This window comes from Pseudomonas batumici, assembly GCF_000820515.1.
In the GTDB taxonomy this organism is placed as follows: Bacteria; Pseudomonadota; Gammaproteobacteria; order Pseudomonadales; family Pseudomonadaceae; genus Aquipseudomonas; species Aquipseudomonas batumici.
This window is the reverse complement of the sequence record NZ_JXDG01000033.1, coordinates 1-93,065: the sequence shown is the minus strand read 5'-3', so window position 1 is coordinate 93,065 and position 93,065 is coordinate 1. Positions and strand designations below refer to the sequence as shown.

The following is a 93,065-nucleotide window of genomic DNA, read 5'->3' as shown; positions in this document are numbered from 1 at the left end:
CCGATCTTGTCGCTCTCTTGTTGCAAGACCGTCATCGCTTCGGTCGAACGAGCGACTTCAGTGGCCAGACGTTCGATCTGCGCAATGGCTTCGGCGACCACCTTGTCACCTTCTCGGGCCTCGCCGTCCGCCTCGGCGGCAGCTTGTGAGGCTTGCTCGGCGTTACGCGCGACTTCCTGGACGGTAGCGGTCATTTCATGCATCGCGGTGGCGACCTGATCGGTCTCGGTCTTCTGGTTGTTAACCCCGACGCTGGTTTGTTCGGTGACCGCCGACAATCCTTCGCCGGCGTTGGCGATTTGCGTAACGCCATCGCGGATGCCGCTGATGAGGTGACGCAGGGTCTCACCCATGTTCTGGATGCCTTGCTGCAGCACGCCCAGTTCATCGCGGCGGGTGACCAGCAGATTGCGGGTGAGATCGCCGGCGGCAATGTGCTCGACGACGGCAAGGGTTTCGCGGATCGGACGGGTGATCTGGCGACTGATGATGAAGGCGGCCAAAATACCCAGCAACAACGCTACACTCGCAGCACCGCCGAGCAGGGTCTTCGCTTGCTGGGCGTCCTGGTCGCTTTTCACAACTTGCTCGGCCGACATCTGCTTGCACAATTCAGACAGCTGAGCGACTCGCTCTTCCAGGGTCTTCTGCGCCTGGTCTGCAGCCTGTTGTGCAGCCTGAAACTTGCCGACTACGGAGCGGTAGTCCAGCCATGCCCGACTGATTCTTTGCAGGCTTTCCATCAGCTCGGGAGGCATGCCGTCGGTCAACTGCTTGATATTGCCCTGGGCCTGATCGATGGCGTCAAGCGCAGGTTGCACCAGTTCGACTCTACCGGTGAAGGTGTAGCCGCGCACTTCGAATCGTGCCTTTTGAATGAGCATATTTTGGGTGACGATAGCATTCAGAAGCTGCTCTTGTTGCGGGTGAGCCTCGTCAGGAATCTTTCGTTTGTGAAGCGCCTCATTGACCTTGCCGAGTTCGTCGACAGCGCCATCGGCATACTGGCCAAATAGATCACGGGTGGCTTCACGAGCCCCGATGGCTTGGCTGAACTGGTTAAACGTCTCGCGGTAGGCGTTGACGATTTTGACGATCTCATGGAGCGCTTGAATATCGTGAGGCGCTTGATGCAACTGTTGGGCGAGCAGCAGCTCTTGATCGAAGCCGTCCAGTAGCTTGAGTACGGCCGTTGCGTGGGCGGCATCATAGTTGACGGTGTAAGACTGGCGCGCGATACGCAGATCTTTACTGGCTTTTTCAATGCCGGATATTGACGTCTGTTTTTCTCCGCGCAGGGCCAGCGAGTTCAGCCCCATCCAGCCGGTAAAGGTGATCATCAATGTCAGCAGCAAGATCAGAGCGAAGCCCAGCGCCAGTTTTAGACTAACGCTGATATTGCCAATCCACTTATTCATTTATCTCTCCTGATGCCGGCTGCTGGCGGGGGGCGTCCGGTTGGTGCTCTGTCAGTCAGCTGCATATTATGCAGACCGTGCACCGTATCCGATCATCAGGTGATGCTGGTTTTTGGGTGGGACTGATGGAGGCTTGAGTAGGCATCGGCCTACCCTGAGCAGGGTTATGTGGTCTCTGGAGCTACCTGGAAGGGGATGCTTACCCATACACGAGTCCCCTGTCCAGGAGCGCTGTCTATGGTAACGGCGCCGCCGAGCATGAGCCCGCGTTCGCGCATGCCGAGCATCCCGAGCGTGCCCCTGGGTAACTGCTCTGGATCGAAGCCCTTGCCGTTGTCGCGCACCTCGATCAGGACGTGCTCGGAGCTACACTCCAGGTGGATATCCACCCGACTGGCCTGGGCATGGCGAGCAATATTGGTCAGGGACTCCTGGATCACCCGGAAGGTTGCGGTGGCGCGCTCGTCGTCGAGTTCCAATCGAGCCGATGGCGCTCTCAGTCGGCAGCCAATACCGGTGTTTTTCGAAAACTCGGACACCAGCCATTCGAGCGCCGGGGTCAGGCCCATATCGAGCGCGGAGGGACGTAGGGTGGTGGCGACGTTGCGCACTACCTGAATGGTTTCGTCGACCCGCACCATCAGCGCCTGAACACGCTCAACGAGCAGTGGATGGTCGTTGCCGAACTGCAGGCGCAGCAGTGAAATGTCCATGCGCAGGGCTGTGAGCTGCTGTCCCAGTTCGTCGTGGACTTCCCGGGCAATGCGTTTGCGCTCCTCTTCCCGCGTGGTTTCGCGGTAGCTGGATAGCTGGCGCAATTGTGTATGGGACGCCTTCAGGCATCGCTCGGTTGCCCGCATGGTAGTGATGTCGCGACCGACCGCGAGCACACTGACGAGCAAGCCATGTTGATCGTGTTCGGGCACCAGGCGGACTTGGTAGCAGGCCGCTTCCGCATCTTGTACGACCGGAGCGTCGAGGATGATTTCCTGTTCGGCGGCTTCGCCAGTTTGCAGGATGTGTTCGAGCTTCTCTTGAAAGGAGCGACTCGCATTCGAGTACAGCGAGGCCTCGCTGGACGTCTTGCCGAGCAGATAGGCCAGCGGCCGGTCGAGCAAGCTTTGCGCCACCGGGTTGGCATACAGGAATCGGCACTGCGGGTCGAAGCGGGCGATGACGTCTGGCGTGTTCTCCACCAGGGCGCGGAACTCCTGTTCGCGGGCGTGCAGGACGCGCTCCGCGTGTTTACGCTCGGTGATGTCGCGGGCAATCCCGACGATTCTCTGGACACGTCCAGAAGCGCCCCGTACCGGGATCAGCGTCGAGTGGAAGGTCAGCCGCCCGGAGGGCAGGTCGAGTTCCTCCTCTTCGTCGAGTGGAGCACCGCTAGCCACGCAACGTTGATACTTGGCAATGAAAACGGCAGCGAGATGTGAGGGCAGTACTTCCTCGATGTTCTTGCCGATCAGTTCGGCACGCCCTATGCCCAGGTTACGTTCGATGGCAGGGTTGACTTCAATGGTGTGGAAGTGTCCTTCCTCGGTCACCTCCACTAAAAACAGGGAGTCCAGGGAGTTATCGAAAATTTCCCGGTAGCGCTTTTCGCTCTCGAACAGCAATGTCTCGGCGCGTTTACGCTCAATGGCGATGGCAACCAGATGGCTGGTCTGATGAATCAGTTTGAGGTCGTCGTCCGTCGGCAGCCCCGGTTGGCTCAAGTAACTGCAAACGGTGCCCAGTACCTTCCCGACGGAGTCCTTGATCGGCGCTGACCAGCAGGATCGCAACCCGGCCTTGATGGCCTGTTCGCGGAAAGCGACGCAGTACGGATGCGTGCTCATGTCCCCGGCAATGACCGTGGTGCCGCGCCAGGCAGCCGTGCCGCAAATGCTGATGCCTTCGCCGATCTTGATGCGACCAAGGGCTTCCTGGTAGTCGGGCGGCAAGCGGGATACCGAACCGGGGAGCAGGTAGCGGCCATCATCGTCCACCAGCATGATGCTAACCAGGAAATCCGGGCGGGCCTGCTCGATATATTTCGTCACCAGCACTAAAACTTCCGCCAGCGGAGCACCTCGTGCCAGCCTCTCGAAAATACACAGTCGGGCCTCCTCAAGGCGTTCGTGGCGTTTCAGTGCGGTGATGTTGTGTCCCTTGGCCAGGACGCTGACCACCGCGCCATCTACACCGCGTTCAGCGATCAGCTGTATGGCGTGCGCGACGGTCTCTCCGTTTTCCGGATGGGGCCACTCCAGAACGACTTCCAAAGGCTCTCCGGTGGCAATCACTTGACGCAGGAGTGCCAGGTATTCGGCCACCGGCATCTCCGGGTCCCAGTTGTCTTCAAGCGGCCGATGCAGTGCTTGTGCGGCAGGGATGCCGGTCTCCCGCTCGAAGGCCGGGTTGACGTAAGTGCGCTGACAATTCAGGTCGTAGCGGATGATCAGGTTCAGCGAGTTCTCCGCCAGGGCGCGGAACTGCTGCTCGCTGGTCAGCAGGCGGGACTCCATCTGCTTGCTATCAGTGATGTCACGGCTGACGCCGACGATGCGATAGATGCAACCCTGCTCGTCGCGTACGGGAATGAAGGTCGAGTGGATGGCGATGAGCCCTGCCGGTAGCTCAAGTTCATCTTCCGATTCGATATTTTTTCCGCTCGCCAGACAGTGGTTGAGGCGAGTGAGTATCCTGAGCGCCGTTTCTGCATTGCTCGATTCACCGACGTAACGGCCGATCAACTGTTCGCGGCAAAACCCCGACGATCGTTCGAACGCCGTATTGATCTCAATGTAGCGAAACCGATGATCCGCCGTCACTTCCAGCAGATAAAGGCAGTCCGACGAGTAGTCGAAGATTTCCCGATAGCGTTTTTCATTGTCCCGATGGACCGCCTGTAAACGCCTGCGCTCTGTGATGTCACGCGCCAGCGCCAAGCTGTAGTGCTGACCGCCGAGCTCGATGTAAGTGATGCTGATTTCGACCGGAAAGATACGACCGTCGCGGGTTCGGTGACGGCTCTCGATGGTCTCGGGAGGGCGCTCTGAATGGTTGCGCCAACCTTCGAGTACCTGCTCGTTGGTCCAGTCAGGATCCAGATCGGCCAACGTCATGCGCAGCAGCTCTTCGCGGCTGTAGCCCAGGCTTCGGCAGGCTTCGTCGTTGGCGTAGCGCACGCGAGCCTGGTTGTCGATCAGGTAGGCCGCCTCATGGGCATGACTGAGGGCGAAGTCCATCAGGGAGAGGCGCTCCTCGCTTTTCAGTCGAACCTGTTCCAAGCACTCATCCAGGTTCTGGGGGGCTTGGAGTGGAACGATTTCGCCGAGCAACAGGGTGCCGACGGCAACCAGCTTGCTGCGTCCGTGCAGCACACTGCCATCCTTGCGCCGATAGCGCAGTTCAAGTGGCAGATCAGTGAGGTCGGCCGGTGTGCCTGTGCCTTGCAGCGCTTGCAGGTTTTCTCGATCGGTACACTGAAGCAGATCGAGGAAAGGTTTGCCGAGCAACTCCGGTAGGGCATAGCCAAGTAGTTGGGCAAAAGCGCCATTGACCTTCAGCATTCGCCCTTGGTCATCGAGCAGAACCATGGCGCAGGACACCAGGTCAAAGGTGGCCAGGAACAGTTGGGATTGAGCCGTCTGGGGGTCCAAGGCATCCAGTTCGGTAGATAGCGTTCTCTGTGCTTCGCTCAATCTGAATGGTCCCCAGTTTGCTTTTTTATCGAGTTGGAAATGGGCTCCGCCATTTTGTTTCCACCTGCTGGGCTTATCTGACCCATTTGCGGGTGCCGTCCAAGGACATGTTGAGTTTATCCAGTATCGACTGAACCTCATTTTTCTTGATCATCAGGGGAGGGCAGAGGGTGATGCCACGGGCATCTCGGGTAACCCGTTGCCGATGCGCTTCGTCGCCGGGCACGAGTCGGCGTGGCGAGCGGCTGCCGAGGTCAGGTGCTCCCACTGATCTGGGGCGGGACTGGTTATGCGACGCCTGTTCTCTATACTGGCTCACCCGCCCTACCTGGAGTGCTCGTCATGCCTGCTTCCCCTGATCAAAAGACCGCTGTCGTTTTATGCCGAGCTTCAAACAGCGACCAGGAAACTCTGGTCGCCATACGGATTGAGGCCATGCGGGAAAGCCTGGAGCGGCTTGGGCGATTTGATCCTGATCGTGCGCGCGAACGGTTTCTTAGTGGTTTCGATCCTGACAGCACACGCCGTATAGAGGTATCAGATGATTTGGTCGGTTTTGTTGTCGTCAAAGACCATCAGGGCGAGCTTCTGCTTGACCACTTGTATGTGATACCTGGTGCTCAAGGATTAGGGATAGGCTCTGAGGTGCTCACTCAGGTATTCAGAGAGGCTGATGAGATCGGGCGTCCTATTAAAGTTGGCGCTCTCAAGGAAAGCGCTTCAAATCGGTTTTACATGCGGCATGGCTTCGAATTCGTCGAAAGCGGTGAATTTGATAATTACTATGTCCGAGAGCCGAATAAAGCCTGAGCGCGACTGCTACCCTTTCAAGGATCAACCTGTCCCATCAATTCCACTACCGACTCCGGCCGTTTCGCATAGCGCTGTGCTAGCACCGCACAGACCATCAACTGAATCTGGTGGAACAGCATCAGCGGCAGGATCAGCACGCCGATGGTGCTGCCGGCGAACAGCACCTGGGCCATCGGCACGCCCGTCGCCAAGCTTTTCTTCGAACCACAGAAAAGGATGGTGATGCGGTCTTCCTGGTCGAAGCCAAAGGCCTTGCCCAGCACGGTGGATGCCAGCAGCACCAGCACGAGCAGCACGCAGCAGACCACTACCAGCCCGGCCAGGTCCCAGAGCGGGATCTGATGCCAGATGCCTTCGTTCACCGCTTCGCTGAACGCGCTGTAGACCACCAGCAGGATCGAGCCCTGGTCAACGAATTTCAGCCAGCTCTTGTTGCGGCCCACCCAGGCGCCGATCCAGCGCCGAGCGATCTGCCCGGCAATGAACGGCAGCAACAGCTGCACGCTGATCTTCAGGATCGCATCGAGGGTCGAGCCACCCTCGCCATGCACATTCAGCAGCAAGGTCACCAGCAATGGCGTGAGGAAGATGCCGAACAGGCTGGACGCCGCGGCACTGCAAATCGCCGCTGGAACGTTGCCTCGAGCCAGGGAGGTAAAGGCAATCGCCGATTGCACCGTGGCCGGCAGGGCGCAGAGGTAGAGCATGCCCATATACAGCTTGTCGCCGATCAGCGGCGACAGCAACGGCTTGAGCGCCAGGCCCAGCAGCGGGAACAGAACAAAGGTCAGGCCGAACACCAGCAGATGCAGGCGCCAGTGGCCGGCACCGGCGATGATTGACTCGCGCGACAGCTTGGCACCATGCATGAAGAACAGCAGGGCAATGGCGATATTGGTCAGCCAACTGAAACCGACGGCGACCTGACCGCCGGCGGGCAGGAGACTGGCGAGAAGCACCACGCTGACCAGGGTCAGGGTGAAGTTGTCGGGCAGGAAACGAGGGCGGGTCATCAGGCGCGTCATCCGAAAGCAGAAACAGTAGGTGGACTTTAGCCTGTCTGCCGATTGCCGACTAACGCCAATAAGTCCATGAATATCGCCTAAAGGACAGGGTGCATGCCGATGTGCTCCGTCCATGAGATCTGCTGGCAGGGTCCGTACTTATTTCACGTAGCAGACACCGATCCGCCAGGGCGGCGGACATCGTGATTGGCTTGGCGCGATGACTCTGCCAGTTATTGAGATTTTTACTACGCTTCGACCCATGGAACTCAGCACTGCGTAGAGGCTAAAGCCCCATGCTTGCTGAGTGAAACCAGTGCAATGAAACAGCACAGCGTTACTTTTTTCCTGATGAAGCTGGCGAGTGGTAACCGCCACGAAGAGGACGACAACTGCCATGAACAAGGAAAAGACGGGCTCGACACAAGGCGCGGACGGCACGGCCTCGCAGCTGATCGACGCGAGAATCAAGGAGTTGGGGGATTGGCGCGGCGAGACCCTCGCCCGGGTCCGAGCCCTTATCATGCAGGCCGATCCCGAGGTGGTCGAGGAGTGGAAGTGGCGGGGCGTTCCGGTCTGGTCCCATGGCGGAATCATTTGCACCGGCGAGACCTACAAGCAGGTCGTGAAGATGACTTTCGCCAAGGGCGCCGCGCTGGAGGATCCTTCGGGGCTGTTCAACTCCAGCCTCGAAGGCAATACCCGGCGGGCCATTGACCTCCACGAGGGCGAGCGGATCGATGAGCAGGCGTTGACGGCACTGGTTCGCGCCGCCGTGGCACTCAACACTTCGGCCCGAGCCGCTCGCACCCGTTCGGCCGGATAAGCCGTCAGCGCTGCCGTTTTCTACTGCCGCGTCAGGGAAGCGATAAGTTCATCCGTCGTCACAATCGAGTGGGCAAACGTCGGGCCGTTCAGTTCGTGGGCGGCGTGCATCATCTCCGGCCTGAAGGCGGCGGTCGCATCCCGTACCAGGGTGACGTGGTAGCCGAGTTCCGACGCATAACGGGCCGTTGCCTCGATGCAGGTATTGGCCAGCAAGCCCACGATGATCACGTGGGTGATGCCCTTCTGCTTGAGGCGAAAGTCCAGGTCGGTATTGGCAAAACCGCTTGAGCCCCAATGTTCCTGGGCGACGATATCGCCGTCCCTGGGCGCGAAGTCGGGGTGCCATTCGCCGCCCCACTCGCCACGGGCGAACTGATGGCCGTGCATGATCTTGCACTGGTTGGGATTGGGGTGGTCCCAGTTTTCGTAGTCACCTTGCTCCCAGCGGCGGTGCGGTACGATGACCACCTGGATACCCAGGGCGCGGACGGCCTGGTCGAGTGCGCGCAGATTATCGAGCAGGTCGACCTGCTCGGCGATCGGCTTGATGAAGGGATAGATCTTTCCACCTTCCGACAAGAAATCATTGTAGGGATCGACCAGCAGGTAAGCGGTCCTCTCGCGAGGATAGAGTGCGTTCGACATGGCGTGTTCTCCAGGGACGATGGATAAGCGGTGCCACGGTCTTGCCCTGGCATCAAGAAGATATGATAATCATAGTTACTTTGAGAAAGGCAAGGCCTTATGTCGACAAGCAGCAGCGTCCCGGAAACCCTGTGCCCGATTGCACGGGCCGAAGCCATCGTGGGTGATCGCTGGACCGTGCTGGTCCTGCGCGAGTTGTTCATGGGTAGTCATCGCTTCGACGAGATCCAGGCGCAGACCGGCGGGACACCACAAATGGTCGCCACGCGTCTGAAGAACATGGAGGCCGACGGGCTTGTCGAGCGTCGTCCCTATAGCGAACGACCGCCGCGCTACGAATACCACCTCACCCCGAAAGGGGATGCGTTTTTCCCGGTGGTGCTTGCGCTGCGTGCCTGGGGGGAAACCTGGTGCAAGTCGCCGGAGGAGGGGCTGGCGGTCCGTTTTGTCCATCAGGCGTGTGGCCAGCCTGCCGGGCTCGGACCGCTGTGCGAGCATTGCGGCGAACTTCTGCAGCGTGAAGCGCTGATCAGCGAGCCCAGCGTCGCCTACATCGCGGAGCGCACGGTACGGCGCGAGACCTTGAAGGGCAATCGCAGCCAGCCGTGATAGGCGGCCAAGGGGCGTTGCCTTATCCGCCAGTCACTTGTCCGAAGGCCGGCTCAATTCCGGTAATCGCTGAGCCGAACCTTCGTTACCCACGACGAGAGCGAGTATTGCCAGGCCCTGGATTCCGGCGGCCAGCCCCAAGAGCAATAGTTCGCCATGGGGCCCGCCGGCCAGGGATTTCACCGCGCCAAAGAATGCCGGAGCAAACGCGTAGCAACCCTGGGCGGTTGCTACGATCAGCGTCACCACGCGCTGTGTTTGCTGGCGTGGGAACTCCGCTTGAGCGATAAGTGGCGGCAAGGAGGTTGCGTTGCCGATTCCCGCGCCGAAGAGTATGACGCCTAGCCACAGTAGATCGGGGAAGGTGCTTAATCCGGTCAAGACCAAGCACCCGAGCAATTGGCAGCCATAGCTCAGGCAGGCAACGTTGCGCCGGTTGGCGTCGGGCGGCATCAGCCAACCAACCAGAAACCTTCCGGCGATGGCACTCGCCGTCGCCAGGCCCATCGCCAGGCCAGCTTCTGCTTGCGTGACGTGATCGACCAACAGCAGGAACAAGTGGGTAATCAGCCCGATCTGGGCGAACAATCCCAGCGACATGGCGGTCGCCAGGGTAACGAAGCGACGATTACGCCACAGTGAGGTGGCTGAGCTTCCTGGGGAGACAGTCGGCTGATCAGGTGGCTGATTTGCACCATCGGCATATTGCCCGAGGTCTTCAGGCCGGACCCTGAAGACCTTGATCGACAGTACGGTAATCGTTGCTATCGACACCAGGCCGACTCCCAGCGCCGCCTGGGTGAAGCCGATCCGCTCGATCAGGTACACCCAGGCCGATGAAAAGATCACGCCGCCGATGCTGGCGCCGTTGTAGGCCATCGCCAGGGCGGCCGGGCGCTTGGCTACAAACCATGGGGCGATGAGGGCGTTGACGGCGGCTGCCCCCATGGTCACCCAGCCGAATCCACTGAGTAGGGCGGCGATGAACAATTGGTAGGGTTGATGGGCTACCGACCATCCATACACCCCGACGCCGAGCAGGATTGATCCCAGCACGGTGGTGCAGGGCAGGCCCAGACGCTTGTACAAGGCGGGAAGGTTTACCACCACCAGGGTGCCCGCCAGGAAGTGCAGGGTGACGGCGGCAGAACACAAGGGTAGTGACCAGCCTGTTCGTTGAATCACCGTGTAGAGGAATATCGGCGGGCCATAGAAGCCGATCCCCCAGCCGAATACCGCCATCACAAACGTCGCTGCCACGACCTTCCTGCCAAAAAAATTCGATTGCTTCATGGGTGAGTCCCTTCAGGTGGTTTAACGTCAGTATGATGCTGACGAACAGGGATACTTCGGGGAGGTGCGAACTATGGATGTAGAAGCGGCTGATCTTTCTCTGGCGGCGGTGGCTGGTGCCATTGCCGACCCGGCCCGATCGCGGATGCTCTGCAGTCTGCTGGACGGTCACGCGCGCACGGCCACGGAACTGGCCGCCGTGGCTGACATCGGCGCGTCCACCGCCAGCGGTCATTTCTTGCGTTTGCGTGAACAAGGCCTGGTGGAGATGCTGGTTCAGGGCCGGCATCGCTACTACCGCCTGGCCAACGCCCGGGTCGCGCAGGCGCTGGAGGCGTTGTTATCGATCACTGAGCGCAACGTGGCGCCGTTCCAGCCCAGCACACCTTCGGCCTTGAAGCAGGCCAGAACCTGTTATGACCATATCGCCGGTGAAGTCGCGGTCAAGCTTCATGACGCCTTGCTGCAGGCAAGCTGGATTGAAGAGCAGGGCAAGGACTATGTCCTCACCGAAAAGGGCGCAACCTTGCTGGCGCGGGTGGGTATCGACGTCGACGCCGTATCGCGTCAGCGCAGGCGCCTGGCCTATCCCTGCCTGGACTGGAGCGAGCGCTCACCCCATATCGGCGGTGCGCTGGGCGCAGCCCTTCTGGAGCTGCTGCTCAAGCGCGGTTGGGTGAATCGCCATCTCGACTCCAGGGCCCTGAGCTTGACGGCGAAGGGAGAGAAGAGCCTGGCGAAAGCATTTGGTTTGCAGGGCGGCTGAATCGCTCAGCCTTGAAGCGCCTCCATCAGCACTTGCACCAGTTGCCCACCTTCCGGCGTCGCCCAGCTACCCGCGAGTTCGGCGATCAACTGGTTGGTAGAGGTCAGCGTCACGCCGCCTTTGTCCATTCGACGCAGGGCGATGTCATCGGCCATGACACTCGGTGAGCCACCGCCATCGGCCACCACCTGGACCTCATAGCCATCGCGCACCAGGCTCAGCGCGGGGTAGACGGTGCAGACGTCATTGGTCACCCCGGCAATGATGAGCTTTCTACGGCCGGTAGCCTTGACGGCGGCGGCGAAATGCTCATCGTCCATGGCGTTGACGATGCCCAGGCGCTTGATGCGGGACGCAAACTCGGCGGGCAGGATCTGTTCCAGTTCGCTGAGCAGCGGTCCTTGGGCATACTCTTCCATGCTGGAGGTGAGGACGACTGGAATCTTCAGAATGGCGGCCGTTTTGGCGAGCATCAGCGCGTTGCGCTTCAGCTCTTCGAAGGGCATGGATTTCACCCACCCCATCGTCCCGACCTGGTGATCGATCAGGAGCAGGGCGGCATTGTCGGCACTGAATTTTTCGTAGGTCATGATGTGTCTCCTCGGCGATGTTGGAGTCATCATTGATTAATCCTTATCCGGGATAAACCTGATTGAATGGAAATTATTGATCCATTTATGGAGCAATTTATTGGCATTTCTCAATATGCAATGCGAATCTCACGTTCGCCAAGATCTGTGTCATTGCGGGCATAATCGAGCTTCACGAAAGCGAACTGTCCTGGGGGCGGGTGAGGGCACCGCGAAATCTGCGCAGGCAAAGTCAGTCCACGCCCGCTGGTAAGTGACATGGACACCGACAGGGCTGTGAGCTAGCCTCTGGCCATCACTGGGCGATCATGGATGGCGTCATGCTATATAAGAAGAATGCTCTGCTTGCTCTGCTGATCCCTGTGCTCACCGCATGTGGCTCTTCCTCTTTGAAGTCGCCTACATTCTCCGAAGTTTATAGTTTCTGTATTCATGGCGATGCGGCGCAGAAGGACAGTGCCAAGAACGACGTGAAGAGTTGCAAGCCGCGACCCACGGACGGCAATACGGGCGTTGCTCAAGAGGTCTCATTGGCGGCAGAAGCGGCACGCAAATTTGGGGCCCAGCAGGCCATGCGCGCGGACCAAGCCGCCGAGTTTCGGTTCAGTACGGACACGACCGCTCTTGCAGCTGTCTCCGGAGCGGCTATTGGAGTCGCGACGAATGCTCACTCCGACCTGTACAAAGCAACGGCAGCTATCGCCGGTACGGCGTTGGGGCTCAAGGCTTACGCAAACCCCTCTTTGCAGTCCTCCCTCTACGCCAAATCCAGTTCGGCCAGCCGTTGCATCTACCGAAGTTTGTCTGAACTGGCCGTGTTGCTCCCGGAGAACCTCACGTACCGCACTCTGATATCGAACCTTGATGTCATCGACAAGAATCGGTCCCAGTTGAACACCGTTTTGTACAATCAGGACTACCTCGCCAACCTCAAGACACTCGAACCCGCGGAGAGCTATGCCATATACCGGCAAGCGCTGAACGCCGACACGGATGCCGAAGCGAAGAAGGAAGCCGTCAACTTCCTGCTGTCGATCGATCTGGTCACTGAAGACAAGCTGTTTGAAATCACAGAAAAACAAATCCTGGCGCTGAACGACGGAGCCTTCAAAGTCGAGGAGGCGATCAAGAAAATTCCTGAATTGGGCAAGACACCTGTTGATCTTCTGGCGACGATCTCTACTAAGTCAGCGTTTATTGCTTCCCCCGAGGCAGATATTCCCTACACAAAAGTGCTGGAAACCAAAGCGGCTTTGGACGCCTGTGTTAACAAGGTGCAGCCCTGATCACGTCCACACCATATAGGGGGCGATACCTTGATATTTCATGCGGCGATATCGTGGTCTGCCCCTGACGATTACAACGCAAGAACCCGATCCTGAATAACCCGCTTCATGACCAGAGTCGAGGTGAGACGCTGCACATTGGGCAGCGAAGACAATCGCTCATCGTAGAGTTGCTGGAACGCCGGAAGGTCCCGGGTAATCACATGCAGCATATAGTCCGGGTCGCCGAAGAGCCTTTGCGCCTCGACGATTTGCGCAATGTCCGGCAAGGCCGCCTCGAAATCGCTGACGGCCTGGCGGGTCCCCTCGCGCAGGGTGACGAAAACGATCGCGGAGAAATTCAGGCCCAACTCACTGGGGGCCAGAATGGCCCTGTATCCCACGATCACCCCCGACTCCTCGAGCGCTCGCAGCCGGCGATGACACGGCGAGAGACTGAGCCCGACTCGATCCGCCAGTTCAGTGACCGAGAGTCGACCGTCAGCTTGTAGCTCAGCAAGAATTTTCCTGTCTGTCCTGTCCAAGGGGGAAAACCTTCTCTTGTAGTGCTATTTCATTGGGATATTTGAAAGATAATCCTATCAGACTTTCCTTATTCTTCTTCTGCCAGTTTTCGCTCTTGCGAGCCCCGGTACCGTGTCGACGGCCTATAGAAAATGGGGTGTTGCGCGCCGGCAGCGATTCGCAAGGTCCCCATGAAGTTGAAGGTAAGTTCAGATGACAATCAGTGTCCTGGCCGCATTTTGGGCGGTGTCGTTTCTATTCGTTATTACGCCCGGAGTGGATTGGGCCTACGCGATTTCCGCGGGAATGCGTGGGCGACTGGTGATTCCGGCCGTGGGTGGGTTGCTCTCCGGTCACCTGGCTGCGACGGTCGTTGTGGCAGCCGGCGTGGGCGGTCTGGTCGCCCGGAGTCCGCTGGTGCTCACGGTGCTCACCGTCGCGGGATCCGCCTATCTGCTCTGGTTGGGCATCAACATGCTTCGCCAGCCTGCGGTGCCCGAGGCCGGGCAGGCACAGGACTCCGACTCGTGGTCGCGCTGGGCCTTGAAAGGGGCTTGCGTGAGTGGCTTGAACCCCAAGGTTTTCCTTCTGTTCCTGGCGCTCCTGCCGCAATTCACCGACCCGCTGGCGGCCTGGTCAATCCCGGCGCAAATCATCGCCCTGGGTCTGCTCCATGCGCTCAGCTGCGGTCTGGTCTATCTGCTGGTCGGTTTCAGTGCCCAGGCGGTGCTACAGACCCGGCCAAGCGCGGCGAAAATCGTCAGCCGTTGCTCCGGGGCAATCATGATCGTCATCGCGATGGGATTGCTGGCTGAACAGGTCTTCGCCTGAACTTGTTTGACGGAAAGAAAATGAGTGATCTCCCGTCTCCCTATGCCGACAGGTAAGTGCAGCCGAAATCCGTGTTCAGGCGCGTGTGATCAACGTTGCTTCACCTGCTGTCTGCCAGTCGCGAAATTGGCCAGCAGATCAAGGCTGGAACAGAACACGAAATACACCAGCGCCACGAACAGGAAAATTTCCGTGGGATGAACCATGACCCGGTTGCTCACCTGCGTCGCCACGAAGGACAGCTCGCCGACACCGATCACATAGGCCAGGGAGGTGTCCTTGATCAGCGAGATCCACTGGTTGAGGAACGAGGGCAGCATGATCGGCAAGGCCTGCGGCAGGATGATCAGCCGCATCACCTGCACGGGGCGCATGCCGAGGGCGCGGGCGGCTGCCCATTGGCCGTCCGGCAGGCTCTGGATACCGGCGTGGACCGAGTACGCCAGGTAAGCGCCGCCGATCAGCGACAGGGCGCAGACCACGGTGAACAGCGCCGGTATATCCACGTGGAAGAGGATCGGCAGCAGGAAGTAACTCCAGAAGATCAGCATCAGCACCGGGATCGCCCGCAGGAAACCCAGCACGGCGATCAATATCCCCCGTGGCCAGCCCTTGAGGGTGCTCAGGGCAATGCCCAGCACCAGGCCCAGGACTGCGGCGGCAATTCCGGACAGCACGCTCAGCACCAGGGTCAGGGCCGCGCCGCCCAGGGGGCCGTCGGGATAGGCGCCGATCAGGAAGTAGTCGAGGTTGTCGCGGATAACGGAAAAGTCCATGGCTCACGCGGCTCCCTGCCGATAACGTTTGGTCTGGCGGATCCATTGTCCGGTCGCTTCGATCAGCGCGATGCCGAGGATGTAGAGCAGGGTGGCGAAACCGAAGGACTGGAAGGTCTTGAAGGTTTCGGTCTCCACCTGGCGCGAGGCGTAGGACAGCTCGGCGAGGCCGATGGCCATGGTCAGCGAGGAGTTCTTCAGCGCGTTCATGTACTGCCCCAGCAAGGGCCCGAGGGCGGTGCGCAGGGCCTGGGGCAACACGATATAAAGCCAGACCTGCGCCGGTCGCAGGCCCATGGCCAGGCCCGCCTCGCGCTGATGCGGGCGAACCGAGGCGACGCCGGCGCGAAACTCTTCGGCGATAAAGGCCGAGGTATAGAGCGTCAGTCCCCAGAACCCGGCGATGAACTCGAAGGACGGCCAACTGATGTCCAGCCGGGCCAGGTTCAGCTCATGGGGCAGGTTCAGCCAGCTCACCAGGTCTTCAGGCAGCAGGGCGCTGACGCCGAAATACCAGAAGAACAACTGTACCAGCAGCGGCGTGTTGCGAAACAACGCCAGGTAGGCTCGTGCCGGCCAGGACGCCAGGCGCGAGCTGCCCAGGCGTGCCAGGCAGACCAGGAAACCGAGCCCGGTGGCGATCAGGCAGACCGCGACAGACAGGGTCAGGGTGAGGAGAAATCCATCGAACAGCCACTTCAGGTACTGCGGGCCCAGTAATTCACCAAACATCAATCACGGTGTCCATCCAGAATACAAAGAGCCCGCGCGGAAAACCGCGCGGGCCGTGGGTATGCGGCGGGGTCGGCGATCAGCTCTTGTCGCCGATCTTGTACAGGCGGGTCAGCGGCGTCTTGGTGTCCGGGCCGAACCAGGTGTCGTAGATCTTCTGCGCCTGGCCCTTGCTTTCCAGCTCCACCAGCGTCTGGTTGACCACTTCGGTCAGGGCGGCCTCGCCCTTGGGCAGGCCGACGCCAATCAGGTCATTGGAGATGGTGAAGGGCGGAACCTCGTACTTGTCCTTGTCCGGGACGTTGGCCAGCAGGCCGATCAGCTTCGGACCGTCCTGGGTAATGGCCTGGACGTTGCCGTTGCGCAAGGCGGTGAAGGCGAACGGGGTGTCGTCGTAGGCAACGACTTTCGCCCCCGGGAATTTCTCCCGCAGCACACCTTCGTTGACCGTGCCCTTGTCCACGCCGACTCGCCATTTGTTCAGGTCATCCTGGGACTTGAGGGTGCCTTTCTTGACGATGAACTGCTGGCCGGAACTGAAGTAGGGAATGCTGAAGTTGACCTGTTCGGCGCGCTCCGGGGTGATGGTGAAGTTGGCCAGGACCAGGTCCACCTTGTTGGCCACCAGCAGCGGTACACGGTTGGCCGGGTTGGTCGGTTGCAGCTGGAGCTTGACCCCGAGCTTGTCGGCGATGGCCTTGGCGTAGTCCACGTCCAGGCCTTCGATCTGTTTGCTCTTGGCATCGATGAAGCCGAAAGGCGGGTTGCTGTCGAACGAGGCGACGCGCAAGACGCCGGATTTCTTGATGTCTTCCAGGCGGTCGGCATGGGCCAACCCCGAGAGGACGGCGAGGGTGAGGGCAGTGAGGGCAGTCAATTTTTTCATGGCGATCTCAACACTTGATGGATGATTCTGGTGCCGAGTCTTGCAGTCCACGAATAAACAATAAAAGAATATAAAAGAATTTATTGATGCTTTTATAGAATAAGTAGATTTTCCGGGTACTTCGCGGAACCCTTGTTCTAGAGCGTTTTCGTCCTGCGATGGCTTCCCATTGCCCGAGCGGGTGATCATTTCCGATCAGGCCGGAGATGCTTCTAGACTGAAAACATTAGCTCTATCGATGTCGAGGACAGCATGAAAGTCTCACTGCGCTTGGCGTTTTTCAGCATCGCGGCGACGCTGGCCTATCTCGGGCTGGCAGTGTGGGCATTTGGTGGCTGGACGGCGTTCATGTCCCGGCCACCCTTGCTGGTGATCGCCGTGGTGACCCTGCTGTTGGCGGGCTCGGCGCTGTTCACCGAAGGCAATCTCAGCTCCGGCGTGCGCGAGGATCGCGGCAATCGCTGGGTGATCCCGGCCATAGGCGGCCTAGGCTTGCTGCTGGTGGTACTGGCGCCCTGGACGGATCGCCTGGGCTGGTGGACCTTTGGTGGTGAAGGTATGCGTTGGGTCGGCGTGCTGCTGTTTATCGTCGGTGGCGTGCTGCGGATGTGGCCGGTGTTTGTGCTGGGCAAGCGTTTCAGCGGGCTGGTGGCCATTCAGCCGGGGCACCGGCTGGTGACGACCGGTATCTATCGAACCCTGCGCAACCCGAGCTACCTCGGGCTGCTGGTCAACTCGCTGGGCTGGGCGCTGGCTTTCCGCTCCGGCGTCGGGGTGTTGCTGACGGCGTTGACGCTGATCCCGCTGATCGCGCGCATGCGCTCGGAGGAGGCCCTGCTCAAGGCCGAGTTTGGCGAGGAATACGAGGCTTATCGTTCACGCACCTGGCGCCTGCTGCCCTGGGTTTATTGAGCCGCTGCGCGAGAAGGGGCGCGGTCTCCGGGAACAGATGCTCTTGATGACTTGAGTCCGTTCTGCTTGTATTTCCCGAATGGCCGCGCGGAGAGCGGTCTTGCGAACCCCGTTCCGGAGGAACCCCGATGCTCTTGATCCTTGCCCTGATAGCCATTGTCGTCGTTTGGGGATGGTGGACCTATCCACGTGTGGGCGGGCTGTTGTTCGACCTGATTACGCGGCTGGAAGCGCGACTCTCGCGCTTGAAGGAAATCCCGGTGGCGATTGAGCGGATGACCCTGGCGACCTTCCAGGGCGGGGCCAGTCGCAATACGCCGCCCCTGTTGATGATCCACGGCTTCAGTGCCGACAAGAACCTCTGGATACGTTTCGCGCGCTATTTCGTTGCCGATCACCCCGTGATCATTCCCGACCTGGCCGGGCACGGCAAAAGCGGCTTCGAACCGGGCGGTGACTACAGCATCGGGGCCCAGGCGCAACGCATGATCGAACTGCTGGACGCCAGTGGCATCGACAAGGTGCATGCGGTCGGCAGCTCCATGGGGGCCTACGTCGCCACCTGGCTGGCGGCGCATTACCCGGAACGGGTGTTGTCCCTGGCGTTGATGGGCCCCGTGGGCGTCAACCTGCCGCAGCCCAATGAAGTGGAAGAGTTGGTCAATCAAGGCAAGAACCCTTTTCTTATCCACTCGCGGGCGGAGTTCGATCGGTTCTTTGCCATGACCATGGCTTCGCCGCCCTGGATACCGGGCGTGTTGCTGGCGGCGGAGTCGAACACCTATATCAAGCGGCGTTCGGAGCTTGCGGAAATCTTCGACGATTTCCATGGCAGTCCGCGCATGGAGCCCTGGCTGAACAATGTCCGTGTGCCGACCTTGCTGTTGTGGGGGCGTGAGGACCGGATGGTCCCCGTGGCCAGCGCGCAAACCTGGATCGCAGGCATTCCCCATGCGCGCCTGGAGTGCTGGGACGGGGTGGGGCATCTGCCGATGGTCGAGCGGCCGGAACGGACGGCGGAGCAGTATCGCGAGTTTCTGACGGCGTCCTGAGCCTCGGGTGCCGGGCTGAGGCCAGGATACTTACTGAAAGTGCTCCCCAAACCAGTACTGCGCGGTAACCCCTCCATCCATCAGGAAATCACTCCCGGTGATGAAGGTGCCTTCCGGCCCCATCAGCAGCGCGCCGAGCGCACCGACTTCGTCGGGCGTGCCGCCGCGTTTCGCGGCACAGGACTCGATCATGCGCCGGTAGCCTTCACCCCGTGGGCCCGACAGCTCGTCCCTGGCCAATGGGGTAAAGATGATGCCCGGGCTGATGGTGTTGACCCGCGCACCGCGTTTGCCCCAGCGCACCGCTTCGGCCATGACCCGCAGGGAGTTGCCGCGCTTGGAGATCTGGTATGCATTCAGTGGGTCCGTTACCTGGTCGGGTTGCAGCATCGGCAGCGCCAGCAGTTCGTCGGCGGGTGTCAGCGCCAGCGCCTTGTTCTGCTCCGGCGTCAACGCGGGCAGACGGTGACCGGATTGCGAGGCGATGACGATGGCGGAGCCGCCCTTGGCGATCACGTTGCCGAACGCTTCCAGCACCAGCGCCGTGCCATAAAGGTCCACCCGCAGGATCGTCGCGGGAGGGGCTTGGGAGGGCGATACCCCGGCGGCGTGAATGACGCCGGTAATGTCGCCGATGGCGGTGGCGGTCTTTACCAATGTCTGAACCGACGCCCGTGAAGAGACATCGACACTCGTCGTGGTGACCTCGAATCCGGCATCACTGAGCACCTTGGCCGCGGCTGCCGCGTTCTCTTCCCGCAGGTCCGCCAGCAGGACGTGCTTGCCCGCGCTGACCCGCCGGGCGATGGCTTGTCCGATGGAGCCGGCACCAATAACCACTGTGACCTTTGTCATGTTCATTTCTCCGTGGGGGCGTCCGTGAGGTCTGACTGAACCCGCCGAGGTCGGCAGATCCTGTTCCTGAGCCCGATCAATATTACGGGGGGGAGTCATGGGTTGATTAGCCGGCCAAATCTGTTTTGCCTTGTGAGGGCCATTCATCAATCAGCCTTGCTTGTCCCGGGTGTCGAACACTTCCTTCAACACCGGCACCGCTGACATCGCTTTCGGCCAGCCCACGTAGAACGCCAGGTGGGTCAGCACTTCTGCGGCCTGTGCCCGGGTCAGGCCATTGTCCATCGCCCGGTTCAGGTGGAAGGGCAGTTGGGCGGCCTGGCCCTGGGCAATGAGTGCGGCGACGGTGATCAGGCTACGGTCGCGGGGTGTCAGGTCGGCCTGGCGCCACAGGTCGGCGAACAGGACGTCATTGGTGTAGTGCGCAAACCCTGGCGCAACCGCGCCCACATTCGCCTCGACCAGCGCCCGGCGTTTGGCTTCGGCCACCGGCTCCAGGGTCAATGGCTCCGTGGTTGGCGGGATAATCTGCTCGGCGGGGATCTGGCGTTCAGTGAACACTTGCCGGGCCACGGCGGCGGCCGACATCGCATTCGGCCAACCGCCATAGAACGCCAGATGGGTGATCAGCGCACTGATCTCACTCGGCTTCACGCCATTGTCGAGGCCCAGCTTGACGTGTCCGCTGAGCTGCGCGCTCTGCCCATTGGACACCAGCGCGGCCAGGGTGATCAGGCTGCGGTCACGGGGCGCGAGTTCCTGGCGTTTCCATACTTCACCGAACAGCAACTGGGTCGTGTAGCTGTACAGCTGGGGCGCAACTTCCAGCACGTCCGGAGACGGCTTGGGATCGGGGCGAGACAAGCCCTGGTCGGCGTCGACCATGGCCGAGAAGCACAAGGTGGCGAATGCGCTGGCTAACAGTTTCATCGAGTCGACTCCTGGGATGAGTGGCCATGAAAGGCAATGCCGCGGGCAGCCCTGGCGGCAAGTGACAAGAGCTTAAGAAACCTGGATAGATTCATTAAGGTCATTAACCCGCATGGAGTCATAAGCAGTGCTCATGAATGGCCTGAGGGTTATGGCGCTATAATCCCCAACCATTCATGGCAGGAATTCATCAATGGCCCGGGAAAGTTACAACGATCTGCTGGCGTTTCTGGCCGTCACCCGCGAGCGCAGCTTCACCCGTGCCGCCGCCCAGATGGGCGTCTCGCAATCGGCCCTTAGCCACACCATCCGTGCCTTGGAGGCCCGTCTCGGGGTTCGCCTGCTGACCCGCACCACGCGCAGTGTCGCGCCGACCGAGGCGGGCGAACGGCTGTACAACAACCTGGCACCGCGCTTCGAGGAGATCGACGCCGGTTTGGCCGAGGTCACCGAATTGCGCGACAGCCCGCGCGGCACCATCCGCATCACCGCCACCGATTACGCGGCCAACAGCGTGCTATGGCCGAGGCTGGCGCCGTTGATAGCGCAGTATCCCGACATCAAGGTCGAGATCATGACCGACTACGGGCTGACCGACATCGTCGCCGAGCGCTACGACATTGGCGTACGCCTGGGCGATCAGGTTGCCCAGGACATGATCGCGGTACGCATCGCGGCGGACCTGCGCATGGTCATCGTTGCGGCGCCGTCCTACCTGCAAGCCCACCCGGCACCGCTGAAGCCCGAGGACCTGGCCGACCACAACTGTATCAACCTGCGCCTGCCCACCCACGGCGGCTGTTATCCCTGGGAACTGAAGAATGGCAAGACCGAACTGCAGGTGCGGGTGGAGGGGCAACTGACCTTCAACAGTTCCTATCAGATGCTCGAAGCGGCGCTCAGCGGCTGCGGGCTGGCGTTTATTCCGCAAGACCTCGCCGCGCCGCATGTCGCCGCCGGCCGTCTGCAATGGGTACTGGAAGATTGGTTTCCGACCTTTCCCGGACTGCACCTCTACTACCCCAGTCGCCGGCAATCGTCCCGTGCGCTGGCCTTGGTGATCGGCGCCTTGCGCCACAGCGAAGACTCATGAAAGGGACTCATGACCGCATCCACCTTTTCGGTCTTAATCATCAATCGGCCTGTGACTAGGATGACGGCACGGTTTTGAGCAATGGCTCGGCCATCCTGTTGCAACGCTGATGGAAGGTGACCGATGAATGACCGTTATCTGGGCCGCAGTGCCTTGAAAGTTTCTCCCCTGTGCCTGGGTGCCATGATGTTTGGTGGCGAGACCGACGAAGCGACTTCCCGACGCATCATCGACAAGGCCGCCGCCAGCGGCATCAACTTTATCGACACGGCCGATGCCTATCACGCCGGGCGTTCCGAAGAGGTGGTGGGTCGCGCCATCGCCGCGCAGCGTGATCGTTGGGTGGTGGCCACCAAGTTTGGTTATCCATCCTCCGCGACCGCCGGCCCGAACGAGCAGGGACAGTCGCGCAAATGGATCATGCAAACCGTCGAGGCGAGCCTCAAGCGCCTGGGCACCGACTATATCGACGTCCTGTATTTTCACCGTGCCCTGACCGATGCGCCGATGGAGGAGGGGATTCGTGCCGTCGGTGACCTGATTCGTCAAGGCAAGATCCGTTACTACGGCGTGTCCAATTTCCACGGCTGGCGCATTGCCGAAATGATCCGCATCGCCGACCAACTGGGCATCGAACGGCCCGTGGTCAGCCAGCCGCTGTACAACATCGTCAACCGTACGGCGGAAGTCGAGCAACTGCCGGTGGCGGGCAATTATGGGTTAGGCGTGGTGCCTTACAGCCCGCTGGCGCGTGGCGTGTTGAGTGGCAAATATGTGCCGGATGCACCGCCACCCGCGGACACTCGCGCAGGGCGTGGCGACAAGCGAATCCAGCAGACCGAATGGCGGCCGGAGTCATTGGAAATCGCCCAGACCATTGCTCGTCATGCGGCTGAGCGGGGCACCACCTCAGTCGCCTTTGCGATCGCCTGGGTGTTGAAAAACTCGCTGATCAGCGCGGCTATTGCCGGTCCGCGTACCGAGGCGCATTGGGACAGCTACATGGACGCACTCGGGTTGGAACTGGGGCCGGACGACGAGAAGCTGGTTGATGGCCTTGTCGTGCCTGGGCACGCGTCGACCCATGGCTTTACTGATCCTGGGTATCCGGTAGAAGGTCGCAAGGTGATTTGACCGGCAGGGTAATGTCTTGTCGATTCTTGGAGAAAGTAGCGTGATTGCCCGATATCCTGTCGGGCTTACTTCCCAAAGCGGATCACGCTATGCCCAGATTGTCCTTCGCTATCCGCGTGTTGTTCGCGTGCTGTCTGTTGGTCGCCACCGCCAACCACGTGCGAGCCGATTTTCAGCATGGGTTGTTCTGGGACTATGGGTATGGGGAGAGTGCGCACTGGGCCAGTCGCGTGTTCTGGGGCGCGCTGACCCTCCTTGATCCGCTGGCCGCACTGCTGCTTTTCATCAAGCCCAGGGCCGGCATTGTCCTGACCGCCGCCATTATCGTGGCTGACGTTGCCCATAACACCTACTACGTCGCGCTGAATCAGCAGTGGTTGGCGTCTTTCTATTTGTCTCAGGTGGCGTTTCTTATTGCCGTGGTGCTGCTTTCGCCTATTGTCTGGAACGGCCTTCGGCGCTGCGCTGCGCCCTGACCTCAGCGGGACCGTGCCCGCCACAAGGGCAGGGTGGTGCTCCGATCCCGCCAGTGGCGAGTGCCTTCTTGTCGATGATGCTATTGATTAGCCTGACTTATGAGTCCTAGCCCCATTGATCGTCTAATAACCGACGGGAAATAGCGTTAACCTCGAAACAATTTAGCGACCCTCTCGTGTAATAAGAACAGGTGAAGAGAATGGACTGCGGTGTGTCCATTCTCTTTGTTCTCATGAAAACCAGGCGATATCGTCAGGCTTCCTGAGCGGTAGGGCGGAACAGGATTTCGTTCACGTCCACGTCTTCCGGCTGCTCCATGGCGAAGGCCACCATGCGTGCGAAAGACTCGGCGGGGATCGCGAACTGTTCATAGTATGCCGCGATGCCTTTCGCCATATCGGGTTCGGTGATGCTGGCGGGCAGTTCAGTGGCGATGGCGCCGGGGGAGATGATGGTGGTGCGGATGTTGTAGGGCTTGACCTCCTGGCGCAGTCCCTCGGAGATCACCCGCACGGCGGTCTTGGTCGCCGCATACACCGCGCTGGCAGGGCGCACCTTGTGGCCCGCCACCGAGGAGACGTTGATGATATGGCCGCTCTTCTGCGCCTTCATATACGGAAGCGCGGCGGCAATGCCATACAGCACGCCCTTGAGGTTTACATCGATGGTGCGGTTCCAGTCGTCCACCTTGCCCAGTTCCAGCAAGGAATGTGGCATGAGACCGGCGTTGTTGATCATGACGTCGATCCGGCCATAGGCCTGCACGGCGGCCTCCACCAGCCATTTGACCTGCTCGACATCGGTGACATCGGTTTGCACCGCCAGTGCCTTGCCGCCGGCGGCGACCAGTTCATCGGCCAGCGCCCGGATGCGTTCGACACGCCGCGCGCCTAATACGACGCTGGCGCCTTGTGAGGCCAGCAGTCGCGCGGTCGCTTCGCCCAGGCCGCTGCTGGCACCGGTGATCACGACGACCTTATGGGTAACTTGTGTCATGGTTTTTTCCTTTTCTGGATGCGGATCGCTACATTGAAAACAGCGGATAGATGACTCATCAATGTAGCGCGGGCAGCAGTCTGTGATTAGGCGGCAGAATCCGAACGGACCTATTAGACGGACTAATGAATGCATCAGGAAAACTTCAACGATCTCTCAGCCTTTGTGATCGTCGCGACGGAGCGCAGCTTCACCAAGGCAGCGGCAAGATTGGGGGTTTCCCAGTCGGCGCTCAGCCAGACCATTCGTAATCTTGAAGAGCGGCTGGGGTTGCGCTTGCTGACCCGTACGACCCGAAGCGTTTCCCCCACGGAAGCCGGCGAGCGGCTGTTGCTCACGGTAAAACCCAGGTTCGAGGAAATAGAGTCGGAACTGGTCGCCTTGACCGAACAGCGCGAGAAGCCGGTCGGTACGATCCGCATCACCGCCAGCGAGCACTCGGCGACTTCGATTCTCGCGCCTGCACTGGCGAAGCTTCTGCCGAATTATCCGTACATCAACGTTGAAGTGAACGTGGACCATGGCCTGACCGATATCGTTGCCGAGCGTTTTGACGCCGGTGTCCGACTGGGCGAAAGGGTCGCCAAGGACATGATCGCGGTCCGCATCAGTCCTGATCTGCGCTGGCTGGTGGTCGGGGCGCCGTCTTACTTTGCCCGCCATGCCCAGCCACTGATGCCGCAGGAGCTGACCGCGCATAACTGCATCAATATCCGTTTTCCGACCCATGGCAGCCTCTTTGCCTGGGACTTCGAAAAGGACGGGCATGAACTCAAGGTCCGGGTCGAAGGGCAGCTGACGTTCAACAGCCTGGCCCTGCGCCTGGATGCCGCGTTGTCCGGCCTCGGGCTGGCCTATCTGCCCGAAGACATCGTGGCCCCCCATATCGCCGAAGGAAGACTCGTCACTGTCCTGGAGGAGTGGTGTCCGTATTCCCCTGGCTATCACCTCTACTATCCGAATCGCCGCTACGCTTCGTTGGCCTTTTCCCTGGTGGTCGAAGCGCTACGTTATCCGGTGCAGGGTGCCGCGAGACCCTGTTGAAGCCGAGCGAAGGAGCTGTCGTATGCCTCCTTCGCCGTTTTTTGGTTATCTGATGAAAGTCTGCAAATCATTGCCCAGCTTGTCGAGCGCCAGTTTGAAATCCTTGGTGGTGATGTTCTGGCTGGCGTTTGACAGTGTATTGCCGAAGACTTTGCGCACGACTTTGGCCACGGTCTGGTTGTTGCGGGCGTCGATAAACTCGGCCTCGATGAACAGTGTGGTGTCCTGATCGCGATGGCCAGTGACAGCGGAAACACCTCCCACGACGGCGGCGACCGGAACGATTTCATACCACTTCATGCCTTTGTTTTCGGCATTTACCCCGGTGATTGCCGCGCGCATGATCAAAGTTCTTGAGCCAGCCGGCGCTGAGTTTTCGCTCGACACAACCCGATACTTCTGGCCCAGCACGCCTTTGGCATTGCGGGTCATGTAGTTCTGCAACTCGTCCAGGGTTTGCCGGCTAACCCGCTCGTTGGGCTGTGGCGCCGGGTAGAGCTCCAGTTGGTTGAAGGCCACGGTGTCATAGGCATTTGGATTCCAGGACGGGCTCACCCAGCGCATGGCTGTTTCGCCGCTGGTGGTGGTGACCTGCTGCAAGTTGTTGTAGTTGGACAGGAAGCCGGAATACTGCTCACGCTCGGTGACTTTCGAGGTGCACCCGCCAAGCAGCAGGCCGGTCAGCGCAACGCTGATAAACAGTTTTCGGGACAGGTTCATAGTGGGGCGTCCTCCATGGATTAAGTCGTTTTTTCGGTAGCAGGGCATCTGAAGCGCCAGGTCATGTTTCCGGGCACTGCCTGGTTCAGAGCATAGGTGGCTCAGGCCGAAATGCGCCAGGATTCGGCCCGGGGCCCGGTAAAAATTTGGCTGCCATCCGAAGCGCTGCGTTATCCCGGTCAGGGTGCCGAGCCCGAGCGTCCCGCCCGGCTAAGAACCGGGCATCACAGCGAAAAGCGCGCCAGCATGCCGTCCAGCTCCACCGCCAGGCGTCCCAGTTCCTGGCTGGCGCTGCTGGTTTGCGCGGCGCCGCTGGCGGTCTGCATGGACAGGTCGCGGATACGTACCAGGTTGCGGTCCACTTCACGGGCCACCAGGGCCTGTTGCTCGGCGGCGGTGGCGATCACCAGGTTGCGCTCGTCAATGCCGGCCACCGACCTGGAAATGCTCCCCAGCGCGTCCTTGGCCACTTGTGCGCGCTGGCGCGTGCGGCCCGCCTGGGCGGCGCTTTCGGCCAGGGCCTGAACCGTCTGGCCGGTGCCCTGATGAATGCCGTCCATCATCTGTTCGATTTCCCGCGTCGAAGCATCGGTGCGTTGCGCCAGGCCGCGCACTTCATCGGCCACCACGGCAAAACCGCGCCCGGCCTCACCGGCCCGTGCCGCCTCGATGGCCGCATTGAGTGCCAACAGGTTGGTCTGGGCGGCCACGCTGCGGATCACTTCCAGCACCTTGCTGATGCCCTGGGTCTGCGTCGCCAGGGCCTGGGCGCGCAGACTGGCCTGTTCGACCTGATCGGCCAGGGCGCCGATATCGGTCATGGTCTCGTCCAATTGCTGCTGGCCTTCGCGCACGGCCGTACTCGAGCCGCGTGACTCGCTGGAAGTCTCCACCGCATTGCGTGCCACTTCCTCGACCACCTGGCTCATCTGGGTGACGGCGGTGGCGGCGTGTTCGATCTCGCCGTATTGCTGATGCAGGTCCTGGGCGCTGTCGTGCATGATCGCGCCCATTTCCTGGGTGGATGCGTTCAGGCGGCCAACGGCGCCACCGATCTGCTGGATCACCGCGTGCAACTGATCGCGCATGTGCCCGAGCATCTGCAGCAGTTGCGCCACTTCGTCCTGGCCATGGGCGACCACCTGTTTGCTGAGGTCGCCGGCGGCCACGGTCTTGGCCACCTGCAAGGCCTGGCGCAGCGGCCGGGTGATGCTGACGCTCAGGCGCCAGGCCTGCAACAGCATCAAGGCCAGCGCCACGCCGATGACAACGGGCAGCACCAGTTGGACTTTGTGGAAGGTACTGGCGGTGTTTTCCAGGGCCTGCGCGGTGGTCTGCTTGTTCAGTTCACGCAGCAATTGCACCTGCATGTCCATCAACGAGCCCTGGTTGGCCAGGTCGTTGTTGGATAGGTTGGTGGCTTCGCTCATGTGCTTCTGCTCGACCAGCTCGATGGCCTGCTTGAACAGGGTGACGAACTGCTGTGCAGCGTCCTGCAGCAACTTGATCGAGTCGCGCTCTGTTCCTTCCGGGACCTTGGCCAGGTACTCGGTGAACCCCTGGTCCACCTCGCCGCTGAGCTGTTGCAGGTTGATCTTGCGGTTGGCCAGTTCGGCCGGGTCGTTGGCATACACCAGCAACAGCGCTGCCTCGGTGCGCATCTTGGCCAGGTCGATGGCGATGGCGTCAGCCTGGGCGATACTCGACAGCGGTCCTTGCTCGATCAATTCGCCGTCGTGGCGAATGTGCTGCATTGCCATCAGGCACACCCCACCCAAGGCGGCCAGCAGCAGGGCACACAGGCCGAAACTGGCCAGCAGGCGCTTGCCGATGCTCAGGCGACGCAGCAGGGCGGGGCGGTGGGAAGGCTTGCGGAGGAAGGCGAAACGAAGGTTCACAGCGGCGGGCTCTTATGAGGGGACGCCAGCGGTTGTAACAAAATTGCATGATGGCTTTATGTCACTTCTGTTGATGACAAAAAATTCATGTTCGGACGTCAGGTCCTTCAGTGTATTGGCTGGGAGGAGGAGAGGCAGGTCCGCTGCCTGGGACCAATCTCTCTCTTGTCACCTTGCTTTGTGGGGACTTGACGGTCGGTAGTCCGACGGGATAATCCGCAACCGCCGTCAGCTACGACGGGTATCCTCCAATATCTTCTATTGTCGACGGGGTCTCTATGCCGCTAACGGTTGGCATGCTTGCCCGGCGTTGCGGCATTACCGTCCGCGCGCTGCACTACTACGATCAGACAGGTCTCCTGAAGCCGATCGGCCGCTCTATGTCGGGCTATCGGTTGTACGACGAAAGCAGCGTGTCGACGATCAGGACGATCCAGGCGCTGCGCGGTCTGGGGCTGACACTCGACGCGATCGCACAGGTGCTGCGCGACCGGCAGGTTGCCCTGACGCAAGTCATTGCCGAGAGCCGACGCGCGATCGACGCTGAACTGACAAGGTTGAATACCCTGAACGAACGGCTCGCCGTGCTGCAAGCGGCCTCCGATTCCGGTCTGAACTGGCGTGATGCGGACTGGCCGGATACGCTCGCGCTGCTCGAGCGCTATCGGGAGCGTTTCGACACGGCCGAAATTGCGACGATCCTCGCGCGCTGGAAGGACACGGAATCGACCTTGTCGAGATTGTTTGTGGACGTGCGCGACGCCATGGATCGGCAAGTCTTGCCCGATTCCGGCGAAGCGCAGAAACTCGCGTATCGCTGGCTGGCCGCCGCGATGCAATGGATGAATGGCGATATCGGCATCGCGCGGCGCTGGCGACAGTTGCATGACGACGCGGTGCCGGCTCCCGACCATGCAGGGCTCGATCATGCGCTGATCGCCTACATCGAACAGGCGACCCGTCTGCATCTGGCGGCCTGGCGACGTCACCTGACGGACGACGAAATCCAACGTCTCGACAAGACGCTGTCGGCGGAATGGATCACGTTCGGTGCAGACGTCAGGCTGGCGATTGCCTGCGGCGCTGACAATGGAGATATCGCCTCGCTCGTGAGCCGTTGGCACTCCCTGCTTGAGCGGACGACGCACGGCGACGTCGCGCTGCGCGGCAAGCTGCTGCAGGCACTGCTGGGCGAGCCGATTCTGCAAGCCGGTCATCCGATCGGCCTCGACATACTTGCCTGGCTGCAACGTCAGGGAGCCCTCCTTGTCGACGATGGTAATACTGTATCTGGTGCTTGACCCTCACGTGGGCGTCAGCGTTCATGCTGGCGCTTTTTTCATTGGAGGAAACCCATGAACCCCATACTGGACGAACTGAACGCGCTGCGGATCGGCGCTCGTTCCGTTCGAGCGATGCGGCTGGACGGCGGTATCCTGACCGCGCAGGTGGGTGACGGGCCGCCCGCGGTCGTCGTACTGAACGGCGGGCAGGCGTTCGTCTCGAAGACGACCGCGCGTCGACTGCGGCGCGACCTGCGTCGTGTTGCCGGCATCCTGCCGGCCGACACGCCGTTCGTACTGCTCGGATATCCTGACAAGCCCGGCGCGCAATACCGGCTCACGGACATCGTCGAGCATGTCGCGTGCGGCATCGCGATGCATTGGCGGTGCACGACGCTCATCGGCATCTCGTTCGGCGGCGTCGTCGCGGCGCGACTCGCGGCCACCCACCCGGAGCTCGTCTCACGACTCGTGCTGGTCTCGAGTGCGCATCGCCTGGCCCCGGACGGCTGCCGGCTCGTCGAGCGGCAAATCATTCACGCGACCCGCCTCGAATTCGTACGCCTGCTCGAAACAATGTCCGGATGCTTCCGCGCGGGTTGGCGCAACATGCTACTGCGCGCCGCGCTGCTGGGCCGACGACGTCACATGGCGTCATCGGTCAACGCAGGGGGCGCCATTGCCCGCACTCTACGCGCACTGCGTGATGATGCACGCGACAGTTCGCCGTGGCCCCGTCAGATCCGCGCAGATACGTTGATCGTCGGTGGCGCTGCCGACACAATCTTCGCCGAGGCGGCGCGCGAAACGTCCGCGTGGGTGCCGTCGGTCACCCATCATGCGCTGCCGGGCGAAGGGCATATGGTGATGATCGAGCGCCGGAGGCAGGTTGCTCGGCTCGTCCGGGACTGGCTCGGCCCGCGAGCTTGAGAGGCCAATGGGTGTCCCGCTTTTCGCATGATCAGCTCTCAGGCGAAATGATCGAGTCTGAACTGGACTCAGCAGCCATTGGCACGAAGCCTAGGTGCCCGGTCCAGGAGTGAGAGGGTGCGGATTGATTGTGAAACGGCCTGGGTTTTGAGTCCAGGCTTCATCGATCACCTGAAGGTGTACGGCTTCGCCAGGCTTCAGGTGCCTGGCGAAGTTGTAGGCCATCAACGTCAGCGTTTTCCAGCTGCCGCTTCCTGATAGTTAGTGAACAACAGCGATCCATAGCCCAACTGGTCAAAACCTCCACTGTTAGACCCGTAGGCACCCGCCTCAGGACCAAAGTTGTCCATCATTTTTTTCGTATAGGGGGCTTCCAGATGTTTGATTCCGGCGTAGTGATTGTAAATCAAGGTCCACATTGGACGGGTGCTGCCGCGACTGCCGGAAGAGATCTGAGTTTGGATCGACCCATCGCTGGTGGTGTAGTTTGTCCATGGAACATCATAAAGCAGATTGTATTTTGCAACATACTCACTGGCTTTTAATGCGAGGTTGTGATTGAAGCTGAACAAATCATCGCCCTGGCTCCACGCCATCTGGCAAATCACCCCGATTATCGCGATGTCTAATGTGGAGTGCCCCTGATCACGTCCGCTTTCCTGAACTTGAGCCAGACCCACTTCCTTTCCAGTGCCGGGATAAACAGCCCACATTGCATTGTTGAATGCGCCATTTCCCAGTCCATGAAGCACATAATTCATGGATTCTTTATAAATATCGTGACGATCCGTCAAGATGCCGATGGCCATCATCGAAGCAAGATTGACCAAATCCCAATTTGCCCAATAATGCAGTCCAGCTTCTCCATATCCATTATGCTTGGTTATGAAGTCATGGTTCATCGGGTAGAAAACCTTGAGCATCATGCCTTGAAATTGAGGAAATTTTTTCCATCCTGGATAAGTCCGCATGATTTCTGCCGCATTGGCCAGTTCATAACCGTAGATGCCGGACGCCAAGTATTTATCGCTTGTGCCTATCACATCGGTCAGTTTGTCTGCCCAGGCATCAAGCACTCTGATCGAGGCATTCGCGTAGTCGATATTTCCAGAGATTTTCCAGCGAACGGCCAACTGATAAGCAGCTGCCGCATCTCGGAACAGCGATGCGTAATTGTCTTTGCCCCATGATGGGTTGCCCCGTACTACTCGATCAACTGGATTAGGTGCGTAATTGGCGGCTGCGTACGGACTTTTTTCCAGAAGATTCCAGCTGTCGATCGCAGGTGATGTCTTGCTGGTAACGAGCCTCTTGGCACGAGCAAAATCGTCGTTCGTACTCAACATTCCCGGATGCACGAAATTCTGATTTTCGGCATTGGCTACGTTTACGACGCATAGGCCGATAATCAATCCCACAACGTTAAGCACTCTACCTTGCATTGCTCACCTCCAGTAAAACATTCATGGACTGCAGTTATAACGCTCGGTAGGAAAACAAATATGCAGCGATGCTCAGCTGCCAAGTTTACGCCGCTCGGGACGGATAGAGCTTGACATTGGGGCATCTGGTGTCAAACGTCACGATCAGCTCTCAGGGGAAATGATTGAGTCTGGGCTGGGTTCAGCCGCCAGCTTCAATCGGTCAGCTTTACTAATGTATTTAGGCTTACTTTTCGGTGCCAATTTGGCGCTGGCCTTTTTGGCGTGAGCCTTTAATAACTGATTTATTTTTTTACGACGATTCATATTTTCTACTCGACTTGTCAGTTCTTGAATGATGGCAGAGGTTTGCGCACGAAACCTAGGGTGTGAGATAGGGCTTCACTGCGTCTTCGAGCATGTCCACCAGCTCAGGATCCATGTAGCGAAAGTCGTCGGGAATATCCAGAGAGTGAATCCGCTTGTGTTCAAGCAGGCGGGCATACTCGGCCTGCAGGCGATTCAGGTGTTTGCGTTCCATGACAAAGATGACATCGGCCCAGCGAATATCCGCCGGGCCGATGGGTCTGCGTGCGTTCGGGCTTGTGCCCGCCGAGCGGGCATTGAAGCCGGGACGGCGGCGCCAGATCGTTTCCGCCGTGGGGCTACGCCATTGGTTACGACTGCAGACGAACAGGAGGTTTGTCACTCTTGATCCAACCATTGGCGGGTGGTGCGGATGGGATAGCTCATGCCGAGCTGGCGTGCCCTGACAAGCTTGTCGGCCCGGGTGTACATCAGCTTCCAGTTCTTTTCCGGCTTGAATGTCAGCGGACGAACCGCCTTGTCATCACGGCGTTCAAGGGCCTGTGCGCGTCTCCAGGCGCGGGTTCTTTCCATGGTCATTTCCTCGTGAGTACCGGGTTCAGCAGCCGCGGTAATACGAGTTGGGGGTATGGTAAGCGTGAATCGTGGGGAGTGGCTAGGTTGTTGAGATCCCGATACCAGCAGCGCCGGCTTCTGGCCGGTATCTGCCCCTCGCCACGGTCTGCAATTGGCCCATTGCAGCGGTTCACCGCATCCATGAAGGTAAAGGTGATTTAGATTGCTTAACGTTAAAGCTTTGCCAGAGCCTCAGCTAGGCGCGACAGACAAGCGACATGTGGCTGACAGTTACAGTGTGATTGCTTATTTTGGGCACGAGCAATGTCCTGCACCTCTCTGAGTATTTTTTGGGGATGAGGCTAGGGACCAGCTCTGGCTTGAAAAAACTCTCTCCCGCTTGCCGAGAAATGTCGTAATCTCGTTGGCAGACGAGCGCGGGCACACCTCACCGCTCCACCATGGTCACCAGTACAACTGGTGCGATTCAACGGAGCGTATCTCGCCACTATGAGCTCGACTCTCTACTTACCACGCAGACTATCGGCTAACGACAAAACGTATACTGAGGGTGAGTTGCTTCTCGCTTCGAACTATGTGGTTGTTCTGTCAGAGCCCGGAGGTGGTAAAACCGCACTTTTGAAAAGTCTAGCTGAACAGCTAGGTGTCTTGTCTGTCAGCGCAAATGTATTCAGCTACCGAGGGAGGGCAGCACAAAATTCTGCGCTTGTGATTGATGCATTCGATGAACTGGCAAAAATTGATCACACGGGCATCAATAGGCTTCTCGCTAACGCAAGCGATGTGAATCCGACGCATGTAATTATTTCAAGCCGCTCAAGCGAATGGGATAATGCAGCCACCCACGCTTTTGCGGATTTTCTGGCGCACGAGCCTCTGGTAGTTAAGCTATGTGAGTTCGACGAAGATGAGCAGCGAGCCATATTCGACCATCATGTAGAAGGGGAGGATTTTTCAGCTTTCCGCTCTGAAGTCGCCAGATTCGACTTGGATGCCTTGCTTCCAAATCCTCAGTTTCTAATACTGTTCGCAGACGCATACCTCGAGAGCGGTAGGCATTTCGCTGATAAGCGGTCAATTTTTTCACTAGCGGTGGAGCGATTAGCAAGGGAGGTAAATCCGAAAGTTTCCAACAACCATAATGCGGTCCCGATTGCTGATAAAATTTCTTTCGGATCGGAGGTTTTTGCTAAGGTGTTGCTATCCGGCGCAGAAGGGATAGCCACAAGCGAAGCGGATGAAAGTCGCATATATCCGCTCCTGGGATCTCTGTCCGGTAAAGATAAGCCGTCTGCTAACATCTTGGCTACCAGACTCTTCAGGCCTGGCGATTTATTGGGTCAGCATCATCCAGTTCACAAAGTTGTCGCGGAGTACTGTGCAGCGGACTACCTGACGAAGAGAATAGTGGATCCATTAGATCCTCTCACACTTTCAAAATGTCTGCCAATCATTGCACCTAACTCTACAGTGCGGGATGAATTGCGCGGCCTTCTTGGATGGATGGCATCGTTAGGAAATAGGGGTATTGAGGAGGCTACGATTCAGCTCGATCCGTATGCCGTGCTAGCAAACGGTGATCCTTCCCAGCTTGAGTCCTCGTCAAAACGTCTGCTGATAAGTCGATTAAAATATGTCGAATCTAAAGATCCTTATTTTCGAAGGGGGGACTTTTGGAGACGATTCAGTGTCGCTGGGTTTTTCACCCAAGATGTGATGGATGAGATCCGGCCTATTTTGGAGTTTGGTAATGAAGGGCATCTCCGTGATCTTATCCTAGAGCTTTTGGTAGGTTCGAAGGCTGTCGAACAGCTGGAGAATGAGTTGCAGCAAATACTCCTGGCGCCAGAGGAATCGGAAAGTACTCGGTTGCTTGTGAGTAAGAGCTTGCTCGAGATAGCCAGTCATGATCATTTATCCAATGTAATGATTCTTATTGGTGAAGCAACTCAGGTCTCTCTGCGAGTTGCAGCCGAAATTATTGGGTCGCGGTATTCAGATACATTTGACCATTCCGTTCATTTAGCATTTTATCGTTCTTGTGCCGGTCTTTATTCACGTGGATATGACCATTATGATCGTACGGTAGGCACGCGTTATTTCGTGAAGCGTCTGATCGAGACTTTAGATCTAGAAATAATCGAGTGGTTATTGGATGAGCTATGCGTCGACTTAGTATGCACTTGCGGTAAAGAATGCTACGAATGCGGATGCAGGACAGGAGTCAGCAAAATCATTGGGTCAATGCTGGATCGTTTTTTTGAATTGGCACCAACTCCTTATAATCCATGCCTTGTTTGGAAATGGATTGAAAATTTAGACTTCCATCAAAAAAAATCCGCAAGCCAAAGCAGAGCAGTTCAGGTATTGCAGGAAGATACTGAGCTGCGTCAAGGATTGATTGCTCACGTGTTCGGAGGATTAGTAGATCGTGACGTCATCTTTGAAACCAAAGTTCGTAAGTTTGATTTTCATTCTCACTCTGGTCTTGGCTTATACAGTGAAGATACCAAATTCTTGGCAGACTTGGCGTTCAAAACTGATAATCCTATCTTGTGGGCAAGTTTTATTCCTTACCACCAAAAACACGATAATAGAGAGGCTCGGGGTCTGGATAACTTTCGGCGACATCTGCGCGGTCATGCGCTGGCGAAGCCTGAATTTATGCGAGAATGGGTTAAAACTAACAGATCGGCGATGCAATTAGAACGCCTTCATGGTATGCCGCGTTTGCTCCGAAAAATAGGCCGTAACAGGCGTAAGCAACAAAACTTTCACGCCGAGAGCATCAAATATGTACAAGAAAATCGGGAGCTTGTTGAATCCGGTCGTCACTGGGGTTGTCTTGTCCGGTTCGCAGATCTTGTGTTGATGCATCCGGATAAAATTAAAGATGAATTTGGCGATGAGTCTATTGTCCGAATCGGGTTGAGAAATTGTCTTGCCTTCATAACTCCTTATGTACCAGATTTATTAAAGCTCGCGGAATTGAGATGCACCTCAAAGAGCTATTTGGCGGAGCCGATCCTGTTCGCCTCATGCCTAGAAATCATGCGCCTAAAGCATAGCTTGGATGAGGTTGATTCTCAGCTTTTAAAGTCATTGCGGGCAACTATTAATGTCAATTACAGTGCTGTCACTAAAGATGAGAAAGACGCGCTCAAACGCGAAGTAGATAGGCGAGTCTTTTCTGATCATGCAAGTGTCGAAGATTTTTTAAGGAGGTACATAGAGCCACAGCTGGCATCTGCCGAGTGTCAGTGCCCTGATATTTGGTTGCTACGTAGTGACGACGTATTCAGCCATTTGCGCTCAGGGCTTTCCATTGAGTGGTTGAGGCGTTTTGACAACCTGACGCTCGGGGCGCTTGATACGCTCTTTGATATTTCCGCACAGTTTTCAAATCCTGATGCTTTGGTAGAAGTTATTCATGAGCGCTGCCGTGGCTTAATATCAGCGGACATTGATGCCAACGAAAATGAAGACCTCAATCAGAGAAGGAAATTTTGGTTTGTGCGGGCTTTATATTTTGTCAGCGATATCTCAGAGTCGCAGTGGGAGTGGCTTCAAGCCGACAGAGATACTGTTCTTGCTTTAAATGAGCGATCTGGTCGGTTTAGTCACCTCCACCACTCATCTTGGCCAAGCTTATCAGCTGTAAAAATTGAGGCGATCTTGAACGCTTTTATTAGCCAGTGGCCTAGAGTCGATTTGCCAAGCCATTGGGGTACAGAAAGTCCAAAAGAAGAAAACGCGTATCGTTTTCTTAAAGACTTGGTTTGGTCGTTAAATTCCTTTGATTCTGATGACGCTCTGCCGATTCTTGAGCATCTTCTTGCAGACTATCGTTTCGAAGATATGTATAAAGATTTAAGTAGTATTCACAGTAGTCAGCTAAGAAAAAGAGCACTTAGAGATTTTGTAGCACCAACCCCGATAGAAGTCGTGAGTCTCTTGGATAATGGTGCCGTTGTCACTGTGGAGGGTTTGCGCCAACTAGTCATAGAAGAGCTTCATGGCTTTCAGAAGGCTATAGATGGCGGCGAGTTCAACACGGGAAATCTTTTTTATGACAAAGAAGAGCGACTGGGCGAAGTGCCCGCAACGCTAATTATTGCTGAGCGCCTACATCTGAGGCTTGAGCCCCAAGGTATTTCTGTAACACCGGAACATCAGCTAAAAGACTCTAATCGGAGCGATTTTACCGTAACCAAAATGATTGGCGGTAAAAGAAAGCTACTCGTCACAGAAGTCAAGGGTCAATGGCATAAAGAGCTGTATACCGCTGCTCAGGATCAATTGAATGAGCGCTACTCCATTCATCCAGATGCTGAGCAACAAGGTATTTTTCTCGTTCTCTGGTTCGGTCAAGGCGAGAAAGTTGCTGGCCGCAAAACACATGGATTAGCAAGTGCTCAGGAGCTGAAAGATCGTATTGAGTCTGCTCTCCCACATGAAATGATGGGATTGATTGATGTATTTGTACTGGACGTGTCCAAAGCAGGAAAGCAACTGACCCAGCCACAAATGATCAATTCTCGTGAATAAACATCTGCATTGCTGATCAGTGAATGGCTAGCCCCGTTGGGTTGGCAGTCCACGACCGATTGGGTTGCCGGCCTGGGGTAGGCCTTATCTGCACGCAGCCTGGGTGGAGCATCGGAGACACGCTGGCCACTACCACGCGGTCGCACAGGGCGGAGAGGCTGAGGGGCGGTGGCTTGTAACCTTGACTTGAGACCGGCTAATGGGTGTCCCGCTTTTCGACGGTCGTAGGCCGTCGCTATCCGGCCAGCAGCCTTCCAGCCCCGTCAGCTATCGATTGATGATTGCGACCCTTTCAGTTTCCGTTCAAGCCGCTGTCGCGGGTCAGAAGGCGGCGTTTCCAGTGAGCTTCCTTCTGCATCATTTCTTCCTTACCTGTGTGCTTGTCAGCAATTTCGAGGATGCTGAAAGCCTGGGTAGATGGCGAACGGCAGCTTGATGACCGTCCGTAGCCCCGGACGAACGTCAACTCATGCTTCGCTATGCTTAACACACCGCAGGAACGGTTGAATGCAGTCCTGACGGCATGAGCGTCAGGAGCAAAGGTAGGGAGATGAGGCTGCCATTTGAATAGAGTATCGAATGATGAAAATGCTACTGATGGTCGAGTTCCCGAATGAACCCTTCAACGCTCTCGTCAGATCCGGGAAGATCGGCGAAATCATGGGGCGTATCCTGGAGAGCATCAAACCGGAGACTGCCTACTTCACCGAGCAGGAGGGAATGCGCGGCGGGATTTTCCTGATCAACGTACAAGACTCATCTGAAATCCCCAGTTTTGCAGAACCTTTCTTTCTCAACTTCGAGGCGACCTGCAAGTTCCGTCTTGCCATGAATCCGCAGGACTTGCAAAGAGCCGGTCTGGACGCGCTCGGAAAAACATGGGGGTGAGGGCGATCGGCACGGGGCGGTTTACACGCCCCAAATCCTACTCTGTCTGGCGCAATCAAGTCTCGACGAGCAATCGGGGACAGACCACGATATTGATGCTGCTGGCCGCCCGTCTGCCTGTCACGACGGGCGGGAGTCGACCCAAGGTGGTCATCTCCGCGTTCCAGTATTATTCTGCCAATGCTCGGACTGTTTATAGGTAGGTTGATCTATGCCCAGAAGCGTTAGGCTTCAAAAAAAACTTCATACACGGCATCTGATGGATACAGCTGAAGAGGTGGTACTTGATGATATTCTTATTGGAAAGCTATGGGCGCTCAACCAAGGTGCCAGATTTGAGTTGAATTCAGTCTCCTTCAGTTCTGGAGCTATTCAAAAGTACCGTTTGGAATACGTGATAACGAGAGGCCCTGTTTCTGGACACTGGCTGTATAAAAAATTTGACCCAGAGGAACTTGTATTATTTTTTACGGCAAAAGACTTTGACTGCATTTGCCATGGCTGGACTCTGTTTGACGAGTGGCAACCTCAGTTTTAGCTCTCTGAGAGGCAGCTTTGGGTCGTTTTCTGCTAGACCCAAGTCTGCTTTTCCTGCTTAGCTATGCGTGTTGCGGTTTCCATGTAAGCAAAGTATGCAGACAGGTCAGGCGCGATGATGGGAGTGTGTATTGTTACCTAGTCACTGACCGCCAGGTCACCAGTCCATCCAGGTCATGGTTGGACTTCAGGTATTTGAGCATGTTCTGCGCCTCGGCCTTTTCTTCAAACGGGCCTGCGAAAACGTGGGGCGCTTCATCGAGAATTGTTGGTATGTCCATTAGCGTCATCTGTGCAGCCATCCGTTCAAATTCCTCATCGGTATGGGCAGTAATACGTGCTACCCAGCCGCTGCGATTTCTCAGGGCGATAGGCTCCACTTCGGCTCCGCAGCGCTTACATCGTGAGGCTGCAGCTTTGATGGTTTGGGTGCAGGCAGGGCAGGGGCGCAGAACTTCGTGCACTAGAGCGTCAACACCGGTCTTTGCCAGCCGTGGCATTAACAACACGGCGATCAGGGCTACGCCGGGAAGGAAAAGCCCGATTGCAAACCATCTTGGCCCTGATCGCCCGCGTGTACTCGCAACGTAAGCGGTCACGCCCGTGAGAATGAGCCAGAGGGGGAGTGGGACGCCCATTGCACTTCCTTGTTTTGAAATTTGAGTGATAATCCCGCTGACCGGGCTCATCAAATTATCTACTTTTTGTCAGCAACGCCACAAATAGAGAACAAAGGGTGCAATCGACCCATAGCGGCCCCTGGCGATAGGCAGCTAACCAAAGACTTCAGTCGCCAAGAACCTTTATAGACGTGATTGCCAGATAGGTGTTGGGGCCCTCAGAAGAAGTTGGTGCCCGGTAGCACCCTGCGGCCTTTAAGTAATGAACCGCCGAGGCTGCCAGCTCCCATGCCATCGTTTCGTCTTGAATTGAAAATGCCTGTTCGTTCCCGAATAGATCAAGCCCCGTAATGGCTTGGAGTTGCTTCAGCGGGAGCGCTGCTTGGCGTAATGCAGGCTCAATCGAGGGATTGCTCCATGCCCATTTCCAACTACACGTTTTGATCGAGAAGCTTCCTATGCTCACGACTTCTGCCTCGACTACCAGCCTGTCACTGTTATCGAAGAATTGGACTGTGCCAGTGCCTTGCTCGAACCACCAGCGCGCCATCTCTCCAAGTGCATAAATCCGGTTTAGCTTCGCTTGTTTCAGTAACAGTTCGTCCATCACCATTACTAGAAACGTTTCAAATTCATCGTCTGTCATAGTTTTCCTCAGGTGAATTTTTCCGAGTGCGGACTAGATGGCATAACATGCCGCAACGTCCCCGAAAAGGGGACGGGTTTATTTGGTGTCGCAGAAATCCAGCAAACGTCGATATTAGGCAACTGAGAAAATAAATCTGTCACCTTTTGGTCAAACACGGCTTCACTTCAATCCTTTTTTTAATATCTCAAAGGTTAGATCAACCTCATTGAATACAATTGTGGCCGGAATTGTAATTTCCTTAGGTGCAGGCAATTGATCTGATAATATTTTTATGAAAATACACTCCAGTTCGGTAGGCGGGGAGTCAAGAAAGACGGCGGAAGTCAATACGCTTTCTCCGCTATGTATTTTTCCGACATGAAAAAGTATAATTGTTTTGTCTTTTTTTGGAAATATGTCGACTGAAGGATCAGTCGCGGTGACTCCTTCATAGCGAATGCGCCCTGGTGAGAGTGACTTTTCTGGGAGGGTATCTAGTTCTGTGCCAAGGAGTACGTTGCCATTTTTCCAGCCGGTCAATTCTGCATAGATGCGAACGTCATCAGCGTAACCACTGCCGGAGTTGGTGATGCATAGTTGAAGCTTAAATAGGCCGAGTCTTTTTTTATAATAAGATGCGAGATCCCTGTAATAATTTTCATTGTCAAAATGTAGCGAGGGCATAGAGTAAGCGCTGGGCCTCTCCGGGAGGGATTTGTAGTCTGGATAATCCAGTAGTTTGAGTTTTACGTATTTGAAACTCAAAAAATCAATGTTTTCATCGTCGTCCGAAACTAACTTTATGTCTAGTTCTGGTTTGCGCACTAAATTATTTGATGGATTTAATTGAGCGATTCCCATTCGGGCGATTTCTGTCGGGTCCGCGTTTGCTGTTGATGACCCGCGACGAACATATACTGTGTGGGCAGTAACGATGCCATAATCGCTATTTGAGTAAACAGGGCGCAATTGCTGAGGGATAGTAAAAAGACCCAATTTTACTCCCTTGTAAGTAAGGGAGCGATACGAGAAATCAATAGGGTGGTTGGTCTTGCTATTTATGAACTGCTGTAGTCGTGAGTCGTCAGGGTCATGATCTAGACCTATGACTTCACGTGAGTTGCTAACGCCTATCAAAATGTGCGCATCCTCTGAGCGCCAGGCGTTAGCAAAGGCCAAAATGTCTTTGAGCAACTCTGATTTGGCCTTAAGGTCCTTTCCATTAACCACATACTGTTGCTGTTTATAATCTAGGCTTACTCCCTCTCCCATATACAACAACTTTTCAATTAGCGCGTCATCCATATCAATGCATCCGAACTTGAGCAGGGGGGAAGATATCCCGGACTAAGTGATGGTGACATATTGGTATCACTAATGCCACAATTGGGTTGTTGATTTCATATTGCCCATCATCTGGCTTGCTAGAGATTAGCTTGATTTCACTGCAGCCTGGTGGGCGGAGCCGGCATGGGAGAGCGCTTTCGACCCGGTGCGGACATTTGGAGGCACAATCTCGAATGCGGAAAGCGGTCGTTCAATCGTTGTGAGAAATAGGATGAGCCGATTCGTGGGAGCATTCCAAGCTTATTCAAGGGCGATGACGCTCGTCGTCCTCAGGCACTAGAATTTTGCGGGGCTAGAGCCGGAGAATGGGTCACATCTTTTCCATATGCGCTTCCATCATTGCGCTTGCCATTCGAGCGCAATATTCGTCGGCCAAGTCCTCTTGGGTCATCTCCTTCAATCGTTCAACGTCAGGCGCATGGTCCATGAGCTCGATCAGTTTTTCTTTTGTGCTGCTCGAGTATGTTTCCCAGAGGAAGTCGAACCAGTCCAAGTCAGTCTTCGGACAAGAGCGGCCAGCATTCCTATCAATAACTCCAAAGAAGGTCTTAGGGTGCTGGGCGTGGGCCTTTAGTTCATCATCCGTCAACGGAATCTTGACTATGAAGCGCTGTTGATCGTCGCTGCAAGCGACACAAAATGCCTCTCTCGACTTCGGCATGACGACGCAATTCTCTAGCGTCGCCTCGATCTGCGTTCCGTTAGGTCCTGGTACCTCCATCCGCTGACCAACCTGTAGCCGTGCCTTGGGAACTCCACCAGAGAACGACTCGGCCTCTCCATCGAACGTAGCGGGAATGCGCCGGTGCTTCTGCATGGACTCCAGCAGCGCAAAGACTGGCGCATGCCGACGCCTGATTTTGACCTGTTGAAGCAGGTTTTTCAGCCCGGGGTGAAGATCTTCGAGGTGGAAGCCCCATAGCAGCACTCCGGAAGGCAGATCAATGGCATCAAGGTGATGCTCCTCTGGATCGTAGGTGACTATGACATATGCCTGCGGAAGCTTTTGCCCAGTAGGATCTCGCTCATATAGCTTTAAGAGGTTTTCAGCCTCCACAAGCGCTACAGGATTAGGCTGGCCTCTGCCCAGTTCCAGGCGTCCGTCGTTTGTGTCAATGAAAACAATGCGAGGATGATCCGACTTTTTGCTCAAAGCGCGATTCATTTGTCTGTTGATTTTCATCCGCGCCCCTTCTCGTCGCTTGGCCTCAACGGCGTAGATCGCACCGGACTTAGTGTCCGTAGCGATGAACTCAACGTGAGTAGTACGTCTGTCAGTTTCATCTTGGGGCTGCAGGCTGAAGCCTGCCCGGAGCAGGGCGGCGGCGACCCGCACCTCATACAACGCGCCGGGGAAGTTCTCGGGGCATTTGATTCGGTCGATAAGCAGCTTCTGGACCTCGATGGCGTGCTTCAGGCTGTAAAGGTCATATGCGAAGCGCATATAGGCACCAATAGCCCCCGTCATCGGCTGAGGAACACCTGTCCCCATCTGTTCCATGTGAGCTTTCGAGTGCTCATAGCTGCGGACCGCCCAGGTGAGAATACGGTGTCGCTCTTTTGGAGGCTTGCTTCCCTCTGACGTCCACCATTCTCTACCTAAGACGATCTTCGGGTAGTCGTTCAGGAAGTCGTGAAACGTTTTCCACTTCTGTGAGAAATGTATCGCCTGACCGACGGCTATGATTCTGTGATCATGGAACTCAGTGGAAATGATCGGCCTACCGAGGCCCTGCTGCTCACGCCTCTGAAACTCTTGGGCTTCATGACGAGCAAGTGTCATCTGCATCTCCTGGCGCATGCGCGGTCCATTCAGCTTCAGCACCATGTCGAGATTGTCGATGGACCCATGACATTTTTTGAGCTTGCGGCCGCTACCGCAAGGGCAAGGATCATTTCGGCCAGGCTTGTTGTGCATCCGAATAGGCTTCCTAGAGGGTGAAATTGATCACCACGAAATGGCCGCTTAGGCCGAATACTGCCTGTGATTAAGGGTAGCTTCTGGCCGAAAGCGGTCTATCAAGAGAATTCATATTGGCAATCGTCTGGCTTGCGGGTGACCAGCTTGATTTTCAGCTGCTGGTTGGCCGCTTTCGACCGATTCTGTTGAAAAAGTCAGATTTTCAGCTCGTCTGAGTTCAGGCGCGACCGCCACCGGAGAACCTACTCACCACACTGAGTGGTTTGTCGGCCCTTCGTTGAGCTTTGCTGCTCTGTTATTGGGTTAGTTGGAGGTTTTTTGCTTAGTGCAGGCGCACCTATCCCGTTGCTGGCGGCCCTTGAGACGTAAGTTTGGCCAATCGCCGCAGGTTCTGTACCGAGGCCGCCAGCGTGAACTCATCGGTCGCGCCACTCATGCCACGTAGTCGCAATCGATCCAATTTCAGGATGCGCTTGAGGTGGGCAAACAACATTTCGACCTTCTTACGTTCGTGGCGAGAGCGCACGTACTCCGGCGTCGCGGCGATGCGCCGAGCCACATCACGAGCAGCTTCATGGACGCTGCGAGCGATCTTGCGAAATGAAGTGTTCGGGCAGCACTTGGCTTTCATCGGACATGTTGCGCAGTCGGTCTGTCTGGAGCGGAAGATGATGGTGTTGGCTTTGGTGACGTGCGAACGCTCGTTCTTGAAAGCTCGCCATTCGCTGCGCAACGCGTTGCCGGCTGGACACCGATACTCCTCAGTTTCTTCATCCCAGTGGAAATCGGTGCTCGAAAAACTGTCGTTCTTGCGCTCGGTTTTGTCCCACACCGGCACATGCGGCTCGATGTCTTTTTCTTCCACCATCCAGGCCAGCATTGGCGCCGTACCGTAAGCGGTGTCGCCGATGAGGCGTTCCGGCTTGATGTCGAACTGCGCTTCGACGCGGTCGATCATTGTCTTGGTGCTCTCGACTTCGGCGGTGCGATGAGCCGGTGTGGGTTCCACATCCACGATGACACCGTGCTCGGTATCGATCAGATAATTGGTGGAGTAAGCGTAGAACGCTGGGCCACCTGGAGCTGCGGTCCAGCGGGCTTGAGGATCCGTCAGCGATAGGCGTTTCGGTAGCGTTTCGGCCAGAGCCTCCTCATCGAGTGCCTCAAGGTACTCACGCACGGCGCGGGTGCTCAGCGACGGATCGCTCCAGTTGACCTGCTCATCTCCCGGTACGCCGCGCTGCCGACTGGCATCCGCTTTGATGATGCTGGCGTCCACGGCAAACCCCTCGCCCTTGACCAAGCCTGCCTCCATACAGCGACGCAGCACCTCATTGAACAACCAGCGAAACAGATCGCTGTCCCGAAAACGGCCATGTCGATTTTTGGAAAAGGTCGAGTGATTGGGGACTTCATCTTCGAGGCTCAACCGGCAGAACCAGCGATACGCCAGGTTCAAATGGGCCTCTTCGCACAGCCGCCGCTCTGAGCGAATGCCGTAGCAATAGCCCACGATCAGCATGCGAATCATCAGCTCAGGATCAATTGAAGGACGCCCAATCGGGCTATAGAAATCGTTGAGGTAATGGCGCAGGTCGCTCAGATCGAGGCACTGATCAATGCTGCGCAGAAGGTGATTGGCTGGGATGTGATCTTCAAGGTTGAACGAGTAAAACAGGCGCTCCTGCCCACTCGATAACTGTCCCATCATGCTGCGTGCTTCCCTGCTGGCCAATGCAGAGATTTTGCCGCAGGCCAGACAGGGGAGCTACTTTTTCAACAGAATCGGCCATTAGCTGCCCTTACTGAACGGCAGCTTCGGGTCGATAGCAAACCCGGGGCATTCAAAAGCTTGTGCTCCCGGCTTTACCGGAATGTTGCCAGAGGAGGCAGGGATGGCTTGATGTGAGCCGTACGAGGGAATATCGTCTGGCTGCGCTATCAGCCGCGAGGTACACCATTTCAAGCAATCGAGGCAGGGATTTCTCGCTATGAACCACCCCCAAACAACGCTGTTGAAACTAGCCCGTGATCGACAACTCCCCCATCCAACCATGCTGGACAAGTTCGAAATATCCAGCTGGCTTCAAGCCTATGAGTGGACTAGGGGCGCGGGAAACGAGGAGCGGGGTTTCCTCAATGGTGTTAACTGGCTCAATGAGCATTTCCAGCGCGTACAAAATACTCGTCAGCAATTCACTTTCAGCCGAGAAGCTCCGCTGAGTGCGAACGAACTTATCCAAGCACACTTGGGTGCCTCCAATCACGCGTTCTACCGGATTTCCGAGGAACAGATGGCGCTCATGGCGGGACAGCCCGACGCGGCGATGGAACAGCATCTGGACTTTAAGTCCACCCTTACTAATGGCGGCGTCGAGATTGATCCTAATACCTTGAACGCGTATCGGCTCGATAGCTTATGCGGGCCTTTCTGGGAACTATTAATAAAGTATAGGGATGACCTAGACCGGGTCTTTCCTGAAGCTCGTCCGCATCAACTGGACAAGCTCACGTTCTTTGAGAATGAAACCTCAATGGCCCAGCTTTTTCATAGCTTCTCGCGAATCTGGCAGGATCTGCTCTACGGCGAGGTCAGATTTTTTCCGCATCCAAATGGAGTGGTACTGGCCTCCACCACACCGGACCCGCATTTGATCAAGGCCGTCTCCAAATATCGTCGGGATCACCATAACGCCACCAATGCAATGCAAATCGTCCGCGATTGGAAAAGCCGGCGCTTGATTGCTGAATCATTGTTGTACGAAGGTCAATATCTGCACTACCAGAGCCCTGGTAACGTATTGTCCTGCATTCCATGGCAGGATCTATCGGATGAGGCGCAGATGTCGGCTTTCTACCATCGCGCCGCACCGCACTACATGATCGACGAGCACTTGCATCCCTTACTGGACTCGGCATCCAGCGACGCCAAGGATCAGGCAATCCGCAATGTTTTGAATGTCTGGTTTCACCTAGCGGTTCTTTCCGTCCAGATTAAAGAGACGGCTTTATCCAAGCCATCGCCGGGGCAGTGGGACGAGCTGCTGGACTTTGCCCCAAGGATTCGGCTGGACGAGTTGATCGATCTCCTGGTGCGTTGCACAAATATGACTGTAGAAGACGTAAGGATCGTCATCGAGATCCTCTCCTATGACGCCAGCATCATCCAAAACGATCTTTGGAGCCAACCCTTGCTGGTTCTGGATGAGCATGTATGTTTTCCAGTGAGTGCCCTGCTGACTGCTAGTATGGGGCGAAATTTTGACACTTGGCTGAAGCGGATAGACCCCAACTCTAAACGCCGTGGCAAGTTGTTCGAACTTGACATTCTCAACGTTTTGCAAGAGTGCCGATCAAACAACCCCATACTAGCAGAGCACCTCTGCTGGACCGCGGCGTTGAAATTTAGGTACGCGCCAAAAAAGTATGAAGAAATTGATCTGACGTTTGCCTTTGGCAACTTGATAGTCATTGCCGAACTCAGGAGCCGACGCACGCCTATCACTCCGCTGGATTATCACAACGAGATGTCCGATAACAATGGAATAGATTACAAAACTACTCAGGCCAGCCGAAAAGCAGAGCGGGTCCGCGAAAATCTACAAGAATTTTGCGCAGTGCACTACCCGTCACTCATCGGCCGTAATGACATTACGGTTCTTCCCTTAGTGATCATCAACGGCCAGTTTCATGCGGGCTATCCCCGCAATGGCGTGCCTGTGCTTGACCCCCACCTGCTCAAACACTTCCTCAAAGACGCGCAAGCGAGATTCTACGGCAACATCGAGGAAACCACGGGCCACATGTACAGCATCCCCCTGTACAACTCTCTGGACGAGGCGGTCCGTGTGTTTCCTCAATATGCTAGCTGCCCAACACTGATCAGCCTCTACAACGCACTGATCACGCAGGTTTCCGCAAAATACGAGGTTCCTGGCAAAGATTTTCCACCCGTTTTCACCAACGTCTTAGAAATCTCTAAAGTAACGCCTGAGCGTTACATGCAGATCTTGGAGCAAATCGCCAAAGGCAATCTCCGGAAAAATTTCTGATTCCTGTTTTATACACTATTACCAGAGGGTGCCTATTCTTTGTAATACCTTTCCTCAAACTGATACCTTTCGGCGCAATTTAAGTGCCAATTGCATAAATAAATGCAGAGGAGCACCACTTGAAAGAGCAAAATGGGGCGAATTTATCAGGGGCGACCGTCTGCTTCTGGCCGTTCACTGCTATCCATGAAGGGCAGCTTTGGGTCGATTTCTGCCCCTCACGACGGGCAGAAATCGGCTAGGAGCGGACATTCACAGATCGGAGCGCTTAATCCACACCCGACCATAGACACGCTATCCAAAGATTATGTAGCCTCAGGGAAGGTCTTGTCGCTTCTGCTCAATAGCTAGTTGGCTCGTTTCAAGCGTTTAGCTCAATGGGATCAAGGCGTTACGAATGGATAGGGAAGGTTTTGCGACAGATGTGGCGTAAGCAATTACGCAATAAATGTCGCCTACTTATAGTTGTGTGTATCTAGCTAGGTTAAGTCGCTTCAATTTTGTTATCAGTACTAAATAAAGGTGGTGCTAATAGTGAAAGAAACCCTTGGCAGGTTATATTTGTGGCAAATAGCCCTCAATAGAATTATTGATCTTCTGGCATTTAGGCAGCGAGTTGATCGCTTCTGCAACACTGGAAGGCCGCTGCATATTACCGAATTATATGATAATGAGCGCAAAAGATTAAAAACTGGCCTGCGACTTGGTGGGGAGGCATTGAATAGTTTCGAAGAAGAACATGGTTCTTTATTTCCTGATATTCATGATATCCAGCTTATTGACGAGCTAATAACTGAAGAAATAATAATTAAACTCTGCACTATTTTTAATGACGGCTATGGGAAAGCAGGGGTTATTGCCACCAACAAGAAACCATTTTGGGAGCCGATTCTCGATGAGATAATTTTAGAGGCGTTTTCTGGCGATATCAAAGTCAAGTTTGATGAATTTATAGAGGCTGCCAAAGCATACCGCAACAAGCACGGTGCTCACTTTGATCAAGAAAGCTTTATAATGACGCATGGTGATAAAAAGCTCGATGAGGACGGGATTATTTATAGCGTAGGTTGGAGTAGCGCCTTATTGAATTTTGACTGGGGGTTTGTAAGTGATACCATCCCTGTTTTTAATGAGTCCTTAAGTGATTATATTAAAAAGCTACAAAAAGAAGCTGGCATAATTTAGAAACTGGCTTTGGCACATAACATTGGTTCAAATCGTTTGCTCCTCTCACTTGGACGGGCTAAAGCCCGTCCCGTGCCCGTTAGCCTAATCGTTATATAGCGACCAAATCCATGGAGGCGGAAATGATCTTAGACTGTTCCGACCAAAACACAGCATGGTCAACTGTCTGTAAAATTTTGAATACAGACAAAACGACTCTTACCTTACTGCTAAAGCCACTCAATCCTTATCAGGATCACACATATAAGCCGGAAGAATATATTTACAAGAAGATTTGCGATGCACTTGGAAGCTCTAGGTCAGAGATTGAAGCGATGTGGTTTCATGGCACAAGAACTAATGATATAGCCTCCTTCTACACAAGAGGAATTCTTCCTAAGAGCGCAATAAAGAAAGAGATAGAATCAGCTCTAATTTCTCTATCTTCTGGAATAGAGAGGAAAGGAAGTAATCAATTCAGCATGTCAATCCAAGGGAAACAAACCCCTGCTGACGAAGGGCCTTTTGCTGTCCTTTTTAAAGAGGTAGCGATTCATGCTCCTGGATTTAATCACAGCTACATAGATGTTCCGGAAATGATTGAGGATGTCGCAGGAACCTTACTTGGTGAAAATTATGACAAACTTGTCATGCGATACAGATCAACAACAAAGCCATATGTTGTCACCTTCGTAGGAGAGGCCGGGCAACATGAGTTGTCGCTGGCGCTTTGGTATCTTCATTCAATTGTCGATGGTGATCCGCCCGTAGAGGCTGCGGACAGGGCAAATACTTGTTTCAATTCTAATGGCATAACGATAGATCCCTTGAGAATTGTTAGGGCTGAACTAATAGGCAATATATAGCAATTGGTTAAAATCGCTAACTTCGTTCGCTGGGATTGGCTGAAGCCCTCCCTTAGCTTAATCATTAGGTGCTTATGCACATTTTTCTCGGACTGGTTTCCGCTGCACTCCAATCCAGCCACGAATGCGGGCATTAGAGTCCGCTATTGGCCGTTTTGTGCCCGTGGTGAGGGGCAGAAATCGGTCCATAGCGGCCCTTCACAATTCATCTGCGCACTGGTCTAAGGCCGCGACGGCCAGCGAGAATAGCGACATCCTTTGTGTTCGCGCTGAGGTTGATCCGCTCTAGAACATTTTGCTGCGTCTCGGGAGTCCAGAATATTCGCAGATGCTCGCGTGCCCGAGTTATTGCTGTGTAAAAGATGCTGTGAGTAATGTCTTCCTCGTTGGCGTCGGTTATGACGATTTTGACGGAGTCGTATTCTAGGCCCTGAGCCTTGTGTATCGACACGGCGTAAGCAACTTGGAATGGTACAGTGGTGTTCAGAGAATCATCGTCTTCGTCGCTGGTATTGGAGTCGTAGACAGAGAAGCGAACGGTCGAGCCCTCTATCCATTCAAGCTCATCATGATCTACGTCGAACTCACTGAGCGCTCGATCAAGCTCTACGTCAAACTGGATCCGGCCACGAACGGTGTCGATGCCAACGATGCGACCCTTGAGGTTGTTATAGATCACAGGTCGGAACCGTTCGGTCTCGTGAAAGAGCACTGGGTCTCCAATCTTGTACGTGGAGACACGCCAGATGGTAGCCGCGCCAGGATTACTGGTTTGCAAAAATCGGTTGATGTTGTTGATTCCATAGAGGCCGTCGTAGTTCAGACACAGGATGATCTCGTCCTGCCCCTGAGGCTCGAATAGCGTCTTGTCGAGTACACTGGAATATCCGTTGCGGGCCATGACCTCGGAGAGATCATCTTCAATGGCGCGAACTTTATTCCAGAAGCCTAACAGTGAGTCGTTCTTGGTTCTGAAGGGAGTTGTCAGCTCGAAAACCGCCGTACTTGGAATGAATGATCGAATGATCTCGAACCAATTGCCGAACTGGATCGACTCGATCTGGTAAACGTCGCCAACCAATACAAGCAGTTTGAAGGAGGTTTTCTCCAGTACCTTGATGAGATCTGCGTTGCTGACGGTGCTGCATTCGTCGATAACGAGAAGGTCGTACTCCGTGGCAGAGGTCTTTTTGCCAATCTGACTGCTGATTGTCCGGAAGTCGGCGTTCTGCGCGGTGACCTTACGTTTTAGGTTGTCGATCGCTGGATTTGTGTGCGCTAGGAAGAGTTTATCCTTATCGTTGAAATAGTGAGCGATGTGGTCAACCATCGTTGATTTGCCAGTGCCGGCTGCCCCATAGATTAGTGCGACGCGCGACTGGCTGAACAACTGCTTGAGGGCGTTCTTCTTTATAGGGTCGTCGATGCGACCAGGTGTTTCATCGAGCCAGCGCTCGACGGCCTGAGTGAAGCCCTCAATTTTTGACGATGCGTATCCCTGAAGCTGCTCAACAATGGAGACAGTTTCGTTCTCATACCCACGGACAAAGACGTGCCCCCTGTCGAGCAGGAGATAGCGTTCCGTATGCTTGTAGTAGAGCTTCGCGTTGTAGGTCGAGATCAATCCATTGACGTCTCCGAACGCTTCAAGGTCAGCCACGGGCGTGTAAAGGTTTCCCTGACGTTCTACGTTGTTCTTCACGCGTCGAGCAAGCAGTTCGTGGCCCCTTCCAGTCGTATCAAGGCTTTCGATAAGGTCCCAGTACCGAGGATTGTGGGAAGACAACGAGGTACAAAACGGCATGGTGTCAAAGGGAATGCACCGGTATGGAAGTTTCAGTCCAGAAAGAAGGCGGCAGCCGTCTCGGTCGTACTGCGATTTGAGTATCTGGTTCTGCATCCGCAGCATGAGATATCGGAGGGCATTGTGGCCTGGTGCATGTGATCTCACGATCAAACGCGCTCTATCTAGTACAGGGAAGATCAGGGGCTGCGCGCCCTCAGCCGTGGCATCGGCCCTAGCCGCAGCATATCTGTCGTCAGAGATATCAAGAAGGTCAAGCAAGCTGCCTGAGCCAGCCGTCAGCCGATGCATCAAGTAACGGTACTCATTCGAGGTGGTGCGGACTTTTGAGACGAAGCCCAAGAGACGTGCGAAATTGTCGAACTCACACGGGCGAATTGAAACTTCCCACTCGCTGATGATGGTGATCGGCATCATCTGGCCTAGTACTTCAATCGAGTCTCGTCGAAGCGTCAACATAGCCGCATACTTATCGGTCATATCGATATCAGTGAAGGCGATGATACGGTCGAACTTGCTCACCTTGTTTACAGCACGATAGAGAGTAGCTTCGTAGCAAATCCGCCCGAAGATGAAAAAAGGACGCGTTTTATGGATGTAGTATCGATCCCGAGGGCCGTTATCCGGCGGGGATGAGTGAGCCAGCTCAATTCGTTCAGCGATCTTCTCGTGGTACTCACGGAGAGAAGGATCGAGGTCAACCGGAAAATCCTCAAGGTTTGCCAGTACGGCCAGCTCACAGCTATCTTGAAGCAAGCTTCGGATGCGGCAGAGGTACTCATAGTATTTGAGCATCAAACGCTCGGAAGCGTCCCCGTCCAGTGTGTAGTGAGAGGCACTTTGCTGGATCAGTTTGTGGAATCTGCCGAGGAAGTTAAGCTTTCCATTACTCTTGACGAAGGCCAGCCCAGCTTCAACCGCAGCGTAGTTAAACTCGGCGTCGGGCGAGCCCGTGTGAAGACGAACTGCTACGCCCTCTACTAGGTTCCGGAGCTGGGCGAGTACGTTCTGCGAGAGCAGTGCCCGCTGGTCAGCAAGCAATTCGATATTCCGAAAAATTGACTCAGCAGCGTTCTGGATTTGCTTTGTGACCGTACCCATAAGCTCCCTCTCGTTCAACTGCACGGCAGTCTGAATAATCCCTGTCTCCCTAGAACATCACAATCTCATAATGCTTTCTAGAATAATTTGGTAAGTGGACTGTCCGCTTTTGGCCGATTGCTGCAGTGGGAGAGACATCAGAGGAGAGCAGGAGTCGACGACTAAGGGTTTTCAGGGGCGGGCGGCGTCTTACCGCGTCGGTTGAGGAATAGATAAGCGCAGTACCTCTGCGTTCCACCGAGCATGGCCAAGGCCCTGGCCAGAAGGTTTGGAATGGATTCGTTTTCCGTTATTGCCATGTTAGATCAGTCTTGCTCGCGATGAGCGTGAAAATGCCGCAGTGCATCAGACATTCCGCGTCATCGTTGACGTCCATCGCGAGCAAGCTTGCTCCTACAACAGCAGGTTTGTGCGGACCGGCAATTGCGATCCGCCAGTAGCTGCCCCTGCCTAGGCCTTTTGACCAGACAACATTCTCTGGTTCAGGTCATCGACCACTGCTTTGCCCATCTCGCAAAGGTAGTGGGAGGCCCAGGCATAACGCTTTCCATCTGTCTCCATGGCAGCATCCAGGGCCAAGTGCTTGGCGCAGTAAAACAGGTTAGAGGCGTGCTCCATGGCGTCCTTGATCGGGACATCGGGGTTGACTCGGAACAACTGCTGATCACCCGAGCCGCAGGAGGCGAAGGTAATGACGCCGAGGGTCTTGATGGGGGAATGATCATTCATTGAATACCTCCGGCGATTACGCAGGTATCCGAGAAGTGAAGGTCGAGCGAAGCAAGTACGTGCATGTGCATAGCTCCTACGTCTAAGTGAGAGCCGCCACGTTCGTTCCAAGCGAAGGGGTGGCAGCTGTACGCAGGTTGGAAACCGGGGACATAGGACCCGGCAGGATCGAAATCCTCCCGCGCACAGCCGCCATTGACAAAGTTGCGGACGAAAAAAACGCCGGCAATTGTAACTGGTTGGCGCCTGTGCGCTATGTCTTCGGGTTTCCAAGCCCGGTCGCCGAATAAGCGGCGACCACCGAAGACTAGTGCTCAGGTTGTACAGCGACAAGGTCGGGATTATTACCGATTGTGGCGAGGGGGATTCCATTACTGATAGGTGAAACCCACCTTGCTAACGATAAGCGTGATTGGCCCAGCGGGCTTCAGCCTTGCTGACCAACACTATGACGACAGAATCCTCTCGACCCGTGCTCGCAATGCCGGCAGCACCTGCGTTTCAAACCAGGCGTTGCGCTTCAGCCAGATGTTATTGCGCGGACTTGGGTGGGGCAGGGGGAGTACGTTTGGCCAATATTCCTGCCAAGCCTGCACCGTCTCGGTAAGGCTCGCTTTGGCGCTATCGTGCAGATGCCAGTTTTGCGCGTACTGCCCGATGACCAGCGTCAACTGGATGTCCGGCATGCGCGCCAGCAACTTCGCCCGCCACGTTGCCGCGCATTCCGGACGCGGCGGCAAGTCGCCGGATTTGCCCTTGCCCGGATAGCAGAAGCCCATCGGCAAGATGGCAATTCGCGTTTCATCGTAGAAGGTTGCCCTGTCGATCCCCATCCAGTCCCGCAGACGGTCACCGCTGGGGTCGTCAAAGGGAATGCCGGTCTTGTGCACCTTGCTTCCGGGCGCCTGCCCGGCGATCAAGATCTTTGCACTGCCGTGCATTTGCAAGACCGGGCGCGGCCCCAAGGGGAGGAATTCGGCGCAGATTTCGCACGCCCGCACATCTTCGAGCAGCTTTACCGTAACGGGATCGTTCGCAGAGATTGATGAGGTCATGGTCCCTTTTTCCGCAACGGACTTCAGAGAAGAGGTTAGATCCTGACGATCTTATGGGCTAGAGGGTAGCCGACTCACCCCCCTGGGCAGGCGACAAAAGCACCCGTCCATGGGGTGTGCGAGGTGGCCAAGTGCTTGCAGAGCGGAGAGCCTGGTAGTACCGTGGCGCCGCAAATCTAAATGTAAATCCTTCTTACTCAAGGTTATCGCACGATTTATGGTCCACCCCGTCCTGCAATCACCCCCCAGGCCCTACACCACCGCCCGTATCTACCTGCATTGGATCTCCGCGCTGGTGATCCTCTGGGCCACGTTGAGCGGCTTCGGTGTGACCTTGCTTCCCGTCAATCACCCGGTTCGCCAGTGGGTAGAAAGCGTCAATCCACAACTGACCTCGCTGTTCATTCCGCTGTTTGCCTGGCGCCTGTGGTTATACCTGACCACGTCGTCCGAACCGGCGGCGGGTACCCGGGATCTGCAGAAAAGCATCGCCAGGCTGGCCCACATCCTGATCTATCTCAGTGTGAGCGGCGTATTGCTGACCGGCGTGATGATGATGAACCATCCTGTGCTGTTGCTTGGGATCATGCCGTTGCCGCAACTGCTTCACTCCCTGCCAGCCCTGGCAGAAGTTCAACAACTGCATCATCTGCTCTGCACCCTGCTGGCTGCGCTGGTGGCGCTGCACCTGGCCGCTGTGTTGCAACACCAGCTTCGAGGGCGTTCGGTGCTGCGTCGGATGTTATGAGGTTCAGTCTGTGTGTTGCAGTACGTTGATCAGCGTGCCCAGTGGGTCAAGCACGAAGAAGCGCCGCACTCCCCAGGGTTCGAGGGTCAGCGGGTAGAGGATCTGGTAGCCGGCGCGTTGCGCGCGCTCGAAGACTTCGTCGAGGTTGTCCACTTCGATGGAAAGGTTCGGTACCGGTGCGCCGGAGCCGCCTTCGCTGGCAATGCTCAGTTGGGCGTGGGCGTGGCTGTCGGAGGCCAGGGTGATGATCCAGCCGTGGTCCATCAGCGGCGTGATATCGAACAGCTTGCGATAAAAGGCGGCGACTTCGGCGGGGTGGTTGCTGGCCAGGTTGGCAACGATACGGCGAACGCTCATGACGGGCTCCAGGCGGGGCATGAGCGTTCAGCATAGTTCGGATTGCCTCCCTATCCAAACGCCCGGCCCCAAACCACGCGGGTTAACCCTTCAGCGCCGCTTCGATCGCCGCGATGTCGATCTTTCTCATGCCCATCATGGCATCGAATGCACGCTTGGCCGCCGCTCGATCAGGACTGGCGACCGCGGCCGTCAAGGCTCGTGGCGTGATCTGCCACGACAGTCCCCACTTGTCCTTGCACCAGCCGCAGGCGCTTTCCTGGCCGCCGTTGCCGACAATCGCATTCCACAAGCGGTCCGTTTCAGCCTGGTCGTCGGTTGCCACCTGGAATGAGAACGCCTCGTTATGCTTGAACGCCGGCCCACCGTTCAGGCCGAGACAAGGGAGGCCGAGCACCGTGAACTCGACGGTCAGGACATCGCCTTGCTTGCCCGCAGGGTAGTCGCCAGGTGCACGGTGGACAGCGCTCACCGCGCTGCCCGGGAAGGTCTCGGCGTAAAACGTCGCGGCCTCCAGGGCGGTGCCGTCGTACCAGAGACAAATCGTGTTCTTGCTGATCATCGGAGGACTCCACGATTGGGGCCGATGCGAGGAGTCTAGTCGACGACAGCCCCCCTAGATACAAACAGGCCATCCCCTTAGTCGTATGAGGGGCTCCCCTAATTGTAATGCCTTATAAATCCTCAGATGATGGCTCTATGATATTGCTCCAATCTGGTGCATTAAACCCGATAAAAATCCGGACATGGATTGCCTTGTATGCGTATGAATCTGCCTGTTACCGAGCACGAAAGAACGTTCCCCAGCGAGCAACGGTTGATCTCCACGACCGATCTCGACAGCCGTATCACCTACTGCAACGACGCATTTGTAGCCATCAGCGGGTTCACCCATGAGGAGCTGATTGGTCAGCCCCATAACCTGGTTCGCCACCCGGATATGCCGCCGGCGGTATTCGGCCACATGTGGGAGACCATCAAGCAAGGCAAGCCCTGGATGGGCGTCGTCAAGAATCGCTCGAAGAATGGCGATTTCTATTGGGTCAGCGCCTATGTCACGGCCATCTATGAAGACGGTCGCCTCAGTGGTTATGAATCGGTTCGCTCGTTGCCGAGCCGCGACCAGATTCGCCGAGCCACGGCACTCTATGCGCGGCTACGGGCCGGCAAGGCGGCGGTTGCGTTGAGTACGCGCATTCTTCAGCCACTTCAATTCGGCTGGCCATTGCTGATGGCGGCGGGGCTATCCGTAGTGGGTTCTCTCTGGCTGCCACAATCCGCAGCTCTGGCGATTCTGCTGGCAAGCCTCCTGGCTGCCGGGTACTTGATGGACCGGCATCAACGTAGAATCATCGAGCGCACCCTGGCCGAGCATCCGAAAGCGTTTACCAGCCCATTGGTGGCGCTCACCTATAGCGACAATCTCGGCGCCCAGGGACAACTGGACATGGCCATGCTCAGTGAGGAAGCGCGCTTGCAGACGGCGCTGACCCGACTGGTCGATGCCGGAGTCAATGTCAAGGACAGGGCGGCGCAGTCATCCGAACTGTCCGGTTCGCAAGCGCAGTCGCTCGACCGTCAGCGCAGCGAAACCGATCAGTCAGCCACCGCGATTTCGCAGATGGCCGCAACGATTCAGGAGGTCACGCAGAATGTACAGAGCACCGCGCATGCCGCGTCCGAAGCTGACCAGTTGGCTCGGCAGGGCAGTGATCTGGCTCAGCAGAGCCTGGCGGCCATGGGAAACATGAGCCAGGCCGTCAGTGAAATCGGCCAGGCCGTCAATGCGCTGGCGACCGAGACCCAATCGATAGGCAGCGTGGTGGATGTCATCACCGCCATTGCCGAACAGACCAACTTGCTGGCGCTCAATGCCGCCATTGAAGCCGCCCGGGCGGGTGAGCAGGGGCGGGGCTTTGCGGTGGTCGCCGACGAGGTGCGCTCTCTGGCGCAACGTACACGGACGTCAACCGAGCAGATCCATGGAATCATCGCTTCGCTGCAGACCGGTACCGAGCGTGCGGTATCGACGGCGAACAGGGGGGAGCAGATTTCCCGCGACAGTGTGCAGAGTGTCGAGGCGGTTCAGTCGGCGCTTGTCGGCATCAGTGAGGCCGTCAGCCGGATCATGGGAATGAGCCAGCAGATGGCTTCGGCATCGGAAGAGCAAAGCCACGTGGCTGAAGATATCAATCAACAGATCACGCGCATTGCACAATTGTGCGATCACAGCGCCGGGCAGGCCAAGCAAGGCGCCGAGATCAGTCAGGACCTTGAACGCATGGCCGAGTACCTGCACAGCTTGGCCGAACGTTTCAACCGATAGCCATTCGTTCCCATTCAGTCTCTTGAGACAGGAAGTCAAATCACGAAAGGGTTTTCGCCATTTCAGAAGTCGCCGCCCAGCCCAGCCCTTCATACACCGGTTTGCCGGCCTTGGTCGCGTGTAGCACGGCAAAGCTCATTCCTCGCTGGGCAAACTCGGCTTCAGCCAACTTCATCAGGGCTGAAGCCAGGCCCCGGCGCCGGTAAGCGGGTTCGACGAAAACGTTTAGCACATAGCCGCGCTGGTCCAAGGTCGGATGGGACGGATGAGGTGGCCAGTCGATATTCATCAGACCTATCGCAGCCACAGGCTGACCTCTGTCCATCAGCGCAAAACCGTAGTAGCGGCCATCGGATAAGCGCTGGTGCAGCCAGGGCCGGAAGTGTTCGGTCATCACCCGTAACTCCGCCGGATCTCCTCCCGCCTCAAGGAACATCGCTTCGCGGTGCAAGCAGATGATCTCGAGGTCATCCGGCCCTAGTCGACGGACCGCCAAGCCTGAAAAATCGATGTCGCCGGGAATCTCTTTCATCGTATGCACCTGAACGGAGCGGTTGATGCTAGGGCGGCCAGGAGAAGAATGTTAGACACAGATTGCATAAAGGCGCGCCATACAGCGACCATGGGTGAAGATCCGTCTCTCTCCGGCTAGCGGTACGATTCGCGATGCACAGGATGCAGAGCGAACACCAGGAAGGAATCATTCATGGCTACTGAATACAATCTGGCGTTTATGATCGCTGCAGCACTCAATGCACTGGCGGCGGTGCACCATATCGGCACTATCCTTGTGGGGCCGACGTGGTATCGGCTTTTCGGTGCGAGGGAGCGTTTCGCCCGCGCGGCCGAGGTCGGAAGAGCTTTCCCGGCCGTGGTGACGAGCGCTATTGCCCTGGTCCTGCTGGTCGGGGTGGCCTATGCCCTGGCGGGGGCTGGCGTGATCAGCCCCTTGCCGCTGCTGCGCCCAGCGTTGTGCGCTATTACCGTGATCTACCTGCTGCGTGGCTTGGCGGGGGCCTTTATGCTGGCCGGCAGTGGACGAAGCAACCGGTTCGTCGTGATCACTTCAGTCGCTTATATAGGTTATGGCGTCACCCATTTGGTGGGGCTGGTTCAGATGTGGGGGAGGCTTGCGTAGTATCTTAAGGAGAGGGGAATGATTCATGGCTGATGAATACAATCTGGCACTGATGGTCGCGGCAGTGCTCAATGCACTGGCGGCTGCGCTACATTTCGGCGTCATCCTTGTGGGGGCCGCGTGGTACCGACTTTTCGGTGCGGGCGAGCGCTTCGCCCGCGCGGCGGAGGAGGGAAAAGTTTTCCCGGCCGTGGTGACCAGCCTCATCGCGTTGGTCCTGCTGGTTTGGGCGGCCTATGCTTTGGCGGGGGCTACCGTGATTGACCCATTGCCGCTGCTGCGCCCAGCGTTGTGCGCTATTACCGTGATCTACCTGCTGCGTGGCTTGGTGGGCGCCTTTATGCTGGCCGACACTGGACGCAGTAACCGGTTCGTTGTGATCAGTTCGCTAGTTTGTATAGGTTTTGGTGTCGTCCATTTGGTGGGGCTGGTTCAGATGTGGGAGAGGCTTGCCTAGTCCTTGGCAGGCCGGCATTCAGGGAAGGAAAAAACAAAATGTTCGCTTATGGAAACTACCTAAGAAAACTTACCTTGGCGGTATCGCTCTGCTTGTCTGCGGTGACGGCGCAGGCAGCCGGAATAAAGATGGTTCAGATTCCATCCGATGCCAACGGTCCGGCCTTGAAGGCCATTATGTGGACACCCTGCGCTGAGGCTGCACAGGAAGTGCCGATAGGGCCCTTTGTTTTGATGGGGCGGCGCGATTGTCCGACCGTGGGTGACAAACGCCCCCTGGTGGTGATTTCCCATGGTCACGGTGGCTCTTTCCTTGGCCATCATGACCTTGCCGAAACACTGGCCGATGCTGGCTTCATCGTGGCGGCTATCAACCATCCGGGGGATACCTTTTCCGATATGGGCCACGCGGACGATCTTTCCGCATTCGTTGAACGTCCGACCGATATCAAGCGCTTGATCGATTACATGCTGGGCGCCGCACCGGACGCCGCCAGGATCGATCCGCAACGGATAGGATTCTTTGGGTTTTCACGCGGTGGCTACACAGGTCTCGTACTGGCCGGCGGTAACCCGGACTTCCTCAACGCCAATATCCCTTGTCCGGATCTGGCACTGCCCATTTGCCAACAACTGCGCAACAAAGAGGTCCCCACCCAGCCGTTGACCCGTGATGCACGGATCAAGGCCTTTGTCTTGGCGGATCCGTTCAACGCGTTTCCCAGCCCAGTCAACCTGACGAATGTGAAAGCACCGATTCAGATTTGGGCTTCGCAGTTTGGCGGCGATGGTGTGCTACCTGAAACCCTTCCCGCACTCGCCAACGCACTGCCCCAGAAACCGCAGTTCCACCTTGTTCCCGACGCCGCGCATTTTGCCTTTCTCGCCCCGTGTCCCGCGCCGTTGAAGCAGGAGGCGCCGGAACTCTGCGTCGATGCCAAGGGATTCGACCGCGTTGCCGTTCACAAACAGCTTAACGAAAGGGCGCTTGAGTTTTTTGAAGCGCATGTCCGTTAAGCGTCAACGCGGCCTGAACCCCGAATCTCTATAGGAGAGTCCTTGGCAGGCACAACGCTTGTGACCTGCCAGTGGCTGCGAAATCCCAGCCTGGGCCCCCCTGAAGAGTCAACGACAAATGCTATCGGCCAATTTCCTGGCCTGCTGAGTCGCGGCCTCACGCGCGCCGAGATCAACGTCTTCCCCCAAGATGGTTTTCTCCACAATCACCGAGTGCACATTCGTCACGCCGACAAATTTCAGCCAGGCTTCAACATAGGGCTTCTGAAAGTCGAAGCGCGTTGCCGGCGTGATCGACTGTGCCGAATAATCCAGGCCACGGGCGTACATCACCACAGCGGTTTTGTTGAGCAGCATGCCTTCCAGGCCACGCTCCGCGTCAAAGCTGAACAGGATATCTTTCTGTGATACCAGGTCGATGAAGTGCTTGAGTTTGTACGGGATACTGAAATTCCACAGCGGTACCGACATCACCAGCACATCCGCGCGGTGCAGGTGACTTGCCAAGTCTTTCAAGGTGTTCCAGGTGTCTTCTTGTGCGGGGGTCAAGGGTGTGCCATTGAGTCCGGCGTATTTGGCCTCCATTGCCAGTTCATCGAATTCCGGCAAAACCATGCTCCAAAGGTCGAGAGTGATGATTTCGCTGTCTGGAGTGTTTTCTTCATAGCGCGTGATGAAGCTGCGCGCGACTTCCAGGGAAGCCGAACGCTGCTTGCGTGGAGAACATTCAATATGGAGAAGAGTGGTCATGACAGGCCTCGAGTGATGGGCGACTGGTTGGTGAGAGCATTGCAACATAGTTTAATTTGAAATATAAATCGTAAATTCATACAGAATTGATCACGTATAAAACTATGTTCGATACCCAGTTGCTCAAGACATTTGTCGCTGTCGTCGATGAAGAAGGTTTCAGCCGTGCAGCTCAGAAGCTGCACCTCACTCAATCTGCTGTCAGTGGCCACGTGCGGCGATTGGAAGAGCAGATTGGTAAACCCCTGTTGACCCGCACCACCCGCTCCCAGCAACTGACTCCCGATGGCGAACGCTTGGTCTCTTATGCGCGCATGATCCTTGTGCTGAACCGTGATGCCTGGGCAGAACTGACGCGCACGCCGTTTCACGGACGGCTGCGGATCGGCGTGTCCGAGGATTTTGTCGAGTCGCGGTTACTGCGCACTTTTCAGGATTTCGCGGCGCAGTACCCGGGCATGGAGATCGACGTGCAGGTGGGCATTCCTGGCACGTTGCTGCACCTGATGAAGCAAGGTCATCTGGAGTTGGTTATCGGTTCTCTATGCGAAACCAGCGAGGCGGGGCTGCTGCTGTGGCAAGAGCCGCTGGTATGGGCGTGGTCGGCGCAAGCCGTCACCCAGTTACCGACGCCGTTGCCGCTGGCCCTGTTCCCCGAGCCGTGCCCTTATCGCGAGGTAGCGCTGACGAGTCTGGCTCAGGCGGGGATCGCCCACCGCACGGTGATGTTATGCAGCAGCGCTGCTGGATTGCGGGCGGCGGCGCTTGCGGGATTCGCGGTAGCGCCCATGACACTCAGCCAACTGGGACAAGGACTGGTGGTGCTTGGGGGGGAACAAGGGTTGCCGGATTTGCCGGAGGTGCAATTTCGATTGTTTACCTCTCCTGAAGCGGATCGGGCGATTGTGGTCGCCGTCACTCAGCTCATTGTGGCCTATTGCGCCACGCGGAGGGCTTGAGTGTGACCGACTTGCCATCCTTGGCAAGGATGACAAGCCTGTATGGCCCCAATCCCACCCTGGCGGCTATTTATTTGCCTGCCACCAATGCCGGAGTGCGCGGCGGTATCAAGCGCTTCGCCCCAGTCGACTCAAACGCCGAAGCCAGGTGAAGCAGCGCTGAATCGTCATACGCACGACCGGCAAAGGTCAGGCCGACAGGCATGCCGATATCCGCCATGACGCCCATCGGCACCGTGACCGTGGGCACACCCAGGTGGCGGATGGCGAGGTTGCCGTTGGCGACCCAGATGCCGTTGCTCCAGGCGATATCCGCCGACTGCGGATTGACATCGGCATCCGCCGGGCCGACGTCGGCCACCGTCGGGAAGAGCACCGCGTCGAGCCCCAGGCGATCCATCCACTCCTCAAGGTCGATGCGGCGGGTCTGTTCGAGCCCGCGCAATCCGTCCGGCACGGTGCTGATCTCGTTCCACGGGGTAATGCCACGCTCGGCCATCCGCACGTACTCGTCCATGCCGGCGGCCAGATCGCCTTCGCGGTTGGGCAGGGTGCCCGGGTCGTGCGGGAAAATCTTCGGTCCGTCCACATCCACCAGGCGGTTCAACGCGGGATCGCCGTTGGCCCGCAGGAAATCATCGAACGCCCAGGCCGACAGGTCCCACAACTCATGATGCAGGAACTCCTTGGACACCAGGCCACGGGTAAACACCGTCGGCGTACCCGGGCGATCGCCTTCGCAATTGGAGACCAGCGGGAAGTCGACCTCGACCACCTCGGCACCCGCCGCTTCGAGCGCCTTGCGCGCGGCTTCCCAGAGATCGATCACGGAAGCACGGGTGTTGATTCGCTGCCCGGTCGGACCACCGATCCCAGGTGCTTCGCTGGTGCCGGCTTCGGGGTCGGCGTTGATGAACATGCGCGGCACACCGAAGCGCTTGCCGGCGAGTGCATCGCTACTGGCGGCCAACGCGGCATAGGACGCGGGACGCACCGAGGTCACGCTCGGAATCGGCACCCAGGGTTGCATCCGCCACAGATCGCCACGGGTATCGGGATCTTCCGCCACCACCACGTCGAGCACTTCGAGCAGGTCGGCCATGGTCCTGGCATAGGGCACGACAACGTCCATGGTCGGGGTCAACGGCCAGTTGCCGCGTACCGAGATCACGCCACGGGAAGGGGTGTAGGCACACAAGCCATTGTTCGAGGCCGGCCCGCGTCCGCTCGACCAGGTTTCTTCCGCGAGGCCGAAGGCCGCGAAACTGGCAGCGGTTGCCGTCCCCGCGCCGTTCGATGAACCGGAGGCAAAGGGCGCGGTGAGGTAGGCGGCGTTGTACGGGCTTTCCGCCCGGCCGTAGACCCCGCGCTGCATGCCGCCGTTGGCCATGGGCGGCATATTGGTCTTGCCCAGGCAGATGGCACCGGCGGCACGCAGCCGTTCGATGGTGAACGCATCGCGATAAGCGATCAGCTTGGCGAAGGCGGGGCTGCCGGAGGCGGCGGTGAGCCCCTTGACCAGATAACTGTCCTTGGCCGTATAGGGAATGCCATCGAGTGGCCCCAGTGTCTCGCCCTTGGCCCGGCGGGCATCGGAGGCTTGCGCTTCCTGGAGTGCCTCGGGGTTGCGAACGACTACCGCGTTGAGGGCAGTGGGTGTATCGGGGCCGTCGTAGGCATCGATCCTGGCGAGATAGGCCTGGACCAGCTCGACCGCCGTGGTCTGGCCGGATTCGAGCGCGGCGCGCAGCTGGGCAATGGAAACTTCGGTTACTTCGATCATGTTGTTATCGTCGACTGCGGATGGGGGACGCGGTAAGGGTTTGCGTCACGCGGGATCTCATCAAGGCTACCAGCATCAACCGCATCGAATCCAATCTCGCCCAATAATTTGATTGCCCGCGCTTTGGCGAGCGGATCATCCGCTGCGATCGGGAGTGTACGGCGGTCTGGCTCCTCTTCGGGCATGAGTCTTGCCCCAGATCTTGCGTGGGAAGTGCATTTGCTCTACATGTATGAGTTACTTGGCGCGCACCTCAAGACAGATGTACGAAATGGACGCGTATAGATTTATTACATCAAGGTGATGCTTCGTGTATTTTTCTGAAAAATTATCGGCTATCACTCATGTTGAGCACGGCTTTGGTACTACGGTGCAAGACCGTTTACCGGCCAATGCGCTGTACCTGCACCAAACACACTCCAACAAGGTGGTTGAGGCTGGCATCAACGATGAGACGGGAAAGATCGCCGCCGATGCGGTCTTTACAAAGTCCTCGAGACCCATTGCAGTCATGACTGCGGACTGTCTCCCGGTTCTGGTGAGTTCTACTACCACTCCTTTTGTCGCAGCGATTCATGCCGGTTGGAAAGGCTTGTCCACGGGCATTATAAAGAACGTTTTCAGTGCTTTTTCCCTGGCTGGAGTTGATAAGAGCAGTTTGAGGGTCGCCCTGGGTCCCTGCATCATGGAATGCTGCTATGAGGTGCAGCTGCAGATGATCCGTGACATAGAGTCTATTCACGGAGCGCTGTGGGCTGGCCAGCAGCCCCCATGGTTTTCCAGTCGGCCAGCCCATAATGCGAACTCTGCTGTTGCCACCCATGGAGAAGCCTGGTTAAGCCTTTCCAAGTATTGCATCTTTCTTTTGATGGCCGAGGGTATAAACCCTGATCAAATCGACGAGGCCGCTATTTGCACCTATTGTTCAAATCTCGGATTTGGAAGTTATAGAAGGCGACAGCATCAATCAGAGCCCAAAACTTTCCAGTACTCGTGGATTCGCTCTCTATTATCGTGATTGGTCGAAAGCCGCCTTGCCTGAAAGACGGCCTTCGATCCTTGGTTCAGATCCGCGCCAATGCCTGCGCCAGGTCCGTGCGCAGGTCTTCGACATCCTCGATGCCCACCGACAGGCGCACCAGTCCATCGCCGATGCCGAGTTGCGCGCGGGTCTGCGCGGGGATGCTGGCATGGGTCATGATCGCCGGGTGTTCGATCAGGCTTTCCACGCCGCCCAGGCTCTCGGCCAAGGCGAAGATCCGCACATTTTCCAGGAAGCGCTTGGTACCGGCCAGGTCGCTTTTCAGATCCACCGAAATCATCCCGCCGAAGCCGCGCATCTGTCGGCGCGCCAGTTCGTGCTGCGGGTGTGACGGCAGGCCCGGATAGTAGACGCGCGCGACCTGCGGTTGACGCTCCAGCCAGGTCGCCAGTTCCAGGGCATTGCTGCAATGGCGCTCCATGCGCAGCGCCAGGGTCTTCACGCCGCGCAGGGTGAGGAACGCATCAAATGGCCCGGCAATGGCACCCACCGAGTTTTGCAGAAAGCCCAGGCGCTCGGCGAGTTCGGCGTCTTGCCCGACCACCGCAATGCCGCCGATCACGTCGGAGTGGCCGTTGAGGTATTTGGTCGTCGAGTGCACCACGATGTCGAAGCCCAGCTCCAGCGGGCGCTGGATCCAGGGGCTGGCAAAGGTGTTGTCGGCGACACAGAGGATGCCGCGGTCGCGGCAGAGGCGGGCGACCGCGGCGAGGTCGGTGAGGCTCAGCAGGGGATTGCTCGGGGTCTCGACCCAGACCATTCGCGTATCGTCCTGCAGCGCCGCTTCGAAGGCGCTGAGGTCGGTCAGGTCGACGTAGCTGAAGCGATGTCCGGCACTGCGCTGGCGCACCTTGTCGAACAGGCGGAAGGTGCCGCCGTACAGGTCATTGCCGGAGACCACGTGGGCGCCGGCGTCGAGCAATTCGAGCACGGTGGAAATCGCCGCCAGTCCGGAGGCAAAGGCAAAGGCCCGGGTCCCGCCTTCGAGGTCCGCCACGCAGCGCTCCAGGGCAAAGCGCGTCGGGTTGTGAGAGCGCCCGTAGTCGAAGCCCTTGTGCACGCCGGGGCTCTCTTGCAGGTAGGTGGAGTTGGCGTAGATCGGCGGCATCAGCGCCCCGGTGCTCGGGTCCGGCGACTGCCCGGCATGAATGACACGGGTGGAGAAGGCGCGGGGGGCTGCGGACTTGTCGTGTTGACTCATGCGAGGGATCTCCGTAAGTGATTGAGCAGGTCGACGCGGGTAATCAGGCCGTGAAAGCCCGAGGCGTCGGCGATGATTGCCACCAGCCCGCGATCCAGCTCGGCCTGGAGTTCAGCCAGGCTCGCCGTGGGGGGCAGGGTTTGCAGTTTGTCGGTCATGACGCTGGCCACGCTCAGGCGAAAGTGCGTCGCGTCGTCGTGCATGCCCAGCAGGATATCGGACTCGTCGATCACCCCCACCAGCCGCTGGCCGTCCACCAGCACCGGCAGTTGCGACACGTCCGCCAGGCGCATGCGCTGGAAGGCGGTGAGCAGGGTGTCGTCCGGCCCCACGCTGATCACCCGGCCATCCTCGAAGCGCCGCGCGATCAGGTCGCGCAGGTCGCCGTAGTGCTTGTACTGCAGCAGGCCCTGGTCGTTCATCCACTGGTCGTTGTAGACCTTGGACAGGTAACGGGTACCGGTATCGCAGACGAAGGTGACGACCCGCTTGGGTTCGGTTTGCTCGCGGCAGTAGCGCAGCGCCGCGGCCAGCAAGGTCCCGGTCGAAGAACCGCCGAGAATGCCTTCGGCGCGCAGTAGCTGGCGGGCATGGTCGAAGCTTTCTTCGTCGCTGATCGAGTAGGCCTTGCGTACGCTGGACAGGTCGGCAATCGACGGGATGAAGTCTTCGCCGATGCCTTCCACCGCCCAGGAGCCGGCCGTACCGATGGTGCCGTTGCGGCTGTATTCGGCGACCACCGAACCGAGCGGGTCGGCCAGCACCATCTCCAGGTCCGGTTGCACCCGTTGAAAGAAACGGGTCAGCCCGGTCAGGGTGCCAGCCGAACCGACGCCGACGACGATGGCATCCACGTCGTGCTGGGTCTGCGCCCAGATCTCTGGCGCTGTGCTGGTCTCATGGGCCAGCGGGTTGGCCGGGTTGTTGAACTGATCGGCGAAGAACGCGTCGGGAATATCCCGCGCCAGGCGTGCGGCGACGTCCTGGTAGTACTCGGGATGGCCCTTGCCGACATCGGAGCGGGTGATATGCACCTCGGCACCCATGGCCTTGAGGTGCAGGACCTTTTCGGAGGACATCTTGTCGGGCACCACCAGCACCACCCGGTAGCCCTTGGCCCGGCCCACCAGCGCCAGGCCCAGGCCGGTGTTGCCGGCGGTGGCTTCGACAATAGTCGCGCCGGGTCGCAGGCGCCCATCGCGCTCGGCGGCATCGATCATCGCCAGGCCGATGCGATCCTTGATCGAACCGCCGGGGTTCTGGCATTCAAGCTTGAGGAACAACGTGCACGGGCCTGTATCGAAACGGCTGACGCGCACCAGCGGCGTATTGCCGATCAGTTCGAGCACGGCGGGGCGGGAGTTGTTCGGCATGTCGTCACCTCGTTACGGGCAGTTCGTATTGGATGGACAGCGGGTCAGGGCAGTGGGTTGCAGATAAAATGTATCGCTTGGAACATAGGCCGGTATTGCACCGGCTGCAACCGCAGGGGGGTAATTGAGAGCGTCCCTGAAGATCAGTCCACGAGTTTCATTAGGAATGGATGGGGAGGCAGTGATAGCCTTTTGCCGCACCGCAATAAGTCGTCGGGAAACGTGTTTGAAGACCCATGTGCCGGCGGTGACTGTGATCATCTCCGGCGCTTACAACCTGTGTGAGAAGGTAAGGAAATGGAGCGGATCGAGCCAACGATGGCAACCCTCGCCGGCACCCCGGAGCTCTCGGATGTCGCGGGTGGTGAACCAATAGGAACATCCAGGGTCCGGTTCAATGTCCTGCCGCGGCGGGGACAGCGCGGCACGGGGCTGCGCTCGATGCTCAGGAAAGGAGAGCTTTGCGTCACCGATGAGAATGTAGCGCTCATCAAATCGAGTCGTAAGCTGTTTCAGCGTCCCATCGAGATGAAGCGGGTCATCCCGCGTAGCCAGATCTTTGATGTCAGGATCATCAGAGGAAAGTATGTCTATTTCGACATCCATGCGCTTGACGGCATTCAACGTGTCGTATTGATTGCTTCCAGCCGTGATGAAGCCGAAAATTCCTCGAATGGCTCCCCGGGCAAGCAACGCCTGCCCATGAGGCGGAGCAAATAGCGCTGTCCAGCTATTCCGAGCGGATCCTTGCCTTGACACCGACTACTTGGGTCACCTACGGGCTGATCGCGGTAAACGTGCTGGTTTACCTGGCGATGTGCGTGGGTGGTGTCGGTGTCATGGCGCAGAACCTTCCAATGACCATCAAATGGGGCACCAACTTCGGTCCTGAAACCCTGAGTGGTGAATGGTGGCGTCTGGTCACATCGGTGTTCGTCCATTTCGGTCTGGTCCACCTGATGCTCAATATGCTCACGCTGTACCAGATCGGTCGACTGGCGGAGCGTCTGTACGGTTGCGGGCGATTCCTGGTGTTGTACCTGTTTGCCGGCGTGACTGGCAGCATGGCCAGTGTGCTGTGGCATCCGATGATCAACAGCGCTGGTGCGTCGGGCGCGATTTTCGGGGTGTTCGGTGGGTTGTTGGCGTTCGTGCTGAAGTTCCGCCACGAATTGCCGACGTCGATTGCTCTGCAGCAACGCGTCTCGATATTGGTGCTTATCGCGTACAACCTGTTCTACGGCTTTACGCACCACGGCATCGACAACGGCGCGCATCTTGGCGGGTTGGTTGGTGGTGCTTTACTCGGCTTGACGCTGGCAAGGCCGCTCAACGAGCCGGCTCGCACAAAAGTAGCGCTTGAAAGCGCCTTGTTTTCCTGTGCGTTGGCCCTTGCTGCATTGGTCGCTTCGGCTTACCTGTTCGCGCGTACCAGTGAGTCTGTACGGAAAGAGATTCAATTCACGAGACTGGAACAGACTCTTGGCCCCGCCGGGGTCAAGGCGATGAACGACATGGTCGCGCTCATGCGTATACCTGTCCATACGCAAAGCGAAAGAGAGGCGGTCGCCAACAAAGTCATGCTGGAAGTCGTCCCACAATGGGAAACGCTGTATACCTCCGTCGACAATGCCCGCCTACCAGACGATTCGCCACGAATTGCACTACGGGCAGCCATCCTGCGTTATCTCGATGACAATCGGAAAATGTGTCGCGTGGCAGTCATCATGGGAAAGCAGGGGCCCAGGCCGGATGCAGCAGTGCAGGCCCAATTCACGGCACTCAAGAACGACTCATTGGAACAGGTCGCCGTTATTAAAAGACTTGCCTCTGCCCAGCCGGGTGGGCACGGTTAGCAAGGCTCAGGAAACATGAGCACTGACGGTTCAACCGCCCTGGGATGCCTTCGCACTGGCCATCTGCTGGGGTTTGCAGTTGAGGTAGGTCGAGGCCTTCAGCCAGTGCTGGTCGGGGTACCAGACAAACATGAACTGGCCGTCCTTGAGCTTGTCGACCACCTGCCGCGCGACTTGCGGGCGGACGGCGGGGCAGCCCTGGCTGCGGCCGAGGCGGCCTTCGCGCCGACTCCACAGGGGGCTTACGTAGTCGGCCGCGTGAATCACCAGGTCACGGTCGCGGGCGCGGTCATTGAAGCCCGGTTCCAGGCCGTCCATGCGCAGCGAGTAGCCATGAGTGCCCTCGTAACTTTCCTGGGTGCGGAACAGGCCCAGGCTGGATTGATAGCTGCCGAGCTGGTTGGAGAACTGGGTGGCGAAGTTTTCCCCGGATTTCTGCCCGTGGGCGACCAGGTCGCGAAGTACCAGGGTCTTCTTGCGCAGGTCGAAGATCCACAGGCGCCGCGTCGTCGAGGGCAGCGAGTAGTCGATCACCGCCAGGCGTTCGGATTGCTCGAGGCCGGAATTGATGGCGCAATGCACGGCATTCAGCGCACTTTTGAGGACCAGGGGGTTGAGTTCTGGAGCCGCGTGGGCGAGTCTGCGATACAGCGCCTGTTCAGGACCGCCGGCGGCCAGGGTAGAACCGCAGGGCGCGACCAGGGTCAGAATGATCAGGCAGAGTCGATAACCAGAAGCCAGCATGTGAAAAATGCCTCCGCCGTCAGTACAGGCTCGCGCATCCCGTCGGTTTTCGGGCAGCGTGGTCACTGGCGGTTTGAAGGTTTTTCACCTCTGTTGCACCAGTAGACTATCAATGCGACGACCGTGGATTGGAGTCAAGCCGTTGTTCAAAAAACACGCATGTTACTTGAGCCTTTGTCTGCTCGTTACGCCACTGGTCGCGAGGGCGGAGGACCCGCTCAGCGATCCGCCCAGCCCTTTGCAGTCGGTCCTGGCGCAGTTGTCGAGCGACTGCCCGGGCCTGGCGGCACAATTGGACGCGCCGGCACAACTGCGCTTGCAAGCGTTTTACCGGCAGCAGAATGAGCTTCCCGTCTGGTCCGCCAGCGGGCGTCTGTCGGCCTTGCGGGCGCAGTTGCAGTTGCTGGCCGATGATGGTCTGGATCCGTCACGTTACCCGTTGCCCCTGGATACGGGGGCCGACAACGGGCTGTGTACCGATATCGAGATCAGCCGACAGTATCTGCAAGCCTTGCAGGACCTGCATTTCGGTCGCCTGCAGCAGGCGCGCTTCGAACCGCTCTGGCAGGCGCAGCCGCCGACCCGGGACGTGGATGCCGAGGTCCTGACACTGGCCGCGACGGGGCTGAAGGATATGGCCCGGGCTTTCGATCAGGCCCGGCCGAATACCGAGTTGTACCGAAGCCTGCGTCGCGCCTACGCGGCGCAGCGCCAGCAGCCATTGGCGGATTGGCCGGTGATCGCCGCAGGTCCGTTGCTGCGTCCTGGCATGGAGGACGCGCGGATACCCGCGTTGGCGCAGCGAATGCTCGCCGAGGGCTATCTGGACAGCCTGCCCGCCGGTCCTGAAAAGACCTACGGCGAGGCGCTGGCTGACGCGGTCATGCACTTCCAGTCAAGGCATTCGCTGCAGGCCGATGGGGTGATCGGGCCGGGCACCCTGACCGAACTGAACATCAGCCCGACGCTACGGCGCGAGCAGTTGCGCATCAACCTCGAACGCTTTCGCTGGCTGGCGCCGGACCTGGAGCCCGATGGGGTGCTGGTCAATGTCGCGGCGGCGCAGTTGAGCGTCTACCACGACGGCGCGCCCGTGTGGCAGACGCGCCTCCAGGTAGGACGCGCCGACCGGCAGACACCGCTGTTGAAGTCGCGGGTCACCCGCATGACCCTGAACCCGACCTGGACCGTGCCACCGACCATCATGCGCGAGGACAAGCTGCCGGCCTTACGCCTGAATCCGACGTACCTGAGCCAGCAGAACCTGCAGGTGCTGGACAGTGAAGGCCATCCGCTGGCGGCGGACGCCATCGACTGGGAACGGCCCGGCAATATCCTCCTGCGCCAGGAGGCCGGTCCGCGGAACCCGTTGGGCAAGATCGTCCTGCGTTTCCCCAATCCCTATTCGGTGTACCTGCACGACACGCCCAGCCAGCCGCTGTTTGCCAAGGGCCCTCGGGCCTTCAGCTCGGGCTGTGTGCGGGTCGAGCAGGTGTTGCACCTGCGGGACCTGCTGCTGAGCCCGACCGAGCGCGGTAAGACCGACGAGTTGCTGGCCAGCGGAACCACCCGCGAATTCAGGCTGGCCGCGCCGGTGCCGATCCTGCTCGGTTACTGGACGGTCCAGGTCGGTAGCGACGGCGCCTTGCTGTATGCCCCGGATATCTATGGGCATGATCCGGTGCTGCTGAAGGCCTTGGGCGCGCGCGTCCAGGTGTTGAGTGCTGCGCAGGCGGAATATAAAGCTCAATGACCTGTCATTTCCTCGCGAATGCTGTTCTCTCGATCAAATCGTTTACGCTAATCGGGCGCTGCGACTGACAGCGCCCGTGAATCACATCCGCTTATGAGAGGCGGGCGCCCACTCAGTTGACGGGGTCGGTCTTGAACTTCGTCCAGGCGCGCATCCGGGCGCGCATGTCGGCCTGGGAAATATCCTTGCCGGGAATCAGTTTCTCGAAGGTGGCGGGGTCCAGGTAGATATCCGGGTTATTGCGCATCATCGGATCGACACTCGGCCGGGCCTTGGCGTTGGACGTCGGGTAACCGGTGAAGTTGCTGATGGCTGCCATGTTCTCCGGGCGCATGACGAAGTTGATAAAGGCATAGGCGTACTCCGGGTGCTGGGCGTCGACGGGTATCGCCATGGTATCCATCCACACCGTAGTGCCTTCACGCGGAATATGGTACTGGAACGTCGTCTTCTTGCCGGCGGCATCCGCGGCCCGCTGCGCCTGGGTCATGTCCCCGCTGTAGCCGAGCGACAGGCACAGGTTGCCGTTGACCAGGTCGGTCACCGGTTGCGATTGGAACTTGCGGATGTACGGCCGCAGTTTGCGCAGCAGTTCACTGGCTGCCGCCAGGTCCTCCGGTTTGGCGCTGCGCGGTTCACGCCCGAGGTAGTTGAGTACCACCGCCAGCACTTCGTCCGGTGAGTCGATCATGGAGATACCGCAGTCGGCAAACCTGGCGGCCAGCTCCGGCTTGAACAGCATATCGAGGCTGTTGACCGGTGCATCGGGCATGCGCTTGTTGATCTGCTCGGCGTTGTAGGTCACGCCGATGGTGCCCCATGTATAGGGGATGGTGGCCTTGCTCGAGTAGAGATAATGCGTGCGCAACTTCTGCAGGCCGGGCTCGATATCCTCCAGCGCGGTGAGCCTTGACCTGTCCAGTGGCTGCAGGCTGCCGGCACGCATCAGGCGCTCGCCAACGGTGTCGCCCGGGAAGATCAGGTCATAACCACTGCCGCCGGTCATCATCTTGGCCTCCAAGGTCTCACTGCCGTCCATGACGTCGTAGATCACCTTGATCCCGGTTTCGGCCGTGAACCTGGAGAGGGTGTCCTCGGCGAAGTAGTCGGCCCAGTTATAGAGCTTCAGGACCTTTTCCTCTGCCTGTGCCGATGACACGGCAGCGCTTAGCGCCAACCCCAGGGAGCAGAGCAATCGTTTGTAGGTAACCTTCATGTCAAACCCCTTGGGTATTCCAGCGAGCATTGATGTGTCGACCATCCAGGCTTAGCAGCGTCCCGTACATGTCCGGACGGCGGTCGCGGTAGATGCCCCAGGTCAGGCGCTCTTCGCGCATGGCCGACAAGTCCAGGCTGTGTACCAGCACGCCGGTGCTGTCGCGGTCGGCCTCGGCAAGGAGCTTGCCCTTGTGGTCGCAGATAAAGGACGAACCATAGAAGTTCATCTGCAGGGTTGGATCGGTAGTCGCCACTTCCCGGCCGACACGGTTGGCCGCCACTACCGGCAGGAGATTGGCCGCCGCATGGCCGCGCATGGTCATCTGCCAGTGATCGCGGGAGTCCAGCGCCGCGGCACCCGGTTCCGAACCGATAGCCGTTGGAAACAGCAGCACTTCGGCACCCATCAGCGCCAGGCAGCGCGCTGTCTCGGAGAACCACTGATCCCAGCAGATGCCTATCCCGAGGCGGCCGAAGGCGGTGTCCCAGACCCGGAAACCGGTATCGCCGGGGCTGAAATACTCCTTCTCCTGGTAGCCGATGGCGTTGGGGATATGGGTCTTGCGATAGACCCCCAGCAAGCGTCCGTCGGCATCGGCCACGCTCAGCGAGTTGAAAAAGGCGTTGCCGGCCTTTTCGAACCAGCTCAGCGGCAGCACCACACCCAATTCCCCGGCCAGCGCGGCAAAGCGCTTGAGCACCTTGCTGTCTTTATATTCCTCGGCCAGCGCCAGGTGTTTGTGATCCTGCTCGATGCAGAAATACGGTGTGGCAAACAGCTCCTGCAGCAGGATCACCTGCGCGCCCTGGGCGGCGGCGTCACGTACCTGTTGTTCGGCCAGGTCGAGGTTGCGCGCAAGGTCCCAGGTGCAGGACATCTGGGTGGTGGCAATCTTCAGTGGACTCATGGCATCACCCCCTTACCGGCCAGGCTGGCTGCTGCTGGGTGATGCAATGCACGCCACCGCCGCCATGAGCCAGCTGGTTGATCTGGACCGGGACCACCTCGCGTCCAGGGAAGGCCGTCGCCAGTACCTTGGCCGCTGCCTGGTCGGCCTCGATGCCATAGGCCGGCATGATGATCGCCCCGTTGGCGATGTAGAAATTGGTGTAGGAGGCGCAGAACACCTCAGCCTTGGTGTCCACCGCTTCGCTGGCCTCATACAGGTCGATCAGCTCGAAGCTTCGCCCCTGGGCATCCCTGGCCAGTTCCAGGGCACGGCGGTTTTCCCGCGCCACCTCGGCGTACACGGAGCCGCGGTCGTGCGTGGCATCCACCAGCAATACGCCAGGGCGGGCGAACGCGCAGACCCCGTCGACATGGCCGTCGGTCATGTCGCCGGTGACGTGATCCGGGTCGCCCGGCAGCCAGATGGTCTTCTTCACGCCGAGCAGGCGACTGAAGATCTCCTCCATCTCGGCCTTGCTCATGCCAGGGTTGCGGTTCGGGTTGAGCAGCACTGACTCGGTGGTGATCAGGGTGCCTTCGCCGTCGACATGAATCGCTCCGCCTTCGTTGCCCAGGGGCGTGGCGAAGCCTTCCAGGCCGAGGTGATCGAGCACCCGCCGGGCCAGGCTTTCGTCCAGGTCGTGGGCCGACTTGCCACCCCAGGCATTGAAGCGCCAACTGACACCGGCCACGCCCAGCTCCGGATGGCAGACGAAACTCGGGCCGGAATCACGACACCAACTGTCGTTGACCGCCAGCTCGATCAGTTCGATGTTGGTCTTGCACAGGGCCGCGGCACTGGCCCGCGCGGACGGATCGACCACCATCTTCACCGGCTCGAAGCGGGCAATGGCGTTGGCGACACGGGCAAAGTCGATTTGAACCTGCTCGAGCGTCACGCCCCAATCGGACTCCCACAACTGCTGATTGTGGGGCCAGACCATCCAGGTCGCCGCATGGGCTACCCACTCCGCGGGCATCGACCAACCACTGCTCTGAACGCCATTGCGCTGCATGTTTTCTCACCTTTTCAGTTAAGTATTATTTATTACTGAAAACCGCTATCGCGGAATGGAATCCATGCTATGGCTTCATAAACGGCACAACAAACGATAGATTTAGCGCACAACTGATTAGTAGGGCTTATCGATATGCTGAAGCACTGGCCTCCTTTGAATACCCTCCGCGGCTTTGAAGCCGCTGCTCGCCTGGGCAGTTTTCACAAGGCTGCCGAAGAGTTGCACCTGACCCAGTCCGCCATCAGCCAGCAGATCCGCAGCCTGGAAAGCTTTCTCGAGCAGCCGCTGTTTTTCCGCAGCGGTCGCAGTGTCAGCCTGACCGACGCCGGGCACGACCTGTACAGCACGACCCAGTCGATGCTGCTGCAGTTGTCGGTCGGTATTCGGCGCCTGGAGCAATACCGCAAGCCCAACCAACTGGTGGTCAATACCACCCCGGCGTTCGCTCGCCACTGGCTGTTGCCGCGTCTGAAGGATTTCCATCGACAGTGCCCCGATGTGGATCTCTGGCTATTCACCAGCTTTGACGCGCCGGACATGGCGACTCAGACCATCGACCTGACGATTCGCGATGACCTTGGCCCCCAGGTCGAATGCAGCTACCAGGAGCTGTTCAACGATCGATTCTATCCGGCCTGCCATCCTGATCTGCTCGGGGTGCCCGCAGAGCAGCGCACCACCTTGCATGGCGAACGGGAAATGGATTGGAGTCACTGGGTGGTGCAGGGCGGGGATGACGTCGGCCAGCGCAGCAATGGATTGAATTTTTCCGACCCGGGATTGCTGCTCGATGCCGCCTGTGCCGGGAATGGCGTCGCCTTGGTCAGTCAACTGCTGGCCGCGAATGCACGTTCCAACGGACTGTTGACCCCCTTGAGTGAGCGAAGTATTCCAGGCCCCAGCTGGGTTTGCCTGATCCATCGCGACAGTGAGAAAAGCTCCCTGACCCGGCGTTTCAGTGGATGGTTGCAGGCATCCTTGATGGACATCGACGAGGCGGGTGTTCGCGCGGGTTAAGGTGCTTCAACTATCATTCCTGGGCACTCGTCCCGTGTCCTGCTGGCCAGGCTGGGTGCCATGACCCTTAGTGGGTGTCCAGTGAAGGGCGTAGAGCAACGCCTGGAGTATGCTTGACTTGAAGATTGATCAAGGAGCAGCAGCTTGCAGACCGAGAAGAGAACGTCCAGTTTGTTTGCAAGTTTATGGTTTGCATGGCCTTGCCTCCTGCTGGTGCTATGCCTGACCACCGTGGTAGTGGTGCTGGTCTCTGACTCGCGGACTTGGCAAAAAGCTAGCTCTGAACTGGATGCCGAGTTGGTCAGGATGGCAAAAGTTCGCTTTGGGCAGTTACATCAAAGAATTTCAGAGCTGCACGGCGACGTTTTATTCTTGTCAAGAGTTCCTCAAATGTCGGGAGTCACTCGCGCTTACTTGGCCGTGGGGGCAGACGGCACGGGAAGTGACCGCTATGAGGCCTGGAAGCAGCAGCTTGAGCAACTCTATATCGCCTACCTGCAAGCCAATCCACATTACTTGCAGATCAGACTGATTGGCATCGCCAATAATGGCAAGGAGTTGGTGCGTGCCGAGCGTAAGGGCGGGATTATGCAGGTCACGCCAACCGACCAATTACAGTTTAAAGGCGATCGCGACTATTTCCAGGCCGCCAGTAAGCTGAACCATGGGCAAGTCTACACCTCCGAGTTCGACCTCAATCGTGAGTTTGGCAAGCTGGAAATACCCATCGTGCCGACGGTGCGGGTTGCAACCCCTGTTTATGCCGAGGACGGTCGTCTATTCGGTCTGGTGGTCATCAATATCGACAGCAATGCCATATTGCCCCAGGTGGGAGAGCGCTTGCCTGATAACTATTCGGCTTACATCCTCAATCAGGACGGGGACTTTCTGCTGCACCCCGATCCTGCTCGTACCTTTGGTTTTGATCGGGGTAAGCGCTATCGGTGGGAGGATGAGTTCAAGGCGGTGAGCCAGTCCACGCCTGGCGTGCAAGGCCCCGTTCAAATTTGGAAAAACCAGTCCGGAAACCTTCTGCATGTGGTGCGGCATGAAGAGGTTCTGGGCGTCGAGGGGGCGGAGCAAAGACTGACGGTCCTCACCACGGTCAATGAGACGGCAATCATTGAAAGTGTGGCCAGTACCAGGCAGATAACCCTGATTACGATGTTGGTCATTTCCTGCATCACAGCCGGTTTCCTTTATCTGTATGGGCTGAGTACGCGACGTGAGCGGCAGGTCATGATGGAGCAGAGCCGCCTTGCTGCCATTGTCGCCAGCTCCAGTGATGCCATTATCGGTACAACACCGCAAGGCGATGTGCTCAGTTGGAACCAGGCCTCGGAGCGCATGTTTGGTTACGGTGAAAGCGAAGCCGTTGGGCGCCCCTTGGCCGAGTTGATCGGTTCGCCGCAGCTGTTATCGGAACAGGTACGCTTGACGGCAGCCATTGAGCGCGGGGAGGCCGTCCCCCATTTCGCGACCACGCGACGTCACCACGATGGCACGATCCTGGACGTCTCTATCGCTGTGTCACCCGTCCGTGAGGCTGGCGGTAAAGTCACAGCGGTTGCGCAAACCATGCGCGATATCAGCCAGGAAAAGGCCAACGAGTCGCGGATTCTCTCGCAGAACGCCAATCTGGAGCAGCAGGTCGCCGAGCGTACGGCCCAGTTACTCATCGCCAAGGATCGCGCCGAAGTCGCCAGCCAGGCGAAGAGTAAGTTTGTTGCCAATATGAGCCATGAAATTCGCACGCCGATGAACGCCGTGCTGGGCATCACGCATCTTCTGGCTAATACGCCTTTATCCGCGGATCAAAGCAAATACCTGCAAATGTTGCGAGGTGCTGGAGAGTCTTTGCTTGAGATTTTGAATGATGTCCTGGACTTCTCCAAAATCGAGGCCGGTCGCTTGGAAGTCGTTTCCGCGCCGTTCCTGTTGCGTGATGTGCTCGATGCGTTGGCGAACATCATGTCCATCAGTGCCGTCAACAAGAACCTGGAACTGGTGATCGGCGTCGAGCCGGATGTACCGCAAGCGTTGATCGGTGACGCGCTGCGGTTACAGCAAGTGCTGGTCAACCTGGTGGGGAATGCCATCAAGTTCACGGAGCGGGGAGAGGTTGTTGTACTCGTGCAGCGGGTGGGGGGCGACGAGGACATCACCAACCTGTGCTTCCGGGTGCGCGATACCGGTATTGGCATGAGCAGCGAACAACAAGCCTGTCTGTTTTCACCGTTTTCCCAGGCGGATACTTCCATTACCCGTCGTTTTGGTGGCACAGGCCTGGGGTTGGCTATTTCGAAGCGGTTGGTGTCCCTGATGGGGGGAACTCTCACATTGGAGAGCAGCGTCGGCGTCGGCAGTGAATTTCAAGTGACTATTGCGCTTCGACAAAACAGCGCTATTGAACCCATGCCCCAACCCTCGATGTCCGTCCCGCTTGACAGCGAAAACCTGACCTCAAGTCAGCAATTGGATGGCGTGCACCTGTTGTTGGTGGAGGACAATCCGGTGAATCAGTTCGTGGCCATGAAGATACTGAAACAAGCGGGCGCGATCGTGGACGTCGCCGGCGATGGTCAGCAGGCTGTCGACAGGTTGCGTGCCGATCCACAGCGTTATCAAATCGTGCTGATGGACGTGCATATGCCCGTCATGGATGGTTTTTCCGCCACCCGAGTCATCCGCGATGAGTTGCACCTGGCATTGCCGATACTGGCCATGACGGCGGGCGTATTCGAGTCTGAGCGTGAGCAGTGTGTCGCTGCGGGCATGGATGGTTTTATCGCCAAACCCATTGAGGTCAAGCAGATGCTGGGCACTATTCGTCAGCATGTACCGGCGATCCCTTTGTCCTTTGGCTATCCTGCAAGCCCGGTATCGAGTAGGAATCGATGAGCATCTCGGAAAAAGACCGAAATGAACTGCAATGTGCAAAGAACCTGCTGGAGAATCCTGGCTTCGTTGCGAAGGTGACGAGCATTATCGGCATGCCCGTTGAGCTCGCGCTGGCGCACCTGCCCAACAGCGTCAGCAAAAGAATTGCCGGCATCACTCAAGCCGCGTTGGTGAAGGCCCTCGATGCCGCGGTTTTTACCCTGAAGGATGTGCCTGGCAAGGGGCCTTCCAACCTCTGGCACAAGACCGGCATCGCCGTCAGCGGGGGGGTGGGGGGCTTTTTCGGCCTCGCCGGGCTCAGCGTGGAATTGCCCCTCTCAACGTCGATCATGCTGCGATCCATTGCCGATATCGCCAGGAGTCATGACGAGCGCATTGACACCGACGAAGCGAAGCAGGCTTGCCTGGCGGTCTTCGCGTTTGGCGGCAGATCAGTGAAAGACGATGATTCGGAAACCGGTTATTACACCGTGCGTGCGGCGTTGGCGAAGTCCCTGTCGGATGGCTCGGTGCTCAAGTTGATCGCCACCATTGCCGAGCGGTTCAGCATCCAGGTGAGCGAGAAAGCCGCCGCACAAGCGATACCGGCGATCGGAGCGGTGGGCGGTGCGCTTATCAACCTGGCCTTCATCGACCATTTCCAGGACATGGCACGTGGGCATTTCATTGTCAGAAAGCTGGAGAGGCGCTACGGACAGGAGGCGGTCCAGCAGCTCTATCAGTCCCTTTGACCCGGGGCGCGTAGCGGGTCGGCAATGACCTGGCCTTCTATCAGCCGCGCAGTTCTCGCGGACTGATCCCCAGGCGCTGCCTGAACGCCGTGGCCATGTGCGCCTGGGAGGCGAAACCGCAGGCCTGGGCGATGTCCGCCAGGCGCTGCGCCGAGCTGCACAACAGGCCTCGGGCCCGGACCAGGCGTCGATCGATCAGGTAGCTGTGCGGGCTCTTGCCCGTCGCCTCCTTGAATGCCCGTATGAAGAACCCTTCGGATAGCCCCAGTAGCGCCGCCATCGCCGGCACACTCAGTGGCCTGTCGAGCCCAGCGTCAATGAACTCGTCGAGCAGGCGCAGCCGGTTGGCGGTCATCGAGCCCCGGGTGGGCGTCGACAGCACGTGGTCCCCCGTCGCCCGTTGAACCAGGGCCAGTGCCCAGGCCTCCCAATCATCTTCCACCGAGGCCCGCAACAGTGCGCTGCGCATTCGCTGCGCGAGGACGATTGCCTGTCGATCGATACGGTTGTTGAACGCATGGTCCCCCACCAGTGGCGCGCCGTCGGTGCGGATCAGTCGCAGGTATTCACCCCCCTCGGGCGACTCGGAAAATACATCACACCCAGGAGGCACGAAGGCCAGGCCGTTGGGTGTGGCCGTGAATGGGCGCACCCGGTCGCTGCCGATCGCGTGCAGGCCGCGCTGGCTATCGAAGGCAAAGCCAACGGCGGCCTGGGTCGCTATGTAGCGGGTTGCGTAGCCGGCGCCGGGCAGCAACTCGATCGCCCACGGCCCGGCCTCGATCCGACGGACCGATTCGCGTAGGGGCGGTGACTGCAAGCTGTTTGGGCGATCCATGAACACCATCTTACTGAAAGGCAACCCTGAAGGTCAGGTCAGTTTTCTGAAAGCCAGTGGCCAATGCCTCTGCCTAGACTGGGCAAAACCTCAGAGAGAATAGCCATGCACGGACTGACTCGCGACGATATCGAAAACGCTGCCCGCCAGGTGTACCAGGTGATGCCGGCCACCGCCCAATACGCCTGGCCCTTGCTGGCCGAGCGGCTGGGTTGCACGGTTTGGGTCAAGCATGAAAACCACACCCCCACCGGGGCTTTCAAGGTGCGCGGCGGCATTACCTTCATGCACTGGCTCAAGCGCACTCACCCGCAGACGCAAGGCATTGTCACCGCCACCCGCGGTAACCACGGCCAGAGCCTGGCCCTGGCAGCCCGGGCGGCAGGCCTGAGGGCGCTGATCGTGGTGCCGCGGGGCAATTCCGTGGAGAAGAACAACGCCATGCGCGGCTTCGGGGGCGAGGTCATCGAGTTTGGCCGGGATTTCGAAGAAGCCCGTGAAGAGGCTGCGCGCCTGGCGCAGGTGCAAGGCCTCTATCTGGTCCCGCCGTACCATGGTGAATTGATCAAGGGGGTCGCCACTTACGCGCTGGAGTTGTTCAGCGCGGTGCCGGACCTGGACAGCGTCTACGTGCCCATGGGCTGTGGCTCGGGGATTTGCGCGGTGATCGCCGCCCGCGACGCGCTGGGCCTGAAGACCCGGGTGATCGGTGTGGTGGCCGCCGAGGCCGACGCCGCGAAGTTATCGTTCGAAGCCGGACAACTGCAGGAAACCGCCTCGGCGAATACCATTGCCGACGGCATGGCCGTGCGCAGGCCGATCCCCGAAGCCTTTGCGGTCTATGCGGCCGGTGCGGCGAGAATCGTCTCGGTCACGGAGGAGCAGATTGTCGAGGCCATGCGCGTGTACTACAGCGACACCCACAACCTGGCGGAAGGGGCGGGAGCGGCGGCACTGGCGGCGCTCATGCAGGAGCGTGAGGCCATGGCGGGGAAGAGGGTGGGGGTCATTCTGTCCGGCGGGAATGTCGACAGACCGGTGTATGCGCGGGTGATTGCGTGATCGGCGAGTCGTCGGTGTAGCCGTATTCGTCATGACGGTGGGGATTTACGATCAGCCAGGAGCCGGTACACTCCCAGCACTATGAGCTTGCCCGATGGCCCTTAAGGGCCATCGAACCCCAGGAGTAGTGAGCATGAGCGATTCCTCTGATTACACGCCACCCAAGGTCTGGAGCTGGGACACGGAAAACGGCGGGAAATTTGCCAATATCAACCGGCCCATCGCCGGTGCGACCCACGACAAGGAGCTTCCGGTCGGGCATCACCCCCTGCAGCTCTATTCCCTGGCCACACCCAACGGCCAGAAAGTCACCATTATGCTGGAAGAGTTGCTGGCACTGGGTTACAGCGGTGCGGAGTACGATGCATGGCTGATCCACATCGGCGAGGGTGATCAGTTCGGCAGCGGCTTCGTGGCGGTGAATCCGAACTCCAAGATCCCCGCGCTGCTGGACCGCAGTGGCCCGAAACCCATTCGGGTCTTTGAATCGGGGGCGATTCTGCAGTACCTCGCCGAGAAGTTCGGCGCGTTCCTGCCGACCGAGGCCAGTGCCCGCGCCGAATGCCTGTCCTGGCTCTTCTGGCAGATGGGCAGCGCGCCGTACCTCGGCGGTGGGTTTGGCCATTTCTATGCTTACGCCCCGACGAAAATCCGCTACGCGATCGACCGCTTTGCGATGGAAACCAAGCGCCAGCTGGATGTTCTCGACAAGCAACTCGCGGTGAGCGAATACATCGCCGGCAGCGAATACACCATCGCCGACATGGCCATCTGGCCCTGGTACGGGGGCCTGGTCAAAGGCCGGCTCTACGAAGCGGCGGAGTTTCTCTCGGTGCAGGAGTACCGGCATGTGCAGCGCTGGGCCGATGCCATCGACGAGCGTCCCGCCGTCAAGCGCGGGAGGATGGTCAACCGCGTCTCCGGGGAGCCCTCCGGCCAGTTGCGCGAACGCCACGACGCCACCGATTTCGACACCCGGACGCAAGACAAGCTGGCCTTCGAGGGCGAGTAACGTCGTCTGACCTGCGATTCGCTTTCGGCAGGGCTGGCTCAGGGCGGGATTGATCCAGGCTTGAGCCAGTGGCGCACCTGACGCGCCCCTACAAACCCTGGCTGCTGCGAATCAGGTCATAGGCCCGGCGCACCAGCGGGTTCACCGTGTTGGGCCGGATCCACAGGTAATAGGTCACATCCGGCAAGCGCGGCAGGCCGTCGTTCTCCCCCAGCACCCGCATGTCCGGCCCGAGCAGTTCCATGCTGCGCGGCGTCACCCCGAGCCCGGCGCGAATCGCTGCCTTGATGCCGATCAGGTTCGAGGCCAGGTAGGCCTGGCGCCAGGCAATGCCCTCACGCTCCAGCGCCTCGATGGCGTAGCGCCGGTAGATGCTCGGTTCTTCCACCAGGATCAGCGGCAGAGGCTCGCCGGGCACGTGGATGTATTGCGCCGAGCAGATCCACCACACCGGCGAGGTTCGCAAGGCAAAGCCTTGCAGGCGCGAGTCCGCACGGGTGGAGATGACCATGTCGATCTTACCCCGGTGCAGGTCCTCCATCAGGTAGGGGCTGCGGCCCACATCGATTTCCAGGCGCAGGCGCGGCGCCGAGCGGGCGATGTGGCTGAGAATCGGCGGCAGGATGGTGTCGGCGATATCGTGGGGCGAACCGATACGCAGCACGCCGCTCAAGTGGCTTTCCCGCAGCGAATTCAACGCCTCGTCATTCAGCGACAGCAGCTGCCGGGCATGACGCAGCAACTGGCGCCCCGGCTCGGTGAGCTGTTTCTGCCGACCCTGTTTCTGGAACAGGCCAACGCCCACCTGCTGTTCCAGGCGTTGCATCTGCTGGGTCACCGACGATTGGGTGCGCGCCAGATGCTGGCCGGCTTCGGCAAAACTGTGATGGTCCACCACTGCGACGAAGGTGCGCAGCAGTTCCAGGTCCAGGGTCGGAGAGGGCATGGCGGCTCGAATTCATATCAAGGGCGATCGCCAATAGATTACAGATACTGATGTATTTGGCGAGTTGAAAATATGGGTTGTGCTAAAAGGCCCAGTAAACAGGGGTTATGCCGTTTTTATTAAAAACTAATAACCAGAAAGTTATAACAATATTAGATATTTGAATTTCCGTTCGTCGGTGGTGCTCCCTAGCATGCGGGGCAACAAGGTCGGGATACGCCGATTGCCATCGAGGGGAAAGTCATGTCATTCAAGCGCACACTGGGCCAACGTGTTCTTCCTGCTTTCATCGGCGCCGTGCTGGCGTTGGCGGCGGTGGGTGCGGCCCAGGCCGACGCCACCCTGGACAAGATCGAGCAGCGCCACAAGCTGGTGGTTGGCGTGCTGCTGTCCGGCGGGCCGTTCGGCTCCATCGATCCGTCGACCCAGGCGCCCAAGGGCCTCAATGTCGACCTGGCCAATGCCCTCGGCAAGGACCTGAACGTCGCTGTCGAACTGGTACCGGTGCTGCCGGCCAACCGCGTGCAGTTCCTGCAACAGGGCAAGGTCGACCTGCTGATCGCCAACATGGAATGGACGCCGGAGCGCGATGGCCAGTTGGGCCATGTGCCAACCCCCTTCTACAGGGTCGGCGGTACCGCCGCAGTATTGAAAGACAGCAGGATCACCCGTTGGGAAGACCTCAAGGGTCAACCGGTGTGCACCTCCCAGGGCAGCAGCTACGTCAAGCCGCTGAGCGAGCTGGGCGCCCAGTTGAAAGCGTTCAAGAGCTCCTCGGAGTCCTTGCTGGCCCTGCGCGGCAACAACTGCGTGGCGGCGGTCCACGATGCGACGCTGATCAATCCGTTGCTGGCGGGCAACCCGGAGTGGAAGGACTATCGCGCCATCACCCCGGAGTTGAATCCGGCACCGTCGGTGATCTGGACCCGCCCGGGCGAGGTCGATACCCAGAAGCGCCTGGATACGGTGGTCCAGGGCCTGCACCGCAGCGGCTGGCTGATCGAGGCCGAGAGCCGCAACCAGATCTCTCCGAGGTCGCCGGCGCTGGTGGAACTGCACAACCAGTTCAAAGGCTGAAGGATACCCGCCAATGTTCAAGTACTTACCCATCGCCCTGGCGTTCTTCGCCACCCTGGCCCAGGCCGATGCCACCCTCGACAAGATCCAGGCCCGGCACCGGATCAGCGTCGGCGTGATCCTCAGCGGCCCGCCGTTCGGCACCATCGACCCGGCCACCGGCGCCCACCAGGGCTACAACGTCGAGCTCGCCAAGGGCCTGGCCCAGCGCCTGGGCGTGGAACTGGAAAGCGTCTCGGTACTGGCGCCCAACCGCGTGCAGTTCCTGCAGCAGGGCAAGGTCGATGTGCTGGTCGCCAACATGCAGTTCACCGAAGAGCGTGCCGAGATCCTCGACTACGTGCCCACGCCTTACGAAGAAGTCGGCGGTGCCGCGCTGATCCGCAAAGGGGCCGGCATCCGCCGCTGGGAAGACCTCAGGGGCCAGCCGGTCTGCGTCTCCCAGGGCAGCAATTTCACCAAGCCCCTGCAGGAAACCTACGGCGCGCAGATCAAGGCGTTCCGCAGCCAGTCCGAATCCCTGTTGTCCCTGCGCGGCAACGGCTGCGTGGCCGCGGTGCATGTCAGCCCGACCCTGCACAGCCTGCTCGACGAGGCCGAATGGGCCGGCTACGAAATTCCGCTGCCCACCGACCTGATCCCGTCCTCGTCGGTGATCTGGGTGCGCAAGGGCGAAAGGGACGTGCAGGCCCGTCTCGATGCGATTGTCCGCGACTGGCACCGCAGCGGCTGGCTGATCGAGCTGGGCAAGCGCACCGGCATGCCGCCGTCCCAGGCCTTGCTGCGGCTGCATGAGCGGTTCAAGGACGCCACTCCGTTGGCGACGACGCCATGAGCGACTTATTCGTGCAGTTGCAACAACTGCTGGGCGCCGCCCATGTCCAGGACTCCACGGCCGGGAGCGCGTTCCTCAGCGACAGGCACCATGTCTACCACGGCCAGGTTGCCGCCGTGGTGCATCCGGCCAGTACCGAGGAAGTCGCCGCGCTGGTGCGGGTTTGCGTCCACCATCGCGCACCGCTGGTGGTGCAGGGCGGCAATACCGGCCTGATGGGCGCGGCCACGCCGGATGCCACGGGCAACAGCGTGCTGGTGCTGCTCGACCGCATGAACCGCATCCGCCAGATCGATACCGACAACGACACCGTCACCGTCGAAGCCGGCTGCATCCTGCAGAACCTGCAGGACGCGGCCCGTGAGGCCGGGCGCCTGTTTCCCCTGAGCCTGGGTGCCCAGGGCAGTTGTACCCTGGGCGGCAACCTGGGCACCAATGCCGGCGGCAGCGGCGTATTGCGCTATGGCAACACCCGCGAGTTGACCCTGGGCCTGGAAGTGGTGACCGCCGACGGCGATATCTGGAACGGTCTGCGCGGCCTGCGCAAGGACAACAGCGGCTACGACCTGCGCGATCTGTTTATCGGCAGCGAAGGCACCTTGGGCATCATCACCGCCGCCACCCTGAAACTCTTTCCGCTGCCCAAGGCCCGGAGCACCGCCTTGCTGGCGTTCGACTCACTGGAGCAGGCGGTAGCGTTCCTGTCCCATGCCCGCGCCGGTTTCGGTGCCGAGCTGACGGCGTTCGAGCTGATGTCCGCTGCGTGCCTGGCGTTGTTGCGCCAGCAGTTTCCCGACGGTCCGCAGCCTTTCGCCCAGGCACCGCAAGCCTGGTTCGCGCTGTTGGAACTGTCCGATAACCACAGCGCCGAACATGCCCGTCAGTCCTTCGAATGGGTGCTGGGCAAGGCCTTCGAGCTGAACCTGCTGGCCGATGCGCTGATCGCCGAAAGCCTGGCCCAGAGCGCCGCGCTGTGGCAACTGCGGGAAAACATGAGCGAAGCCCAGGCCCGGGAAGGGCGCAACATGAAGCACGATATCTCGCTGCCGATCTCGCGGATCGCCGAGTTCGTCCGCGAGACCGATGCGTTATTGCAGGCGCATTTCCCCGGCGTGCGCAACCTGACCTTCGGCCATCTGGGCGACGGCAACCTGCACTACAACGTCGCCGCGCCCCTGGGGCAGTCGGTCGAGACGCACATGGCTCACTACGCGGCGCTCAGTGCCCTGGTGCATCGCAACACCCAGGCCCTCGGCGGTTCCATCAGCGCCGAGCACGGCATCGGCCAACGCAAGCGAGAGCTGCTGGCCGAGGTCAAGAGCCCGGTGGAGCTGGAGCTGATGCGGCGCATCAAACAGGCCCTCGATCCCCGTGGGTTGCTCAATCCAGGCAAGGTGCTGCCATGACGGTTCGACTGTCCAAACGGCTGCAGAAGGTCTCGCTTTCGGCCAATGCGGCGGCCAGGTCCCGGGCCACGGCGTTGCGCGACAGCGGACGCGACGTGCTGGACCTGACCACCGGCGAGCCGGATTTCGATACCCCGCTGCACATCAAGCAGGCGGCCTATGCGGCCATCGCCGCCGGCGCGACCAGATACACCGCGACCCCCGGCGTACCGGCGTTGCGCGAGGCGGTACGGCGCAAACTCCAGCGGGAGAATCGCCTCGACTATGCCCTGCCACAGATCGTCATCGCCAATGGCGCGAAACAGATCATCTTCAATGCCTTCGCCGCGACTCTCGACGAGGGCGATGAAGTGCTGGTGCCGGTGCCGTACTGGCCGTCCTTCCCGGACAGCGTGCGGATCAATGGCGGCGAACCGGTGTTTATCCCGTCGACCCTGGAGCAGGGCTGCAAGCTGACCCCGGCGCAATTGCATGGCCTGATCGGCGAGCGCACCCGCTGGCTGATCCTCAACAGCCCGGGCAACCCCAGCGGTGCGGTCTACAGCGCCGATGAGCTGCGGGCGCTGGCCGAAGTGCTGCGTCGCCATCCCCAGGTGCTGGTGCTGCTCGACGAGTTGTACGAGCACATCCGTTTCGACGGCCAGCCGCCGCTGAACCTGCTCAATGTCGCGCCGGACTTGCAGGCGCGCTGCCTGCTGGTGGGCGGCGTGTCCAAGACCTACGCCATGACCGGCTGGCGCATCGGTTTCGGTGCCGGTCCCCAGGCACTGACCGCGGCCATGAGTGTGGTCCAGTCGCAATCGGCGTCCGGCGCTTCGTCGGTCAGTCAGGCCGCCGCTTTGGCGGCCTACGAAGGCGGGCTGGCTTTTCTTCAGCCGCAAGTGGCGGCCTATCGGGAACGCCGCGACCTGCTGGTGGCGGCCTTGAGCGAAGTCGACGGGCTCGACGTGCTGCAACCCGAGGGCGGCTTTTTCGTGTTCGTGCGCTGTGCCGGCCTGATCGGTCGCCTGCGCCCGGACGGCCAGGTCATCGGCAGCGACAATGAGCTGGTGGATTATCTGCTGGAGGAGGGCGTCGCCGGGGTGGCGGGCAGTGCCTATGGCCTGTCGCCGTGGTTCCGCCTGTCGATTGCCACGGCCACCGACAGTGTGCGCGAAGCCGGCCGGCGAATCGCCGAGGCTTGCGCGCGCCTGGTCGAGGGCCCGGCGTGATGGAAAGTTTCGTGCAATGGGCCGCCCACCTGGGGCTCAACTACCGTTTCCTGCTGGATGCCTACCAACGTGGCAGCCTGGTCGATGGGGCCTGGACCACGCTGCTGCTGTGTGTGCTGACCATCATCGGCAGCTTGTTGGCGGGGATCGCCCTGGCGACGGCGCTCACCAGCGAGAGCAAGGCCTTGTCGCGCCCGGCCCGGGTGTTCGTCGAGGTCACGCGCAATACGCCGACCCTGGTCCAGCTGTACTGTGCGTTCCTGGTGCTGAACATGCTGCTGACCCAGGCGGTGGGTGCGGCCAATCCGCTGACGCCGTTTGCCTGGGTGGTGATCGTGATCTCCCTGCACAAGGGCGCCTTTCATGCCGAGGCCCTGCGCGCCGGGATCGAGGCGGTGCCGTCGGTGACCCTGGAAGCGGCCAGCTCCCTGGCTTTCAGCCGTCGCCAGTTGCTGTGGAACGTGCAACTGCCGCTGGCCCTGCGTTTTGCCCTGCCGTCGCTGGTGAACAACCTGATCGACCTGGTGAAGATGACCGCCGTGGCTTCGGCCATTGCCGTGGGCGACATCACCTACGCCTCGATCATGATCTGGACCCAGAGCGACAACGTATTGGAACTGATGATCCTGATGCTGAGCTTTTTCGGGGTGCTGAGTTTTATCGTCAACAGTGTGGGCCGGGCGTTGGAAGCGCGGTTGAGGATGCCCGGTTATGGTCATTGAGTCCTTGGCGCAATGGTCGCCGGCGCTGGCCGCGGGCTTTGCACAGAATATCCTGATCAGCCTGCTGGCGATTGCCATCGGCTCGCTGCTGGGCCTGCTGGTCGGCGCGCTGGGGCTGTCGCCGCTGCGGATCCTGCGCCTGCCGGCACGGCTGTGGGTGCAGGTGTTTCGCAACGCGCCCTGGCTGGTGCTGATCTATTTCACCACCTACGTGTTTCCGTTCGAGATTCACGTTGGTAGTCATTACCTGCCGTTTCCCGACTGGCTGAAGGTCACCGTCGGCCTGGCACTGCCGGCCAGCGCCAACGTCGCGGAGATCTTTCGCGGGGCCATCGGCTCGATCCCCGGTACCCAATGGGAAGCCGCGCGCTCCCTGGCCTTCAGTCGTGGCCAGTTGTTTCGCTCGATCATCCTGCCGCAGTGCTTCAAACGCATGTTGCCGCCGTGGATGAACCTCTACGCGGTGATCACCATGGGCACCGCGCTGGCCTCGCTGGTGGGGGTGCATGACCTGATCGACACCGCGCAGATCGCCAGCAACACCGTCAACCGGACCGGTTTCACCGTGCTGATCTACTTCAGCGTGCTGGCGTTGTTCTTCGCCTACTGCTACCCGATTTCCCGCCTGACCCAACGCCTGGAGCGACGCTATGCCTTCTACTGAACCCCTCGTCAGCCTGCGCGACCTGCACCTGTCGTTCGGCGCCAACGCGGTGCTCAAGGGCATCGACCTTGACGTCCTGCGCGGCCAGGCGGTGTCCATCATCGGGCCTTCGGGCTCGGGCAAGTCGACGATCCTGCGTTGCATCACCGGGCTGCTCAAGCCCCAGCGCGGCACTATCCGCGTCGGCGCCACCGAGGTGCACCGGCTGCAACGCGAGGCCGGGCTGATCGAGTTGCGCAAGCGGGTTGGCTTCGTCTTCCAGCAATACAACCTGTTCCCGCACCTGTCGGTGCTGGACAACCTGCTGATCGCCCCGTGCAAGGTGCTCGGCCGCCGCCGCGCCGATGCCGAACGGGAAGTCCGGCAATTGCTCGCCAAAGTGCGCATGGAACACAAGGCCGACGCCTTTCCCGGGCAACTGTCCGGCGGCCAGCAACAACGGGTGGCCATTGCCCGTGCCCTGGCCATGCGCCCGGAGCTGATCCTGTTCGACGAAGTGACCTCGGCCCTGGACCCGGAAACCGTCGGTGAAGTGCTGACGGTGATTCGCGAACTGACCGAGGAGGGCATGACCTGCGTGCTGGTGACCCATGAAATGCGCTTTGCCGAGGAAATCAGTGACCGGGTGTATTTCACCGAAAACGGCCTGATCGTCGAGTCCGGCAGCGCCCACCAGGTTTTCCAGCAGCCGCAAAGCGAGCGCACCCGCGAATTCCTCCGCCATGCCCTCGGCGACGTCGGCCGCCGCCCGCTGCAACCCGACCCGTATCTGCTGAGCAATATCAGCCGCTACAGCCTGTCCGTCTGACCCTGATCCACCCGATAAGGAGCCTGCCCATGAGCACCACCGAACGCGCCAACGTGATCGAATCTTTCCTGGTGAAGATCCGCGCCATCCACCGGCGCGGCGTCGACCGCGCGGCCTTGCAAGAGATCGTCGTCCTGCTCGAAGGCCTTGCCGGGCGTCGCGACCTGTTCAACTTCGAGGCCTTTCCGGCACCGGTGGCCGGCGAGGGTAATACGGCCTTCCGCTATCGCCTGAACGACGACGGCGAAACCCCGACCCTCTACCTCAACTCCCTGTTGCCGGGCAAGAACACCATTGCCCACAACCACGAAACCTGGGCGGTGATCAGTGCCGTCGAGGGCCAGGAACTCAACCGCGTCTATGCCCGTAGCGATGACGGCAGCAACCCGCAACGCGCCGAACTGGTACTCGAGCGTGAAGTGGTGGTGCAACCGGGTACCTCGATCGCCTTTCTGGGTGAGGACCTGCACAGCATCCGCGTGGATGGCGAGCAGGCGACCCTGCATTTCCATCTCTACGGACGTCCGCTGGAATCGCTCAACGGTCGTTATGGCGTGCAGGACGACGGCAGCATCCTCAACTACAACGCTTCGCAGATGGCACCCTCGATCAAGGCCTACGCCGCATGATCGATCGCCATTCTTCACCGGAAAGTGGGGGTTTCTGTGAGTAAAACCATTACACCGGCACAGTTGCAGCAATGGCTGTTCGACGGGCGGGAAATCGCCTTGTTCGATGTGCGCGAACATGGCCAGTACGGTGAGGCCCATCTGTTTCACGGGGTGCATTTGCCCTATAGCCGCCTGGAGCTGGAGGTACGCCGCCTGGCGCCCAACCTGCGGGTGCGCCTGGTGATCTACGACCAGGATGGCGGTGAATTGGCCACCCGTGCCGAGCAACGCCTGCAAGCCCTGGACTATGGGCAGGTGCATGTTCTGCAGGGCGGCGCCGACGCTTGGAGGGCGGCGGGTCTGCAGTTGTTCGCCGGGGTGCATGTGCCGTCCAAGGCCTTTGGCGAGCGGGTGGAAGAGGCCTGCCAGACGCCGCATATCAGCGCGATCGAGCTGGCCGACTGGCAGGCCCGGGGCGAACCCCTGGTGCTGCTGGACGGTCGACCGTTCGACGAATACCGCAAGATGACCATTCCGGGTTCGATCTGCTGCCCGAACGGCGAGTTGGGCTATCGCCTGCACGACCTGGTGGCGGACGAGTCGACTCCGGTGGTGATCAACTGCGCCGGGCGCACCCGCAGCATCATCGGCGCCCAGACGCTGATCAACCTCGGGGTGAAGAACCCGGTCTATGCCTTGGAAAACGGTACCCAAGGCTGGTTCCTGGCCGACCTGCAACTGGAGCATGGCAGTACCCGGCGCTACAGCGACGCGGCGCCACCGGCCGGGATCGAGCAACGGCGCGAGGCGGCCCGGGCGTTGGCCCGGCGGGCCGCCGTGCCGACGGTCAGCGCGGCGCAGGTCGCGGCCTGGGTCCAGGGCGGCGAGGCCAGCCTGTTCCTTTGCGATGTGCGCAGCGCCGAGGAGTTTGCCCTTGGCAGTCTGCCGGGCGCGCAGCACACGCCGGGGGGCCAGTTGATCCAGGCCACCGACCTGTATATCGGGGTGCGCCAGGCGCGGGTGGTGGTGTTCGACGACGAGGGTGTGCGCGCACCCATTGTTGCAAGCTGGTTGCGCCAGTTGGGGCATGATGCCCGAGTCCTGGAGGGCGGATTGCACAGCGGTTTGAGTTTGCCGGTGACGGGCGCGTTGCCATTGCCCGAGTTGCCCGGGCTTGATGCGCAGCGCTTGTCCCGTGACCTGGCGGAGGGGGCGGTGGCGTTGATCGACCTGCGGCCGAGCATGGCCTTTCGCAAGGTCCATCTGGCCGGTTCGCGTTGGTCGATCCGGCCGTTGCTGGTCGCTGAAGTCGCCGGTGAAGAACGGCCCCTGGTGTTGCTGGCGGACGATATCGCCGTGGCGCAGCTGGCAGCCCTGGAGTTGCCCGAGGCCCAGCGGGCGCGGGCGCGGTTTTTTACTGCGGATCTGTCGGTCTGGAAGGCGGCCGGGCTGACGCTGGTCAACGATGGGGCGGTATTGCCCGATGAGCGTTGCATCGATTTCCTGTTCTTCACCCACGACCGTCATTCCGGCAACAAGGATGCGGCGCGCCAGTACCTGGCCTGGGAAACCGGTCTGCTGGGGCAGATGACGCCGGCGGAGATCGCCAGCCTGAAGCCGCTGGTGCCGGAAAAGGTCGTGGAGGATGTGCGTACCCGGTTGGTTCACGCTGCCCGTACCCCCGAAGGCAGTGGTGCCCGTTCGGTGAACGTTCCGGTCACCCGCTTGAGCACCGTGCTGTTCGACAGCCTGGCGGATATGCGTGACGCCCGCAGTCGCCGGGACCGCGAGCGGGTCCTGAGCTATGGCGCCCGGGGCAACCCGACGGCCTTTGCCCTGGAAGACCTGGTGACAGAACTGGAGGGCGGTCATCGCACGCGCTTGTTCGGTACCGGGCTGGCAGCGGTGGCGCAGACGTTCCTGGCTTACCTGCGCCCGGGTGACCATGTGCTGATCACCGATGGCGTCTACGCCCCGGTGCGGCGCCTGGCGAAGGAGTTCCTCGTGCCCTTTGGCATCGAGGTCGGCTACTTTCCGGCGGACGGTCGGGATATCGCGTCACGCTTGCGGGCCAATACCCGGATGGTCTACTGCGAGTCGCCCAGTTCCTTGCTGTACGAGCTGAACGACCTGCCGGCCATCGCGGCTTTGTGCAAGCCCCGCGGCATCCTGCTGGCGGTCGACAATACCTGGGGTTCGGGCTATCAATACCGGCCGTTGGCCCTGGGGGCGGACATCTCGATCATGGCCCTGACCAAGTACCTGTGCGGGCACAGCGATGTGGTGATGGGCAGCGTCTGTACCACGCAAGCCGCCTGGCAGCCGTTGGTGCGGATGAGTGACAGTTTCGGCAACACGGTCAGCCCGGATGATGCCTATCTGGTACTGCGCGGTGCCCGGACCCTGGCGGCGCGCCTGGAAGTGCATCAGCGCCAGGGACTGGAAATCGCCCGCTGGCTGCAGGCGCAACCGCAGGTGCGGCGGGTGTTCCATCCGGCCCTGCCCACGCACCCGGATCATGCGTTGTGGGTGCGGGACTTCAGTGGCAGCAACGGGTTGTTGTCATTCGAGTTCGCCGAGGCCGATCCGGGGCAGTTGGAGCGTTTTATCGGCGGCTTGCGACTGTTCGGACTGGGCGCTTCGTGGGGCGGCTATGAAAGCCTGGTGACGGTGGTGGATGTGAGCGACCGGCAGTTTGCCGGGGCGGTACGCCATCCGCTGATTCGGTTGCATATCGGCCTTGAGGCGGTGGCTTCGCTGATCGAAGACTTGCAACGTGGCTTTGCTGCCCTGGCACAACCCTCCGACTAGTTCGATCCCCTTGTGGGAGCTGGCTTGTCGGGGCGCCGCATCGCAGCGATGAGGCCCTTGAGCCTTGCGGTGCCTATCCGGCCGCCATCGCCAGCAAGCCGGCTCCCACGGTCGGTGTTTCACCGCAAAAATATCGTCGAACCCAG

General features: G+C 58.7%; 83 protein-coding genes and 2 pseudogenes. 45 read left to right on the top strand and 40 right to left on the bottom strand.

Features of this window, described 5'->3' with window-relative positions; genetic code table 11:
- Window positions 1-1,418, bottom strand: a 1,418-nt coding sequence (locus UCMB321_RS12725; protein WP_040067156.1) for a methyl-accepting chemotaxis protein, incomplete at its 3' end; no start/stop codon positions are given.
- 164 nt (window positions 1,419-1,582) lie between these two features.
- A complete protein-coding gene (locus UCMB321_RS12720) occupies window positions 1,583-5,107 on the bottom strand; it encodes a PAS domain S-box protein (protein WP_167337438.1) in 3,525 nt (1,174 codons plus the stop codon).
- A gap of 342 nt (window positions 5,108-5,449) precedes the next feature.
- On the opposite strand from UCMB321_RS12720, the gene UCMB321_RS12715 reads away from it, so the two are divergent.
- Window positions 5,450-5,917 (top strand): GNAT family N-acetyltransferase, encoded by a 468-nt coding sequence (locus UCMB321_RS12715; protein ID WP_040067154.1) that lies wholly within the window; start codon window positions 5,450-5,452, stop codon window positions 5,915-5,917.
- A gap of 17 nt (window positions 5,918-5,934) precedes the next feature.
- On the opposite strand, the gene UCMB321_RS12710 is transcribed toward UCMB321_RS12715, so the two are convergent.
- Window positions 5,935-6,933 (bottom strand): bile acid:sodium symporter family protein, encoded by a 999-nt coding sequence (locus tag UCMB321_RS12710; RefSeq protein ID WP_040067185.1) that lies wholly within the window; start codon window positions 6,931-6,933, stop codon window positions 5,935-5,937.
- Window positions 6,934-7,321: 388 nt separating this feature from the next.
- On the opposite strand from UCMB321_RS12710, the gene UCMB321_RS12705 reads away from it, so the two are divergent.
- Entirely contained in the window at window positions 7,322-7,750 is a 429-nt protein-coding gene (locus tag UCMB321_RS12705; RefSeq protein ID WP_040067153.1) for a DUF1801 domain-containing protein, read from the top strand.
- A gap of 20 nt (window positions 7,751-7,770) precedes the next feature.
- Here UCMB321_RS12705 and UCMB321_RS12700 read toward each other — a convergent pair whose 3' ends face one another.
- Entirely contained in the window at window positions 7,771-8,397 is a 627-nt protein-coding gene (locus UCMB321_RS12700) for a cysteine hydrolase family protein (protein WP_040067152.1), read from the bottom strand.
- Between the two features lie 99 nt (window positions 8,398-8,496).
- On the opposite strand from UCMB321_RS12700, the gene UCMB321_RS12695 reads away from it, so the two are divergent.
- Window positions 8,497-9,006, top strand: coding sequence for a winged helix-turn-helix transcriptional regulator (locus UCMB321_RS12695; protein WP_040067150.1), 510 nt, complete (start codon window positions 8,497-8,499; stop codon window positions 9,004-9,006).
- A gap of 33 nt (window positions 9,007-9,039) precedes the next feature.
- Here the strand turns inward: UCMB321_RS12695 and UCMB321_RS12690 are convergent, their stop codons facing one another.
- Window positions 9,040-10,299: an MFS transporter gene (locus UCMB321_RS12690; protein ID WP_052451167.1), complete on the bottom strand. Its 1,260-nt coding sequence runs from the start codon at window positions 10,297-10,299 to the stop codon at window positions 9,040-9,042.
- 73 nt (window positions 10,300-10,372) lie between these two features.
- On the opposite strand from UCMB321_RS12690, the gene UCMB321_RS12685 reads away from it, so the two are divergent.
- Window positions 10,373-11,065, top strand: a complete 693-nt coding sequence (locus tag UCMB321_RS12685; protein WP_040067149.1) for an ArsR/SmtB family transcription factor — start codon at window positions 10,373-10,375, stop codon at window positions 11,063-11,065.
- 5 nt (window positions 11,066-11,070) lie between these two features.
- Here the strand turns inward: UCMB321_RS12685 and UCMB321_RS12680 are convergent, their stop codons facing one another.
- On the bottom strand, window positions 11,071-11,655 hold the full coding sequence (locus UCMB321_RS12680; protein WP_040067148.1) for an isochorismatase family protein: 585 nt from the start codon (window positions 11,653-11,655) through the stop codon (window positions 11,071-11,073).
- Window positions 11,656-11,975: 320 nt separating this feature from the next.
- Here UCMB321_RS12680 and UCMB321_RS12675 point away from each other — a divergent pair, with 320 nt between their 5' ends.
- The gene (locus tag UCMB321_RS12675) at window positions 11,976-12,941 is read left to right on the top strand and encodes a hypothetical protein (protein WP_040067147.1); all 966 of its coding nucleotides are present in this window, start codon (window positions 11,976-11,978) and stop codon (window positions 12,939-12,941) included.
- A gap of 71 nt (window positions 12,942-13,012) precedes the next feature.
- Here the strand turns inward: UCMB321_RS12675 and UCMB321_RS12670 are convergent, their stop codons facing one another.
- Window positions 13,013-13,465: an Lrp/AsnC family transcriptional regulator gene (locus tag UCMB321_RS12670; RefSeq protein WP_040067146.1), complete on the bottom strand. Its 453-nt coding sequence runs from the start codon at window positions 13,463-13,465 to the stop codon at window positions 13,013-13,015.
- 193 nt (window positions 13,466-13,658) lie between these two features.
- Here UCMB321_RS12670 and UCMB321_RS12665 point away from each other — a divergent pair, with 193 nt between their 5' ends.
- Complete coding sequence (locus UCMB321_RS12665; RefSeq protein ID WP_040067145.1) at window positions 13,659-14,276, top strand: LysE family translocator; 618 nt, start codon at window positions 13,659-13,661, stop codon at window positions 14,274-14,276.
- Between the two features lie 89 nt (window positions 14,277-14,365).
- Here the strand turns inward: UCMB321_RS12665 and UCMB321_RS12660 are convergent, their stop codons facing one another.
- The 3 genes from UCMB321_RS12660 to UCMB321_RS12650 all read right to left on the bottom strand — a co-directional run bounded on the left by UCMB321_RS12660 (window position 14,366) and on the right by UCMB321_RS12650 (window position 16,670).
- Window positions 14,366-15,052, bottom strand: a complete 687-nt coding sequence (locus tag UCMB321_RS12660) for an amino acid ABC transporter permease (protein ID WP_040067144.1) — start codon at window positions 15,050-15,052, stop codon at window positions 14,366-14,368.
- A 3-nt stretch (window positions 15,053-15,055) separates the two neighbouring features.
- Complete coding sequence (locus tag UCMB321_RS12655) at window positions 15,056-15,784, bottom strand: amino acid ABC transporter permease (RefSeq protein WP_040067143.1); 729 nt, start codon at window positions 15,782-15,784, stop codon at window positions 15,056-15,058.
- Between the two features lie 79 nt (window positions 15,785-15,863).
- The gene (locus UCMB321_RS12650) at window positions 15,864-16,670 is read right to left on the bottom strand and encodes an ABC transporter substrate-binding protein (RefSeq protein ID WP_040067141.1); all 807 of its coding nucleotides are present in this window, start codon (window positions 16,668-16,670) and stop codon (window positions 15,864-15,866) included.
- A gap of 252 nt (window positions 16,671-16,922) precedes the next feature.
- Here UCMB321_RS12650 and UCMB321_RS12645 point away from each other — a divergent pair, with 252 nt between their 5' ends.
- Window positions 16,923-17,582, top strand: coding sequence for a methyltransferase family protein (locus UCMB321_RS12645; protein ID WP_040067138.1), 660 nt, complete (start codon window positions 16,923-16,925; stop codon window positions 17,580-17,582).
- A gap of 128 nt (window positions 17,583-17,710) precedes the next feature.
- Window positions 17,711-18,634, top strand: a complete 924-nt coding sequence (locus tag UCMB321_RS12640) for an alpha/beta fold hydrolase (protein WP_040067136.1) — start codon at window positions 17,711-17,713, stop codon at window positions 18,632-18,634.
- A gap of 30 nt (window positions 18,635-18,664) precedes the next feature.
- Here UCMB321_RS12640 and UCMB321_RS12635 read toward each other — a convergent pair whose 3' ends face one another.
- Window positions 18,665-19,489 carry an SDR family oxidoreductase gene (locus UCMB321_RS12635; protein ID WP_040067134.1) on the bottom strand — a complete coding sequence of 275 codons (825 nt, stop codon included), beginning with the start codon at window positions 19,487-19,489 and terminating at the stop codon, window positions 18,665-18,667.
- A 150-nt stretch (window positions 19,490-19,639) separates the two neighbouring features.
- Complete coding sequence (locus UCMB321_RS12630) at window positions 19,640-20,419, bottom strand: carboxymuconolactone decarboxylase family protein (protein WP_040067132.1); 780 nt, start codon at window positions 20,417-20,419, stop codon at window positions 19,640-19,642.
- A gap of 193 nt (window positions 20,420-20,612) precedes the next feature.
- On the opposite strand from UCMB321_RS12630, the gene UCMB321_RS12625 reads away from it, so the two are divergent.
- The 3 genes from UCMB321_RS12625 to UCMB321_RS12615 all read left to right on the top strand — a co-directional run bounded on the left by UCMB321_RS12625 (window position 20,613) and on the right by UCMB321_RS12615 (window position 23,122).
- Window positions 20,613-21,512 carry a LysR family transcriptional regulator gene (locus UCMB321_RS12625; RefSeq protein ID WP_040067131.1) on the top strand — a complete coding sequence of 300 codons (900 nt, stop codon included), beginning with the start codon at window positions 20,613-20,615 and terminating at the stop codon, window positions 21,510-21,512.
- A 123-nt stretch (window positions 21,513-21,635) separates the two neighbouring features.
- Complete coding sequence (locus UCMB321_RS12620) at window positions 21,636-22,646, top strand: aldo/keto reductase (protein WP_040067128.1); 1,011 nt, start codon at window positions 21,636-21,638, stop codon at window positions 22,644-22,646.
- 89 nt (window positions 22,647-22,735) lie between these two features.
- Window positions 22,736-23,122 (top strand): hypothetical protein, encoded by a 387-nt coding sequence (locus UCMB321_RS12615; protein WP_040067126.1) that lies wholly within the window; start codon window positions 22,736-22,738, stop codon window positions 23,120-23,122.
- A gap of 253 nt (window positions 23,123-23,375) precedes the next feature.
- Here the strand turns inward: UCMB321_RS12615 and UCMB321_RS12610 are convergent, their stop codons facing one another.
- Window positions 23,376-24,119, bottom strand: coding sequence for an SDR family oxidoreductase (locus UCMB321_RS12610; protein ID WP_040067124.1), 744 nt, complete (start codon window positions 24,117-24,119; stop codon window positions 23,376-23,378).
- 129 nt (window positions 24,120-24,248) lie between these two features.
- On the opposite strand from UCMB321_RS12610, the gene UCMB321_RS12605 reads away from it, so the two are divergent.
- Window positions 24,249-25,163, top strand: coding sequence for a LysR family transcriptional regulator (locus UCMB321_RS12605; RefSeq protein WP_040067122.1), 915 nt, complete (start codon window positions 24,249-24,251; stop codon window positions 25,161-25,163).
- Between the two features lie 45 nt (window positions 25,164-25,208).
- On the opposite strand, the gene UCMB321_RS12600 is transcribed toward UCMB321_RS12605, so the two are convergent.
- The gene (locus UCMB321_RS12600; RefSeq protein ID WP_040067120.1) at window positions 25,209-25,883 is read right to left on the bottom strand and encodes a DUF3313 domain-containing protein; all 675 of its coding nucleotides are present in this window, start codon (window positions 25,881-25,883) and stop codon (window positions 25,209-25,211) included.
- 224 nt (window positions 25,884-26,107) lie between these two features.
- The gene (locus tag UCMB321_RS12595; RefSeq protein ID WP_040067118.1) at window positions 26,108-27,781 is read right to left on the bottom strand and encodes a methyl-accepting chemotaxis protein; all 1,674 of its coding nucleotides are present in this window, start codon (window positions 27,779-27,781) and stop codon (window positions 26,108-26,110) included.
- A gap of 278 nt (window positions 27,782-28,059) precedes the next feature.
- Between UCMB321_RS12595 and UCMB321_RS12590 the strand changes: the two genes are divergently transcribed.
- Together UCMB321_RS12590 and UCMB321_RS12585 are read left to right on the top strand one after the other, a co-directional pair.
- Complete coding sequence (locus tag UCMB321_RS12590) at window positions 28,060-29,082, top strand: MerR family transcriptional regulator (RefSeq protein ID WP_084614969.1); 1,023 nt, start codon at window positions 28,060-28,062, stop codon at window positions 29,080-29,082.
- Window positions 29,083-29,136: 54 nt separating this feature from the next.
- A complete protein-coding gene (locus UCMB321_RS12585) occupies window positions 29,137-29,994 on the top strand; it encodes an alpha/beta fold hydrolase (protein WP_040067113.1) in 858 nt (285 codons plus the stop codon).
- A gap of 230 nt (window positions 29,995-30,224) precedes the next feature.
- On the opposite strand, the gene UCMB321_RS12580 is transcribed toward UCMB321_RS12585, so the two are convergent.
- The 4 genes from UCMB321_RS12580 to UCMB321_RS12570 form a co-directional block, all read right to left on the bottom strand.
- Window positions 30,225-31,436 (bottom strand): alginate lyase family protein, encoded by a 1,212-nt coding sequence (locus tag UCMB321_RS12580; protein ID WP_052451166.1) that lies wholly within the window; start codon window positions 31,434-31,436, stop codon window positions 30,225-30,227.
- A gap of 144 nt (window positions 31,437-31,580) precedes the next feature.
- Complete coding sequence (locus UCMB321_RS30045; protein ID WP_084614967.1) at window positions 31,581-31,742, bottom strand: DUF2986 domain-containing protein; 162 nt, start codon at window positions 31,740-31,742, stop codon at window positions 31,581-31,583.
- A 55-nt stretch (window positions 31,743-31,797) separates the two neighbouring features.
- A complete protein-coding gene (locus UCMB321_RS12575) occupies window positions 31,798-32,124 on the bottom strand; it encodes a low molecular weight protein tyrosine phosphatase family protein (protein WP_040067111.1) in 327 nt (108 codons plus the stop codon).
- Window positions 32,121-32,315 (bottom strand): hypothetical protein, encoded by a 195-nt coding sequence (locus UCMB321_RS12570; protein ID WP_084614965.1) that lies wholly within the window; start codon window positions 32,313-32,315, stop codon window positions 32,121-32,123. The genes UCMB321_RS12575 and UCMB321_RS12570 overlap by 4 nt, the downstream gene beginning before the upstream one ends.
- 492 nt (window positions 32,316-32,807) lie before the next feature.
- Here UCMB321_RS12570 and UCMB321_RS12565 point away from each other — a divergent pair, with 492 nt between their 5' ends.
- The 3 genes from UCMB321_RS12565 to UCMB321_RS30695 all read left to right on the top strand — a co-directional run bounded on the left by UCMB321_RS12565 (window position 32,808) and on the right by UCMB321_RS30695 (window position 38,292).
- Window positions 32,808-36,866, top strand: coding sequence for an NACHT domain-containing protein (locus UCMB321_RS12565; RefSeq protein ID WP_040067108.1), 4,059 nt, complete (start codon window positions 32,808-32,810; stop codon window positions 36,864-36,866).
- A gap of 582 nt (window positions 36,867-37,448) precedes the next feature.
- Window positions 37,449-37,754 carry a hypothetical protein gene (locus UCMB321_RS12560; protein WP_040067179.1) on the top strand — a complete coding sequence of 102 codons (306 nt, stop codon included), beginning with the start codon at window positions 37,449-37,451 and terminating at the stop codon, window positions 37,752-37,754.
- Between the two features lie 259 nt (window positions 37,755-38,013).
- Window positions 38,014-38,292: a hypothetical protein gene (locus UCMB321_RS30695; protein WP_157015943.1), complete on the top strand. Its 279-nt coding sequence runs from the start codon at window positions 38,014-38,016 to the stop codon at window positions 38,290-38,292.
- A 133-nt stretch (window positions 38,293-38,425) separates the two neighbouring features.
- Here the strand turns inward: UCMB321_RS30695 and UCMB321_RS12555 are convergent, their stop codons facing one another.
- The 5 genes from UCMB321_RS12555 to UCMB321_RS12535 all read right to left on the bottom strand — a co-directional run bounded on the left by UCMB321_RS12555 (window position 38,426) and on the right by UCMB321_RS12535 (window position 44,518).
- A complete protein-coding gene (locus UCMB321_RS12555; RefSeq protein WP_245220788.1) occupies window positions 38,426-38,980 on the bottom strand; it encodes an SPOR domain-containing protein in 555 nt (184 codons plus the stop codon).
- 97 nt (window positions 38,981-39,077) lie between these two features.
- The gene (locus tag UCMB321_RS12550) at window positions 39,078-39,557 is read right to left on the bottom strand and encodes a DUF6882 domain-containing protein (protein WP_040067103.1); all 480 of its coding nucleotides are present in this window, start codon (window positions 39,555-39,557) and stop codon (window positions 39,078-39,080) included.
- Between the two features lie 162 nt (window positions 39,558-39,719).
- On the bottom strand, window positions 39,720-40,844 hold the full coding sequence (locus UCMB321_RS12545) for an AlbA family DNA-binding domain-containing protein (protein WP_052451165.1): 1,125 nt from the start codon (window positions 40,842-40,844) through the stop codon (window positions 39,720-39,722).
- Window positions 40,845-41,196: 352 nt separating this feature from the next.
- The gene (locus tag UCMB321_RS12540) at window positions 41,197-42,804 is read right to left on the bottom strand and encodes a YecA family protein (protein WP_084614961.1); all 1,608 of its coding nucleotides are present in this window, start codon (window positions 42,802-42,804) and stop codon (window positions 41,197-41,199) included.
- Window positions 42,805-43,144: 340 nt separating this feature from the next.
- Entirely contained in the window at window positions 43,145-44,518 is a 1,374-nt protein-coding gene (locus UCMB321_RS12535; RefSeq protein ID WP_040067101.1) for an IS1182 family transposase, read from the bottom strand.
- A 280-nt stretch (window positions 44,519-44,798) separates the two neighbouring features.
- Between UCMB321_RS12535 and UCMB321_RS12530 the strand changes: the two genes are divergently transcribed.
- From UCMB321_RS12530 to UCMB321_RS30690, 3 genes are all read left to right on the top strand, one after another.
- Window positions 44,799-46,859, top strand: coding sequence for a hypothetical protein (locus tag UCMB321_RS12530; protein ID WP_040067099.1), 2,061 nt, complete (start codon window positions 44,799-44,801; stop codon window positions 46,857-46,859).
- 534 nt (window positions 46,860-47,393) lie between these two features.
- Window positions 47,394-48,044 (top strand): hypothetical protein, encoded by a 651-nt coding sequence (locus UCMB321_RS12525; protein WP_209437163.1) that lies wholly within the window; start codon window positions 47,394-47,396, stop codon window positions 48,042-48,044.
- A gap of 122 nt (window positions 48,045-48,166) precedes the next feature.
- A complete protein-coding gene (locus UCMB321_RS30690; RefSeq protein ID WP_157015941.1) occupies window positions 48,167-48,889 on the top strand; it encodes a hypothetical protein in 723 nt (240 codons plus the stop codon).
- Between the two features lie 205 nt (window positions 48,890-49,094).
- Here the strand turns inward: UCMB321_RS30690 and UCMB321_RS12520 are convergent, their stop codons facing one another.
- From UCMB321_RS12520 to UCMB321_RS12510, 3 genes are all read right to left on the bottom strand, one after another.
- The gene (locus tag UCMB321_RS12520; RefSeq protein WP_040067093.1) at window positions 49,095-51,794 is read right to left on the bottom strand and encodes an ATP-dependent DNA helicase; all 2,700 of its coding nucleotides are present in this window, start codon (window positions 51,792-51,794) and stop codon (window positions 49,095-49,097) included.
- Between the two features lie 450 nt (window positions 51,795-52,244).
- Entirely contained in the window at window positions 52,245-52,523 is a 279-nt protein-coding gene (locus tag UCMB321_RS12515) for a DUF3077 domain-containing protein (protein WP_040067090.1), read from the bottom strand.
- Window positions 52,524-52,969: 446 nt separating this feature from the next.
- Window positions 52,970-53,578 carry a uracil-DNA glycosylase family protein gene (locus UCMB321_RS12510; RefSeq protein ID WP_052451164.1) on the bottom strand — a complete coding sequence of 203 codons (609 nt, stop codon included), beginning with the start codon at window positions 53,576-53,578 and terminating at the stop codon, window positions 52,970-52,972.
- Window positions 53,579-53,795: 217 nt separating this feature from the next.
- On the opposite strand from UCMB321_RS12510, the gene UCMB321_RS12505 reads away from it, so the two are divergent.
- Window positions 53,796-54,326 carry a cytochrome b/b6 domain-containing protein gene (locus tag UCMB321_RS12505; RefSeq protein WP_084614959.1) on the top strand — a complete coding sequence of 177 codons (531 nt, stop codon included), beginning with the start codon at window positions 53,796-53,798 and terminating at the stop codon, window positions 54,324-54,326.
- A 3-nt stretch (window positions 54,327-54,329) separates the two neighbouring features.
- Here UCMB321_RS12505 and UCMB321_RS12500 read toward each other — a convergent pair whose 3' ends face one another.
- Window positions 54,330-54,683, bottom strand: a complete 354-nt coding sequence (locus UCMB321_RS12500) for a VOC family protein (protein WP_040067087.1) — start codon at window positions 54,681-54,683, stop codon at window positions 54,330-54,332.
- Window positions 54,684-54,765: 82 nt separating this feature from the next.
- Window positions 54,766-55,245 (bottom strand): VOC family protein, encoded by a 480-nt coding sequence (locus UCMB321_RS12495; RefSeq protein WP_040067085.1) that lies wholly within the window; start codon window positions 55,243-55,245, stop codon window positions 54,766-54,768.
- Window positions 55,246-55,443: 198 nt separating this feature from the next.
- Here UCMB321_RS12495 and UCMB321_RS31745 point away from each other — a divergent pair.
- Both UCMB321_RS31745 and UCMB321_RS31740 read left to right on the top strand, forming a co-directional pair.
- Window positions 55,444-55,722 (top strand): annotated as a pseudogene (locus UCMB321_RS31745) (PAS domain-containing protein); the annotation flags it as partial.
- A gap of 312 nt (window positions 55,723-56,034) precedes the next feature.
- Window positions 56,035-57,009, top strand: a pseudogene (locus UCMB321_RS31740) (methyl-accepting chemotaxis protein); the annotation flags it as partial.
- Between the two features lie 40 nt (window positions 57,010-57,049).
- Here the strand turns inward: UCMB321_RS31740 and UCMB321_RS12485 are convergent.
- A complete protein-coding gene (locus UCMB321_RS12485) occupies window positions 57,050-57,541 on the bottom strand; it encodes a GNAT family N-acetyltransferase (protein ID WP_040067081.1) in 492 nt (163 codons plus the stop codon).
- A gap of 174 nt (window positions 57,542-57,715) precedes the next feature.
- On the opposite strand from UCMB321_RS12485, the gene UCMB321_RS12480 reads away from it, so the two are divergent.
- From UCMB321_RS12480 to UCMB321_RS12470, 3 genes are read left to right on the top strand one after another with little or no spacing between them, the layout of a single operon-like run.
- Window positions 57,716-58,147, top strand: coding sequence for a hypothetical protein (locus tag UCMB321_RS12480; RefSeq protein WP_040067080.1), 432 nt, complete (start codon window positions 57,716-57,718; stop codon window positions 58,145-58,147).
- Window positions 58,148-58,172: 25 nt separating this feature from the next.
- The gene (locus UCMB321_RS12475) at window positions 58,173-58,604 is read left to right on the top strand and encodes a hypothetical protein (protein ID WP_040067079.1); all 432 of its coding nucleotides are present in this window, start codon (window positions 58,173-58,175) and stop codon (window positions 58,602-58,604) included.
- A 38-nt stretch (window positions 58,605-58,642) separates the two neighbouring features.
- Window positions 58,643-59,620, top strand: coding sequence for an alpha/beta hydrolase family protein (locus tag UCMB321_RS12470; protein ID WP_052451163.1), 978 nt, complete (start codon window positions 58,643-58,645; stop codon window positions 59,618-59,620).
- A gap of 108 nt (window positions 59,621-59,728) precedes the next feature.
- Here the strand turns inward: UCMB321_RS12470 and UCMB321_RS12465 are convergent, their stop codons facing one another.
- Window positions 59,729-60,370: an FMN-dependent NADH-azoreductase gene (locus UCMB321_RS12465; protein ID WP_040067078.1), complete on the bottom strand. Its 642-nt coding sequence runs from the start codon at window positions 60,368-60,370 to the stop codon at window positions 59,729-59,731.
- Window positions 60,371-60,474: 104 nt separating this feature from the next.
- On the opposite strand from UCMB321_RS12465, the gene UCMB321_RS12460 reads away from it, so the two are divergent.
- Window positions 60,475-61,329, top strand: coding sequence for a LysR family transcriptional regulator (locus tag UCMB321_RS12460; protein ID WP_040067076.1), 855 nt, complete (start codon window positions 60,475-60,477; stop codon window positions 61,327-61,329).
- A gap of 70 nt (window positions 61,330-61,399) precedes the next feature.
- Here UCMB321_RS12460 and UCMB321_RS12455 read toward each other — a convergent pair whose 3' ends face one another.
- Window positions 61,400-63,112: an amidase gene (locus UCMB321_RS12455; RefSeq protein WP_040067074.1), complete on the bottom strand. Its 1,713-nt coding sequence runs from the start codon at window positions 63,110-63,112 to the stop codon at window positions 61,400-61,402.
- A gap of 310 nt (window positions 63,113-63,422) precedes the next feature.
- On the opposite strand from UCMB321_RS12455, the gene UCMB321_RS12450 reads away from it, so the two are divergent.
- Window positions 63,423-64,130: a purine nucleoside phosphorylase YfiH/LACC1 family protein gene (locus UCMB321_RS12450; RefSeq protein ID WP_052451162.1), complete on the top strand. Its 708-nt coding sequence runs from the start codon at window positions 63,423-63,425 to the stop codon at window positions 64,128-64,130.
- 46 nt (window positions 64,131-64,176) lie between these two features.
- Here the strand turns inward: UCMB321_RS12450 and UCMB321_RS12445 are convergent, their stop codons facing one another.
- A complete protein-coding gene (locus UCMB321_RS12445; RefSeq protein ID WP_040067071.1) occupies window positions 64,177-65,355 on the bottom strand; it encodes a cystathionine gamma-synthase in 1,179 nt (392 codons plus the stop codon).
- Window positions 65,352-66,728: a pyridoxal-phosphate dependent enzyme gene (locus UCMB321_RS12440; RefSeq protein ID WP_040067068.1), complete on the bottom strand. Its 1,377-nt coding sequence runs from the start codon at window positions 66,726-66,728 to the stop codon at window positions 65,352-65,354. Before UCMB321_RS12440 ends, UCMB321_RS12445 begins: the two co-directional genes overlap by 4 nt.
- A gap of 297 nt (window positions 66,729-67,025) precedes the next feature.
- Between UCMB321_RS12440 and UCMB321_RS12435 the strand changes: the two genes are divergently transcribed.
- Both UCMB321_RS12435 and UCMB321_RS29485 read left to right on the top strand, forming a co-directional pair.
- Window positions 67,026-67,448, top strand: a complete 423-nt coding sequence (locus UCMB321_RS12435) for a hypothetical protein (RefSeq protein WP_040067065.1) — start codon at window positions 67,026-67,028, stop codon at window positions 67,446-67,448.
- A gap of 32 nt (window positions 67,449-67,480) precedes the next feature.
- Window positions 67,481-68,584: a rhomboid family intramembrane serine protease gene (locus tag UCMB321_RS29485; protein WP_052451161.1), complete on the top strand. Its 1,104-nt coding sequence runs from the start codon at window positions 67,481-67,483 to the stop codon at window positions 68,582-68,584.
- 30 nt (window positions 68,585-68,614) lie between these two features.
- Here the strand turns inward: UCMB321_RS29485 and UCMB321_RS12425 are convergent, their stop codons facing one another.
- Window positions 68,615-69,328 carry a murein L,D-transpeptidase catalytic domain family protein gene (locus UCMB321_RS12425; RefSeq protein WP_040067063.1) on the bottom strand — a complete coding sequence of 238 codons (714 nt, stop codon included), beginning with the start codon at window positions 69,326-69,328 and terminating at the stop codon, window positions 68,615-68,617.
- 142 nt (window positions 69,329-69,470) lie between these two features.
- Here UCMB321_RS12425 and UCMB321_RS12420 point away from each other — a divergent pair, with 142 nt between their 5' ends.
- Complete coding sequence (locus UCMB321_RS12420) at window positions 69,471-71,081, top strand: L,D-transpeptidase family protein (RefSeq protein WP_052451160.1); 1,611 nt, start codon at window positions 69,471-69,473, stop codon at window positions 71,079-71,081.
- Window positions 71,082-71,193: 112 nt separating this feature from the next.
- On the opposite strand, the gene UCMB321_RS12415 is transcribed toward UCMB321_RS12420, so the two are convergent.
- Genes UCMB321_RS12415 through UCMB321_RS12405 form a run of 3 tightly spaced genes read right to left on the bottom strand, consistent with a single transcriptional unit; the run spans window position 71,194 to window position 74,264 of the window.
- Window positions 71,194-72,297, bottom strand: a complete 1,104-nt coding sequence (locus UCMB321_RS12415; RefSeq protein WP_040067060.1) for an extracellular solute-binding protein — start codon at window positions 72,295-72,297, stop codon at window positions 71,194-71,196.
- 1 nt (window position 72,298) lies between these two features.
- On the bottom strand, window positions 72,299-73,207 hold the full coding sequence (gene aguB / locus UCMB321_RS12410; protein WP_040067058.1) for an N-carbamoylputrescine amidase: 909 nt from the start codon (window positions 73,205-73,207) through the stop codon (window positions 72,299-72,301).
- Window positions 73,208-73,211: 4 nt separating this feature from the next.
- Entirely contained in the window at window positions 73,212-74,264 is a 1,053-nt protein-coding gene (locus UCMB321_RS12405) for an agmatine deiminase family protein (RefSeq protein WP_040067055.1), read from the bottom strand.
- Window positions 74,265-74,399: 135 nt separating this feature from the next.
- On the opposite strand from UCMB321_RS12405, the gene UCMB321_RS12400 reads away from it, so the two are divergent.
- From UCMB321_RS12400 to UCMB321_RS12390, 3 genes are all read left to right on the top strand, one after another.
- A complete protein-coding gene (locus UCMB321_RS12400; RefSeq protein WP_040067052.1) occupies window positions 74,400-75,284 on the top strand; it encodes a LysR family transcriptional regulator in 885 nt (294 codons plus the stop codon).
- A gap of 144 nt (window positions 75,285-75,428) precedes the next feature.
- The gene (locus UCMB321_RS29480) at window positions 75,429-78,185 is read left to right on the top strand and encodes an ATP-binding protein (RefSeq protein WP_052451159.1); all 2,757 of its coding nucleotides are present in this window, start codon (window positions 75,429-75,431) and stop codon (window positions 78,183-78,185) included.
- Window positions 78,182-78,916: an EcsC family protein gene (locus UCMB321_RS12390; RefSeq protein ID WP_040067051.1), complete on the top strand. Its 735-nt coding sequence runs from the start codon at window positions 78,182-78,184 to the stop codon at window positions 78,914-78,916. The genes UCMB321_RS29480 and UCMB321_RS12390 overlap by 4 nt, the downstream gene beginning before the upstream one ends.
- A 40-nt stretch (window positions 78,917-78,956) precedes the next feature.
- Here UCMB321_RS12390 and UCMB321_RS12385 read toward each other — a convergent pair whose 3' ends face one another.
- Window positions 78,957-79,763, bottom strand: a complete 807-nt coding sequence (locus tag UCMB321_RS12385) for a helix-turn-helix transcriptional regulator (RefSeq protein WP_040067050.1) — start codon at window positions 79,761-79,763, stop codon at window positions 78,957-78,959.
- 96 nt (window positions 79,764-79,859) lie between these two features.
- Between UCMB321_RS12385 and UCMB321_RS12380 the strand changes: the two genes are divergently transcribed.
- Window positions 79,860-80,816, top strand: coding sequence for a threonine dehydratase (locus UCMB321_RS12380; protein ID WP_040067048.1), 957 nt, complete (start codon window positions 79,860-79,862; stop codon window positions 80,814-80,816).
- A 133-nt stretch (window positions 80,817-80,949) separates the two neighbouring features.
- On the top strand, window positions 80,950-81,828 hold the full coding sequence (yghU, locus tag UCMB321_RS12375; RefSeq protein ID WP_040067046.1) for a glutathione-dependent disulfide-bond oxidoreductase: 879 nt from the start codon (window positions 80,950-80,952) through the stop codon (window positions 81,826-81,828).
- A gap of 88 nt (window positions 81,829-81,916) precedes the next feature.
- Here yghU and UCMB321_RS12370 read toward each other — a convergent pair whose 3' ends face one another.
- Complete coding sequence (locus tag UCMB321_RS12370; protein ID WP_040067042.1) at window positions 81,917-82,774, bottom strand: LysR substrate-binding domain-containing protein; 858 nt, start codon at window positions 82,772-82,774, stop codon at window positions 81,917-81,919.
- A 243-nt stretch (window positions 82,775-83,017) separates the two neighbouring features.
- Here UCMB321_RS12370 and UCMB321_RS12365 point away from each other — a divergent pair, with 243 nt between their 5' ends.
- From UCMB321_RS12365 to metC, 9 genes are read left to right on the top strand one after another with little or no spacing between them, the layout of a single operon-like run.
- Window positions 83,018-83,851: a transporter substrate-binding domain-containing protein gene (locus UCMB321_RS12365; protein WP_040067040.1), complete on the top strand. Its 834-nt coding sequence runs from the start codon at window positions 83,018-83,020 to the stop codon at window positions 83,849-83,851.
- A 13-nt stretch (window positions 83,852-83,864) separates the two neighbouring features.
- A complete protein-coding gene (locus UCMB321_RS12360; protein ID WP_040067038.1) occupies window positions 83,865-84,686 on the top strand; it encodes a transporter substrate-binding domain-containing protein in 822 nt (273 codons plus the stop codon).
- Complete coding sequence (locus UCMB321_RS12355) at window positions 84,683-86,092, top strand: FAD-binding oxidoreductase (protein ID WP_040067035.1); 1,410 nt, start codon at window positions 84,683-84,685, stop codon at window positions 86,090-86,092. Before UCMB321_RS12360 ends, UCMB321_RS12355 begins: the two co-directional genes overlap by 4 nt.
- On the top strand, window positions 86,089-87,303 hold the full coding sequence (locus UCMB321_RS12350) for an aminotransferase class I/II-fold pyridoxal phosphate-dependent enzyme (protein ID WP_040067033.1): 1,215 nt from the start codon (window positions 86,089-86,091) through the stop codon (window positions 87,301-87,303). The genes UCMB321_RS12355 and UCMB321_RS12350 overlap by 4 nt, the downstream gene beginning before the upstream one ends.
- Window positions 87,303-88,025, top strand: a complete 723-nt coding sequence (locus UCMB321_RS12345; RefSeq protein ID WP_040067031.1) for an amino acid ABC transporter permease — start codon at window positions 87,303-87,305, stop codon at window positions 88,023-88,025. Before UCMB321_RS12350 ends, UCMB321_RS12345 begins: the two co-directional genes overlap by 1 nt.
- Window positions 88,015-88,689, top strand: a complete 675-nt coding sequence (locus UCMB321_RS12340; RefSeq protein WP_040067028.1) for an amino acid ABC transporter permease — start codon at window positions 88,015-88,017, stop codon at window positions 88,687-88,689. Before UCMB321_RS12345 ends, UCMB321_RS12340 begins: the two co-directional genes overlap by 11 nt.
- The gene (locus tag UCMB321_RS12335) at window positions 88,676-89,497 is read left to right on the top strand and encodes an amino acid ABC transporter ATP-binding protein (protein WP_040067026.1); all 822 of its coding nucleotides are present in this window, start codon (window positions 88,676-88,678) and stop codon (window positions 89,495-89,497) included. The genes UCMB321_RS12340 and UCMB321_RS12335 overlap by 14 nt, the downstream gene beginning before the upstream one ends.
- A gap of 29 nt (window positions 89,498-89,526) precedes the next feature.
- Entirely contained in the window at window positions 89,527-90,126 is a 600-nt protein-coding gene (locus UCMB321_RS12330) for a cysteine dioxygenase family protein (protein WP_040067023.1), read from the top strand.
- 36 nt (window positions 90,127-90,162) lie between these two features.
- Window positions 90,163-92,919 (top strand): cystathionine beta-lyase, encoded by a 2,757-nt coding sequence (metC, locus tag UCMB321_RS12325; protein WP_040067020.1) that lies wholly within the window; start codon window positions 90,163-90,165, stop codon window positions 92,917-92,919.
- The last annotated feature ends 146 nt before the right edge of the window (window positions 92,920-93,065 follow it).

What these genes read in the sequence shown, in the direction of transcription:
- UCMB321_RS12630 (WP_040067132.1), bottom strand. Translation starts at nt 20,419, where the DNA reads ATGAAACTGTTAGCCAGCGCATTCGCCACCTTGTGCTTCTCGGCCATG.
- UCMB321_RS12545 (WP_052451165.1), bottom strand. Translation starts at nt 40,844, where the DNA reads ATGGATGACGCGCTAATTGAAAAGTTGTTGTATATGGGAGAGGGAGTA.
- UCMB321_RS12635 (WP_040067134.1), bottom strand. Translation starts at nt 19,489, where the DNA reads ATGACAAAGGTCACAGTGGTTATTGGTGCCGGCTCCATCGGACAAGCC.
- UCMB321_RS12400 (WP_040067052.1), top strand. Translation starts at nt 74,400, where the DNA reads ATGCTGAAGCACTGGCCTCCTTTGAATACCCTCCGCGGCTTTGAAGCC.
- UCMB321_RS12620 (WP_040067128.1), top strand. Translation starts at nt 21,636, where the DNA reads ATGAATGACCGTTATCTGGGCCGCAGTGCCTTGAAAGTTTCTCCCCTG.
- UCMB321_RS12610 (WP_040067124.1), bottom strand. Translation starts at nt 24,119, where the DNA reads ATGACACAAGTTACCCATAAGGTCGTCGTGATCACCGGTGCCAGCAGC.
- UCMB321_RS12460 (WP_040067076.1), top strand. Translation starts at nt 60,475, where the DNA reads ATGTTCGATACCCAGTTGCTCAAGACATTTGTCGCTGTCGTCGATGAA.
- UCMB321_RS12390 (WP_040067051.1), top strand. Translation starts at nt 78,182, where the DNA reads ATGAGCATCTCGGAAAAAGACCGAAATGAACTGCAATGTGCAAAGAAC.
- UCMB321_RS12580 (WP_052451166.1), bottom strand. Translation starts at nt 31,436, where the DNA reads ATGCAAGGTAGAGTGCTTAACGTTGTGGGATTGATTATCGGCCTATGC.
- UCMB321_RS12535 (WP_040067101.1), bottom strand. Translation starts at nt 44,518, where the DNA reads ATGATGGGACAGTTATCGAGTGGGCAGGAGCGCCTGTTTTACTCGTTC.
- UCMB321_RS12505 (WP_084614959.1), top strand. Translation starts at nt 53,796, where the DNA reads ATGGTCCACCCCGTCCTGCAATCACCCCCCAGGCCCTACACCACCGCC.
- UCMB321_RS12515 (WP_040067090.1), bottom strand. Translation starts at nt 52,523, where the DNA reads ATGAATGATCATTCCCCCATCAAGACCCTCGGCGTCATTACCTTCGCC.
- UCMB321_RS12345 (WP_040067031.1), top strand. Translation starts at nt 87,303, where the DNA reads ATGGAAAGTTTCGTGCAATGGGCCGCCCACCTGGGGCTCAACTACCGT.
- UCMB321_RS12645 (WP_040067138.1), top strand. Translation starts at nt 16,923, where the DNA reads ATGAAAGTCTCACTGCGCTTGGCGTTTTTCAGCATCGCGGCGACGCTG.
- UCMB321_RS12495 (WP_040067085.1), bottom strand. Translation starts at nt 55,245, where the DNA reads ATGATCAGCAAGAACACGATTTGTCTCTGGTACGACGGCACCGCCCTG.
- UCMB321_RS12385 (WP_040067050.1), bottom strand. Translation starts at nt 79,763, where the DNA reads ATGGTGTTCATGGATCGCCCAAACAGCTTGCAGTCACCGCCCCTACGC.
- UCMB321_RS12415 (WP_040067060.1), bottom strand. Translation starts at nt 72,297, where the DNA reads ATGAAGGTTACCTACAAACGATTGCTCTGCTCCCTGGGGTTGGCGCTA.
- UCMB321_RS12560 (WP_040067179.1), top strand. Translation starts at nt 37,449, where the DNA reads ATGAAAATGCTACTGATGGTCGAGTTCCCGAATGAACCCTTCAACGCT.
- UCMB321_RS12485 (WP_040067081.1), bottom strand. Translation starts at nt 57,541, where the DNA reads ATGAAAGAGATTCCCGGCGACATCGATTTTTCAGGCTTGGCGGTCCGT.
- UCMB321_RS12570 (WP_084614965.1), bottom strand. Translation starts at nt 32,315, where the DNA reads ATGGAAAGAACCCGCGCCTGGAGACGCGCACAGGCCCTTGAACGCCGT.
- UCMB321_RS12685 (WP_040067149.1), top strand. Translation starts at nt 10,373, where the DNA reads ATGGATGTAGAAGCGGCTGATCTTTCTCTGGCGGCGGTGGCTGGTGCC.
- UCMB321_RS12465 (WP_040067078.1), bottom strand. Translation starts at nt 60,370, where the DNA reads ATGACCACTCTTCTCCATATTGAATGTTCTCCACGCAAGCAGCGTTCG.
- UCMB321_RS12365 (WP_040067040.1), top strand. Translation starts at nt 83,018, where the DNA reads ATGTCATTCAAGCGCACACTGGGCCAACGTGTTCTTCCTGCTTTCATC.
- UCMB321_RS12440 (WP_040067068.1), bottom strand. Translation starts at nt 66,728, where the DNA reads ATGCCGAACAACTCCCGCCCCGCCGTGCTCGAACTGATCGGCAATACG.
- UCMB321_RS12360 (WP_040067038.1), top strand. Translation starts at nt 83,865, where the DNA reads ATGTTCAAGTACTTACCCATCGCCCTGGCGTTCTTCGCCACCCTGGCC.
- UCMB321_RS12340 (WP_040067028.1), top strand. Translation starts at nt 88,015, where the DNA reads ATGGTCATTGAGTCCTTGGCGCAATGGTCGCCGGCGCTGGCCGCGGGC.
- UCMB321_RS30690 (WP_157015941.1), top strand. Translation starts at nt 48,167, where the DNA reads ATGATCTTAGACTGTTCCGACCAAAACACAGCATGGTCAACTGTCTGT.
- UCMB321_RS12550 (WP_040067103.1), bottom strand. Translation starts at nt 39,557, where the DNA reads ATGACAGACGATGAATTTGAAACGTTTCTAGTAATGGTGATGGACGAA.
- UCMB321_RS12625 (WP_040067131.1), top strand. Translation starts at nt 20,613, where the DNA reads ATGGCCCGGGAAAGTTACAACGATCTGCTGGCGTTTCTGGCCGTCACC.
- UCMB321_RS12335 (WP_040067026.1), top strand. Translation starts at nt 88,676, where the DNA reads ATGCCTTCTACTGAACCCCTCGTCAGCCTGCGCGACCTGCACCTGTCG.
- UCMB321_RS12470 (WP_052451163.1), top strand. Translation starts at nt 58,643, where the DNA reads ATGTTCGCTTATGGAAACTACCTAAGAAAACTTACCTTGGCGGTATCG.
- UCMB321_RS12640 (WP_040067136.1), top strand. Translation starts at nt 17,711, where the DNA reads ATGCTCTTGATCCTTGCCCTGATAGCCATTGTCGTCGTTTGGGGATGG.
- UCMB321_RS12330 (WP_040067023.1), top strand. Translation starts at nt 89,527, where the DNA reads ATGAGCACCACCGAACGCGCCAACGTGATCGAATCTTTCCTGGTGAAG.
- UCMB321_RS12660 (WP_040067144.1), bottom strand. Translation starts at nt 15,052, where the DNA reads ATGGACTTTTCCGTTATCCGCGACAACCTCGACTACTTCCTGATCGGC.
- UCMB321_RS30695 (WP_157015943.1), top strand. Translation starts at nt 38,014, where the DNA reads ATGGATACAGCTGAAGAGGTGGTACTTGATGATATTCTTATTGGAAAG.
- aguB (WP_040067058.1), bottom strand. Translation starts at nt 73,207, where the DNA reads ATGAGTCCACTGAAGATTGCCACCACCCAGATGTCCTGCACCTGGGAC.
- UCMB321_RS12700 (WP_040067152.1), bottom strand. Translation starts at nt 8,397, where the DNA reads ATGTCGAACGCACTCTATCCTCGCGAGAGGACCGCTTACCTGCTGGTC.
- UCMB321_RS12590 (WP_084614969.1), top strand. Translation starts at nt 28,060, where the DNA reads ATGCCGCTAACGGTTGGCATGCTTGCCCGGCGTTGCGGCATTACCGTC.
- UCMB321_RS12425 (WP_040067063.1), bottom strand. Translation starts at nt 69,328, where the DNA reads ATGCTGGCTTCTGGTTATCGACTCTGCCTGATCATTCTGACCCTGGTC.
- UCMB321_RS12510 (WP_052451164.1), bottom strand. Translation starts at nt 53,578, where the DNA reads ATGACCTCATCAATCTCTGCGAACGATCCCGTTACGGTAAAGCTGCTC.
- UCMB321_RS12705 (WP_040067153.1), top strand. Translation starts at nt 7,322, where the DNA reads ATGAACAAGGAAAAGACGGGCTCGACACAAGGCGCGGACGGCACGGCC.
- UCMB321_RS12690 (WP_052451167.1), bottom strand. Translation starts at nt 10,299, where the DNA reads ATGAAGCAATCGAATTTTTTTGGCAGGAAGGTCGTGGCAGCGACGTTT.
- UCMB321_RS12650 (WP_040067141.1), bottom strand. Translation starts at nt 16,670, where the DNA reads ATGAAAAAATTGACTGCCCTCACTGCCCTCACCCTCGCCGTCCTCTCG.
- UCMB321_RS12585 (WP_040067113.1), top strand. Translation starts at nt 29,137, where the DNA reads ATGAACCCCATACTGGACGAACTGAACGCGCTGCGGATCGGCGCTCGT.
- UCMB321_RS12710 (WP_040067185.1), bottom strand. Translation starts at nt 6,933, where the DNA reads ATGACCCGCCCTCGTTTCCTGCCCGACAACTTCACCCTGACCCTGGTC.
- UCMB321_RS12475 (WP_040067079.1), top strand. Translation starts at nt 58,173, where the DNA reads ATGGCTGATGAATACAATCTGGCACTGATGGTCGCGGCAGTGCTCAAT.
- UCMB321_RS12715 (WP_040067154.1), top strand. Translation starts at nt 5,450, where the DNA reads ATGCCTGCTTCCCCTGATCAAAAGACCGCTGTCGTTTTATGCCGAGCT.
- UCMB321_RS12655 (WP_040067143.1), bottom strand. Translation starts at nt 15,784, where the DNA reads ATGTTTGGTGAATTACTGGGCCCGCAGTACCTGAAGTGGCTGTTCGAT.
- UCMB321_RS12540 (WP_084614961.1), bottom strand. Translation starts at nt 42,804, where the DNA reads ATGCACAACAAGCCTGGCCGAAATGATCCTTGCCCTTGCGGTAGCGGC.
- UCMB321_RS12350 (WP_040067033.1), top strand. Translation starts at nt 86,089, where the DNA reads ATGACGGTTCGACTGTCCAAACGGCTGCAGAAGGTCTCGCTTTCGGCC.
- UCMB321_RS12380 (WP_040067048.1), top strand. Translation starts at nt 79,860, where the DNA reads ATGCACGGACTGACTCGCGACGATATCGAAAACGCTGCCCGCCAGGTG.
- UCMB321_RS12680 (WP_040067148.1), bottom strand. Translation starts at nt 11,655, where the DNA reads ATGACCTACGAAAAATTCAGTGCCGACAATGCCGCCCTGCTCCTGATC.
- UCMB321_RS12455 (WP_040067074.1), bottom strand. Translation starts at nt 63,112, where the DNA reads ATGATCGAAGTAACCGAAGTTTCCATTGCCCAGCTGCGCGCCGCGCTC.
- UCMB321_RS12480 (WP_040067080.1), top strand. Translation starts at nt 57,716, where the DNA reads ATGGCTACTGAATACAATCTGGCGTTTATGATCGCTGCAGCACTCAAT.
- UCMB321_RS12675 (WP_040067147.1), top strand. Translation starts at nt 11,976, where the DNA reads ATGCTATATAAGAAGAATGCTCTGCTTGCTCTGCTGATCCCTGTGCTC.
- UCMB321_RS12355 (WP_040067035.1), top strand. Translation starts at nt 84,683, where the DNA reads ATGAGCGACTTATTCGTGCAGTTGCAACAACTGCTGGGCGCCGCCCAT.
- UCMB321_RS12615 (WP_040067126.1), top strand. Translation starts at nt 22,736, where the DNA reads ATGCCCAGATTGTCCTTCGCTATCCGCGTGTTGTTCGCGTGCTGTCTG.
- UCMB321_RS12565 (WP_040067108.1), top strand. Translation starts at nt 32,808, where the DNA reads ATGAGCTCGACTCTCTACTTACCACGCAGACTATCGGCTAACGACAAA.
- UCMB321_RS12695 (WP_040067150.1), top strand. Translation starts at nt 8,497, where the DNA reads ATGTCGACAAGCAGCAGCGTCCCGGAAACCCTGTGCCCGATTGCACGG.
- UCMB321_RS12500 (WP_040067087.1), bottom strand. Translation starts at nt 54,683, where the DNA reads ATGAGCGTTCGCCGTATCGTTGCCAACCTGGCCAGCAACCACCCCGCC.
- UCMB321_RS12405 (WP_040067055.1), bottom strand. Translation starts at nt 74,264, where the DNA reads ATGCAGCGCAATGGCGTTCAGAGCAGTGGTTGGTCGATGCCCGCGGAG.
- UCMB321_RS12555 (WP_245220788.1), bottom strand. Translation starts at nt 38,980, where the DNA reads ATGAGCCCGGTCAGCGGGATTATCACTCAAATTTCAAAACAAGGAAGT.
- UCMB321_RS30045 (WP_084614967.1), bottom strand. Translation starts at nt 31,742, where the DNA reads ATGAATCGTCGTAAAAAAATAAATCAGTTATTAAAGGCTCACGCCAAA.
- UCMB321_RS12665 (WP_040067145.1), top strand. Translation starts at nt 13,659, where the DNA reads ATGACAATCAGTGTCCTGGCCGCATTTTGGGCGGTGTCGTTTCTATTC.
- UCMB321_RS12605 (WP_040067122.1), top strand. Translation starts at nt 24,249, where the DNA reads ATGCATCAGGAAAACTTCAACGATCTCTCAGCCTTTGTGATCGTCGCG.
- UCMB321_RS12435 (WP_040067065.1), top strand. Translation starts at nt 67,026, where the DNA reads ATGGAGCGGATCGAGCCAACGATGGCAACCCTCGCCGGCACCCCGGAG.
- UCMB321_RS12530 (WP_040067099.1), top strand. Translation starts at nt 44,799, where the DNA reads ATGAACCACCCCCAAACAACGCTGTTGAAACTAGCCCGTGATCGACAA.
- yghU (WP_040067046.1), top strand. Translation starts at nt 80,950, where the DNA reads ATGAGCGATTCCTCTGATTACACGCCACCCAAGGTCTGGAGCTGGGAC.
- UCMB321_RS12370 (WP_040067042.1), bottom strand. Translation starts at nt 82,774, where the DNA reads ATGCCCTCTCCGACCCTGGACCTGGAACTGCTGCGCACCTTCGTCGCA.
- UCMB321_RS12520 (WP_040067093.1), bottom strand. Translation starts at nt 51,794, where the DNA reads ATGGGTACGGTCACAAAGCAAATCCAGAACGCTGCTGAGTCAATTTTT.
- UCMB321_RS12600 (WP_040067120.1), bottom strand. Translation starts at nt 25,883, where the DNA reads ATGAACCTGTCCCGAAAACTGTTTATCAGCGTTGCGCTGACCGGCCTG.
- UCMB321_RS12445 (WP_040067071.1), bottom strand. Translation starts at nt 65,355, where the DNA reads ATGAGTCAACACGACAAGTCCGCAGCCCCCCGCGCCTTCTCCACCCGT.